General features: G+C 66.5%; 101 protein-coding genes and 1 tRNA gene (1 of these 102 only partly in view). 33 read left to right on the top strand and 69 right to left on the bottom strand.

Going from position 1 to position 115,343, the window contains the following annotated elements; all coding sequences use genetic code 11:
- From DIE23_RS08765 to DIE23_RS08860, 19 genes are all read right to left on the bottom strand, one after another.
- On the bottom strand, positions 1-508 hold the start of the coding sequence (locus DIE23_RS08765; protein ID WP_124611752.1) for an O-succinylhomoserine sulfhydrylase. 686 nt of this gene lie to the left of the window's left edge; 508 of the gene's 1,194 nt are visible here — the first part of the coding sequence; the start codon lies at positions 506-508; its stop codon lies beyond the left edge, outside the window.
- 258 nt (positions 509-766) lie between these two features.
- Entirely contained in the window at positions 767-2,299 is a 1,533-nt protein-coding gene (gene purF, locus DIE23_RS08775) for an amidophosphoribosyltransferase (RefSeq protein WP_124611754.1), read from the bottom strand.
- 52 nt (positions 2,300-2,351) lie between these two features.
- Positions 2,352-2,846, bottom strand: a complete 495-nt coding sequence (locus DIE23_RS08780) for a CvpA family protein (protein WP_124611755.1) — start codon at positions 2,844-2,846, stop codon at positions 2,352-2,354.
- A 6-nt stretch (positions 2,847-2,852) separates the two neighbouring features.
- The gene (locus tag DIE23_RS08785) at positions 2,853-3,707 is read right to left on the bottom strand and encodes an SPOR domain-containing protein (RefSeq protein WP_124611756.1); all 855 of its coding nucleotides are present in this window, start codon (positions 3,705-3,707) and stop codon (positions 2,853-2,855) included.
- 29 nt (positions 3,708-3,736) lie between these two features.
- Positions 3,737-5,047: a bifunctional tetrahydrofolate synthase/dihydrofolate synthase gene (folC, locus tag DIE23_RS08790; protein WP_124611757.1), complete on the bottom strand. Its 1,311-nt coding sequence runs from the start codon at positions 5,045-5,047 to the stop codon at positions 3,737-3,739.
- 100 nt (positions 5,048-5,147) lie between these two features.
- On the bottom strand, positions 5,148-6,020 hold the full coding sequence (gene accD / locus DIE23_RS08795) for an acetyl-CoA carboxylase, carboxyltransferase subunit beta (protein ID WP_006761962.1): 873 nt from the start codon (positions 6,018-6,020) through the stop codon (positions 5,148-5,150).
- Between the two features lie 62 nt (positions 6,021-6,082).
- Entirely contained in the window at positions 6,083-6,901 is an 819-nt protein-coding gene (trpA, locus tag DIE23_RS08800) for a tryptophan synthase subunit alpha (RefSeq protein WP_124611758.1), read from the bottom strand.
- Between the two features lie 41 nt (positions 6,902-6,942).
- Positions 6,943-7,794, bottom strand: coding sequence for a site-specific DNA-methyltransferase (locus tag DIE23_RS08805; protein WP_124611759.1), 852 nt, complete (start codon positions 7,792-7,794; stop codon positions 6,943-6,945).
- Between the two features lie 9 nt (positions 7,795-7,803).
- Positions 7,804-8,997 (bottom strand): tryptophan synthase subunit beta, encoded by a 1,194-nt coding sequence (gene trpB / locus DIE23_RS08810; RefSeq protein WP_124611760.1) that lies wholly within the window; start codon positions 8,995-8,997, stop codon positions 7,804-7,806.
- Between the two features lie 56 nt (positions 8,998-9,053).
- Positions 9,054-9,755, bottom strand: a complete 702-nt coding sequence (locus DIE23_RS08815) for a phosphoribosylanthranilate isomerase (protein ID WP_124611761.1) — start codon at positions 9,753-9,755, stop codon at positions 9,054-9,056.
- Complete coding sequence (gene truA / locus DIE23_RS08820; protein WP_185646410.1) at positions 9,752-10,564, bottom strand: tRNA pseudouridine(38-40) synthase TruA; 813 nt, start codon at positions 10,562-10,564, stop codon at positions 9,752-9,754. Before truA ends, DIE23_RS08815 begins: the two co-directional genes overlap by 4 nt.
- A complete protein-coding gene (locus DIE23_RS08825; protein ID WP_124611763.1) occupies positions 10,564-12,627 on the bottom strand; it encodes a FimV/HubP family polar landmark protein in 2,064 nt (687 codons plus the stop codon). The genes truA and DIE23_RS08825 overlap by 1 nt, the downstream gene beginning before the upstream one ends.
- A 511-nt stretch (positions 12,628-13,138) precedes the next feature.
- Positions 13,139-14,260 carry an aspartate-semialdehyde dehydrogenase gene (asd, locus tag DIE23_RS08830; RefSeq protein ID WP_059466419.1) on the bottom strand — a complete coding sequence of 374 codons (1,122 nt, stop codon included), beginning with the start codon at positions 14,258-14,260 and terminating at the stop codon, positions 13,139-13,141.
- An 82-nt stretch (positions 14,261-14,342) separates the two neighbouring features.
- Entirely contained in the window at positions 14,343-14,462 is a 120-nt protein-coding gene (locus DIE23_RS40060; protein WP_006754086.1) for a hypothetical protein, read from the bottom strand.
- Between the two features lie 119 nt (positions 14,463-14,581).
- Complete coding sequence (gene leuB, locus DIE23_RS08840) at positions 14,582-15,649, bottom strand: 3-isopropylmalate dehydrogenase (protein ID WP_124611764.1); 1,068 nt, start codon at positions 15,647-15,649, stop codon at positions 14,582-14,584.
- Positions 15,650-15,724: 75 nt separating this feature from the next.
- Positions 15,725-16,375 (bottom strand): 3-isopropylmalate dehydratase small subunit, encoded by a 651-nt coding sequence (leuD, locus tag DIE23_RS08845; RefSeq protein WP_124611765.1) that lies wholly within the window; start codon positions 16,373-16,375, stop codon positions 15,725-15,727.
- 65 nt (positions 16,376-16,440) lie between these two features.
- Positions 16,441-16,587 carry an entericidin A/B family lipoprotein gene (locus DIE23_RS08850; RefSeq protein ID WP_011658379.1) on the bottom strand — a complete coding sequence of 49 codons (147 nt, stop codon included), beginning with the start codon at positions 16,585-16,587 and terminating at the stop codon, positions 16,441-16,443.
- Between the two features lie 3 nt (positions 16,588-16,590).
- Positions 16,591-18,000 (bottom strand): 3-isopropylmalate dehydratase large subunit, encoded by a 1,410-nt coding sequence (leuC, locus tag DIE23_RS08855; protein ID WP_124611766.1) that lies wholly within the window; start codon positions 17,998-18,000, stop codon positions 16,591-16,593.
- A gap of 432 nt (positions 18,001-18,432) precedes the next feature.
- Entirely contained in the window at positions 18,433-19,125 is a 693-nt protein-coding gene (locus DIE23_RS08860) for a hypothetical protein (protein WP_124611767.1), read from the bottom strand.
- Between the two features lie 252 nt (positions 19,126-19,377).
- Here DIE23_RS08860 and DIE23_RS08865 point away from each other — a divergent pair, with 252 nt between their 5' ends.
- From DIE23_RS08865 to DIE23_RS08875, 3 genes are all read left to right on the top strand, one after another.
- Positions 19,378-19,875, top strand: a complete 498-nt coding sequence (locus tag DIE23_RS08865; RefSeq protein ID WP_124611768.1) for a hypothetical protein — start codon at positions 19,378-19,380, stop codon at positions 19,873-19,875.
- A 418-nt stretch (positions 19,876-20,293) separates the two neighbouring features.
- The gene (locus tag DIE23_RS08870) at positions 20,294-20,626 is read left to right on the top strand and encodes a cupin domain-containing protein (protein ID WP_124611769.1); all 333 of its coding nucleotides are present in this window, start codon (positions 20,294-20,296) and stop codon (positions 20,624-20,626) included.
- Between the two features lie 132 nt (positions 20,627-20,758).
- Positions 20,759-21,484, top strand: coding sequence for a glutathione S-transferase (locus DIE23_RS08875; protein WP_124611770.1), 726 nt, complete (start codon positions 20,759-20,761; stop codon positions 21,482-21,484).
- A 14-nt stretch (positions 21,485-21,498) separates the two neighbouring features.
- Here the strand turns inward: DIE23_RS08875 and DIE23_RS08880 are convergent, their stop codons facing one another.
- The 7 genes from DIE23_RS08880 to DIE23_RS08915 all read right to left on the bottom strand — a co-directional run bounded on the left by DIE23_RS08880 (position 21,499) and on the right by DIE23_RS08915 (position 27,478).
- The gene (locus DIE23_RS08880; protein WP_260436008.1) at positions 21,499-22,041 is read right to left on the bottom strand and encodes an FAD-dependent oxidoreductase; all 543 of its coding nucleotides are present in this window, start codon (positions 22,039-22,041) and stop codon (positions 21,499-21,501) included.
- Entirely contained in the window at positions 21,948-22,379 is a 432-nt protein-coding gene (locus DIE23_RS08885) for an amidase family protein (protein WP_260436006.1), read from the bottom strand. Before DIE23_RS08885 ends, DIE23_RS08880 begins: the two co-directional genes overlap by 94 nt.
- A gap of 123 nt (positions 22,380-22,502) precedes the next feature.
- A complete protein-coding gene (locus DIE23_RS08890; RefSeq protein WP_124611771.1) occupies positions 22,503-24,032 on the bottom strand; it encodes an amino acid permease in 1,530 nt (509 codons plus the stop codon).
- 140 nt (positions 24,033-24,172) lie between these two features.
- On the bottom strand, positions 24,173-24,637 hold the full coding sequence (locus DIE23_RS08895; RefSeq protein ID WP_124611772.1) for an Lrp/AsnC family transcriptional regulator: 465 nt from the start codon (positions 24,635-24,637) through the stop codon (positions 24,173-24,175).
- A 101-nt stretch (positions 24,638-24,738) separates the two neighbouring features.
- Positions 24,739-25,497, bottom strand: a complete 759-nt coding sequence (locus DIE23_RS08900; protein WP_124611773.1) for a dimethylarginine dimethylaminohydrolase family protein — start codon at positions 25,495-25,497, stop codon at positions 24,739-24,741.
- Positions 25,498-25,724: 227 nt separating this feature from the next.
- Positions 25,725-26,978, bottom strand: coding sequence for a DUF1479 domain-containing protein (locus DIE23_RS08910; protein ID WP_124611775.1), 1,254 nt, complete (start codon positions 26,976-26,978; stop codon positions 25,725-25,727).
- A gap of 110 nt (positions 26,979-27,088) precedes the next feature.
- On the bottom strand, positions 27,089-27,478 hold the full coding sequence (locus DIE23_RS08915) for a VOC family protein (RefSeq protein ID WP_124611776.1): 390 nt from the start codon (positions 27,476-27,478) through the stop codon (positions 27,089-27,091).
- Between the two features lie 71 nt (positions 27,479-27,549).
- Here DIE23_RS08915 and DIE23_RS08920 point away from each other — a divergent pair, with 71 nt between their 5' ends.
- Positions 27,550-28,533, top strand: coding sequence for an AraC family transcriptional regulator (locus tag DIE23_RS08920; protein ID WP_124611777.1), 984 nt, complete (start codon positions 27,550-27,552; stop codon positions 28,531-28,533).
- Between the two features lie 90 nt (positions 28,534-28,623).
- Here DIE23_RS08920 and gltA read toward each other — a convergent pair whose 3' ends face one another.
- The 7 genes from gltA to DIE23_RS08955 all read right to left on the bottom strand — a co-directional run bounded on the left by gltA (position 28,624) and on the right by DIE23_RS08955 (position 34,545).
- A complete protein-coding gene (gltA, locus tag DIE23_RS08925) occupies positions 28,624-29,925 on the bottom strand; it encodes a citrate synthase (protein WP_050011289.1) in 1,302 nt (433 codons plus the stop codon).
- 53 nt (positions 29,926-29,978) lie between these two features.
- On the bottom strand, positions 29,979-30,251 hold the full coding sequence (locus tag DIE23_RS08930; protein WP_057923949.1) for a succinate dehydrogenase assembly factor 2: 273 nt from the start codon (positions 30,249-30,251) through the stop codon (positions 29,979-29,981).
- Positions 30,252-30,258: 7 nt separating this feature from the next.
- The gene (locus DIE23_RS08935) at positions 30,259-30,960 is read right to left on the bottom strand and encodes a succinate dehydrogenase iron-sulfur subunit (protein ID WP_011658352.1); all 702 of its coding nucleotides are present in this window, start codon (positions 30,958-30,960) and stop codon (positions 30,259-30,261) included.
- Between the two features lie 21 nt (positions 30,961-30,981).
- A complete protein-coding gene (sdhA, locus tag DIE23_RS08940) occupies positions 30,982-32,757 on the bottom strand; it encodes a succinate dehydrogenase flavoprotein subunit (protein WP_124611778.1) in 1,776 nt (591 codons plus the stop codon).
- A gap of 3 nt (positions 32,758-32,760) precedes the next feature.
- Positions 32,761-33,129, bottom strand: a complete 369-nt coding sequence (sdhD, locus tag DIE23_RS08945) for a succinate dehydrogenase, hydrophobic membrane anchor protein (RefSeq protein ID WP_006399546.1) — start codon at positions 33,127-33,129, stop codon at positions 32,761-32,763.
- Positions 33,130-33,133: 4 nt separating this feature from the next.
- Positions 33,134-33,550 (bottom strand): succinate dehydrogenase, cytochrome b556 subunit, encoded by a 417-nt coding sequence (gene sdhC, locus DIE23_RS08950; protein WP_124611779.1) that lies wholly within the window; start codon positions 33,548-33,550, stop codon positions 33,134-33,136.
- A 170-nt stretch (positions 33,551-33,720) separates the two neighbouring features.
- Positions 33,721-34,545, bottom strand: a complete 825-nt coding sequence (locus DIE23_RS08955) for a GntR family transcriptional regulator (protein ID WP_124611780.1) — start codon at positions 34,543-34,545, stop codon at positions 33,721-33,723.
- A gap of 288 nt (positions 34,546-34,833) precedes the next feature.
- Here DIE23_RS08955 and DIE23_RS08960 point away from each other — a divergent pair, with 288 nt between their 5' ends.
- The 5 genes from DIE23_RS08960 (at position 34,834) to acnA (ending at position 42,270) form a co-directional block, all read left to right on the top strand.
- A complete protein-coding gene (locus DIE23_RS08960; RefSeq protein ID WP_014899969.1) occupies positions 34,834-35,820 on the top strand; it encodes a malate dehydrogenase in 987 nt (328 codons plus the stop codon).
- Between the two features lie 184 nt (positions 35,821-36,004).
- A complete protein-coding gene (locus DIE23_RS08965) occupies positions 36,005-37,012 on the top strand; it encodes a CoA ester lyase (RefSeq protein ID WP_124611781.1) in 1,008 nt (335 codons plus the stop codon).
- Positions 37,013-37,235: 223 nt separating this feature from the next.
- Positions 37,236-37,742 carry a hypothetical protein gene (locus tag DIE23_RS08970; protein ID WP_124611782.1) on the top strand — a complete coding sequence of 169 codons (507 nt, stop codon included), beginning with the start codon at positions 37,236-37,238 and terminating at the stop codon, positions 37,740-37,742.
- Between the two features lie 22 nt (positions 37,743-37,764).
- Positions 37,765-39,216 carry a bifunctional 2-methylcitrate dehydratase/aconitate hydratase gene (locus DIE23_RS08975; RefSeq protein WP_124611783.1) on the top strand — a complete coding sequence of 484 codons (1,452 nt, stop codon included), beginning with the start codon at positions 37,765-37,767 and terminating at the stop codon, positions 39,214-39,216.
- 336 nt (positions 39,217-39,552) lie between these two features.
- A complete protein-coding gene (acnA, locus tag DIE23_RS08980; RefSeq protein ID WP_124611784.1) occupies positions 39,553-42,270 on the top strand; it encodes an aconitate hydratase AcnA in 2,718 nt (905 codons plus the stop codon).
- Positions 42,271-42,386: 116 nt separating this feature from the next.
- Here acnA and DIE23_RS08985 read toward each other — a convergent pair whose 3' ends face one another.
- Genes DIE23_RS08985 through DIE23_RS08995 form a run of 3 tightly spaced genes read right to left on the bottom strand, consistent with a single transcriptional unit; the run spans position 42,387 to position 43,575 of the window.
- Positions 42,387-42,827: a DUF1801 domain-containing protein gene (locus DIE23_RS08985; RefSeq protein WP_124611785.1), complete on the bottom strand. Its 441-nt coding sequence runs from the start codon at positions 42,825-42,827 to the stop codon at positions 42,387-42,389.
- Positions 42,824-43,255, bottom strand: a complete 432-nt coding sequence (locus DIE23_RS08990; RefSeq protein ID WP_124611786.1) for an SRPBCC domain-containing protein — start codon at positions 43,253-43,255, stop codon at positions 42,824-42,826. The genes DIE23_RS08985 and DIE23_RS08990 overlap by 4 nt, the downstream gene beginning before the upstream one ends.
- Positions 43,252-43,575, bottom strand: a complete 324-nt coding sequence (locus tag DIE23_RS08995; protein ID WP_124611787.1) for a helix-turn-helix transcriptional regulator — start codon at positions 43,573-43,575, stop codon at positions 43,252-43,254. Before DIE23_RS08995 ends, DIE23_RS08990 begins: the two co-directional genes overlap by 4 nt.
- A 700-nt stretch (positions 43,576-44,275) precedes the next feature.
- On the opposite strand from DIE23_RS08995, the gene DIE23_RS09005 reads away from it, so the two are divergent.
- Positions 44,276-46,015 (top strand): protease pro-enzyme activation domain-containing protein, encoded by a 1,740-nt coding sequence (locus DIE23_RS09005; protein ID WP_124611788.1) that lies wholly within the window; start codon positions 44,276-44,278, stop codon positions 46,013-46,015.
- A gap of 72 nt (positions 46,016-46,087) precedes the next feature.
- On the opposite strand, the gene DIE23_RS09010 is transcribed toward DIE23_RS09005, so the two are convergent.
- The 5 genes from DIE23_RS09010 to DIE23_RS09030 form a co-directional block, all read right to left on the bottom strand.
- Complete coding sequence (locus DIE23_RS09010) at positions 46,088-47,506, bottom strand: MFS transporter (RefSeq protein ID WP_185646411.1); 1,419 nt, start codon at positions 47,504-47,506, stop codon at positions 46,088-46,090.
- Positions 47,507-47,749: 243 nt separating this feature from the next.
- Positions 47,750-48,586, bottom strand: coding sequence for an ABC transporter permease (locus DIE23_RS09015; protein ID WP_124611789.1), 837 nt, complete (start codon positions 48,584-48,586; stop codon positions 47,750-47,752).
- Positions 48,587-48,623: 37 nt separating this feature from the next.
- Positions 48,624-49,880 (bottom strand): ABC transporter permease, encoded by a 1,257-nt coding sequence (locus tag DIE23_RS09020; protein ID WP_185646413.1) that lies wholly within the window; start codon positions 49,878-49,880, stop codon positions 48,624-48,626.
- 100 nt (positions 49,881-49,980) lie between these two features.
- Positions 49,981-51,027 (bottom strand): ABC transporter substrate-binding protein, encoded by a 1,047-nt coding sequence (locus DIE23_RS09025; protein ID WP_124611791.1) that lies wholly within the window; start codon positions 51,025-51,027, stop codon positions 49,981-49,983.
- Between the two features lie 78 nt (positions 51,028-51,105).
- Positions 51,106-52,197, bottom strand: coding sequence for an ABC transporter ATP-binding protein (locus DIE23_RS09030; protein WP_124611792.1), 1,092 nt, complete (start codon positions 52,195-52,197; stop codon positions 51,106-51,108).
- 107 nt (positions 52,198-52,304) lie between these two features.
- Here DIE23_RS09030 and DIE23_RS09035 point away from each other — a divergent pair, with 107 nt between their 5' ends.
- On the top strand, positions 52,305-53,828 hold the full coding sequence (locus tag DIE23_RS09035) for a PLP-dependent aminotransferase family protein (protein WP_124611793.1): 1,524 nt from the start codon (positions 52,305-52,307) through the stop codon (positions 53,826-53,828).
- A gap of 9 nt (positions 53,829-53,837) precedes the next feature.
- Here DIE23_RS09035 and DIE23_RS09040 read toward each other — a convergent pair whose 3' ends face one another.
- The 5 genes from DIE23_RS09040 to DIE23_RS09060 form a co-directional block, all read right to left on the bottom strand.
- Positions 53,838-54,872: a lipase secretion chaperone gene (locus DIE23_RS09040; protein ID WP_124611794.1), complete on the bottom strand. Its 1,035-nt coding sequence runs from the start codon at positions 54,870-54,872 to the stop codon at positions 53,838-53,840.
- A 3-nt stretch (positions 54,873-54,875) separates the two neighbouring features.
- Positions 54,876-55,970, bottom strand: coding sequence for a triacylglycerol lipase (locus DIE23_RS09045; RefSeq protein ID WP_124611795.1), 1,095 nt, complete (start codon positions 55,968-55,970; stop codon positions 54,876-54,878).
- A gap of 231 nt (positions 55,971-56,201) precedes the next feature.
- Complete coding sequence (locus DIE23_RS09050) at positions 56,202-58,334, bottom strand: TonB-dependent copper receptor (RefSeq protein WP_124611796.1); 2,133 nt, start codon at positions 58,332-58,334, stop codon at positions 56,202-56,204.
- An 83-nt stretch (positions 58,335-58,417) separates the two neighbouring features.
- Entirely contained in the window at positions 58,418-58,786 is a 369-nt protein-coding gene (locus tag DIE23_RS09055; RefSeq protein WP_124611797.1) for a DUF2946 domain-containing protein, read from the bottom strand.
- Positions 58,787-58,942: 156 nt separating this feature from the next.
- Positions 58,943-59,479, bottom strand: coding sequence for a cytochrome b (locus DIE23_RS09060; RefSeq protein ID WP_124611798.1), 537 nt, complete (start codon positions 59,477-59,479; stop codon positions 58,943-58,945).
- Positions 59,480-59,709: 230 nt separating this feature from the next.
- Here DIE23_RS09060 and DIE23_RS09065 point away from each other — a divergent pair, with 230 nt between their 5' ends.
- Positions 59,710-60,348: a Pr6Pr family membrane protein gene (locus DIE23_RS09065; protein WP_124611799.1), complete on the top strand. Its 639-nt coding sequence runs from the start codon at positions 59,710-59,712 to the stop codon at positions 60,346-60,348.
- 48 nt (positions 60,349-60,396) lie between these two features.
- Here DIE23_RS09065 and DIE23_RS09070 read toward each other — a convergent pair whose 3' ends face one another.
- Positions 60,397-61,131, bottom strand: a complete 735-nt coding sequence (locus tag DIE23_RS09070; RefSeq protein ID WP_124611800.1) for a peptidoglycan DD-metalloendopeptidase family protein — start codon at positions 61,129-61,131, stop codon at positions 60,397-60,399.
- Between the two features lie 416 nt (positions 61,132-61,547).
- On the opposite strand from DIE23_RS09070, the gene DIE23_RS09075 reads away from it, so the two are divergent.
- Positions 61,548-61,865: a hypothetical protein gene (locus tag DIE23_RS09075; RefSeq protein WP_124611801.1), complete on the top strand. Its 318-nt coding sequence runs from the start codon at positions 61,548-61,550 to the stop codon at positions 61,863-61,865.
- A 114-nt stretch (positions 61,866-61,979) separates the two neighbouring features.
- On the opposite strand, the gene DIE23_RS09080 is transcribed toward DIE23_RS09075, so the two are convergent.
- From DIE23_RS09080 to DIE23_RS09095, 4 genes are all read right to left on the bottom strand, one after another.
- Positions 61,980-62,324 (bottom strand): DUF4148 domain-containing protein, encoded by a 345-nt coding sequence (locus tag DIE23_RS09080; RefSeq protein ID WP_124611802.1) that lies wholly within the window; start codon positions 62,322-62,324, stop codon positions 61,980-61,982.
- Positions 62,325-62,524: 200 nt separating this feature from the next.
- On the bottom strand, positions 62,525-63,937 hold the full coding sequence (gene gndA / locus DIE23_RS09085) for an NADP-dependent phosphogluconate dehydrogenase (protein WP_124611803.1): 1,413 nt from the start codon (positions 63,935-63,937) through the stop codon (positions 62,525-62,527).
- A gap of 97 nt (positions 63,938-64,034) precedes the next feature.
- Complete coding sequence (locus DIE23_RS09090; RefSeq protein WP_124611804.1) at positions 64,035-64,676, bottom strand: DUF938 domain-containing protein; 642 nt, start codon at positions 64,674-64,676, stop codon at positions 64,035-64,037.
- Entirely contained in the window at positions 64,673-65,569 is an 897-nt protein-coding gene (locus tag DIE23_RS09095) for an NAD-dependent protein deacetylase (protein WP_124611805.1), read from the bottom strand. The genes DIE23_RS09090 and DIE23_RS09095 overlap by 4 nt, the downstream gene beginning before the upstream one ends.
- A gap of 1,325 nt (positions 65,570-66,894) precedes the next feature.
- Between DIE23_RS09095 and DIE23_RS09105 the strand changes: the two genes are divergently transcribed.
- Entirely contained in the window at positions 66,895-69,372 is a 2,478-nt protein-coding gene (locus DIE23_RS09105) for a mechanosensitive ion channel family protein (RefSeq protein WP_124611806.1), read from the top strand.
- A 7-nt stretch (positions 69,373-69,379) separates the two neighbouring features.
- Here the strand turns inward: DIE23_RS09105 and DIE23_RS09110 are convergent, their stop codons facing one another.
- On the bottom strand, positions 69,380-70,213 hold the full coding sequence (locus DIE23_RS09110; protein ID WP_124611807.1) for a CerR family C-terminal domain-containing protein: 834 nt from the start codon (positions 70,211-70,213) through the stop codon (positions 69,380-69,382).
- A gap of 92 nt (positions 70,214-70,305) precedes the next feature.
- On the opposite strand from DIE23_RS09110, the gene DIE23_RS09115 reads away from it, so the two are divergent.
- The 8 genes from DIE23_RS09115 to DIE23_RS09150 all read left to right on the top strand — a co-directional run bounded on the left by DIE23_RS09115 (position 70,306) and on the right by DIE23_RS09150 (position 83,799).
- Complete coding sequence (locus DIE23_RS09115; protein WP_124611808.1) at positions 70,306-71,424, top strand: HlyD family secretion protein; 1,119 nt, start codon at positions 70,306-70,308, stop codon at positions 71,422-71,424.
- Complete coding sequence (locus DIE23_RS09120; RefSeq protein WP_124611809.1) at positions 71,417-73,003, top strand: DHA2 family efflux MFS transporter permease subunit; 1,587 nt, start codon at positions 71,417-71,419, stop codon at positions 73,001-73,003. Before DIE23_RS09115 ends, DIE23_RS09120 begins: the two co-directional genes overlap by 8 nt.
- A gap of 13 nt (positions 73,004-73,016) precedes the next feature.
- On the top strand, positions 73,017-74,504 hold the full coding sequence (locus tag DIE23_RS09125; RefSeq protein ID WP_124611810.1) for an efflux transporter outer membrane subunit: 1,488 nt from the start codon (positions 73,017-73,019) through the stop codon (positions 74,502-74,504).
- Positions 74,505-74,832: 328 nt separating this feature from the next.
- Positions 74,833-75,993, top strand: a complete 1,161-nt coding sequence (locus DIE23_RS09130; protein WP_124611811.1) for an efflux RND transporter periplasmic adaptor subunit — start codon at positions 74,833-74,835, stop codon at positions 75,991-75,993.
- Positions 75,994-76,012: 19 nt separating this feature from the next.
- Positions 76,013-79,156: a multidrug efflux RND transporter permease subunit gene (locus DIE23_RS09135; RefSeq protein ID WP_124611812.1), complete on the top strand. Its 3,144-nt coding sequence runs from the start codon at positions 76,013-76,015 to the stop codon at positions 79,154-79,156.
- A 4-nt stretch (positions 79,157-79,160) separates the two neighbouring features.
- The gene (locus DIE23_RS09140) at positions 79,161-80,606 is read left to right on the top strand and encodes an efflux transporter outer membrane subunit (RefSeq protein WP_124611813.1); all 1,446 of its coding nucleotides are present in this window, start codon (positions 79,161-79,163) and stop codon (positions 80,604-80,606) included.
- Positions 80,603-81,292 (top strand): response regulator, encoded by a 690-nt coding sequence (locus DIE23_RS09145; protein ID WP_124611814.1) that lies wholly within the window; start codon positions 80,603-80,605, stop codon positions 81,290-81,292. Before DIE23_RS09140 ends, DIE23_RS09145 begins: the two co-directional genes overlap by 4 nt.
- Before the next feature lie 671 nt (positions 81,293-81,963).
- A complete protein-coding gene (locus tag DIE23_RS09150) occupies positions 81,964-83,799 on the top strand; it encodes a protease pro-enzyme activation domain-containing protein (protein WP_124611815.1) in 1,836 nt (611 codons plus the stop codon).
- 136 nt (positions 83,800-83,935) lie between these two features.
- Here the strand turns inward: DIE23_RS09150 and DIE23_RS09155 are convergent, their stop codons facing one another.
- The 7 genes from DIE23_RS09155 to DIE23_RS09190 all read right to left on the bottom strand — a co-directional run bounded on the left by DIE23_RS09155 (position 83,936) and on the right by DIE23_RS09190 (position 92,638).
- Complete coding sequence (locus tag DIE23_RS09155) at positions 83,936-85,486, bottom strand: phospholipase D family protein (protein ID WP_124611816.1); 1,551 nt, start codon at positions 85,484-85,486, stop codon at positions 83,936-83,938.
- 313 nt (positions 85,487-85,799) lie between these two features.
- Positions 85,800-85,878 (bottom strand) — tRNA-Ile (locus tag DIE23_RS09165).
- Between the two features lie 138 nt (positions 85,879-86,016).
- Positions 86,017-88,434 carry an RNA polymerase sigma factor RpoD gene (gene rpoD, locus DIE23_RS09170; protein ID WP_124611817.1) on the bottom strand — a complete coding sequence of 806 codons (2,418 nt, stop codon included), beginning with the start codon at positions 88,432-88,434 and terminating at the stop codon, positions 86,017-86,019.
- 88 nt (positions 88,435-88,522) lie between these two features.
- Complete coding sequence (dnaG, locus tag DIE23_RS09175) at positions 88,523-90,394, bottom strand: DNA primase (protein ID WP_124611818.1); 1,872 nt, start codon at positions 90,392-90,394, stop codon at positions 88,523-88,525.
- Between the two features lie 72 nt (positions 90,395-90,466).
- Positions 90,467-90,913, bottom strand: a complete 447-nt coding sequence (locus DIE23_RS09180) for a GatB/YqeY domain-containing protein (RefSeq protein WP_124611819.1) — start codon at positions 90,911-90,913, stop codon at positions 90,467-90,469.
- Positions 90,914-91,098: 185 nt separating this feature from the next.
- Complete coding sequence (gene rpsU, locus DIE23_RS09185) at positions 91,099-91,311, bottom strand: 30S ribosomal protein S21 (RefSeq protein WP_006479415.1); 213 nt, start codon at positions 91,309-91,311, stop codon at positions 91,099-91,101.
- Between the two features lie 106 nt (positions 91,312-91,417).
- Positions 91,418-92,638: an NAD(P)/FAD-dependent oxidoreductase gene (locus tag DIE23_RS09190; protein WP_124611820.1), complete on the bottom strand. Its 1,221-nt coding sequence runs from the start codon at positions 92,636-92,638 to the stop codon at positions 91,418-91,420.
- A gap of 131 nt (positions 92,639-92,769) precedes the next feature.
- Between DIE23_RS09190 and tsaD the strand changes: the two genes are divergently transcribed.
- Positions 92,770-93,810, top strand: a complete 1,041-nt coding sequence (tsaD, locus tag DIE23_RS09195) for a tRNA (adenosine(37)-N6)-threonylcarbamoyltransferase complex transferase subunit TsaD (RefSeq protein ID WP_124611821.1) — start codon at positions 92,770-92,772, stop codon at positions 93,808-93,810.
- Positions 93,811-93,909: 99 nt separating this feature from the next.
- On the opposite strand, the gene folE2 is transcribed toward tsaD, so the two are convergent.
- The 4 genes from folE2 to DIE23_RS09215 all read right to left on the bottom strand — a co-directional run bounded on the left by folE2 (position 93,910) and on the right by DIE23_RS09215 (position 98,033).
- The gene (gene folE2 / locus DIE23_RS09200; RefSeq protein ID WP_124611822.1) at positions 93,910-94,719 is read right to left on the bottom strand and encodes a GTP cyclohydrolase FolE2; all 810 of its coding nucleotides are present in this window, start codon (positions 94,717-94,719) and stop codon (positions 93,910-93,912) included.
- A gap of 154 nt (positions 94,720-94,873) precedes the next feature.
- On the bottom strand, positions 94,874-96,778 hold the full coding sequence (dxs, locus tag DIE23_RS09205) for a 1-deoxy-D-xylulose-5-phosphate synthase (protein ID WP_124611823.1): 1,905 nt from the start codon (positions 96,776-96,778) through the stop codon (positions 94,874-94,876).
- Positions 96,779-96,858: 80 nt separating this feature from the next.
- Positions 96,859-97,743 (bottom strand): polyprenyl synthetase family protein, encoded by an 885-nt coding sequence (locus tag DIE23_RS09210; protein ID WP_124611824.1) that lies wholly within the window; start codon positions 97,741-97,743, stop codon positions 96,859-96,861.
- Complete coding sequence (locus tag DIE23_RS09215) at positions 97,740-98,033, bottom strand: exodeoxyribonuclease VII small subunit (protein WP_124611825.1); 294 nt, start codon at positions 98,031-98,033, stop codon at positions 97,740-97,742. Before DIE23_RS09215 ends, DIE23_RS09210 begins: the two co-directional genes overlap by 4 nt.
- A 271-nt stretch (positions 98,034-98,304) precedes the next feature.
- On the opposite strand from DIE23_RS09215, the gene DIE23_RS09220 reads away from it, so the two are divergent.
- Together DIE23_RS09220 and DIE23_RS09225 are read left to right on the top strand one after the other, a co-directional pair.
- The gene (locus DIE23_RS09220) at positions 98,305-99,411 is read left to right on the top strand and encodes an aromatic ring-hydroxylating dioxygenase subunit alpha (protein ID WP_124611826.1); all 1,107 of its coding nucleotides are present in this window, start codon (positions 98,305-98,307) and stop codon (positions 99,409-99,411) included.
- 117 nt (positions 99,412-99,528) lie between these two features.
- Positions 99,529-100,398: a sulfurtransferase gene (locus DIE23_RS09225; RefSeq protein ID WP_124611827.1), complete on the top strand. Its 870-nt coding sequence runs from the start codon at positions 99,529-99,531 to the stop codon at positions 100,396-100,398.
- A gap of 49 nt (positions 100,399-100,447) precedes the next feature.
- Here DIE23_RS09225 and DIE23_RS09230 read toward each other — a convergent pair whose 3' ends face one another.
- The 3 genes from DIE23_RS09230 to polA form a co-directional block, all read right to left on the bottom strand.
- Complete coding sequence (locus tag DIE23_RS09230) at positions 100,448-101,323, bottom strand: dienelactone hydrolase family protein (protein WP_124611828.1); 876 nt, start codon at positions 101,321-101,323, stop codon at positions 100,448-100,450.
- Between the two features lie 419 nt (positions 101,324-101,742).
- Positions 101,743-103,077, bottom strand: a complete 1,335-nt coding sequence (locus DIE23_RS09240) for an NAD(P)/FAD-dependent oxidoreductase (RefSeq protein ID WP_124611830.1) — start codon at positions 103,075-103,077, stop codon at positions 101,743-101,745.
- A 280-nt stretch (positions 103,078-103,357) separates the two neighbouring features.
- A complete protein-coding gene (gene polA, locus DIE23_RS09245) occupies positions 103,358-106,111 on the bottom strand; it encodes a DNA polymerase I (protein WP_124611831.1) in 2,754 nt (917 codons plus the stop codon).
- A 1-nt stretch (position 106,112) separates the two neighbouring features.
- On the opposite strand from polA, the gene DIE23_RS09250 reads away from it, so the two are divergent.
- Positions 106,113-106,871, top strand: a complete 759-nt coding sequence (locus DIE23_RS09250) for a TIGR00730 family Rossman fold protein (protein WP_124611832.1) — start codon at positions 106,113-106,115, stop codon at positions 106,869-106,871.
- A 392-nt stretch (positions 106,872-107,263) separates the two neighbouring features.
- Positions 107,264-107,563: a hypothetical protein gene (locus DIE23_RS09255; protein WP_124611833.1), complete on the top strand. Its 300-nt coding sequence runs from the start codon at positions 107,264-107,266 to the stop codon at positions 107,561-107,563.
- A 114-nt stretch (positions 107,564-107,677) separates the two neighbouring features.
- Here the strand turns inward: DIE23_RS09255 and DIE23_RS09260 are convergent, their stop codons facing one another.
- On the bottom strand, positions 107,678-109,204 hold the full coding sequence (locus DIE23_RS09260) for an AMP nucleosidase (RefSeq protein WP_124611834.1): 1,527 nt from the start codon (positions 109,202-109,204) through the stop codon (positions 107,678-107,680).
- Positions 109,205-109,344: 140 nt separating this feature from the next.
- Here DIE23_RS09260 and DIE23_RS09265 point away from each other — a divergent pair, with 140 nt between their 5' ends.
- The 5 genes from DIE23_RS09265 to DIE23_RS09285 all read left to right on the top strand — a co-directional run bounded on the left by DIE23_RS09265 (position 109,345) and on the right by DIE23_RS09285 (position 112,840).
- Positions 109,345-109,752: a hypothetical protein gene (locus tag DIE23_RS09265; protein ID WP_124611835.1), complete on the top strand. Its 408-nt coding sequence runs from the start codon at positions 109,345-109,347 to the stop codon at positions 109,750-109,752.
- A 106-nt stretch (positions 109,753-109,858) separates the two neighbouring features.
- Positions 109,859-110,857, top strand: coding sequence for a homoserine kinase (locus DIE23_RS09270; RefSeq protein WP_124611836.1), 999 nt, complete (start codon positions 109,859-109,861; stop codon positions 110,855-110,857).
- Positions 110,848-111,657, top strand: a complete 810-nt coding sequence (locus tag DIE23_RS09275; protein ID WP_124611837.1) for a BPSS1780 family membrane protein — start codon at positions 110,848-110,850, stop codon at positions 111,655-111,657. The genes DIE23_RS09270 and DIE23_RS09275 overlap by 10 nt, the downstream gene beginning before the upstream one ends.
- Positions 111,658-111,812: 155 nt before the next feature.
- Positions 111,813-112,265, top strand: a complete 453-nt coding sequence (locus DIE23_RS09280) for a MarR family winged helix-turn-helix transcriptional regulator (RefSeq protein ID WP_124611838.1) — start codon at positions 111,813-111,815, stop codon at positions 112,263-112,265.
- 155 nt (positions 112,266-112,420) lie between these two features.
- Positions 112,421-112,840: an organic hydroperoxide resistance protein gene (locus tag DIE23_RS09285; protein WP_124611839.1), complete on the top strand. Its 420-nt coding sequence runs from the start codon at positions 112,421-112,423 to the stop codon at positions 112,838-112,840.
- Between the two features lie 119 nt (positions 112,841-112,959).
- Here DIE23_RS09285 and DIE23_RS09290 read toward each other — a convergent pair whose 3' ends face one another.
- Together DIE23_RS09290 and DIE23_RS09295 are read right to left on the bottom strand one after the other, a co-directional pair.
- Entirely contained in the window at positions 112,960-113,136 is a 177-nt protein-coding gene (locus DIE23_RS09290; protein ID WP_006753395.1) for a DUF3563 family protein, read from the bottom strand.
- 81 nt (positions 113,137-113,217) lie between these two features.
- Positions 113,218-114,327 carry a PHB depolymerase family esterase gene (locus tag DIE23_RS09295; RefSeq protein WP_124611840.1) on the bottom strand — a complete coding sequence of 370 codons (1,110 nt, stop codon included), beginning with the start codon at positions 114,325-114,327 and terminating at the stop codon, positions 113,218-113,220.
- 248 nt (positions 114,328-114,575) lie between these two features.
- Here DIE23_RS09295 and DIE23_RS09300 point away from each other — a divergent pair, with 248 nt between their 5' ends.
- Positions 114,576-115,277, top strand: coding sequence for a phosphatase PAP2 family protein (locus DIE23_RS09300; RefSeq protein ID WP_124611841.1), 702 nt, complete (start codon positions 114,576-114,578; stop codon positions 115,275-115,277).
- Positions 115,278-115,343: the final 66 nt, after the last annotated feature.

Genomic DNA, 115,343 nt, shown 5'->3' on the forward strand with positions numbered 1-115,343 from the left:
CGATCGCCTCGATGTCGGCGAGTTCGGTCAGCGGGTTCGACGGCGTCTCGAGGAAGAACATCTTCGTCTCGGGCCGCACCGCTTCCTGCCATGCGTTCAGGTCGGTCGGGTCGACGAAGGTCGTCGTGATGCCGAACTTGCTGAAGATCTGCGAGAACATCCCGAGCGTCGAGCCGAACAGGCTGCGCGAGCTGACAAGGTGATCGCCCGCCTGCAGCGCGGACATCACGACCGACATGATCGCGGCCATGCCCGACGCCGTCGCGATGCAGGCTTCGCCGCCTTCGAGCGCGGCGAGACGATCCTGGAACATGGTGACGGTCGGGTTCGTGAAGCGCGAATAGGTGAAATAGTCTTCCGAATTCGCAAAGCGCTCGGCCGCCTCGGCCGCGCTCGTGAAGCAGAAGCTCGACGTGAGGAACAGCGCTTCCGAGTGCTCGTTGAAGTCGCTGCTGCGCAGCGTGCCCGCGCGCACGGCGAGCGTGTCGAAGTTGAGGGAGTCGTCCATGTTCCGTTTTCCGTATTCGAGGGTCGCGCCAACGGTCATGCATCAGGCGCGAGCCCAGCCACAAAATCAGGCCAAAACAAAAAGCCCGCTATGCGTCGGCATCAGCGGGCTTCGGTGCGGTACGACAGCGATCGACTCGGGCCGGCTGTCGCCGGCCTTCGCTTTAGCTGTTTTGGGAAGTCGCCCCGCGTCCGCAAGCTGAATCAAATCGACGCAAGACCACATCCTATCACGCTTCATCGGAAGCGTGCGCCGGCATCACTCCACCGACAACTGCAGGTTCATCTGCGAACGCGCGGTATCGCCGGCCGTGTCGCGATCGGCCTGCGACGCCGGTGCGAGACGGGCGCGCTCGATCGCATCGAGGTACTCGGGCGTCACGGCGCCGGTGATGTAGTTGCCATCGAAGCACGACGCCTCGAAGCGCTCGAGCTTCGGATTGATGTCGCGCACCGCGCGGCGCAGGTCGTCGACGTCCTGGTAGATCAGGTGGTCGGCGCCGATGATCTTCGCGACTTCCTCGTCGGTGCGGCCATGTGCGACCAGCTCGCCGCGCGTCGGCATGTCGATGCCGTACACGTTCGGGAACTTCACGGGCGGCGCCGCCGACGCGAAGATCACCGACTTCGCGCCCGCATCGCGCGCCATCTGCACGATCTCGTGCGAGGTCGTGCCGCGCACGATCGAGTCGTCGACGATCAGCACGTTCTTGTCCTTGAACTCGATGCTCATCGCATTGAGCTTCTGGCGCACCGACTTCTTGCGCACGGCCTGGCCCGGCATGATGAAGGTGCGGCCGACGTAGCGGTTCTTGAAGAAGCCTTCGCGATACTCGACGCCGAGCTTCGCGGCGACCTGCATCGCAGCCGGACGCGACGAATCGGGAATCGGCATCACGACGTCGATCGGCACGTTCGGCAGCTCGCGCTTGATCTTCTCGGCGAGGTAGTCGCCCATGCGCAGGCGCACGTTGTAGACGGGCACGCCGTCGAGGCACGAGTCCGGACGCGCGAGATACACGTATTCGAACATGCACGGATTCAGCGTCGGGTGCTCCGCGCACTGCTGGCTGTGGAAGTTGCCGGCCTTGTCGATGAAGATCGCTTCGCCCGGCTGCACGTCGCGCACGAATTCGAAACCGATGCCTTCGACCGCCACCGACTCCGACGCGACCATCCATTCGGTGCCGTGTTCGGTCTCGAGCTTGCCGATGCAGAGCGGGCGGATGCCGAACGGATCGCGGAACGCGAGCAGGCCGTAGCCGGCGATCAGCGACACGATCGCGTACGAGCCCTGCAGGCGGCGATGCACGCCCGCGACCGCCTTGAACACGGCGGCCGGATCGAGCTCGAGGCCCGTCGTCGCCAGTTGCAGCTCGTGCGCGAACACGTTGAGCAGTACTTCGCTGTCGGAATTGGTGTTGATGTGCCGGCGGTCGATCCGGAACATCTCGTCCTTCAGCTGTTCCCAGTTCGTCAGGTTGCCGTTGTGCGCGAGGATGATCCCGAACGGCGCGTTCACGTAGAACGGTTGCGCCTCGGCTTCGCTCGATGCCGAGCCGGCCGTCGGGTAGCGGACCTGGCCGATGCCGAAGGTGCCGGGCAGGCTGCGCATGTTGCGCGTGCGGAACACGTCGCGCACCATGCCGTTCGCCTTGTACATGTGGAAATTGCTGCCGTCCGCCGTCGCGATGCCCGCTGCGTCCTGACCGCGATGCTGCAGCAGCAGCAAGCTGTCATAGATCAGCTGATTGACCGGGGATTGGGAGATAACACCTACGATGCCGCACATGGCATGTCCTTCAAGATGACAAAATCGGTTCCGTCCTGCCCGGTGCGCGTCGTCAAACGCGCACGTACTGGGCCATGCCGTCGGGCAGGAGCTGCTTCAGCTCGTGCACGCCCTGTTCGGCGAAAGGACGCAAGAGCGCATTGCGCCAGAAATCCTGTTTGGGCAATTCGGTCAGCCCGGCCGCCGCGACCAGCAGCACCACCAGCACGCAGCCGCGAACGAGCCCGAACATCATGCCCAGCGAGCGATCGACCCCGCCGAGGCCCGTCGCCTGCGCGATTCGCGACAACAGCGCGTTCGCGACACCCGCGACGAACACCACGCCGATCACGATCAGCGCGAACGCGATCACCCACTGTGTCAGCGCGCCGCCCGGCCAGTTCGCCGGAATGTACGGCACCACCAGTCCGACATAGCGGGCCGCGATCACGACCGCCGCGATCCAGCCGATCAGCCCGAAAATCTCCGAGACGAAACCGCGCCACGCGCCACGCAGCGCAGACAACGCGATCACCGCCAATACAGCGTAGTCGAAAGCCGTCAGCATCGCACGTTACTGCGTCAGTCCGGCTTCGCGCACCTTCGCGATCGCGGCGGACGCCGCCGCGCGATCCGCGAATGGGCCGGCACGCAGCAGTGTAGCCGTGCTGCCGTCCGCCTGCTTGCTGTGCTCGACATATGCGGGCACGCCCGCCGATTTCAACTTGGTGGCCCACGAACGGGCCGTCGCGGCATCCTTGAACGAACCGAGCTGCACCGCGAAGCGCGCACCGGCCGGCGATGCCGGCGACGATGCGTCGCCGCTGTCGGCCGCGGCGTCGGCGTTCGCGACCGTCGCGGGCGCCGGCTTCGGCGCGACCGGCTTCGCCGCGGGAGCGGGAGCGGCCGTGGCCGGCTTGGCAGCGGGCTTCGGCGGCGTCACGCTCGCGGTGGTCGTCGAGGTCGAGGTATCGGGCTTCGCGGCCGGCTTGGCTGCATCCTTCGCCGCGGGCGCCGGAACGGCCGCCACCGCGACATCGGAGGCCGGCGGCTCGTCGTGCGCGACGCCCGCCTGCACGTCGGACGCGTCATCGTCACGCGGCGCGACCGACTGATGCGCGGGCCGGTTCGGGATGTCGATCGCGATGTCGTCCGTCACCGGCTTCGGGTGCGAATCGAGCACCATCGGCAGCACGATCACCGCGGCGACGACGAGCGCGATCGCGCCGACGAGACGCCGGCGGGCGCGTTGCTTTTCAGGAAGGGTCGGATCGAGGAGCAGTGCGTCCGATTCCGGACGCTCGGTGCGGCGCGTGCGTCGCTCGACGCGTTCAGTGCGCTCCGTGCGCACGTTCCGGGAGGCCCCGGTACGACCGCCGCGCCGCGGGGGCGCGTCGTCGTCTTTCTTGCCGAACGAGAAAATTCCCATGAATGGCTGAGTCCGAAACTGCCCGTCAGTCAGTGTTGCTGCGATTTCCGGTAGGCCATCACACCTGCCACCGTATGGAAACTGCCGAAAACCACGATTCTATCATTCTCGGATGCTCTTTTTAGTGCATCGCGAAACGCTTCAGCGGGCGACGCGAACCGCGTCACGCTCGAATCGGCCCCCTCCTCCACGCCGGCCTTGCGCAGCGCGGCTTCGAGCTGCTCCGCGCTCGCCGCGCGCGGCAGCGGCAGGTCGGTCACGCACCAGTGATCGACCTCGCCCTTCAGGTGCCGCAGCACGCCGTCGATGTCCTTGTCGTGCATCGCGCCGAACACCGCGTACGTGTACGGGAAGAAGCCCATGTTGCCGAGATTCTGCTCGAGCACGGCCGCCGCATGCGGGTTGTGCGCGACGTCCAGCACGATCGCCGGCTTGCCGGGCAGCACCTGGAAGCGCCCCGGCAACTCGACGTTCGCGAGCCCGAGCCGGATGTCCTGCGCGGACACCGGCAGCACCGGACGCAGCGCCTCAAGCGCGGCCAGCGCGGCCGACGCATTGATCAGCTGGTTCGCGCCGCGCAGCGACGGGTACGCGAGCGCCGGATAGCGCTTCTCGCGGCCGAGGTAGCTCCATTGCTGGCGCTCCGCGCCCGGCTGCGCCTCGTAGCGGAAATCGCGGCCGACCAGCCACAGGTCGGCGCCGATCGAAGCAGCATGGTCGACCAGCGTGCTCGGCACCAAGGGATCACCGCAGATCGCCGGCTTGCCCGCGCGGAAGATCCCCGCCTTCTCGAACGCGATCTTCTCGCGCGTGTCGCCGAGGTATTCGGTGTGATCGATGTCGATGCTCGTGACGATCGCGCAATCGGTATCGATGATGTTGACCGCATCGAGCCGGCCGCCGAGGCCGACTTCGAGGATCACCGCATCGAGCCCGCGCGACGCGAACAGGTGCAGGATCGCGAGCGTCGTGAATTCGAAGTACGTGAGCGACACCGGCTCGGGCAGCGACATGCGCGCCGCCTCGACGGCCTCGAAGTGCGGCAGCAGTTCGGCGTCGCTGACCTGCTGCCCGTTCACGCGCGCGCGCTCGCCGAATTCGAGCAGGTGCGGCGACGTGTGGCAGCCGACCTTGTAGCCCGCGTGAACGAGGATCGCCTCGAGGAACGCGCAGGTCGAACCCTTGCCGTTCGTGCCGCCGACCGTGATCACGGGGCACGCGAATTCGAGCTGCAGCGCCGCCTTGACCTGCCCGATGCGGGTGAGGCCCATGTCGATGCCGACCGGGTGCGCGCGTTCGAGATGCGAAAGCCACGCGTCGAGAGTGGGAAAAGTGCTCATCGGATCAAATCTGAATCGGTACCGCCACTACGCCAAAAAACGAAACGCGCCGCCCGGCGGTTCAGCCAGGCGACGCGCGCAGTTCACAACGCCGCGCCAATCAGGCCAGCGCGTCGGCCGGCTGTCGCTGCAGCAGCGCGAGCAGTTGCGCGATCTCGTCGCGCATCTTGCGGCGGTCGACGATCATGTCGATCGCGCCCGTCGTCAGCAGGAATTCCGCGCGCTGGAAGCCTTCCGGCAGCTTCTCGCGAACCGTCTGCTCGATCACGCGCGGACCGGCGAAGCCGATCAGCGCCTTCGGTTCGGCGATCACGACGTCGCCGAGGAACGCGAAGCTCGCCGACACGCCGCCCATCGTCGGGTCGGTCAGCACCGAGATGAACGGCAGCTTGGCTTCGGCCAGCTTGGTCAGCATCGCGGTGGTCTTGGCCATCTGCATCAGCGACAGCAGGCTTTCCTGCATCCGCGCGCCGCCCGACGCGGTGAAGCAGATGAACGGCACCTGCTGCTCGAGCGCGTTCTGCGCGCCGCGCGCGAAGCGCTCGCCGACGACCGAACCCATCGAGCCGCCCATGAACGAGAACTCGAAGCAGGCCGCGACCACCGGCAGCGTATGGATCGCGCCACCCATCACCACCATCGCGTCGGTCTCGCCCGTTTCGTCCATCGCTTCCTTCAGACGATCGGGATACTTGCGGCTGTCCTTGAACTTCAGCGAGTCGACCGGCACGATTTCCTGGCCGATTTCGTAGCGGCCTTCCGGATCGAGCAGCCCGTCGAGACGCTCGCGCGCGCCGATGCGCATGTGGTGATCGCACTTCGGGCACACGTGCAGGTTCGCGTCCACGTCGTTGCGGTACAGCACGGCCTCGCAGGACGGGCACTTGACCCACAGGCCTTCCGGAATGCCCTTGCGGCTTTTCGGGTCGGTCTGCTTGATCTTCGGCGGCAACAGTTTGTCGAGCCAGCTCATCGTATGGTTTCCTGTTCCGTGGCGGGACGGGCCAACCGGCCCGTTCCCGCTTCCTGTTGTGTTTATCGCGCCGTCTTGCCGGCGCCGTCCAGGGCGGCGCGCAGCTCGGCGATGAATGTCTTCAGCGCGGCGGCGGCCCCTTCCGGCGCGGCGCTCTCGAGCAGCTGCACCAGGCGGCTGCCGATCACGACGGCGTCCGACACTTCGGCCACCGCACGCGCCGTTGCGGCGTCGCGGATGCCGAAGCCGACGCCCACCGGAACCGGCACGCGCGACTTGATGGCCGGGATTTTACCCGCAATGCTCGAAACATCCAGATTTCCGGCGCCGGTCACGCCCTTGAGCGACACGTAGTACACGTAGCCGCTCGCGATCTTGCCCACGTCGGCGATGCGTTCGTCGGTCGACGTCGGCGCGAGCAGGAAGATCGGATCGATCTGCGCGGCACGCATTTTCTCGGCGAACACGCCCGCTTCCTCGGGCGGATAGTCGACGACGAGCACGCCGTCGACGCCGGCCGCCTGCGCTTCGGTCGCGAACGTGTCGACGCCCATCCGCTCGATCGGGTTCGCATAGCCCATCAGCACGACGGGGGTTTTCTGGTCGGTCTCGCGGAAGCGCTTCACGTCGGCGAGCACGCTTTTCAGCGTGACGCCACGCGCGAGCGCGCGTTCCGACGAGCGCTGGATCACCGGGCCGTCGGCCATCGGGTCCGAGAACGGCACGCCGAGCTCGATCACGTCGGCGCCGCCTTCGGCGAGCGCGTGCATGAATTCGACGGTCTTCGCGGGATCGGGGTCGCCGGCCGTGATGAACGGGATCAGGCCCTTGCGGCCTTGTTCGGCGAGTGCGGCGAAGGTCTGCTGGATACGGGAGGACATGGCAATTTTCCTTGATGCGATCGGCGACTCGGCGGCGCGACTCACGCGCACGCCGGCGCGGCGAGCACGCTCACGCGCTCGCGCGCGATCGCGCAATAACTTTCGTTGATCTCGTAGCCGACGAAGTCGCGCCCCTGCCGTGCGCAGGCCACTGCGGTCGTGCCGCTGCCCATGAACGGATCGAGCACGCGGCCGCCCGGCGGGCAGCTTGCGAGCACCATCCGCTCGATGATTTCCAGCGGCTTCTGGGTCGGATGATCGACGCGCTCCGCGTGCTGCCGATGCAGGCGCGAGACCGACCAGACGTCCTTCGGGTTGTAGCCCATCTCCAGCCACTTGCTGCCTTCGAACAGCTTGCGCGAGCGGGCCTTCTTCGTGTCGGCGTCGTACGGGATGCGGACCGGATCGAGATCGAAGTAATACGCCCTGGAAACCGCGAAAAAGCCGATGTTGTCGTGCACCGACGTGAAACGGCGCGTCGTGCCGCCCATGCTCGGCACGCGCCGGTCCCAGATGATCTCGTTGACCATCGTGAGCTTCGTCTTCAGGAAACTGAAGATTTCCGGCGCGTACTGCCACGTGCAGAAGATGTACATCGACCCGCTCGGCTTCAGCTTCGGAATCGCGAGCTCGAGCCACTCGCGCGTCCACGCGAGGAAATCGTCGCCCGAACGCTTGTCCGAGTCGTTGCCGTAGTCCTTGCCGAGCCCGTACGGCGGATCGGCGACGATCAGGTCGATCGACGCATCCGGCAGGCGCGCGGCTTCGGTCATGAAATCGCGGTTGTGCAGCTCGATCCCGGACGGCAGCGCGCGCGGCACGGCGACGGCAGGCTGCACCGCCTCCGCTTCGCTCGCGGCGCCGCCGCCCGGTTGTTCGATCAGGTCACGCATCGGTCGGGGTCAGAGCGCGATGCCCGATCGCTCGGCGACCGTGTGCATGTCCTTGTCGCCGCGGCCCGACAGGTTGACGAGCAGGATCTTGTCCTTCGGCAACGTCGGCGCGAGCTTCACGCCATACGCGATCGCGTGGCTCGACTCGAGCGCGGGGATGATCCCCTCGATCCGGCAGCAGTCGTGGAACGCCTTCAGCGCTTCCTCGTCGGTGATCGCCACGTACTGCGCGCGGCCGCTGTCCTTCAGCCATGCGTGCTCGGGGCCGACGCCCGGATAGTCGAGACCCGCCGACACCGAATGCGTCTCGATGATCTGACCGTTGTCGTCCTGCAGCAGGTACGTGCGGTTGCCGTGCAGCACGCCGGGGCTGCCAGCAATCAGCGAAGCCGCGTGACGACCGGTGTCGAGGCCGTCGCCGGCCGCTTCGACGCCGATCAACTGCACGGAGGTATCGTCGATGTACGGATAGAAGATGCCCATCGCGTTCGAGCCGCCGCCGACGCACGCAATCACCGCGTCCGGCTGCCGGCCGGCGAGCTCGGGCATCTGCACCTTGCACTCGTCGCCGATCACGCGCTGGAAGTCGCGCACCATCGCCGGATACGGGTGCGGGCCCGCGACCGTGCCGATGATGTAGAACGTGCTTTCGATGTTCGTGACCCAGTCGCGCATCGCTTCGTTCAGCGCGTCCTTCAGCGTGCGCGAACCCGATTCGACCGGCACGACCGTCGCGCCGAGCAGCTTCATCCGGTAGACGTTCGCGGCCTGGCGGCGCACGTCCTCGGCGCCCATGTAGACGATGCACTCCATCCCGAAGCGCGCGCAGATCGTCGCCGTCGCGACGCCGTGCTGGCCGGCGCCCGTCTCGGCGATCACGCGCTTCTTGCCCATCCGCTTCGCGAGCAGCGCCTGGCCGATCACGTTGTTGATCTTGTGCGCGCCGGTGTGGTTCAGGTCCTCGCGCTTCAGGTAGATCTGCGCGCCGCCGAGCGTCTCGCTCCAGCGCTGCGCGTGATAGATCGGTGACGGACGGCCGACGAAATACTTCAGTTCGCGCTCGTATTCGGCGACGAAATCGGGGTCGTTGCGGAATTTTTCATACGCCGCGCGCAGTTCGTCCAGCGCGTGAATCAGCGTTTCGGCGACGAACACGCCGCCATACGGGCCGAAGTGGCCGCGATCATCAGGAAGGTTGTACATGGTGTCACTCTCGATTGGTCGATGCGCGCCGCTTTTCGGGGCCGCACCGACTTGCATCACCCGGCGTCCGCTTCGCGCACCGCGCGTACGAACGCCGCCATCCGGGCGTGATCCTTCACGCCCTTCGCGCCCTCCACTTCGATGCCACTCGAGACATCGACAGCAAACGGGCGCAACTGGCGGATCGCATCACCGACGTTTTGCGCGTTCAAGCCACCACTCAAAACGGCCCGATGCGCGAGCTCTGCGGGAATAAGTGACCAATCGAAGACCTTGCCGCTACCGCCGTAGTCCGGCACCAGGGTGTCGAACAGGAGGCCGCGCGCTTTCGAATAATGAAGAGCCGATTCTACCAAATCGGCCGGCTGCGTCGAGGGGCCGACGCGCACTGCGCGCAACCACGGCAGGCGGGCCGCGCGGCCGAGGGCGTCGCACTGCTCGGGCGTCTCGTCGCCGTGGAATTGCAGCACCGTGAGCGGCACGTCGCGCACAACGGCCTCGATCTCGGCTTCGGTCGCGTTCACGAACAGCCCGACCACCGACACGAACGGCGGCGCGAGGCGTGCGAGCTCGGCCGCCTGGGCGATCGACACCGCGCGCGGGCTCTTCGGATAGAACACGAGGCCGATCGCATCGGCGCCGAGCGCGGCGGCATGCAGCACGTCCTCGGGGCGCGACAGGCCGCACAGCTTGATGCGCGTGCGCGGCGCGAGGCCGGCCGCGGCGGGAGTCGAAGGAGACACGGCGTGATCCGTCATGGTTGTGGGTCCAGGTCGGCCCAGACGCTGCTCCACGGCACGCTGCCGAGCTGCGCGGGCGGGACGGCGAATTCCGCCGGGTAGCCGACATGGGCGAGATACAGCCCGTCGGCCATGAACGTGGGCGCGGCGAGATTGCGGTCGCGCCCGGCCAGCACGTCGGCCAACCAGTCCACCGGGTAGCGGCCGCGCCCGACCGCGACGAGGCAGCCCATCAGGTTGCGCACCATGTGGTGCAGGAACGCGTTCGCACGGAAGCGGAAATGAAGGAAGTGGCCCGCGCGCCGCACGTCGATCTGGTACAGGTGTTTGACCGGCGTCTTCGACTGGCATTCCGACGACCGGAACGACGAGAAGTCGTGCTCGCCGATCAGGTGCGCGGCGGCGGCGCGCATCGCGTCGTCGTCGAGCGGCGTGTGGATCCAGCCCGCACGGCCGGCCAGCATCGGCGAGCGCACGGGATGCACGTACAGCGCGTAGTAGTAGGTGCGTTCGAACGCCGAGAAACGCGCGTGGAACGTGTCCGGCATCGGTTTCGCCCACTGTACCGAAACGGTCGGCGGCAGGAACGCGTTGGTGCCGCGCACCCACGAGAAATCCGCGCGGTCGAGCGCCGTGTCGAAGTGCACGACCTGCCCGAGTCCGTGCACGCCCGTGTCGGTCCGCCCCGCGACCGTCGTGTGCAGCGGCACGCACGCGAATTCGCCAAGTGCGCGCTCGAGTGCGTCCTGGACGGTCTTGCCGTGCGGCTGCGCCTGCCAGCCGCAGAACGCGGCGCCGTCGTACTGAATCCCCAGCGCGATCCGCATCACGCCTCTTCCGCCAGTTTCGCGAGCAGCGCGCGCGCATCGTCGCGCGTCGCGACGTCGTTCGCATCGACCACTTCCTGCAGCAGCGTACGCGCGCCGGACAGGTCGCCCAACTCGACGTACTCGGATGCGAGATCCAGCTTGTTGCGGGCAATGCGCGCGAGCTCTTCCGGCGTCAGCGCGGGCAGCACGGCACCCGGCGCGGACGGCAGGTCGAGATCGAAATCCAACTTCAACGCACCGAACTGCGCGCCGCCCAGCGGCGGCAGCGACGACGGCGCGGACACGCCACCCGCGTGAGGCGCGGGCGTGGCCGCATCCGGATCCCAGTCGAACTCGTCGTCCTGGTCGGCCGGATGTTCCGGGGACAGATCGCTCGCACCAATCGGCGGGTGCGATACGGATGGACCGTTAGTTGCGATTTGCTCGCTTTCAGCTTGCCCTTCCCGGGCGGGCATCTCCTCTGCCGTCCGCGGCGGCAACGGCATGTCGAGGCTGTTGAGCGCGCTGATCGCGTTCTGCATCAGCGCCGCGTGCTGGGCGTCGTTCGTCTCGGGCGCGGCGGGCGCTTCGATCGGCGCGTCGGCAGCCGTTTCCGCTTCCGGGACCGGCTTTACGTCGTGCGCAGCCGGTGCTGCGTCGTGCTCCAACGCGGCATGCGCGGACGGCACGTCCTGTTGGTCGTCATGGGGCTTCACCGCTTCCTGCGACGACGACACATCGGCATCGCGCGTATCGGCCACCTCCGCCGCTGCCGCGGCGGCCGAAACGAGATTCATGTCGGTGGCCGCGTCGCGGGCAACCGGCGTCCCGGGCAAGATCGGCGGCAACGGTTCGACGGATGACGACGTTACGCCGACATCGGCAGCCGCTGCGCCGGCTGACTCGGTCGCAACCGCGTCGGCAGGCCGCGCCTTCCGGCGCTTGCGCCACGCGAACCCGGCAGCGAGGGCGATCACGGCCGCGCCAGCCGCCGCGGCCGGGCGCCAGTCGATCTGCTCGGAACCACGCGCGGGCGGCGTCGCCGTCACCGGCACGGCCGGCTGCGCGGGCGCCGATGCCGACTGCACCGCGCTGGCGGCCACACCGGACGCCGCCTCGCTCGCGGCGGGCGACGACGCGGCAGCGGATGCGCCTGCGTCATTCGCGGCCGGGCGCGGCGCAGCGGGTGCCGGTGCCGGCACGGGCGCAACGTTGTTCGTCGCGGCCGGCTTGCCGATCCCATGTTTCTGCAGTTCCATCAGTACGCGGTTCTTCAGCGCGAGCAATTGCTGCAGGCTCGACGGCCGCGGCTGCGACGCGCCCGCGACGGGTGCCGCCGCGGACGGTTCGTGCATGCCTTGAGCCGGGCCGCCCTGCGCAGGCTGGACGGCGGCTTCGCTTGCGGACGACGGGGCGGACTGGATCGCGCCGCTCCACACGTGCGGTCCGCTTGCACCGGCCGCAGGCGCTGCCGGCTGACCGGGTTCGACCGTCGACGCGCCATGCGCGGCGGACGCGCCGATGGAAGCCGACGCCCCTGCCGCGGCTGCCGCCACCGCGACGCTCGCGCCGCTGACCGGCACCGCATGCGCAGCCGGTGCGGCCGGCGCCGTTTGCACGGCCGACCCCGGATGCGGCGCGGACGCGCCATGCTGCGCAACCGCGACCGTGCCCGACGCGGCAGCCGCCGCAGACGCTGCCGATGCACCGGACGCACCGGCCGGCACGAGCGCCGCGCCCGTCGCGTCGAGCGCCGGCACCGTCAGCGTCGCGCCGACTTTCAGGCGGCTCGGGTCGCGCTTCATGAACGCCTGCGGGTTGGCGTCGAACAGCGCGCGGCCGGCGCGCGCGAGCACGCCCGGGTCGTGCGACTGCGTGGCCGCCTTCGCGAGATCGTTCAACGACTGGCCCGGCTGGACCGTCACGGTGAGCGGCGCGGGGCCGCCTGCGGCGGAAGCCGGCAGTTCGCCGGTGCCGGCCGCCCAGGCCGACGCGGCCGCGCCGAGTGCCAGGATCGCCAGCGCGCCACGCACGGCGCGCGACAGACGGGACTGACGCGGAAACAAGGAAATTCGGGACATCGTAGGCTCTATCGCCGCGCGCGGGCGCGGCTCGGATTCGCGTAGGGAAGCGTCAATAAAGTCGCCGCAGAAATGCAAAAGCGTCGCGCAGAACGCGACGCTTTCGGCGGCTCTGCGCGTCGTAACCGCATAGTTTACTTCACGCGATCGGGTTCCGGCCGAATTCGTCGCCGGCGGATGCGGCCGTCCATCCCCGCGCAGCGGAACGACCGCTGCCCGCACCGGGCCGCCGGCGCGCGGAACGCGCGACTGCCAAGCCGACTGCCGCAATGAATCGCGCGCGGCAGTTTTATCAAAAAAAGAATATCAATCAATGGAAATCGGGGTGGCAGCATCGCCCCCCGGAACGAATTCGGTCCCCTATCGTTCGCGTTGCTTCATCCTCTTGCAAGCGCCCCGGGGTTCTCGCACGCGGGCCGGGCCAACCAATAAAAAAACGCCTGCCGCCCCGCAAAGGGCTGGCAGGCGTTTCGCGTCGCGCGCCGACGAGACGCGCAGCGCGGCCTGATCCTTACTTGTCGAGCAGGATGCGCAGCATGCGGCGCAGCGGCTCGGCCGCGCCCCACAGCAACTGGTCGCCGACCGTGAACGCGGACAGGTATTCGCCGCCCATCGCGAGCTTGCGCAGGCGACCGACCGGCACGGTCAGCGTGCCGGTGATCTTCGCCGGCGACAGGTCGCGCATCGACGCTTCGCGCTCGTTCGGCACGACCTTCACCCAGTCGTTCGCCGACGCGAGAATGCCGTTGATTTCGTCGAGCGGGACATCCTTCTTCAGCTTGATCGTCAGCGCCTGCGAGTGGCAGCGCATCGCGCCGATCCGCACGCACAGGCCGTCGACCGGGATCGAGCCCGGCTCGCCCATGGCCGGCTTGCCGAGGATCTTGTTGGTTTCCGCGCCGCCCTTCCACTCTTCCTTCGACATCCCGTTGCCGAGATCCTTGTCGATCCACGGAATCAGCGAACCGGCGAGCGGCACGCCGAATTGGCTGGTCGGCATCGCATCGCTGTTCATCGTCGCGAGCACGCGGCGGTCGATGTCGAGAATCGCGGAAGCCGGATCGGCGAGCTGTTCCTGCACCGAACCGTGCAGCGCGCCCATCTGCGACAGCAGTTCGCGCATGTTCTGCGCGCCCGCGCCCGATGCGGCCTGGTAGGTCATCGCCGTCATCCAGTCGACGAGGTTCTCGCGGAACAGGCCGCCGAGCGCCATCAGCATCAGGCTGACCGTGCAGTTGCCGCCGACGAAGTTCTTCGTGCCCTTGACGAGCGCGTCCTTGATCACGTCGAGGTTGACCGGATCGAGGATGATGACCGCGTCGTCCTGCATCCGCAGCGACGAGGCCGCATCGATCCAGTAGCCGTTCCAGCCGGCCGCGCGCAGCTTCGGGAACACGTCGTTCGTGTAGTCGCCGCCCTGGCACGTGATGATCACGTCGCACTTCTTCAGCTCGTCGACGTTGGTCGCGTCCTTGAGCGTAGTCTCGTTTTTCGCGAACGACGGCGCCTTGCCGCCCGTATTGCTGGTGCTGAAAAACACCGGTTCGATCAGGTCGAAATCACCTTCTTCCTGCATGCGCTGCATCAGCACGCTGCCGACCATGCCGCGCCAACCTACGAGACCTACGTTCATGACTAACCCTTTGAATGGAGCTTCCCCGCCATTTCCGCCCCCGGCGTGACCGCGCGGGGAAACAGGCGGGCACGACGGACGATCAGCGTTTAATGATCGTTTTCGTGGTAATGGTTTTCGTGATGACGATGGCGCGCGTACCCGCACGGGCAATGTTGCCGTGGAGTTTCAGGACCGGGGAGATCAGGGAAATCAGCGCCATCGTTCGAGTCTACACAAAGCCGGTTGCCCGCACAACGGCCAACCGCGCGCGAACCGGCCGATTTCGCGGCCCGTTCGCGCCCTTTCTACATTAACTGCCGTACTGCATTGCCGTGCGCGTTACAGCGCGGCGACCACCGCATCGCCCATCGCCGCCGTGCCGACCTGCTTGCAGCCCGGCGTCGCGATATCGCCGGTGCGATAGCCTTGTTCGAGCACCGTTTTCACGGCGCGCTCGATGCGATCGGCCTGCTCCGCGCGATTCAGCGAGTAGCGCAGCAGCATCGCGGCCGACAGGATCGTCGCCAGCGGGTTCGCGATGCCCTTGCCCGCGATGTCCGGCGCCGAACCGTGCGACGGCTCGTACAGGCCCTTGTTGTTCTTGTCGAGCGACGCCGACGGCAGCATGCCGATCGAGCCCGTCAGCATCGACGCTTCATCCGACAGGATGTCGCCGAACATGTTGCCGGTCACGATCACGTCGAACTGCTTCGGCGCCTTCGCGAGCTGCATTGCCGCGTTGTCGACGTACATGTGCGACAGCTCGACGTCCGCGTATTCCTTCGACACGTCGATCATGATGTCGCGCCAGAACTGCGACGTTTCCAGCACGTTCGACTTGTCGACCGACAGTAGCTTCTTCGCGCGCTTTCGCGCTGCCTGGAACGCGACGTGCGCGATGCGGCGCACTTCCGGTTCCGAGTACCGCATCGTGTCGAAGCCCTCGCGCGCGCCGGCGAACGGGCCGTCCGGCGCTGCGCGCACGCCGCGCGGCTGGCCGAAGTAGATGTCGCCGTTCAGTTCGCGCACGATCAGGATGTCGAGGCCCGCGACGAGTTCCGGCTTCAGCGGCGACGCATCGACGAGTTGCGGATAGCAGATCGCCGGGCGGAAGTTCGCGAACAGCTCGAGATGCTTGCGCAGCCCGAGGATCGCCTGCTCGGGGCGCAGCGCGCGCTCGAGCGAGTCGTACTTCCAGTCGCCGACCGCGCCGAACAGGATCGCGTCGGCTTCCTTCGCGAGCGCAAGCGTCGCGTCCGGCAGCGGATGACCGCTCGCCTCGTAGCCTGCGCCGCCAACCGGCGCATGCTCGAGTTCGAACTTCTCGTCGAGGGCGTTCAGCACCTTGACCGCTTCGTTGACGATTTCCGGACCGATGCCGTCGCCGGGCAGCACTGCAATCTTCATGCGTTATTCCTGACTGGGTAGGTGTGGGTGGCAGGTCGACGAGCGCGCGTCATGCGCGCCCGCCCGGAGGCGATCTCAGCCGACCAGCTTGTTGTTGAGCCACGGCTGCTTGGCGAGCCGCTCGGCTTCGAACTGGCGGATCTTGTCCGCGTGACGCAGCGTCAGGCCGATGTCGTCGAAACCGTTGACCAGGCAATACTTGCGGAACGCGGTGATGTCGAACGGATACTCGCGGCCGTCGCCCGTGCGCACGACCTGCGCATCGAGGTCGATCGTCAGCTGATAGCCGTTGAACGCGTACGTGTCGTTGAACAAGTGATCGACCTGCTGCTCGGTCAGCACGATCGGCAGCAGCCCGTTCTTGTAGCAGTTGTTGAAGAAGATGTCGGCGAAGCTCGGCGCGATGATCGCGCGGAAGCCGTACTGTTGCAGCGCCCACGGCGCGTGCTCGCGCGAGCTGCCGCAGCCGAAGTTCTTGCGTGCCAGCAGCACCGATGCACCCTGGTAGCGCGGCTGGTTCAGCACGAAGTCCGGGTTCAGCGGGCGCTTCGAGTTGTCCTGGCCCGGCTCGCCGTGGTCGAGGTAACGCCATTCGTCGAACGCGTTCGGACCGAAGCCCGTGCGCTTGATCGACTTCAGGAACTGCTTCGGGATGATCGCGTCGGTGTCGACGTTCTCGCGATCGAGCGGCGCCACGACGCCGGTATGCACATTGAATTTTTCCATGATCCGTCTATCCGGTTGAAGGGCCGGCATTCAGCCGGCGCACATCGACAAATTCTCGGCGGGCGTCAGTCCGCGGCGCGCTGGAGCGCGTTGCCGGCGGCATTGACGTCCTGGCCGAAGCCTCGGACGGTATTGCAGCCCGCAAGGCCGAAGCCCAGCCCCGCGAGCGCCAGCGCGGCAACCAGCCGCGCGATGAGCTTCGATGCCGTCACGCGTTACCCCAGCTTGCGAATGTCGACGAAATGGCCTTCGATCGCCGCCGCCGCCGCCATCGCGGGGCTCACCAGGTGCGTGCGGCCGCCCGCGCCCTGCCGGCCTTCGAAGTTGCGGTTCGACGTCGATGCGCAGCGCTCGCCCGGATCGAGCCGGTCGGCGTTCATCGCGAGGCACATCGAGCAACCCGGCTCGCGCCATTCGAAGCCCGCATCCGTGAACACCTTGTCGAGCCCTTCGCGCTCGGCCTGCGCCTTCACGAGGCCCGAGCCCGGCACGACCATCGCGAGCCGCACGTTCGACGCAATGCGGCGGTTCAGCTTCTTCACGACGTACGCGGCTGCACGGATGTCCTCGATGCGCGCGTTCGTGCACGAACCGATGAAGATCTTGTCGACCTTGATCGACTCCATCGGCGTGTTCGGCTCGAGCGCCATGTAGGCCAGCGCGCGTTCCATCGCATCGCGCTTGACCGGATCCTTCTCGCGCTCGGGATCCGGCACGCGGCCGTCGATCGACGTGACCATTTCCGGCGACGTGCCCCACGTGACCTGCGGGACGATCTCGGCCGCGTTCAGTTCGACGACGCGGTCGAACTGCGCGCCTTCGTCGGACTTGAATTCGCGCCAGTACTCGACGGCCTGGTCCCATTCCGCGCCGGTCGGCACGAACGGACGGCCTTTCAGGTAGTCGATCGTCGTGTCGTCGACGGCGACCATGCCTGCGCGCGCGCCGGCTTCGATCGCCATGTTGCAGACGGTCATCCGGCCTTCCATCGTCAGCGCGCGGATCGTCGAGCCGCCGAATTCGATCGCGTAGCCCGTGCCGCCGGCCGTGCCGATCTTGCCGATGATCGCGAGCACGATGTCCTTCGCGGTACAGCCGCGCGGCAGGGCGCCCTCGACCTTCACGAGCATGTTCTTGCTCTTTTTCTGCAGCAAGGTTTGCGTCGCGAGCACGTGCTCGACTTCCGACGTGCCGATGCCGTGCGCGAGCGCGCCGAACGCGCCGTGCGTCGACGTGTGCGAATCGCCACAGACGATCGTCATGCCCGGCAGCGTCGCGCCCTGCTCCGGCCCGATGATGTGCACGATGCCCTGGCGCACGTCGTTCATCTTGAACTGCGTGATGCCGAACGCGTCGCAGTTCGCGTCGAGCGTGTCGACCTGCAGCTTCGAGACCGGATCGGCGATGCCGTGGCTGCGATCGGTGGTCGGTACGTTGTGGTCGGACACGGCCAGGTTCGCGCTGATGCGCCACACCGGGCGGTGCGCGACGTTCAGCCCTTCGAACGCCTGCGGGCTCGTGACTTCGTGCAGCAGCTGACGGTCGATGTAGAGCAATGCCGTGCCGTCGTCCTCGGTATGGACGACGTGGGTATTCCACAGTTTGTCGTAGAGAGTCTGTGCCATGGGTATGCGGGGTCGTTGTGACTACAAGCCTTGCGGATGCGATCGATTATGCCACGCGGAATGCGCCACGGCGCAGGCTCGACGCGAAAAAACCCATTAAAAACAGTGGTTTGGCTGGTAGTGCCAATACCTGTATCGGCATTACCCGGCAAACGGGTGTCGAACTTGATTAGAAGCGGATACAGCTCTCGACTAGATGCGGATACGGGTAGCCGCCACCGGCCCGGCACGCCCGCAGCACAACGCGTATCCGCATCTAATGAGATACGGCTTTGGCGTCAGCGGAAAAACGCACCCTCGTTTCCAGCAGCACGTCGATACGCAATCAGCAACGCCAGCCCTGTCGATTCAAGCAAATCTGCCCTCCTCCTCCGTCGAAATTCTCCCACGTTGGTTGGATAGCTTGGATTCGGCCTTGACATGGGCAACCGATTAGAAATCGAATGGATCGCGCTCTCTTAGTCCAAGCCATATATCAACAGAGCGACGCAGCGTTCGCAGAGCCTCCCCGTGCTCTGGAAATTCTGCGGGATCGAGCGCGTCGCACCTGACCTTGGCCACGTCAATGCCGACGAAGTCGTCGATCGTCTGTTTGTCGAATGTGTTGTGCGGTGTAGAGACTCTGTCGCCCCACGCGTGGACTGTACCTCGGCTCATCATGCGTGTGGCCATCCTTGCGAAGCCCTCGTCGGTCCGGATCGCCTCAACCATCCACTCGCGTGGTTCGTCCAATGAACCCGCATAGTCCCTCCATCGGTACAGGAGCGACATGAGATCCGGTTCGACGATCAGCGCGTCGACGTCCGCGGCGCGGCTCCTCATCAACCGCAGCCATTCGACTTTCATTGCCTCGACGGTATCAGTGTCGAGCGCCGGATCGAAGGCGTCGTTCTCTCCTTCCTTCCGATCGGCGGGATCGTTCAGATGAATCAGGATCGCAGCAATTGACAGCGCCTTGGTCTGGCGGAGCGCCTCAAGCGCCAGACCACCCCGCATACCTTCCGGCACCCGTTTCAGAAACCAGCTCGTCGCTCGCCATGCTGAAAGCCAGGGCGAATTGAAGGGGTCGCCGGCGCGCAGGCCAGCAAGCTTCTGGGCGATCCCGAACATCGCGGGAAGCAGCACGGCGGCGTTGTCGACCGGAAGGCGGTCGACGGACTCGTCGAACCTCGCGACGAGCGAGGGCAGAAGGCCGTCGGTCGCCTCACATTATGGTTACGTACCGCGGCGGACGTTTACGACATCTTCCTGCCGTGGACGCCGGTGACCTGCACCGATGGCAGGATCAGGTACAAAGGTGCGTACTATTCGTCGGACGAGCTCAAAGAGATTGCGAACGAACACGCAAAGTTGCCAGGAAAGAATCCTCCGCTAACCGTGGAAATCAAGCAAACAGGCCTCTATTCAAATACACTGCTTTGCCGAGGCGAGGACAGAATCGTATTTGACATCGAAATGACGGCAGAAGATTTACGTCGTTTCGGCAAACTTACGTGGCCGGAACAAGTGCTCACACTACTTGACGAGTCGATACAGGAAGATCCACTCGTCGTAAAACGCTCCAAGGCCGCTGGCAAGCTGAAATCGACGCAGCAGGAAGGAATGGACGCTATCGAATATGGGCGTGGAAACGTCTATGCCGGAGCCGTGGGCCCAACGCTTACAAAGGCAAAACAGAACGGTACAGCCGTGCGGGACCATGAACATACAGAACGAGAACGGGCCGCGTACGGCTTACCGCCACCGGTCGTCCGGCTAGATCGGGATAGGAGTCCGCTCACGAACGTAGCAGCGAATTCCGACGTGCATGTGGACGACGACCCCTTGGCGGCAGCGGCGAGAGCTGCTGAGAATCGATTTCGCGGGAGAGCCTGACCGGCGAAGCGACCACACCGGAGCTTTGCTGCACGGGAAACACTGGCGGACAGTGCCTTCACGGACGACTGCGCCCGCCAGAACTAGCCGTAGCCGTGCTCGGCGTGACTTCAGCACCGTCTGTATCCACAAATAATCAAGTGCAATGCATCAACTGAACCGAACGGTAATTTTCACGTTCGCGCACTACTATTTGCAATAATGGTCAGCGTCAAAAGTCCTTTGTAAACAATGGAATCACCCGTTGTATTCGTTTCTAATCGGGGGCCTGTATCCGGATCTATTCAGGTTTTGCACGGGCCGCACCGGGCACCGGCGCGGCCCGCGATCGCGAGGTTCACGCCGGGCCGGATTCCGGCATACGATGGGACGACGCAAGCCTGAACGTCCCCACGATCCGGACCCGGAGCCCACGACGATGAAGCTCGGCATCAACGAATCGCTCGCCCGCCTCGACGATGAAGGCACGCTGTTCACGACGCTGTTTCGCCACGGCACGCTCGACATCGAGCTGTACCGGCCGCGCGGCGAGGACCTGCAGACGCCGCATACGCGCGACGAGGTCTACGTGATCGCCGCCGGCACGTCGCGGTTCGTCGTCGACGGGCGCGAATGCGGCGTCGCGGCCGGCGACGTGCTGTTCGTCCCCGCGTTCGCATCGCACCGCTTCGTCGGCTTCTCCGACGACTTCTCGACCTGGGTATTTTTCTACGGCCCCGAGGGCGGCGAGCGTGGAGAACGCGGCGCATGACGCGCGGCAAGCACTGCACTCCCCGCGCGATCTCCTAGACTGTCTATTCGCAACGGGCGGCGCACGGCCGCCGCCCTCCCCGCCATCGCGATGCGGGAATCGCCCGCCGCATCGACCGGACTGGAGCACAGCATGCGATATGAACTCTATTACTGGCCCGAGATCCAGGGCCGCGGCGAATACGTACGGCTCGCGCTCGAGGCGGCCGAGGCCGACTATGTCGACGTCGCGCGCGAATCGGGGCGCGGCATGGGCGTGTCGGCGATGATGCGGCTGATGGACAGCACGAAGGCCGAATGCGTGCCGTTCGCGCCGCCGTTTTTGAAGGCCGGCGACGTGGTCGTCGGGCAGACCGCGAACATCCTGCTGTTTCTCGGCGCGCGGCTCGGGCTCGCGCCCGACGACGAAGCCGGACGGCTGTGGGTGCATCAGCTTCAGTTGACCGTCGCGGATTTCGTCAACGAGATCCACGACACGCATCACCCGATCGCCAGCGGCCTTTACTACGAGGACCAGAAGGTCGAGGCCGCCGAGCGCGCGGCCGATTTCCTCGAACATCGGCTGCCGAAGTTTCTCGGCTACTTCGATCGCGTGCTCGAGCAGAATCCGCACAAAGGCGGCTATATCGCCGGCAGCGCGCTCAGCTATGCGGACCTGTCGATGTTTCAACTGATCGAAGGCCTGCGCTACGCGTTCCCGAAAGCGATGAAGCGCGCGGAGCGCACCGTCGCCGGACTCGTCGGCCTGCACGACCGCGTCGCGCAACATCCGCCCATCGCGCGCTATCTCGAGTCAGAGCGCCGCATCCCGTTCAACGACATGGGGATCTTCCGGCACTATCCGGAGCTGGACAAGTAGCGTCGGCCGCCGCGTCAGTCGCCATAGCGATAGCGGCTGCGCATCGCGTCGAGCGGATTGCCGTCGGCGAGCGTGCCGCCGAGACTGTGGATCACCGCGCTCGCCGCGTTGATCGCGGTCTGCACCGCACCCTCGATCCAGCCGCCGGTGAACGAGCAGCAGCAGCCGGCCAGGTAGATCCCCCGGTCCGACGACGGATCGGCGGCCGTCTGGAACTGGTGGAACAGCGCCTGCGAGTGGATGTCCTCGCCCGGATAGTTCAGCTTGAATGCGCCGAGCGCATAGCGATCCGACAACCAGTCGTGGCTCGTCACGTTGCGCGTGTAATCGTCGTCGAGCGGACGCAGGTGCGCGGCGAACGCCGGCGACACGAGACCAATCTCGGCCACGAGACGCTTGAACCGCTCGACCTTGTCGGTGAGCGACAGGATCTTGTGCGAATCGTCTTCCCACGTGTAGCTGATCAGCACGACGCTGTGCGCGTCGGGATCGTCGGGTGCGTAGTCGAGGCAGTAGATGCCGCGCGCCAGCGTGTCGGTCTGGATGTTGTGCGGCAGCCCGTGTTTGCCCGATAGCCGTTCACCGCCGGGCTCGCACCGAGCGTCGGCATTTCGGCGGTATCGAGGTTGTCCTTGATCACGAACGGCACGCCGGCAAGCGGCAGCGCGTCGCCCTGCGCGATGCGTGCATCGACGCGCTCGGCCGTGCGGCGCGCGAGATCGGCATCGATGTGCACCATCGCATTGAGCGGCCCGATCGTGCCGAGACGCGCAAGCGCGTCGTCGGCCAGGTCGACGGCACGCCGCCCGGCCATGCGCACGGCATCGGCCAGCGCGCGCACGCTGGCGGCGGAAACGAATGAAGGGGAGGAAACGCGATTCGGCTGTGTTGTCATGTTGTGTGCTGGACGCGGAATCGATCGGAAAATGCGCGGCGTGTCGGAGGCCCTGTTCCGCACGCCGCGCGAATCGCGATGGTATCCCGGCCCGCGGCCGCCCGCCATGCGGCCGCGAGCAGGCTACGCGCCGCGCGACCGCTCGCGCGTTTCTCCGATCCCGTCGACCGGGCGGGTCAGCCACGGCCCGATCTCCATCTCCTCGTACCGCACGAGCCGGCTCTTGCGCACGCGACGATACGCCCACCAGATCGCGACGAACAGCGGGATCCACACGTAGATCGACAGCACTTCCATCCAGTCGATGCGGGCCGCGAAGAACGCCTGGTAATCCTGCCCGAGCGAGATCACGATGCAGATCGCGATCGCGAACAGCGGCCCGAACGGGAACCATTTCGCGCGGTACGGCAGTTGATCGAGCCGGTAGCCCTGCTTCAGAAAGCCCTTGCGGAACCGGTAGTGGCAGACCGCGATGCCGAGCCACGCGATGAAGCCGGTGATGCCGACCGTATTGAGCAGCCACAGATAGATGCGCTGGTTGTTGGTCAGCGACGTGAGGAAGCACAGCCCGCCCACCGCCATCGTCGCGTATAGCGCGTTGCGCGGCACGCCGCCCGGCGACAGCGTCGCGAACATCGCGGGCGCACGGCCTTCCGCCGCGAGGTTGTACAGCATCCGGGTGGCCGCATACGTGCCGGAGTTGCCGGCCGACAGCACGGCCGTCAGGATCACGAGATTCATTGCGCCCGCGGCGAGCGGAAAGCCCGCATGGCTGAACACGAGCGTGAACGGGCTCACGCCGATGTCGGTCACGTCGCTCTTCAGCAGGTTCGGATCGGTGTACGGCACGAGCAGGCCGATCACGAAGATCGCGAGCACGTAGAACAGCATGATCCGCCAGAAGATCTGCTTCACCGCGCGCGGGATCGTCTTGCGCGGGTTTTCCGATTCGCCGGCCGTGATCCCGACCAGCTCGGTGCCGAGAAACGAGAAGCCCGCGATCAGCGCGACGCTCATCATCGCGTGCACGCCGCCGACGAACGGTGCGTCGCCGGTCCTGAAGTTGCGCCAGCCGACCGGATGCCCGTTGCCGAGCAGGCCGGCCGCGATCAGCAAGCCAGCCGCGATGAACGCGATCACGGTGACGACCTTGATCAGCGAGAACCAGTATTCGGATTCGCCGAAGCCGCGCACCGACAACGTGTTCAGCAGGAAGATCAGCACCAGGAACGCGGCGCCCCACCATACGCCCGGCACGGCGGGAAACCAGTAGCGCATCACGATCTGCCCGGCGACCAGCTCGATCGCGATCGTCACGGCCCAGCTGTACCAGTAGGTCCAGCCGAGCGCGACGCCGAAGCCTTCGTCGACGTACTTCTCGCCGTAGATCGCGAACGAGCCCGACACCGGCATCAGCGCGGCCATCTCGCCGAGCCCGGTGACGACGAAGTAGACCATCAGCCCGATCGCGATATACGCGGCGATCGCGCCGCCCGGCCCCGCCTGCGCGACCGACGCGCCCGACGCGACGAACAGCCCCGTGCCGATCGAACCGCCGATCGCGATCATCGCGATGTGGCGGCTCTGCAGCCGGCGCTTCAGCGCCGCCCCGGACGGTGCGGCCGTCTCCACTGCCGCTTGCAAAGCATCCATGGTGTTCACCCTGTTTGTGATCCGGGCCGCTCAAATTGATTCGGAATGCAAATCGATCGACCCGGTTATTCGCCCCGAAAACCGGTCCTGCCCGCCGGGCCGCGCGTCCGGTGCCGGCGGCCCGGACGCACACTGCCGTGTCAGACGACGCTGCGCTTGATCGACTGCAGCTCGGCGGTCGTCACGATCTTCTCGATCCGGAACCGCGGGCTTTCCAGCCACACATTCGCGATCCGGCGGTATTCGTCGAGATCCTCGCACGCGAGCCGCACGAGAAAATCGAACGTGCCGCTGACGAGCCAGCAGTCGAGCACGGCCGGATTGGTCCGCATCTCGTCCTCGAACGGTGCCTGCGAGCGTCCGTGGTCGGCCAGCACGATCTGCGCGATCACGACGATCGGCTTGGTCGCACGCGGCGCCTTGATCACCGCGCGGTAGCCTTCGATCACGCCGAGCGCCTCGAGCCGCTCCACGCGTGCCTGGCACGGCCGCGGCGTGAGGTTCACGAGCTCCGACAGCTTCCGGTATGAAATCCGTCCGTCGGTGCGCAGGATGTCGAGGATCCGGAGATCGATCTTGTCGAGCTGCATCTTCTTGTCGGTCATCCGCGTTCGCTCCGGTCGGGTCGTGGCTGATGCGCGGAGCGTCTCCTCCCGTTCCGCGCGGGGGCCACATTATCCGGCCGAAGCGGCCGCGCGCCAATCGGCTAGAACCGCAGCGACAGGCAGGTCAGGCCGCCGTCCATCTTGCGGAACTCGCTCGTGTCGATCACGTGCAGCGGCAGCCCGAGCGAGCCGATCGCGTCGTGCACGCGCGGATAGCCCGCCGGTGTGATCAACGTGCCGTTCACGCGCAGCGTGTTGCCCGCGTATTCGTCGGCGGCCGAGATCGCGATCCGGCGATAGTCGACGAACGCCGGATGCGCGGCCAGCGCCTCGGTCACGATCAGCGTGTCGTCGCTGAGCGCGTTGACGACCGACTTCAGGTGCAGACCCGCACCGACCGGCACCGCGACCACCGAATAGCCGTAGCGCGACACCAGCGACTCGAACACGGCGATGCCCTCCGCGTCGGTGCGGCCCGTCAGGCCGATATGGAAACGCTTGCCGACCAGCATCACGTCGCCGCCGTCGAGACGGCCCGCCTGCATCGGCAGCAGGGAGCGATACGCGCCGAGCGCCGCTTCGATGTGCACCGTCTCGCCGCGCCGCGCGGGCGCGCCGGGGCGCGTGATCACCGCGAATTCGGGCGTGACGACGGCGACGTCCTCGACGAAATGCGAATCGGGGAACGCGTCCAGCGGCGGCAGCTCGATCAGCTCGACGCCGAGCCCGCGCAACGCGTCGCAGTAGCCGTGGAACTGCGTGAGCGTCTTGTCGTAGTCGGGCGCGCCGAGCGCTGCGGTGGTGAGACCCGCGCCACAGGACGGCGCGGGACGGCGAACGATCGCTTGCGTGAATTGCATCGACTCCTCCATGGTCACGCTGCCGCCGTACGGCGCACGGGGCAGCTGCGTTGTGTCCGGACCATTATCGGAAGCCAAATTGCGCAATACGTGTCGATTTCCGGCATGCCCGCAGCCGATCGCGTCGAATTTCAGGTGGGGCGCAGCGGATTCGGCGGACGGTCGGCCGGAGCGGCGCAAACGGCCGTTCCTCGGTACGGAAGCGGCCGATGCGTCCCGCGCATCCGTTATGCGCCGACAGGCTCGAATCCCATTTGCACACGGCCCAGCGCCGTGAGATCGCCCTCGCCTCCCCGTCCGTCGAAGTCGACCTCGAAATGATCGCCCGGAAAATCCGGCGGGCTGTCGCCGCACAGGAACGCGAGCCGCTGGCGCTGCAGGTAGGCGTCGTTCTTCGCGCACCCCGGTGCAGCCGCGATATACATCACGTTGCTGTCGCCGCTGCCGCGATGCGCATCCTCGACCGCATGCACGACGTCGCCGTGCCAGAACACCGCATCGCCCGGCTCCATGTGCGGGATCGGCACCAGCGCGTCGAGCAGGAGCGCATGCCATTCGGGCAGGATCGACAGCGCGCGGCCCGGGCGCGCGCCGCACAAGTCGTCGCCGGCGACGTCGTCCTGCAGCGCGCGCAGCACGACGTACGCCATCGCGTTCGCGACCGGAATCAGCTGCAGCGTGCCGTCGCCGGGCCCTTGCGGCGTCAGCGCGGTCCAGCCCTGGAACGTGCGGAACATCGAGCACACGGCCGGCGACGGAATCTCCTCGACGTCGGGGCGGAACGCGGCGTCGAACGGGTCGTAATCGCGCCAGCGACCCGCCAGCACGTGACGATAGACTTGCCGGAAATTCGCGCCGAGCCAGCGTTCGACGGAGCCGCCATCGACATGCGGCGACAGCCCGAGCGACGTCGAGCCCGGCGGCCGGCGGCGGATCCGGTCCGCGTAGGCCGGCATCTGGTCAGGATCGACATGCCTGCGCGCGCCATCCGCATGGCGCCACAGGCGGTTCAGGAACACACGAGCCTGCGTGAGGGCCGGCGACTGGCGCGCGTCCACCTGCGGCTTCGACCAGTAGACGCCGTAGATCTGCGGCTTGCCCGACGCGAGGTTGCCGAAATAGCGGTCTTCGGCGCGCGCATGCAGCCGCTCCGCGAAACGGTTCGCATCCAGATAGGCACCGATCTCGTCGTTCCAGTCGCGCGCCTGCTGCGCGTCGAACACGCCGCGGATCACCGCCGCGCCGCGCGTGCGGATGCCGGCGATCGCCCGCGGATCGACGGTGCCGTTCGCGATATCCGCGAATCGCAGCACCGGAATCACGTCGTGGCCGTGCGCGTATGCGCGGCGGATCGCATCGACCTGCCGCGCGATATCGCCCTCCAGCTCGCGGAACGTGGCCGCGTAACCGGGCAGGTCGGCGCGCAGCGCCCTTTTCGCGGTGCGGATCGCCGCCGGCAGATCGTCAATCGTCAGGTGCATCGTCGTCTCCTCGCTGAATCATGTCGTGATGGGCATTCAGCGTACGGCCGACGCGTCGCCGCCATCGACACTATCCAGCCAACAATCGATACAATCCTGACAATCGCTCGCTACTCGCGACGATGGCATACCACGCACAGCTTGTTGCCGTCCGGGTCGCGAAAATACGCGCCGTAGTAGTCGGGGTGATAGTGCGGCCGCAGGCCGGGCGGCCCGTCGCAGGTGCCACCGTGCTGCAGTGCGAGCGCATGGCAGCGGTCGACCTGCGCGCGCGTCGGCGCGGTGAACGCAACCGTATGGCCATTGCCCGGTTCGGGCGCACGGCCGTCGAGCGGCCGGCCGAAGAAGAACAGCGGCCGGTCGGTATCCGCCGGCATCCAGCCCGACCAGCCGTCCGGCTCGCTGAACTTGAGACGCAACCCGAGTTCCGCGAACAGCGGCGCATAGAAGTCGTACGCGCGCGCGGTATCGCTGACGCCCACGCAAACATGTGAAAACATGGCATCGCTCCGTCGTGACGATCGATCACGATCATGCCACGGCGCGGTGCCGCGCTCGACCGGAGGCCGCGATGAAACCGCAGTACGAGCACGTGACGTTCGCCCCCGGCTGTTCGATCCGCGTGTACCACCGCCGGCTCGCGCGCATTCCGTTCGAATGGCATCGCCATCCCGAGTACGAACTGACGCTGACGCTGAACAGCCGCGGCCGGCGCTTCATCGGCGATCATGTCGCCCGCTACGCGGACGACGACCTGGTGCTCGTACCACCCAATCTGCCGCACACGTGGTCGTCGAATGCGCGCATCGATCGCGATGCGCCGGAAGTCGCGCTCGTCGTCTGGTTCGACGGCGACTGGGCACGGCGCGTGGCCGACTGCTGTCCCGAGTACGCGCCGCTGCGCTCGCTACTGCGTCGCGCGGCGCCCGGACTCGCTTTCGACGCCGATACCGCCCGCGCAATGCGCGCGCGACTCCCGCGGTTACTCGACCCTTCGCCGCGCGTACGCCTCGCGGCCGCACTCGACACGCTCGCCGATCTCGCGGAAGCCGGCGGCGAGCCGCTCGCCACCGCGCAGGCCTACGATCGGCCCGACGCAGCCGCGCCATCGGCCGACACGGCCGCGCCCGAAGCCGAGCGCCTCGATCGCGTGCTCGACGCGATCGACCGGCACTTCCACGAGCCGCTGCGCATTGACGCACTCGCCGCCGTCGCGCACATGTCCGAACGCACGCTGCAGCGGCTGTTCGTGCGGCACCTCGGCGAAAGCGTCGGCCGCTACGTGCAGCGACTGCGGCTCGCGCATGCGTGCCGCCACCTGGTCGGCACCGACTGGCCGATTGCCACGGTGGCCACGCGCTGCGGCATTCCGAATGCCGCGAACTTCAACCGCCAGTTCCTCGCCGCGCGCGGAATGACGCCCGGCGCATACCGGCAGTTCTTCGCGCAGCACGGCCACGCCCCCGACGCCGACACGCCGCCGCTCGACACGCGACCACCGTCGCTGGAACGCAGGACCGGACCGGGCCAAGGCCAACCCCGACCGCGCAAATGAAAACACCCCGGCGGGATGACCCACCGGGGTGTCGGGGCATTGCGATTGCCGGACGCGAGCGGCCTGACGGCCGTTCGCGCCGCGCACGACTTAACGTGCGTTGAGCGGCTTCGCTTCGCGCGGCGTGTCGCCGATGAACAGCTGACGCGGACGGCCGATCTTCTGCTCCGGATCCGCAATCATTTCGTTCCACTGTGCGATCCAGCCGACCGTACGTGCCATCGCGAAGATACACGTGAACATCGACGTCGGGATGCCCAGCGCGCGCTGAACGATACCCGAGTAGAAGTCGACGTTCGGGTACAGCTTGCGCGACACGAAATATTCGTCTTCCAGCGCGATCTTCTCGAGCTGCATCGCGAGCTTGAACAGCGGGTCGTCGTGAAGGCCGAGTTCGTTCAGCACTTCGTAGCACGTTTCGCGCATCAGCTTCGCACGCGGGTCGTAGTTCTTGTACACGCGGTGACCGAAGCCCATCAGCTTCACACCCGAATTCTTGTCCTTCACCTGCTTGATGAATTCGGGGATGTTGTCTGGCGAACCGATCTGCTCGAGCATGTTCAGCGCGGCTTCGTTCGCACCACCGTGCGCCGGGCCCCACAGACATGCGATACCGGCTGCGATACACGCGAACGGGTTCGCGCCCGACGAGCCGGCCAGGCGGACCGTCGACGTCGATGCGTTCTGCTCGTGATCGGCGTGCAGGATCAGGATACGGTCGAGCGCGCGGACGAGCACGTCGTTGACCTTGTACTCTTCGCACGGGTTCGAGAACATCATGTGCATGAAGTTCGCGCTGTACGACAGTTCGTTCTTCGGATAAACGAACGGCTGGCCGATGCTGAACTTGTACGCCATCGCTACGAGCGTCGGCAGCTTCGCGATCATGCGGATCGCCGACACTTCGCGGTGACGCGGGTCGTTGATGTCGAGCGAGTCGTGGTAGAACGCGGACAGCGCGCCGACTGCGGCGACCAGCACCGCCATCGGGTGCGCGTCGCGGCGGAAACCGCGGAAGAAGAAGTGCATCTGCTCGTGCACCATCGTATGCTTCGTGACGGTGTCGACGAATTCCTTCTTCTGCGCCGCGTTCGGCAGCTCGCCCTTCAGCAGCAGGTAGCAGGACTCGAGGAAGTCGGCGTTCTGCGCGAGGTTGTCGATCGGGTAGCCGCGGTACAGCAGTTCGCCCTTGTCGCCGTCGATGTACGTGATCGCCGAATTACAAGCTGCCGTCGACATGAAGCCCGGGTCGTAAGTGAACTTGCCGGTTTGGCCGTACAGCTTGCGGATGTCGATCACGTCCGGGCCCATCGTGCCCTTGTAGATCGGCATTTCGACGCTCGGCGAGTTGTCGCTGAACGATAGCGTGGCTTTAACATCAGACGGAGTCATGGCACATCCTCAATCGAAATAAAGAAACGGGATTCGATAACGGGCGTAACGCGTTACACGTTGCGCAGCATCTCCAACAGCCGGTGAATATCCGGGCTGTCTAGGTCGCCCTCTGGTTCCTTGCGCGCGAGGAGCAAGTCCATCAGGTCGTTGTCGCTCAGATCGAGCAGGCGCGACAACGCGCCTACGTCTGCATCGGTGAGGTCATGCTCGTATCTGCTGAAGAAACGCTCGAATACGATGTCGTTCTCCAGCAGACCCCGCCGCGCGCGCCAGCGGAGGCGCGCGCGACGGTGCGGGTCGGATTGATGCGAATCGTCGCTCATCACAACTTTAAACCGCGCGGCGAACCATCAGTTCCTTGATCTTGCCGATCGCCTTCGTCGGGTTCAGGCCCTTCGGGCAAACGTCGACGCAGTTCATGATCGTGTGGCAACGGAACAGACGGTACGGGTCTTCCAGGTTGTCGAGACGCTCGCCGGTGGCGGTGTCACGGCTATCCGCGATGAAGCGGTAAGCCTGCAGCAGGCCGGCCGGGCCGACGAACTTGTCCGGGTTCCACCAGAAGCTCGGGCACGACGTCGAGCAGCTCGCGCACAAAATGCACTCGTACACGCCGTCGAGCTCGTCGCGTTCTTCCGGCGACTGGAGGCGTTCCTTCTCCGGCGGCGGCGCGTCGTTGATCAGGTACGGCTTGATCGAGTGATACTGGTTGAAGAAGTGCGTCATGTCGACGATCAGGTCGCGCACGACGGGCAGGCCCGGCAGCGGACGCAGCACGATCTTCTGCGGGAGATCGTTCAGGTTCGTCAGGCACGCGAGACCGTTCTTGCCGTTGATGTTCATCGCGTCGGAACCGCACACGCCTTCGCGGCACGAACGACGGAACGACAGCGTCTCGTCCACGGCCTTCAGCTTGACCAGTGCGTCGAGCAGCATGCGCTCATGCTGGATCTCGAGCTCGTACGTCTGCATGCGCGGTGCCGCGTCCTTGTCCGGATCGTAGCGGTAGACTTCAAAAATGCGTTTTGCCATTTCGGATTCCTTTGACTCGGCTTAGAACGTGCGCGGCTTCGGCGGCACGGAGTCGACCGTCAGCGGCTTCATTTGAACCGGCTTGTAGTCGAGGCGATCGCCTTCGCTGTACCACAGCGTGTGGCGCAGCCAGTTGTCGTCGTCGCGGTGTTCGTAATCGCTGTGGGCGTGCGCGCCGCGGCTTTCCTTGCGCGCTTCCGCCGACACCATCGTCGCGCGGGCGACTTCGATCAGGTTCTCCAGCTCGAGCGCTTCGACGCGCGCGGTGTTGAACACCTTCGACTTGTCCTTCAGGTGGATGCTTTCCACGCGGGCCTTCAGGCCGGCCATCTGGTCGACGCCTTCCTTCAGCAGTGCCGACGTGCGGAACACGCCTGCGTGCTTCTGCATCGTCGCGCGGATGTCGTTCGCGACATCCTGCGTGTACTCGCCCGAGGTCGACTTGTCGAGCTTCGCCAGGCGTGCCAGCGAGAATTCGCCTGCGTCGGCCGGCAGCGGCTTGTGTTCCTTCTGGTTCTTCACGTGCTCGACGATGTGGTTGCCGGCCGCACGGCCGAACACCACGAGGTCCAGCAGCGAGTTCGTGCCGAGGCGGTTCGCGCCGTGCACGGACACGCACGAGCACTCGCCCACTGCGTAGAAGCCGTTGACCGGATCCTTGTGGCCGCGCGACGTGCCGACGACCTGACCGTGGATGTTGGTCGGGATGCCGCCCATCTGGTAGTGGATCGTCGGGACGACCGGGATCGGTTCCTTGATCGCATCGACGTTCGCGAACTTCAGCGCGATTTCGCGGATCGACGGCAGACGCTTCATGATCGTCTCGGCGCCGATGTGCGACAGGTCGAGCAGCACGTGGTCCTTGTTCGGACCGACACCGCGGCCTTCCTTGATTTCCTGGTCCATCGAACGCGACACGAAGTCACGCGGCGCCAGGTCCTTCAGCGTCGGTGCGTAGCGTTCCATGAAGCGCTCGCCGTTCGCGTTGCGCAGGATACCGCCTTCGCCGCGCACGCCTTCGGTGATCAGCACGCCCGCGCCGGCCACGCCGGTCGGGTGGAACTGCCAGAACTCCATGTCCTGCAGCGCGAAGCCCGAACGCGCGGCCATGCCGAGGCCGTCGCCGGTGTTGATGAACGCGTTGGTCGATGCCGCGAAGATCCGGCCTGCGCCGCCCGTCGCGAACAGCGTCGTCTTGCCTTCCATGATGTAGACGTCGCCCGTCTCCATCTCGAGGGCCGTCACGCCGAGCACGTCGCCGTCCGCGTCGCGGATCAGGTCGAGCGCCATCCATTCGACGAAGAACTGCGTCTTCGCTTCTACGTTCTGCTGGTACAGCGTGTGCAGCAGCGCGTGACCGGTACGGTCGGCGGCCGCGCAAGCGCGCTGGACCGGCTTCTCGCCGTAGTTCGCGGTGTGGCCGCCGAACGGACGCTGGTAGATCGTGCCGTCCGCGTTACGGTCGAACGGCATGCCGAAGTGTTCCAGTTCGTACACGACGTTCGGTGCTTCGCGGCACATGAACTCGATCGCGTCCTGGTCGCCGAGCCAGTCGGAGCCCTTGATCGTGTCGTAGAAGTGGAAGTGCCAGTTGTCTTCGCTCATGTTGCCGAGCGACGCGCCGATGCCGCCCTGTGCGGCCACCGTGTGCGAACGGGTCGGGAACACTTTCGACAGCACGCCGACCGACAGGCCCGCGCGCGACAGTTGCAGCGCTGCGCGCAAGCCCGAGCCGCCCGCGCCGACGATCACCACGTCGAACTTGCGGCGCGGCAGGGAAGTTTTGATTGCAGCCATTCTTTACACTCTCCAGAGAATCTGCGCGGCGTAGCCCGCACATGCGAGCAGCCAGACGATGGTCAGCGATTGCAGCAGCAGGCGCACACCGACGGGCTTCACGTAGTCCATCCAGATGTCGCGCACGCCGACCCATGCGTGGTAGAAGAGGGAAAGCAGCGTCACGAAGGTCGCGAGCTTCATCCATTGCGCGGAGAAGATCGATGCCCAGCCTTCGTACGAGAAGTCATGCGCGCCGAAGAACAGGACGAGCAGAATGACCGTGTAGACCGCCATGATCGTGGCGGTGACGCGCTGCGCGAGCCAGTCGCGCAGGCCGTAGTGAGCGCCGACGACGAGGCGCTTCGAGCCGATTCGGTTATTGGCTGCCATTTTCTTAGAATGCTCCGAACAGTTTGAGTGCCATGGCGATCGTCAGCGCGATCGAGACGACAAAGACGACGACGGCCGTCCGCTTGCCGCCTTCCTTCGAGACGGCGTCGTGGTTGACGTCCATCAGCAGGTGGCGAATGCCGGCGCAGAAATGGTGGAGGAACGCCCAGGACAGCGCGAGGACGATCAGCTTGACGACGATGTTGGAGAGGAATTGCTTGAAGACTTCGAAGCTGAGTTCGGACGTCAGGCTCTGGTCCAGGAGGAACAGCAGGAACGGCAGGAACAGGAACAGCAGCGCGCCGCTGACTCGGTGGAGAATCGACAATATCGCCGCCAGCGGCATGCGATATTTCAACGTGATGTCGCCGATTCCGATGTTCCGGTATTCCGGCCTCGGCTTTCTTACTGCGTCAGTCATGCTAGACCCCTACTATGTTGTCACACTAATCCGCGATTTTAGCGCCTTTTTATATCGCGCTGCAGCGAAAGTCTGCTCTGGATCGTTACGCGAACGAGAATAAAGGCGGCCCGAAACGTGCTACGCGAACATGGGGAGTGCGCGTGCACGCTGCTTGTGCCGATACGTCGTCAGCTCAAGTCATTCTGATAGTAATACCCGGTCGTGACGTACCAGCCGCGCCGCACTTCCACCGGCCGGTCTCCGTATGTATAGGACACGCGCTCGACCGACAGCAACGGGAAACCCGCCGGCACGTGCAGCAGGTCGGCCACCGCCGGCTCCGCCGCCACCGCGCGGATCTTCTCTGTCGCGCGGATCATCCGCGTGCCGAACTCCGTCTCGAACATCGCGTAGAGCGGGCCCTTGTACTCGCTCAGACGCTCGAACGTGAGCCCGCGGAACATCGCGCCCGGCAGCCAGATCTCGTCCAGCACCGTCGCTTCGTTCTCGAACTCCAGCAGGCGACGCACCTGCACGACCGGATCGGCCGGCTTCAGGTCGAGCTGCCGCGCGATCTCGGCCGGCGCGCGCAGGCGCCGGCATTCGAGCAGGCGGCTCACGTGCGGATGCTCGGCACCGTCGTCGGCCAGCAGACGCAGGAAACGGAACTGCGCGCGATCCTCGTTGTGCGTCGCAACAAACGTACCCTTGCCCTGCCGCCGGACCACGAGGTTTTCCGCGGCCAGTTCGTCGATCGCCTTGCGAACGGTGCCCTGGCTGACCTTGTAACGGGCCGCGAGCTCCACTTCGCTGGGAATGATCTCGCCCGGCTTCCATTCACCGGATTCGAGACTTTGCGTGATCAATGACTTGATCTGCTGGTATAACGGACTGAAGGTCGGCGACGGCGAAGCGGCAGGCGCCGGCACGGAATCGCCCGCGCCCGGCTGCCCTGGGCCGCCTGCGCCGGTCGGATTCGCGTTGTTCGCCTGGTTCGATGTCATGGCGCGCATTTCATCACAAACCGCGCTTTTCCGTCCACTCAAATTCCGCAAAACATCTGTCTTATATAAGACATATGATACCGTTTGACTTTGGGCCCGCCGGCTCCTACACTCCGGGGCGAGCAAGGGTTCGCGGGTGCAAAACGCGTCCCCGGCTACGTGCCACGGCCGTCTCCAGGTTCACCGCGTCTGCCTTTCGCGAGTCCTCCGCCCTGCTTCAATGCAACGCTACGCGTAACGCGCATAGAATGGCGTTTTGCCTAGCGTCCACCGCTTCACCCGTCCTGGAGATTTTCAATGGCTAAGCCCGCAAAGCGCGTTGCCGTCACCGGCGCCGCAGGTCAAATCGCTTACTCCCTGCTGTTCCGCATCGCGAACGGCGACCTGCTCGGCAAGGACCAGCCGGTCATCCTGCAACTGCTCGACCTCCCGCAAGCCCAAGCCGCCGTCAAAGGCGTCGTGATGGAACTCGACGATTGCGCGTTCCCGCTGCTCGCGGGCGTCGTGATCACCGACGATCCGAAGGTTGCATTCAAGGATGCAGACGTCGCGCTGCTGGTCGGTGCGCGTCCGCGCTCGAAGGGCATGGAGCGCAAGGACCTGCTGTCGGCGAACGCCGAGATCTTCACGGTCCAGGGCGCCGCGCTGAACGAAGTCGCGAGCCGCGACGTGAAGGTGCTGGTCGTCGGCAACCCGGCGAACACCAACGCGTACATCGCGATGAAGTCGGCACCGGATCTGCCGAAGAAGAACTTCACGGCGATGCTGCGCCTCGACCACAACCGCGCGCTGTCGCAACTCGCCGCCAAGTCGGGCAAGCCGGTCGCATCGATCGAGAAGCTCGCCGTGTGGGGCAACCACTCGCCGACGATGTACCCCGACTTCCGCTTCGCGACCGTCGAAGGCGAGTCGCTGCTGAAGCTGATCAACGACGACGTGTGGAACCGCGACACGTTCATCCCGACCGTCGGCAAGCGCGGCGCGGCGATCATCGAAGCGCGCGGCCTGTCGTCGGCAGCGTCGGCAGCCAACGCGGCGATCGACCACGTGCGTGACTGGGTTCTCGGCACGAACGGCAAGTGGGTCACGATGGGCATCCCGTCGGACGGCTCGTACGGCATCCCCGAAGACATCATCTACGGTGTGCCGGTCGTCTGCGAAAACGGTGAGTACAAGCGCATCGAAGGCCTGGAAATCGACGCATTCTCGCGCGAGAAGATGGACGGCACGCTGGCCGAACTGCTCGAAGAGCGCGACGGCGTCGCCCACCTGCTGAAGAACTAAGCAGGCCGCATGGCCGGGCCGCCTCCGGGCGGTCCGGTCACGGCACGGGCGGCGGGGCTGCAGCCGGCCCCGCCGCCCGATCCGATCCGCGCACGTTTTGCCGCTCCAGGCGCCCCGCGCACCGGCCCAGAACGCGCCCGAATCCGATTTTCTCCACGTTGCCCGCTTCCTTGACGTAGAAGAGATGTCCGCGCTCACTCCTGCACAAGTGCTGTACGACGGGGCGTCCCCGCCCGCGATCCTGCCCTGCTGCGATCACTACGCGGGCAGCGAGAAGCTGATGCGCAAGTCGCTCGCGCTCCAGGCCGAACTCGGCCCCGTGTTCGACATCACGCTCGACTGCGAGGACGGCGCGGCCGTCGGCCAGGAAGCCGCGCACGCACAGCGCGTCGCCGAATTCCTCGGCAGCGCCGAGAACCGCTTCGGGCGGGTCGGCGTCCGCATCCACGACTTTTCCCATCCCCACTGGCGCGACGACGTGCGCATCGTGCTGCGCGCCGCGCGCGCACCGGCCTACGTCACGCTGCCGAAGATCGCGAGCGCCGCCGATGCGGCCGAGATGGTCGCGTTCATCGAAGGCACGCGCCGCGAGCTTGGCGTCGCGCAGCCGATCCCGGTCGACGTGCTGGTCGAGACGCACGGCGCGCTCGCGCAGGCTGCCGCCCTCGCCGCGCTGCCGCTGGTCGGCACGCTGAGCTTCGGGCTGATGGACTTCGTGTCCGCGCATCACGGCGCGATTCCCGATGCGGCGATGCGCTCGCCCGGCCAGTTCGACCACCCGCTCGTGCGCCGCGCGAAGCTGGAAATCGCCGCGGCCTGCCACGCGCACGGCAAGACGCCGTCGCACAACGTGACGACGGAAGTGCGCGACATGGCCGTCGTCGCCGGCGACGCACGCCGCGCGCGCGACGAGTTCGCGTTCACGCGGATGTGGAGCATCCATCCCGCGCAGATCCGCCCGATCGTCGACGCATTCGCGCCGCGCACCGATGAAGTCGCGCTGGCCGCCGAGATCCTGCTGGCCGCGCAGGCCGCCGACTGGGGCCCGACGCGCCATGGCGATACGCTGCACGACCGCGCGAGCTACCGCTATTACTGGTCGGTGCTGCGCCGCGCGCGGGCGACCGGCCAGCCGGTGCCGGCCGAAGCCGCGCCGCTATTCGGCACGGACCCCGCCGGAGATGCGCGGTGAGCGCGCGCCGACACACGAATTTCATCGAATCACCGGAGCGCAAACCCGAGACAGGTTTGCAAAACGACAAAAAACGTAACCGAGCCCGAAAACCTGAAATATGCGCGGCCAAATAGGTGAAAATAGCGGCCGCTGCGCGCTTCCGGGGCGCGTGCAGTTTCAAACCGGCCGGCAGTGTCAGCTGCCGGCCCTTGTCAACTGATTATCGAAAGGTTCTGACTCCATGAAGAAACTCCTGATCGCTACCGCCATCGGCGCGTTGTCCGCCACGATGCTGGTGTCGGCTCCGAGCGCGTTCGCCCAGGATACGGCGACCGCGAAGAAGACGGCCAAGCGCCCGGCGCCGGCCAAGCGCATCGTTCCGCGCAGCAAGAAGGCCCAGGCGCGTGCCGCCGCCAAGGTCGATCCGGTGCCGGAAGGCGCAACCAAGTGGTCGTGCAAGGAAGGCCTGTCGTTCGACCTCGCCGGCGACATGAAACGTGACCAGGTCGTCACGGTTCACTGGGCGAAGAAGAACTACAAGCTTCCGCGTCAGGCTACGACGACGGGTGCCGACACGTTCTACGATCCGGCCGCGGGCTTCAAGCTGGTCGTGATCCCGAGCAAGGCGATGCTGTTCAGCGATGCGAACGGCGGCGAGCGTCTCGCCGACGAATGCGTGACGCAGGAAATGGCGCAAGGCACGCCGGCTCCGACGCAATCGAACGAACTGAAGCCGGCAACGAACTAAGCGCGTTCTCCCAGGCCCCTCGATGTCCGCCTCGGTCTCCAACGTCCGCCCCGCTCCGGATTCCGTACTCGTCGATATCGTCGACTACGTGCTGAACCCCGGCATCGACAGCGCGCTCGCGCTGGAGACGGCGCGTCATTGCCTGATCGACACGCTCGGATGCGGACTCGAGGCGCTGTCCTACCCTGCCTGCACCAAGCTGCTCGGCCCTGTCGTGCCCGGCACGATCGTGCCGAACGGCGCGAAGGTGCCCGGCACGTCCTTCCAGCTCGATCCCGTCCAGGCCGCTTTCGACATCGGCGCGATGATCCGCTGGCTGGACTTCAACGACACCTGGCTCGCCGCCGAATGGGGTCATCCGTCCGACAACCTCGGCGGGATCCTGGCGACGGCCGACTGGCTGTCCCGCACGGCCGTCGCGGCCGGCAGGAAGCCGCTTGCCATGCGCGACGTGCTCGTCGCGATGATCCAGGCCCACGAGATCCAGGGCTGCCTCGCACTCGAGAATTCGTTCAACGCGGTCGGGCTCGACCACGTGCTGCTCGTGAAGGTCGCATCGACGGCCGTCGTCGGCCGCCTGCTCGGGCTCACGCGCGACGAGCTGATCAACGCGGTATCCAACGCATTCGTCGACGGCCAGGCGCTGCGCACCTACCGCCACGCGCCGAACACCGGTTCGCGCAAGTCCTGGGCGGCCGGCGACGCGACGTCCCGCGCGGTGCGCCTCGCGCTGATCGCGAAAACGGGTGAAATGGGCTACCCGTCGGCGCTCACCGCGAAAACCTGGGGCTTCTACGACGTGCTGTTTGACGGACAGCCGTTCCGCTTCCAGCGCCCGTACGGCACGTACGTGATGGAGAACGTGCTGTTCAAGATCGCGTTCCCCGCCGAATTCCATGCGCAGACGGCCGCCGAGGCCGCGCTGCAGCTGCACGCGCAGCTCGCCGCGGCGGGCCGCACGACCGACGAGATCAGCCGGATCACGATCCGCACGCACGCGGCCGCGATCCGCATCATCGACAAGCAGGGGCCGCTCGCCAATCCGGCCGACCGCGATCACTGCATCCAGTACATGGTCGCCGTGCCTCTGCTGTTCGGCCGGCTGACCGCGGCCGACTACGAAGACGCGGTCGCCGCCGATCCGCGCATCGACGCGCTGCGCGCGAAAACCGCGTGCGTCGAGGATCCGCAGTTCACGAAGGATTACCATGACCCGGCCAAGCGATCGATCGCGAATGCGCTGACGATCGAATTCGCGGACGGATCGAAGCTTGCCGAAGTGGCGGTCGAATACCCGATCGGCCATCAGCGACGCCGTGCGGACGGCATCCCGCTCCTGGTCGACAAGTTCCGGACCAACCTCGCCCGCCGTTTCCCGGCAAAGCAGCAACAAGCGATTCTCGACGTGTCGCTGGACCAGGCAAAGCTCGAAGCGATGCCGGTCGATGAGTACGTCGATCTGTATGTGATATAGGGGGCTGTTTGCGGATGAAACGTGCATGCGAATGCCCCAAATCGGCCGCAGGACAAGGAGTGAGGAGCGCCGTTTGGCCGTGCCAAACAAGCGACGAACGACGCCGTCATGCGGCCGATTTGGGGCATTCCCGTGGAATGGAATATAAATTTGGGGTTGCCCCGAGAAAGGCCGCTCGCTGCGTCACGCTCCTTGCGAATACGTCCAGTATTCGCTGCGTCGCAGTCCTTGCGAGCGGCCTTTCTCGGGGCAACGCATGCACGTTTCATCCGCAAACAGCCCCCTTGTCAGATACAGGACTCTTTGTTTCCTAGCCTTAAACCCAGGAAAATCACCATGGCCCACAATCTCCACAAGACCCTCAAGGAATTCGACAGCGGTTCCGGCAAAGGCAAGTTCTACTCGCTGCCGCAGCTCGGCAAGGAACTGAAGACGAAGATCGAGCGCCTCCCGGTGTCGATCCGTATCGTGCTCGAGTCCGTGCTGCGCAACTACGACGGCAAGAAGATCACCGAAGAACACATCGAGCAGCTCGCGAACTGGAAGCCGACCGCGAAGCGCGTCGACGAGATTCCGTTCGTGGTGTCGCGCGTCGTGCTGCAGGACTTCACGGGCGTGCCGCTGCTCGCCGACATCGCGGCCATGCGCGGCGTCGCGGAGCGTTCGGGCAAGAATCCGAAGAAGATCGAGCCGCTGGTTCCGGTCGATCTCGTCGTCGACCACTCGGTCCAGATCGACTACTTCCGCCAGAAAGACGCACTCGACCTGAACATGAAGCTGGAATTCCAGCGCAACAACGAGCGCTACCAGTTCATGAAGTGGGGCATGCAGGCGTTCGACACGTTCAAGGTCGTGCCGCCGGGCGTCGGCATCGTCCACCAGGTGAACCTCGAGTATCTCGCGCGCGGCGTCCACAAGAAGGCGGACGGCGGCGACACCGTGTACTACCCGGATACCCTCGTCGGCACGGACAGCCACACGACGATGATCAACGGCATCGGCGTGGTCGGCTGGGGCGTGGGCGGCATCGAGGCTGAAGCCGGCATGCTCGGCCAGCCGGTGTACTTCCTGACGCCGGACGTCGTCGGCGTCGAGTTGAAGGGCAAGCTGCGCGAAGGCGTGACGGCCACCGACCTGGTGCTGACGATCACCGAAATGCTGCGCAAGGAGAAGGTCGTCGGCAAGTTCGTCGAATTCTTCGGCGAAGGCACGAAGTCGCTGTCGCTGCCGGACCGCGCGACGATCGGCAACATGGCGCCGGAATACGGCGCGACGATGGGCTTCTTCCCGGTCGACGAAAAGACGATCGACTACTTCGAGGGCACGGGCCGCACGAAGGCGGAAATCGCCGCGTTCGAGAACTACTTCAAGGCCCAGAAGCTGTTCGGCATTCCGAAGGCCGGCGACATCGACTACACGAAGACGGTGACGCTCGACCTGGCAACGGTCGCCCCGTCTCTGGCCGGCCCGAAGCGCCCGCAGGACCGCATCGAGATCGGCAACGTCAAGTCGACGTTCACCGACCTGTTCTCGAAGCCGGTCGCGGAAAACGGCTTCGCGAAGAAGGCGGACGACCTGAACGCGCAGTACACGACGACCAACGGCGTCGACGTGAAGAACGGCGACGTGCTGATCGCCGCGATCACGTCGTGCACGAACACGTCGAACCCGAGCGTGCTGCTGGCCGCCGGCCTGCTCGCGAAGAAGGCCGTCGAAGCCGGCCTGACCGTCGCGCCGCACATCAAGACGTCGCTCGCGCCGGGATCGCGCATCGTCACCGAATACCTGACGAAGACGGGCCTGCTGCCCTACCTCGCGAAGCTCGGCTTCGAAGTCGCCGCCTACGGCTGCACGACCTGTATCGGCAACGCGGGCGACCTGACGCCGGAACTGAACGAAGCGATCACGAAGAACGACATCGTCGCGGCAGCCGTGCTGTCGGGCAACCGTAACTTCGAGGCGCGTATCCACCCGAACATCCGCGCGAACTTCCTCGCGTCGCCGCCGCTGGTCGTCGCCTATGCGATCGCCGGCAACATCACGCGCGACCTGATGACCGAGCCGGTCGGCAAGGGCAAGGACGGTTACGACATCTACCTCGGCGACATCTGGCCGACGAGCGAGGAAATCCACGCGCTGCTCAAGTTCGCGCTCGACCCGAAGAAGTTCGAGGACAACTACGCGAAGCTGACCAAGAAGGGCGACCTCTGGAGCAAGATCGAGGGCGAGACGGGCCAGGTCTACGACTGGCCGAAGTCGACCTACATCGCCGAGCCGCCGTTCTTCGGCAACGACTTCTCGATGGAGCCGGCCGCCTCGATCCCGACCGTCAAGGGCGCGCGCGCACTGGGCATCTTCGGTGACTCGGTCACGACCGACCACATCAGCCCGGCAGGCTCGATCAAGGAAGACTCGCCGGCAGGCAAGTGGCTGAAGGAGAACGGCGTGCAGAAGGCCGACTTCAACAGCTACGGCTCGCGCCGCGGCAACCACGACGTGATGATGCGCGGCACGTTCGCGAACGTCCGGATCAAGAACCTGATGATCCCGGCAAAGGCAGACGGCACGCGCGTCGAAGGCGGCCTGACGATTCACCAGCCGAGCGGCGAACAGCAGTCGATCTACGACGCCGCGATGCAGTACGTCTCGGCCGACACGCCGACCGTCGTGTTCGCGGGCGAAGAGTACGGCACGGGCTCGTCGCGCGACTGGGCCGCGAAGGGCACGCAACTGCTCGGCGTGAAGGCCGTGATCGCACGCAGCTTCGAGCGGATCCACCGCTCGAACCTGGTCGGCATGGGCGTGCTGCCGCTGCAGTTCAAGGGCGCGGACAGCATCCAGTCGCTCGGCATCACCGGCGAAGAGACCTACGACATCGAAGGCCTCGGCGACGACTTCAAGCCGCAGCAGGATGTCACGCTCGTGATCCACCGCAAGGATGGCGAAACGACCCGCGTGCCGGTGCTGCTGCGCATCGATACGCCGATCGAAGTCGACTACTACAAGCACGGTGGTATCCTGCCGTTCGTGCTGCGCTCGCTGCTCGCAGCGTAAGCGCCCTGCTTTTGCAGGTGCCGCAGCCGCCTCGCGGCGGTTGCGGCCGATTTGGATGCCCGACCTCGTGTCGGGCTTTTTTTTGCACGCGGGTTGCGCACCGACGCGCCCGCTCGTTACGCGGCCTTGTCGCCTCGCGTCCTGGTGCCCGCGCCGGCCCGCGCGTTCTTCTTCAGGTGCGCACGGTTGTAGTCGATCGCCGCGCGAACGAGGCGCTTCAACGCCCGCTTGTCGAGCTTGTCGCCTTCGAGGAAATCGATCGCGCGGCGCGCATTGCCGTCGAGGCCCGCGTTGAACAGCCCGTCGGGGTCGGGCAGGTGCGCGCCGTGCATGAACGTGAGCTTCACCTTGCCCTTGTGCGCATTCGCGACCGCGATCATCCCGTCGCACTCCCACACCGGGCTGCCCATCCATTTCCATTCCTCGACGATGCCATCGTCGACGGCGAGGATCGTCTCGCGCAGCTCGGCGAACGTCTTGCCGCGCCAGTCGGCGATCCCCGCGATCAGCGCGTCGATGCGTGCCGACGGCGCCAGCTCCAGGCCGGATGCGCTCATGCCCGGCCCTCCTGGTCTTCATCGGGACGCGCCAGCACCTGTTCGAGCGACGCGAAGAACCGCGCCCACCCGTGCTGCGCACCGCGGTACGCCTGCTCCTGGTCCGTGCGGAAACCGGCCTGTTCCATGCGCAGCAGCGTGCCGCGCGGCGTCGGCGTGAGCGTCCACGTGACGACGCTTTCGAGGCCGTACGCGGCCCACGTATAGGACAGCACGCACTGCGGCTCGATCGTCAGCACCGTGCAGTCGACCGAACCCCAGTCCGCGCGGAAGCTGAATGCGCGGCCCGCGACGGGCTCGAAGTCGCTCTGCATCAGCCACGCCTCGATCAGATGCGGTTGCGTGAGCGCGCGCCAGATCTTCTCCGGCGGATGAGGCAATTCCCGTTCGACGACGACGGTACGCGTTTCGGTAGTGGCCTGGTTCATTGATCCATTCTCCTGAGCAGATCTTCGAGCGCATCGAACCGGTTCTGCCAGAAGCCGGCCATCTGGCTGGTCCAGTCGATCAACGGAGTCAGCGCCTGCGGCTGCGCGCTGTAGTGCGTCTGCCGGCCTTCGTGACGGTCGCTCACGAGCCCGGCCTGCTTCAGTACGCCCAGATGCTTCGATACCGCCGGTTGCGACACGCCTGCATGGGCCGTCAGCGCGGCGACCGTCAACTCGCCCTCCTCGCACAGCCGCTCGAAGAGCGCGCGGCGCGTTGGGTCGGCAAGTGTCCTGAAAAGCATGTCGTGAGCGTTCTGCATGTTTGAATCCATAACCCGATGGTTATGAATTGAAGGATAGCCGCCGACCGATACGCGTCAAGGAGGAATTTCGCGGGCGGCATCGTTCGATCCCGCCGTGCGCCCGTTCGCCGGAGCGGGCCGAACGGCAGCGAATCGGCTTGCGGCGGACATCGCGCGCGCGGCGAGACGGAGCCATCGACCGAATTCGAGCCCTTCCTCTAATCCGCTCGCCCGATCTGCGAACCGAAAGCTCACCGCAAGACTCGGCAACGCGGCGTTCCACAATTCGGGAAACGCTCGCGGTCGACCGGCCCCGTTTTTGTGCATCCTCGCGTCCGACCGTCGTCGCGTTGGCGTCGCGGCGGCGCTTGACCACATAGTGCAACGCGCGACACGTCGACACCCGATCGCGGGCAATGCGCTCGCGCGGCGATTCGCTCCGCGATCGCGCGCATTCCGAGACCGCAACGAACGCGTCGTGCGTGCAAACGTCGCCGACCGCCGCGTGACCGCGCGGCGAACCGGTTCCCTCCGCCGGCCTCGTCGCTCTGTGCATGCATGACGCGCCACAGCCGCGCGAGCACGCCGATGTCAGAACTGACAGCTATGGAAACTGGCAGCTACCTGAACGGCACCGACGCCCTACGCTCGTCACCGCTCGCGACCCCACAAGGGTCGGGGGCTCCAGCAACGTCGTCTCTCCTAAAAAGGACTCCCGATGAAAAGGAACGCCCGGCTTGCCCTTCCCCTTCCGTCGCCCCGCTGCCTTGCGTGTGCGGTACCGCTCGTGTTCGCCGCCGCTGCGGCGCATGCGACGACGGACTGGGTCGACACCCACACGAAGGCCTTTCTGACCGGCCCGCAATTGATGGCGCGCAGCACGGCGCCGTCGCTCGAACTCGCGGCCGGCGAGACGACCGACGTCGTCGTCAGCCTGAAGCTGCGCAACGCCGCGCAGCTCAAGCAACTCGCGCACGACGTGAACCGGCCCGGCAATGCGCATTACCGTCAGTACCTCACGCACGAACAGTTCCTCGCCGGCTACGCGCCGACCGACGCGCAGGTGAAGTCGGTCGTCGACTATCTGCGCAAGAGCGGCTTCGTGAACATCGAGGTCGCGCCAAACCGACTGCTGGTGTCCGCGCGCGGCACGGCCGGCACGGTGAAGACGGCGTTCAACACGTCGCTCGTGCATTTCCAGTACGCAGGCCGCTCGGGCTTCGCGAACGCGTCGACCGCGCAGGTGCCGCGTGCGCTCGGCGACGTCGTCGGCTCGGTGCTCGGGCTGCAGAACGTCGCACGCGCACGGCCGATGCTGCGCGTCGGCAACGTCGCGAAGCCGCAGGCGCTCGCGGCCGGCACGGCCACCGGCCACTATCCGAAGGAATTCCCGGGCCTCTACAACGCGACCGGCGTGCCGACCGCGGCCGGCGTGACCGTCGGCATCATCACGATCGGCGGCGTGTCGCAGACGCTGCAGGACCTGAAGCAGTTCACGTCGAGCAACGGTTACGGCACGGTCACGACCCAGACCGTGAAGACCAACGGCACCGGCACGACCGGCAGCTACAGCGACGACCAGGACGGCCAGGGTGAATGGGATCTCGACAGCCAGTCGATCGTCGGCTCGGCCGGCGGCCAGGTCGGAAAGCTCGTGTTCTACATGGCGGACCTGAACGCCGCCGGCAATACCGGGCTCACGCAGGCGTTCAACCGCGCGGTGTCGGACAACACCGCGAAGGTGATCAACGTGTCGCTCGGCTGGTGCGAGACCGACGCGAACGCGGACGGCACGATCGACGCCGAAGAGCAGATCTTCACGACGGCCGCCGCGCAAGGCCAGACGTTCTCGGTGTCGTCGGGCGACGAAGGCGTGTACGAGTGCAACAACCGCGGCTATCCGGACGGCGCGAACTACACGGTGTCGTGGCCGGCCGCGTCGCCGCACGTGCTCGCGATCGGCGGCACGACGCTGTACACCACGTCGGCGGGTGCGTTCTCGAACGAGACGGTGTGGAACGAAGGCCTCGACGGCAACGGCAAGCTGTGGGCGACGGGCGGCGGCGTCAGCACGATCCTGCCGGCGCCGTCGTGGCAGTCGGGCAGCAACCGTCAGTTGCCCGACGTGTCGTTCGACGCCGCGCAAAGCACGGGCGCGTACATCTACAACTACGGCCAGTTGCAGCAGATCGGCGGCACGAGCCTCGCTGCGCCGATCTTCACCGGCTTCTGGGCGCGCCTGCTCGCGGCGAACGGCACGGGCCTCGGGTTCCCGGCCGGCAAGTTCTATGCGGACATTCCGTCGAACCCGTCGCTCGTGCGCTATGACATCGTGTCGGGGAACAACGGCTATCAGGGGTATGGCTACAACGCAGGCACCAGCTGGGACCTGACGACCGGCTTCGGCAGCCTGAACATCGCGAACCTCAACAAGCTGATCCAGACGGGCGGCTTCTGAGCGTGATGCGAAGGCCGGCGCGCGGCGGAGGTTCGTCGCGCGCCGGCCGAAAAATTTCCGGGCTTCGGCGCGCTACTCCGTCGCCCGCTCCTTCACCGGCGTCGACGCGACCGGCGCGCCGGCCCGATGCGACGGCGCGAAGAGCCGCAGCCCGCTCGCGACGCTCGCGGCACCGGCAAAGCCCGCGCCCAGCATCAACGCAAGCGTGGGCCCATGCCGCCCCGCGATCCCGAACGACAATGCGACGAGCGCCGCGCCGGTTGCCTGCCCGATCAGCCGCGCGGTCGCGATGATCCCGCTCGCGCCGCCGCTGCGCTCGGGCGGTGCGCTCGACATCAGCGCCTTCAGGTTCGGCGACTGGAAGAAGCCGAAACCCGCGCCGCACAGCATCATCCGCCAGCCGATGTCGACAACGGTCGGCGCCGCCGGCAGCGCGGCGAGCGACACCATCCCCGCGCTCAGCAACGCAAGACCGATCGCACCGAGCAGCCCGGGTGGGTAACGATCCGAAAGCCGGCCCGCGATCGGCGCGGCGAGCGCGACGACTGCCGACCACGGCGTCATCAGGAAGCCGGTTTCCACCGCATTGCGGTGCAGGACGGTTTCGAAATAGAACGGCAGCGACACGAACGCGAGCCCCTGTGCGGCAAACGCGCACACGGCCGTCAGCGCGGACAGCGTGAACACAGGCCGACGGAACAGGTCGACCGGCAACATCGGCGCCGGGTGCCCGGCCTGGCGCCGGATCAGCAGCCAGCCAAACGCGAGCGCGACCGCGGCGGCCGCGAACACGACGGACAGCGGCCCGCGCTGCGCGAATTCACCGAGCGCGAAGATCAGCGACGCGAACGTGATCACGTTGAACAGCGCGGCAAGCGGATCGAACGCGTGCTTGCCGCGCGCCGTCTGCGGCAGCGACGGAATCGCCACGGCAAGCGCGAGCACGCCGAGCGGCACGTTCACCGCGAACAGCCACGGCCACGCAGCCACCGACAGGATCAGCGACGCGATCGTCGGCCCCACCGCGAACGACACGCCGACGACGAGCGCGTTGAAGCCGACGCCGCGCCCGAGCCGGTGCGCGGGAAATAGATTGCGGATCAGCGCGACGTTCACGCTCATGATCGCGCTCGCGCCGAAGCCCTGCACGATCCGGGCCGCCGTCAGCTGCGGCAGCGTCGCCGCGAGCGAGCAGCCGAGCGATGCGAGCGTGAATACCGCGAGGCCCACGATATACACGCGCTTGTGACCGACGATGTCGCCGAGCGACGCGAACGGCAGCAGCGTCGCGACCATCGCGAGCTGGTATGCATTGATGATCCACACCGACGCGGCCGGCGACGCGTGCAGGTCGGTGGCGATCGCGGGCAGCGCGGTGTTCGCGATTGCCGTGTCGAGCGTCGCGAGCGCGACGGCCAGCAGCACGGCGGACATCGCGCGCCAGTTGACGACCGGCTCCCGGGTGCCGGAGGGGGATGCGAATTCGGACAAGATGAGGCTCGGCTGACGAGCGACGCGCGGCGTCGCGGATTGAGCGGCGCGGCGGCGCATATCCCGCGGTGAAACCGGTTCACGTGCCGTCGCGACTCGTATTGTTGCAGAGCCGTATCGAACGTGCAGGCAACGGCGCCGGCAGTCAGCGAAACGAAAGCTTCGGCGCGCCGGGTGCGCGCCATCGTTGAGAACGCACCGATCGGCGGCCCGGCGGCGCGGCGATCGGTGCGCGTTCGGCCGTTACGACACCGCGCGCCGCGCGTTGCGTCCGCGCAGCCATTCGAGCGCGAGCAGCAGGCTCGTCGAGAAGATGATCAGGATCGTCGCGAGCGCGGCGATCGTCGGGCTGATGTTCTCGCGGATGCCGGTGAACATCTGGCGCGGCAGCGTCGTCTGGTCCGCGCCCGCGAGGAACAGCGTGACGACGACTTCGTCGAACGACGTCGCGAACGCAAACAGCGCGCCCGACATCACACCCGGCGCGATCACCGGCAGCGTCACGCGGAAGAACGTCGTGACGGGGTTCGCGCCGAGCGACAGGCTCGCACGCACCAGGTTCTGGTTGAAACCCTGCAGCGTCGCGGCCACCGTCGTCACGACGAACGGCACGCCGAGCGCCGCGTGCGCGGCGATCAGCCCCGTGTAGGTATTCGCGAGCCCGAGCGGCGCGAAGAACAGGTACATGCCGACGCCGACCACCACGACGGGCACGATCATCGGCGACAGCAGCACGGCCATCAGGAGCCCCTTGCCGCGGAAGTCCGCCTTCGTGAGGCCGATCGCGGCGAGCGTGCCGAGCACGGTCGCGACGACGGTCGCCGACGGCGCGACGATGAAGCTGTTCTTCGCGGCCATCCGCCATTCGTCCGACGCGATCAGGTTCTCGTACCAGCGTGTCGAGAAGCCCGGAATCGGATAGACGAGGAACGTGCTCGACGAAAACGACAGCGGCACGATCGCGAGCACCGGCAGGATCAGGTACAACAGCGTCAGCACGACGAGCACGCGCAACGCGATGTACCACGCGCGCTCGACGAACGACATGTGCGGCGCGAACAGCGGCCTGGCGAGTTTCATGGTCCGAATCCCCTTCCCGTTTCCCTGTGCCCGGCGCTCAGCCGAGGCTCACGTTCGTGCGCGTGAAGCGCCCGTACACCGCATACAGCACCAGCGTCGCCGCGAGCAGCAGCCCGCCGAGCGCACACGCCATGCCCCAGTTGATCGTCACGTTCGTGAAGTACGCGACGTAGTAGCTGACCATCTGGTCGTTCGGCCCGCCGAGCAGCGCGGGCGTGATGTAGTAGCCGATCGCGAGGATGAACACGAGCAGCGCACCCGCGCCGACGCCCGGATAGGTCTGCGGCACGTACACGCGCCAGAACGCGGCGAACGGATGGCTGCCGAGCGACACGGCCGCGCGCTGGTAGGTCGGCGGGATCGACTTCATCACGCTGTAGAGCGGCAGGATCATGAACGGCAGCAGGATGTGCGTCATCGAGATGTACACGCCGACGCGATTGAACAGCAGCGTCAGCGGATGCGAGATCAGCCCGCTGCCGATCAGCGCCTTGTTCACGAGCCCCTCGCTCTGCAGCAGCACGATCCATGCGGCGACGCGCACCAGCACCGAGGTCCAGAACGGAATCAGCACGAGGATCATCACGAGGTTCGCGCGGCGCTCCGACAGCGTCGAGATCCAGTACGCGAGCGGATAGCCGAGCAGCAGCGCGAACAGCGTGACCGCGACACCGATCACGAACGTGCGGCCGAAGATCGCGAGATAGATCGACTGGTCGGGATCGGCCTGCACGATCTGGCCGAAGCCGTCCTGCTTGTGGTCGAGCGCGGCGAGCAGGTAGAACGGCGACACCTGGCTGCCGTTCTTCGCGATCGACTGCCAGTACGCCACGTCGCCCCAGCGCGAATCGAGGTCGATCAGCTTCGTACGCGTTTGCGCGGGGGTCAGCGCCGCATCATTGTCGCCCTTCAGCGGCATCGCACGCGCCGTCTTCGCGACGAGCGAGCGGTAGCCGGGAATCTCGGTGTTCAGGCGCCGCGCGAGCGCGCCCATCGCCTCGCTGTCGGCGACCTTCGCCATGTCGGTCGCGAGCGCGACATACGCGGCGTCCGCCGGCGGTGCCTTGCGGTCCCAGCCCGACAGCGCGGCGATCGTGTTCGGCAGCGCGGTCGCGATCTCGGGGTTCTGCACCGCGCGCGTGAGCAGCGTGCCGATCGGCACGACGAAGATGAGCAGCAGGAAGATCGCGAGCGGCGCGATCAGCATCAGCGCCATCGTGCGCTTGCGGGCCTCGGCGGCCTTCAGCTCGCGCTTGAGCGCGGCGGTCGACTGCGAGGAAGGGGCGATCGTCATCGTGTTCAACGGTTCTCTCCGGCCGGGCTCGATCCGGCGGAATGCCGCGCGACGCGTTCAGCGCCGCGCGGCCGGTTGCATCAGGACACCTGAACGGCTGTTACTTCGTCGCCCACGCTGCGAAGCGCTGCTCGAGCTCGTCGCTGTGATCGGTCCAGAAGCCGATATCCTCCAGCACCGCGTTCTTGCCGTTGGCCGGCGAGTTCGGCAGGTTCGCGAGCGTCTTCGCGTCGAGCGACTTGATCGCCGCGACGTTCGCGGGGCCGTACGCGATGTGCTGCGCATACCCTTGCTGCGGCTTCGGCGTCAGCGTGTACGCGATGTACTGCTCGGCCAGCGCCTTGTTCGGCGAGCCCTTCGGAATCGCCCAGTAGTCGAGGTCGTAGATGCTGCCGTTCCACACGACCTTCAGGTTCTTGCCTTCCTTCTGCGCGGCGTCGATGCGGCCGTTGTACGCGGTCGACATCACGACGTCGCCGGCCACCAGGAACTGCGGCGGCTGCGCGCCCGCCTCCCACCACTGGATGTACGGCTTCAGCTCGTCGAGCTTCTTGAACGCGCGATCCTGGCCGGCCTTCGTGCCGAGCACCTTGTACACGTCCTTCGTCGCGACGCCGTCGGCCATCAGCGCGAACTCGAGGTTGTAGCGCGCGCCCTTGCGCATCCCGCGCTTGCCGGGGAATTTCTTCACGTTCCAGAAATCGGCCCAGCCGGTCGGCGCGGTCTTCAGCTTGTCCGCGTTGTAGGACAGCGCGGTCGACCAAACGAAGAAGCCGACGCCGCACACCTGCGGCGATTCCGGAATCAGGTCGGACTTCTTCGCGATCTTCGACCAGTCGAGCTTCTCGTACAGCCCTTCGTCGCAGCCGCGGTTCAGGTCGCCCGATTCGACTTCGACCACGTCCCAGTTGACGTGCTTCGCCTCGACCATCGCCTTCACTTTGGCCTGCTCGCCGTTGTATTCGACGGCCGTGACCTTGTTGCCGGTCGCCTTCTCGAACGGCTGGTTGAACGCGGCCTTCTGCGCGTCGCCGTTCGCGCCGCCGAAGTTGACGACCGTGAGTTCGGCCGCCGTGGCCGATGCGCCGACGACGGCGAGCGCCAGTGCGAGCGCGGTACGACGCGCGGTAGAGCTTGCTCCGTTCATGGTGGTTCCTCTCCTCTCGTGGTGGAAGTGGGCAGTTGTTGTTGACGACGTGCTGCGGAAAATCGCGGAAAACATATATCAGGCGAACACGCGCAGGTGCTCGGGCGCGAACGCGAGCGACACCGGCGCGCCGGGCGAGAACGCATCGAGCGCGCCGGTGCCGAGCGGCACCTTCACGAAGCATTCGTCCTGTCCCGGCAGCGCGCAGCGCATGCGCACGTGATCGCCGAAATAGATCAGGCTGCGCGCCTCGCCGGTCACGCGGTTGGCGGTGCCGTTCGCGTGACCGTTCGCGAGGCTCATGCGTTCGGGGCGGATGCACGCGACGGCCTGCGCGCCTTCGGCCGCGTCGCCGATGCGGCGCCCGACGAGCTGCGTGCCGTCGTCGAGCCGGAATTCGCAGAACTCGCCGTCGACGCGCGCGATGGTGCCGCGCAGCCGGTTGCTGTCGCCGATGAAGTTCGCGACGAATTCGTTGCACGGCGATTCGTACAGGCGGTCAACGGTATCGAGTTGCTGGACGATACCCTTGTCGAACACGGCGACGCGATCGGACATCGTCAGCGCCTCGCCCTGGTCGTGCGTCACGTACACGAAGGTCACGCCGAGCTTTTCGTGCAGCGCCTTCAGTTCGTACTGCATGTGTTCGCGCAACTGCTTGTCGAGCGCGCCGAGCGGCTCGTCCATCAGCACGAGCTTCGGCTCGAACACGAGCGCACGCGCGAGCGCGATGCGCTGCTGCTGGCCGCCCGACAACTGCGCCGGATAGCGCTTCGCGAAGCGCTCCATCTGCACCATCTTCAGCGCATGCGCGACACGCTCCGCGCGCTCGCCTGCCGACAGCTTGCGCACCGTCAGCGGATACGCGACGTTCTGCTCGACCGTCAGGTGCGGAAACAGCGCGTAGTTCTGGAACACCATGCCGATGTTGCGCTTGTGCGGCGGCACGGTATTCAACAGTTCGCCGTCGAGGCGGATTTCGCCCCCCGTCGGAAACTCGAAGCCCGCCAGCATCATCAGGCAGGTGGTCTTGCCCGAGCCGGACGGCCCGAGCAGCGTCAGGAATTCCCCTCGGTGGATGTCGAGGTCGAGCGATTTGACGACCAGCGTCTCGCCGTCATAGGTCTTCCGCACGCCGCGAAAGCTGACGATCACATCATCGGACTTCATCGTGGCTGTCCCCTTGCTGCGCGACAAACGTTTTTGAGATGGACCCACTATACGGCCCGCACGGTTCTATACTAGGGAACCATTTCAATATTCCAAGTAGAACCACTTTGGATACCGTGATCCTCGCCGACTGGCTCTCCGCCCGTCTCGACCGCAGCTCGTCCGAGCCGATGTACCGCCAACTGCTGCAACAGATGCAGCAAGCCATTCTCACCGGGGAATTGGGGCCAGGGACAAAGCTGCCGAGTTCGCGCACGCTGGCGGCCGACCTGTCGATCGCGCGCAATACCGTGCTGCACGTGTACGACCAACTGACGGCCGAAGGCTACGTGCTGACGACGACGGGCAGCGGCACCTACGTGGCCGACACGCGCCCGGACGCCGCCGCGATTCGCGTGCCGGGCGCCGCGCCGCCGCCGTCCGATGTCGGTACGGCGCCGCAGCAGGACGCGCAGGGCGGCCTGTCGATGCGCGGGCGGCAGCTGATCGAGCATGCGGGCGTGTCACGGCGCCAGTGGGGCGCCTTCATGCCGGGCGTGCCGGACGTGTCCGAATTCCCGAGCCGCACCTGGAGCCGCCTGCAGGCGCGGCTGTGGAAGGAGGCGAATCCCGAATTGCTGACCTATGCGCCGGGCGGCGGCTACCGGCCGCTGCGCCGTGCGCTCGCCGACTACCTGCGCGTTGCGCGCTCGGTCAAATGCTCGCCGGACCAGGTAATCATCACGACCGGCATCCATCAGTCGATCGATCTCGCGGTGCGGCTGCTGTCCGACATCGGCGATCGTGCGTGGGTCGAGGAGCCGTGCTACTGGGGCGTGCGCAGCGTACTGCAGGCGACCGGCCTCGCGCTCACACCGGTGCCGGTCGACCAGGAGGGCCTCGATCCGCGCGCGAGCGACATGCAGCATCCGCCGCGGCTCGTGCTCGTCACGCCGTCGCATCAATATCCGCTCGGAATGGTGATGAGTCTCGCGCGGCGCCGGATGCTGCTCGAATACGCGCGCCAGCACCGCTGCTGGATCATTGAGGACGACTACGACAGCGAATTCCGCTACGGCAGCAGGCCGCTCGCGTCGTTGCAGGGGCTCGACGACGGCGGCCGCGTGATCTACGTCGGCAGCCTCGGCAAGATGCTGTTCCCGGGCCTGCGGATGGGCTACATGGTCGTGCCGGAGCATCTGGTCGATACGTTCCGCACCGGGCTGTCAGAGCTGTATCGCGAGGGCCAGCTGATGCAGCAGGCCGTGCTCGCCGAATTCATCATGGACGGGCACCTGACTTCGCACGTCAGGCGAATGCGCACGCTGTACGGCGAGCGCCGGCAATTGCTGATCGACGCGATCCATGCGCGCTTCGGCGACGCGCTGCCCGTGATGGGCGACGAGGCCGGCCTGCATCTGGTGCTCGGCCTGCCCGACACGTGCGACGATCGCGCGGTCACGCAAAGCGCATTCGACGCAGGCGTGATCGTGCGTCCGCTGACCAGCTACTACAGCTGCCTGGACACCGCGCGGCGCGGGCTGCTGCTCGGCTATGCGTGCGTCGCGCACGAAGGCATCGGCCCCGCGTTCGACACGCTCGCGGCAACCATCGAACAGCACCTGCCGCGACACTTCACGCGCGCGGCATGACCGCGTGCGTCATTGCGCGGCAGCCGCGCCGCGGTCGAGCGACGCCGAGCGCACCGCTTCGCCGGGCTTCGTGAACATGCGCTGCCGCAGCGCGGCGATCTGCGCATCGCGATCCTGCGGCGACAACCCGGCCGCGTCGATCTGCGCACGCTGTGCCGCATAGTCGGCATAGCGGCTCTGCCAAGTCGCGTCGTCCTGCTGCATCTGCGCGACGCGTGCGGCGGCTTCGGGGCCAAGTGTCTGCGTCAGTTGCGCGCGCATCGCATCGGGCGTCGCCCCGCTCTTCTGCAACTGCGCGATCTGATCGATCGCGGCCCGCTGCCGGTCGGCTTTCTGCTGAGCCGCGCGCTCGTCGGCCGGCATCTGCTGCGCAAGCGCCGCGAGCCGCTCCGCCTTCTGCGCATCCGTCAGCGTGCGGTCCTGCGCAATCTTCAGCCGCGCGAGATCGTAGCGCTGCCGCCACTGCTCGGCGCCGAAGAACGGCTGGCTCCAGTCACCGAGCGTCCGATGTGCGATCGACGCGCGCTGGTCGAGCGCGAGCTGTAGCGCACCGAGATCGGCCTTGTCGACCGCGCCCGCCTCCGGCAGCTTCGCGAGCGCGTCGAGATACGCGCGGTATCGATGCCAGACGTCGAGCGCCTCGGGCTGCGCCACCGTGCCGTCGAGCTGCGCGGCGATCTCGCGCACGACGAGCGCATCGAGCGCGGTCGCGCTCAAGTCGCTCTGCGCGGTCAGGCAGTAGTCGAAGAAATCGCGCACCGCCCGCGACTTCGTGAGATGGCCGCCGGCATCGAGCGGCAGCCGCGGCGCGCTGGAACCGGCAAGCGACGACGGTAAACCCGCGCTCGCCGGCAACGCGGTCGGCGGCGGTGCGGCGCTCACGGCGCCGAGCGCTGCCGCGTCGGCCGACGTGCGCGTCGCGTCGGCACCGCGATGCGATGCCGCGCCGCTCCAGATCGCGACGCCGGCGATCGCCGCCAGCCCCGCCGCACCGTAGATCGCAACGCGCCGCGCGAGCGGCGCGCGTCCTTCACGTGCCGTCATCGATCACACGCCCGCGAGCTGCAGCCGGTTCGCATGCGTGCGGATCACCGCGACCGGATCTTCCGCATACGCGCCGCGCACGCCGAGCAACTGGTTGATCTCGTCGAGATGGTTCCACTTGTAGCTCGTGCTCAGCACCTGCCCGTACAGCGCACTGCACTTCGACACGAGCCCGTCGTTCTGGCCGGAGCCGCGATTGATCATCACCGTGCCGGTGCCGAACAACGCCAGCGTCGACAGGTCGAGCGCGTTCGCCGGGTCGATCAGCGGAAGCGTGCTGGTGTCCGCCGCGCCCGTGACGCCGAATGCGGAAACGGTCGGCTGGATCGCCGTGCCGGCCCACGAATACAGCAGGTGCGTATTGCCGCCGACGGTCTCCGTCGGCGCGCCCGTCTGGCAACTGCCCGGCGCGCCGAGGCCCGCACTCGGAAAATTCTGGTTGTACGTCGCGGCCTGGGAAGTCGTCAGCGTCTTCAGCGCGGCGAGTGCGTCCTGGTTCGTGTTGTTGCTGCTGCTCGTCAGGATGCCGAACACATTGACGAACGCGGCGATCACCGACGACGACAGTCCGGTCGGATCGTAGGCGAGCACGCTTTGCACGAAGTCGGCGAACTCGGAGCCGCGATGCGGCGTGCCGATCGTCGTCACCGATGCGACGAGATCGGGCGCGACGGCCGCGACATAGCGCGACGTGAGGCCGCCCTGGCTGTGACCGACCAGGTTCACCTTGGTCGCGCCGGTCGCGGCAAGCACGGTCTTCACGTAAGCGAGCAGCTGTTCGCCGCGCCCGTTCGGCCCGTCGTCGCTCTGGAACCCCGACAGGTTCGCGACGTAGACGGTCGCACCGTGCTGCTGCAGGTCCTCCTGGATGCCGTACCAGTACTCGAGCACGCCCGCGTACTTGTCGGTACCGGTGAGCCCGTGCACGAGAATGATCGGATAACGCGTCGCCGCGTAGTTGTCCGCCGGCGCGGTTGCCGCCATCGCCACGTGTGCCGTCGCGAGCGTCATCACCGCGGTCGTCCCCGCGAACGGCGCGACGCTCATCGCGCATGCCACTGCCCCTGCCACCACCCTGGAACGCATCGATCTGGCCATGCATGTTCTCCTGATTATTGTGCTGCCGGTGCGAATGAGATCGGATCGACGTGCACGGCCAGTCGCGAACGGTCGCGGGCACCGTGTGCGTCGAATGCGGGAGTGAATCACGAGTCGCGAACGTTTGCGCCCTGACTAGATACGGTTCTCTAATCGGTTGACGTACCCCGCCCGTTCGGGCGGGGCTGCATTCACGCGCGCGCATGCTGCATCGCACACGCGCGCCGTGCGTTACAGCTTCGCGCTCACGCGCACCCATGCCGTGCGCCCCGGCTCCATCACCGGCGCATTCGCCGGATAGCCGAAGCCCGCGTTGCCGGCGAGGTTCAGATGCTCGGTGTAGGCCTTGTCCAGCACGTTGTCGACGCCGACCGAGATCTGCACCTTCTTGCTGACGTTGTACTGCGCATGCAGCGACAGCACACCGAACCCCGCGCTCGGACCGAAATCCTTGCCGACCACGTTGCCCTCATTCAGTGCATAGCGATGCTGCGGCGCAACGATCCGCCACAACCCGCCGGCCGACCATGCGCCGCGCGAGTACTCGAGCCCGACGCGCGCCTCGAGCGGCGGCATCTGCGGCAGCGGATCGCCGCTCGTCGCGTTGCGCCCCCACGCATACGCAAGCGACGTCTCGACGCGCAGCGGTGCGACCGGCCGCCACGACACGCCGGCTTCGCCGCCCATGATCCGCGCGTTGACGTTGGTCGCCTGCGTGGTCGGGCCCATCATCCCGGCCGCATAGTTGAACAGGATGTAGTCCTGCACATAGCCTGCGTAGGCCGACACCCACGCGTCGAACCGGTCGCTCTTGTACTGCGCGCCGATGTCGAGCTGCGTGGTCTTTTCCGGCTGCACCGCCGAGAACGCGTTGATCGAGCCGGCCGGCCCGCGCTTCGCGGAGAACAGCTCCCAGTAGTCGGGATAGCGTTCCGCATGGCCGATCCCCGCGTACCACGTGACCGGCAGCGACGCGAGGTCGTGTTCGTAGCGCACGAAGCCGCTCGGCAGCACGCGTGCGCGATCGTCGTCGAAGGTCGGATTCGGCTTGCTCGCCATCATCCCGCGCGTCGTCGCACGCTTGTCGCGCGCGCTCGCGTAGTCGACCCGCACGCCGCCGATCACGCGCGACGCATCGCTCGCATACCACGTCAGCTCGCCGAACGCGCCCGCGTTCCACATCGTCGCCTGCGCATCCCACGGCTGGTCGCCGTAGTTCTGCCGCCCCATCGCCGAGCGCGTGTCGAGCCGGTTGGACTGCGCGTCGACGCCGGTGACGAGCTTGAAGTCGTCGCCGAAACGGAACGTCGCGGCCGCCCGCGCGCCGAGCGTGCGGCGCCGCACCTCGGACGCCATCCGCATCGGCATGCTGCTGGTCGGGTCGGGCTGCCGCAACGTATAGTTGTCCATCACGTGGTCGGCTTCGTTGTAGTACACGCGCGCCTCGATCCGGTCGAGCACGTCGCCGAGATGCCGCTTGTCGAACGACAGGCCGAACGTCTCGCGGCGGAAATGCGCGCCGTCCATTCCGCGCCCCGCGTAGCGCGCATAACCGTCACCGGTGCCCGCCGTCAGTTCGACGCGCGTGTGATCGTCGGGCGTCCAGCCGAGCGCCGCGTCCGCGTTCCACTTGTCCCATTGCGACGGCACGGTATTGCCGTTGCCGTCCTTGTAGTCCTGCGCATGCGCGTGGTTCGCGGTGACGCGACCATAGACGTCCGGCGTGCCGGCCGTCACGTCGACGTTCTGGTCGTTGCGGCCGAACGACCCGCCGACCACGCTGCCGTCGAAACGCATGCCGGGGCGCTCGAAACGCGGCGTCACGCGTTCGAACAGCACGGTGCCGGCCGACACGCCGGGGCCGTACAGCACGGTCTGCGGGCCCTTCACGACGGTGACCTTGTCATAGCTTTCCGGCGCGATATACGAGGTCGGTGCATCCATCCGGTTCGGGCACGCGCCGAGCGTCGGCATCCCGTTCGCGAGAATGTTCAGCCGCGACCCGAACATCCCGCGCAGCACGGGGTCGCCGTTCGTCCCGCCGCCGCGGATCGACGTGAAGCCGGGAATCGTCTTCAGGTAGTCCGCGCCGTCGCTCGCCGGCAGCGGCTGGCGTGGCGCCTTCGGATCCGTGACGACGACGAGCGGCGTCGTCAGCGGCGACGCGACGACCTCGACGGGCGACAGCAGCGCGGCCGCGTCGTCCGTCGGCGTACCGGCCGCACGCGCGGATTCGGTCGCGGCCGCCGCCGCGGTCATCGCGCCGACGGCCAGCGCGGGAACGGTAAGTTTCAGCACGCGCGGCACGTGCCGCACACGGAAATGGCGCGACGCCCTCGGCGCGCGCAAGGAAAGAATGGTCATGATCGAAAGCCCGAGTGACGCCCTCCACGCGGCCTCGACGGACCGCACGGATATCGGCGATGAAGGAAACGGAAGACAGCGCGTCAGGCGCGCTCGGGCGGTGCGCGTGGATACGCGCGCGGATAGCGGTCGGCGCGCGCCGCGACGGCATGCGGCGCGGCGGCGGAAACGGCATGGGCCGGGACGAAGGCGAACGATGCGGCGACCGCGCCGCCGATCGCGGGACTGTGCGCGAAGAAGCCGCAATAGCCGCACGCATCGAGATGCAATGCATGATCGTGTGCGTGGCTCGCAGCGGACGCACGGTGCGCGCCATGCTCTGCACTGCAGACGGTTGAGCCGGGGATGGCCGCCCGTGCGATGCGCCACTGCGACACCAGCGGCGCCGCGATCGCGAGCCAGATCGCGAACACGCCGAGCCAAGCGGTCAGGTGACGATGTCGGTGCAGCATGCGCGGCAATGCGTAAGCGGAATGTAAAAGCAGCCGAGATGTTACAGAATGTTCGCCGCGATGGCCAGTCGCGCATCGCGGTAAACGAACCGGGGGCGCATGGTTGTCAATACAACCATGCGCCCCCGGCTGCTGCGCGGCTTCAGCGCGCCGCGATCACGGCGCCATGCGTCGCAGCACGTCGTCGCGCCGGACGAAATGGTGGTAGAGCGCGGCCAGCGCATGCAGGCCGATCACGAAGTAGAACGCGTTGCCGATCAGTTCGTGCGCGTCCTTGATCGTCGGCCGCAGCGCCTTGTCGGGGCCGAACAGCGTGAACGACACGCCGATCCAGTCGAGCGACACGGGCTTGCCGCCCATGTTGACCAACATGATGCCGAGCAGCGGCTGCGCGATGATGAATACGTACAGCGCGAGATGTGCGAGCTTCGACATCCACTTCAGCAGCGTCGCCTGCGGAATGGGCTCCGGCACGCGGCTGACCACCCGCCACAACACGCGCAGCACCGAGAGCACGAGCACGAAAGTGCCTGCCAGATAGTGCACGTTCATCCAGAACACGCGGGTGTCGCTGCCTTTCGGTCCGCGAATCTCGATGGCCAGGTACGCCAGCGCCACCAGCAGGAAGACGGCCCAGTGAAAGAAGATCGCAGGCGAGCTGTAGCGCGTCTGTTTCGCGAGGATGTTTTTCATGCTGTGTCTCGTATTGCTCGTGGGTATGCGGGGCGGGCACATGCCGCGGCTGGCCGGTGCCCGGCGGCTGCCCCGATTGTAGCCTCACGGGCGGCCGGCGTTGCTCGACCGGATCAAATATCCGAAGAATCCGCGCGGCCCCGCCCCGCGGCCCCCATATGGAAAATCCGCATCGCGCGCGTGCGCGGCTGTGGCACGATGAAGCTTTGGTGCGACGTTGCGCGGGCATCATGAGCAAAGCGTTCTTCGTTGCGGCCTACCGGCTGATCGCCGCGTTGCTCGCGGTGTCCACCACGCTGCACAGCGTCGCCGACTACTGGGGCATGCCGGCCTTTCATCTCGGCAACTACCTCAGCTACTTCACGCAACTGAGCAGCCTGTATGCAGCGGCCATGCTGATCGCAGGGCTGTCGCGCGTCACGCGCCCGGGCTCGGCCCGCTACGAATCGATGCGCGGCGCCGCCGTGCTCTACGTGCTGATCACCGCGATCGTCTACGAACTGCTGCTCGCACGGCTCGATGCGCTGCGCCACATCACCCCGGCCCTCAACAATTGGGTCCTGCACCGGATCGTGCCGCTCGTGGTGCTGTGCGACTGGCTGTACGTGGAGCCGCGCTCGCCGATCCCGTGGCGCAGCGCGTTCGCGTGGCTCGGCTTTCCGGTCGTCTATCTCGGCTACACGCTCGTGCGCGGCGCGCTGGAGAACTGGTATCCCTACCCGTTCGTCGATCCGCGACCACACGGCTACCTGCCGGTCGCGGTCCAGTGCTCGCTGATCGCGCTCGGCGCGGCGGGACTCGCACTCGGCATCCGATGGCTCGGCAATCATGCGAGGCAGTCCGGCGCCGCGGCGCTCAAGGAAGGGTGACGGCGGAAACGTGTGCGCCGCGCGGCGCACACGTCGTGACGCTGCGCGTCAGCCGCCGTTGCGCGGCAGGAAGTTCATCGGATCGACGACCTTGCCGTTCTGCCGGACTTCGAACTCGAACGTCGCGCGGCCGCTCGCGTCGGTGCCCATCTCGGCGATCGGCTGGCCCGCGCGCACCGCGTCACCTTCGTTGACGAGCAGCCTGCCGTTGTGCCCGTAGGCCGTGATGAGCCCGTTGTCGTGCTTCAGGATCACGAGCGGGCCGTACGCCTTGACGCCGGATCCGGCGTAGACGACCCGCCCGTTGGCCGCGGCCCGCACCGAACGGTCGAGCCCCGACGCGGCGATCACGATGCCGCGCGTCTTGCCGGCCGAGAACGGCGTCGCGACGATGCCCGTGGCCGGCCATGCCAGCGAGCCGGGTTGCGCGGCCGCCGCGGACGGCTGCCCGAGCGACGTCGCGGCAGGCGGCGGCGCGACGCGCAGCACCTGGCCGGGCGACACGGCGTCATTCGGCGACATGTGGTTCCAGATTGCCAAGTCCTGCACGCGCTGCCCGTATGCGGCGGCGACGCCGGCGAGCGTGTCGCCCGGATTCACGCGGTAATAGCCGGCGATCACGCCCGGCGTGGCGACCGACGCCGGCGTCGACGGCCGCATCGGCTGCCAGCTGTCGGTCCACGGCGTCATCGTACAGCCCGTCAGCGCGGCGGCCGCGGCGACGAACGCCGCCTGCGGCAACCAGCGCGCCAGCGCATCGTGGATCGGAATCGTTTTTCTCAAGGGTCCTCCCGGATTTGCGTCGTTGCACCGCCCACCGCCCTCCGGCGTGCGACGCACGATGTCCGGCCGGACGGCCGGACCAACCAGTATCCGACCGCTCTCGCGGCCGTCAGTTTCCACAGCGGAACGCCGACGCGAACGGGCTCACCGGCCCCTTTTTCGCGCCTTTTTCGCGTCGTCCCGATCGTCAAAGATACCATTTGTCGTGGTCAGGACCGCGACAGGCGCCCGCGCCGGCAACAATCTTGCGGTGCCACGGGCGGATGCCGGCGGGCCGCAAGCCGCGCCGCGCGGGGCGTCCGGCCAGCCGTACTGCGGCGGCCGGCCGTGTCGCGCCCACGACCGCCGCCCCGCTGCCGGCCGCCTCCTATACTCGGAGGTGCACCGCACGATCCAGCGATAACGAGGAGAAAATCATGAACAATGCGACGTTTCTGTCCGTGCAGCTCAACGCCGAGGATTTCGCCGGTTCCAGCGGCCTCGTCGAATTGCTCAACCGGCACCTGCTGTTCGCGACGGACGTCGCCGAAGCCGCGGACGCCCTCGTCCAGCTGGCGAGCGTCGCGCACCTGAGCGACACCCGGCACAGCGTCGAGCTGCCGGTGCTCGCGATCGAGCGGCTGCGCGACGCGCTCGATACGCTGAGCGGCTACGACGAAGCGTGGCTGCAGGCGCTGGAGCCGGCCGACGCGCTGTTCCGGGACATCGGCCGCGGCCCGCGGCCGCTGCACTGACGAGACAGGCGCCGCCAATGAAAACAGCCCGTCGTTCCGTGATGCGGAACGACGGGCTGCGTGTACTGCGCAGGGTCAGATCAGGCCGTGTATGCGGCCGACCATCAATGACGATTAACGACCCTTGTAGACCGGTGCGCCGTCCGACACGCGCTTCACTTGCCAGCCGGTCTTGGCGACTGCCGGAGCACCCGACTCTTGCTGGGCGGCCGGTTGCGCGCCGTAGCCGCTCGTATCGGCAGCGGCGACGTTCTGTTGCGGGTTCACGCGGGCTTCGGCGGCCTGGATGCTTGCCGGGTAGTCGGTACGGTCGCTGCCCAGCTTGTAGCCGGCCTGTTGCAGCTCGGCCAGTTCGGCCTTCACCTGCGCACGGGTGACGGGCGCGCTCTGTTGGGCAAACGACACGGCGGGAACGGCGAGGACAGCAGCTGCAGCGAACGTTGCGATCAGCGATTTCATGATTACCTCCGGGATTTTTTTGCTTCGCCGCACACACCATGTCTGCAGCGATTGAACAAAGTTTAGTCCCGAGATCACTTAGGGAAAACCATGAAAGAACGAAAACACTGTTTCCTCGGAGCCAACAATTCCGGAATCCGGGAACGAAAAACCCTACTCAAAGAATAGATTTTCGCAACAATGCCGTCCTCGCCTGCCGGTTACGACCAGTTCGCGTGGAAGCTGCCCGGCTTGTCGGTACGCTCGAACGTATGCGCGCCGAAGAAGTCGCGCTGCGCCTGCACAAGATTCGCCGGCAGCCGCTCGGAGCGGTAGCTGTCGAAGTACGCGACCGCCGACGCGAACGCCGGCACCGGCACGCCTGCCTTCACCGCCGCCACCACGACGTCGCGCAGCGACGCCTGATAGTTTGCGGCGATGTCCTTGAAATACGGGTCGAGCAGCAGGTTCGCGAGCGCCGGATCCTTTGCGTACGCGTCCGTGATCTTCTGCAGGAAGCGCGCGCGGATGATGCAGCCCGCGCGGAAGATCTTCGCGATCGTCCCGAGATCGAGGCTCCAGCCGTACTCTTCGGACGCCGTGCGCAGCTGCGCGAAGCCCTGCGCGTACGAGATCACCTTGCTCAGGTACAGCGCGCGGCGCACCGCTTCGATGAACGCCGCACGGTCGCCGTCGAACGGCGCGGCGGCCGGGCCCGACAGGATCTTGCTGGCCGCGACGCGCTCGGTCTTCAGCGACGACAGCACGCGCGCGAACACCGACTCGGTGATCAGCGGCAGCGGCACGCCGAGATCCAGCGCGTTCTGGCTCGTCCACTTGCCGGTGCCCTTCTGCGCGGCGCGGTCGAGGATCACGTCGACGAGGTGCTTGCCGGTTTCGTCGTCCTTCTTGCCGAAGATCTTCGACGTGATCTCGATCAGGTAGCTGTCGAGCTCGCCCTGGTTCCACTCGGTGTATACCGCGCCGAGTTCGTCGTTGGTCAGGCCCGCGACGTCCTTCAGCACCGCATAGCTTTCGGCGATCAACTGCATGTCGCCGTATTCGATGCCGTTGTGGACCATCTTCACGTAGTGGCCCGCACCGTCCGAACCCATGTACGCGACGCACGGCTCGCCGTCCGACGGCGCCTTCGCGGCGATCTGCTTGAGGATCGGCTCGACCAGGTCGTACGCGTCGCGCTGGCCGCCGGGCATGATCGACGGGCCGCGCAGCGCACCCTCTTCGCCGCCCGACACGCCGGTACCGATGAAGTGCAGGCCCGACTGCGCGAGCTCCCGGTTGCGGCGGATCGTGTCCGTGAAGTGCGTATTGCCGCCGTCGATCAGCACGTCGCCCTTCTCGAGCAGCGGCTTGAGCGATGCGATCGTCGCATCGGTCGCTTCGCCGGCCTTCACCATCATCAGGATCCGGCGCGGCGTTTCGAGCGACGCGACGAACGCCTCGAGCGTATAGGTCGGCGCCAGATTGCGGCCGGGGAATTCGGCGATCAGTTCGTCGGTTTTCTCGCGGCTGCGGTTGTACACCGACACCGCGTAACCGCGGCTCTCGATATTGAGTGCGAGATTGCGGCCCATCACCGCGAGCCCGATCACACCGATTGCTTGTTTGCCCATTAGTCAATTCTCCGGAAAAAACGGGGCGCGACCCGAACCGGGCCGCGCGCACAGGCGAAAGGATAGTGGAAACCCGACCGCGATGCGCGCTAGCGTGTCATTGCTCCGCGTGGGGCAGGCGCCGGAACACGACGCTCAGGTTGTTCGCCGGCATCTCGACGACCTCGATGCAATCGAGCCCGCGGTCGAGGCCGAGCGCGACGACCGTCTCGAGATCGCGCACGCCCCACGACGGGTCGCGGCTGCGCAACTGCTGGTCGAACGCTTCGTTGGACGGCGCCGTGTGCCGGCCTTCGCGGCGATACGGGCCGTACAGGAACAGCACGCCGCCCGGGCGCAGCACGCGCGACGCGCCGGCGAACAGCGCGTCGGTGCAGGCCCACGGCGAGATGTGAATCATGTTGATGCAGACGATCGCGTCGAACGCCGCGGCCGGCCACGACGCGTCGCGCACGTCGAACGCCAGCGGCTCGGCCAGGTTCGCGAGGCCGGCATGCGCGACCCACGCGGCGATCGATCGGCGCGCGTGTGCGTCGGGATCGCTCGGCTGCCAGCGCAGCCCCGGCAGCGCCTGCGCGAAATGGACCGCATGTTGCCCGGTGCCGCTCGCGATCTCGAGCACGCTGCCGCTGGCCGGCAGCACGCGGCGCAACACGTCGAGGATCGGCCCGCGATTGCGCTCGGCCGCCGGCGCCGACAGCCGCGCGGACGGATCGGGCGAAGACGTCGGCCCGGTCACGATGCGTGCTCCGGTGCGCTGCCGGGAACGCCCAGCCGCGCGTTCAGCGCGTCGAGCGCGGGCGCGCAACGCGCCTCGACCTTCAGCGTCAGCATCGGATCGGCGCGCGTGTGGCCGAGGTTCAGTGCGGCGACGGGCTTGTTCTGCGCCTGGGCCCACACGCAGAACCGGTAGCCTGAATACACCATCAGCGACGAACCGACGACGAGCAGCGCATCCGCCGCATCGAGCGCCTGCGACGCCAGCGCGACGCGTTCGCGCGGCACGTTCTCGCCGAAGAACACCACCGCCGGCTTCAGCAGCCCGCCGCAGGCCGGACAGGCCGGAATGCGGAACGTGTCGAGCGCGGCCCATTCGAGGTGCGCGTCGCCGTCGGCAGCGGGCTCCGCCTGCGCGCCCAACAGTTCGGGGTTGTCCGTTTCGAGCACGTCCTGGATCGTCGCGCGCGCGTGCTGCGCGCCGCAATCGAGGCACGTGACGCCATTGATGCCGCCATGCAGTTCGATCACGTCGCCGCTGCCTGCACGCTGGTGCAGGCCGTCGACATTCTGCGTGACGAGGCGTTCGATCCGGCCGGTGCCGCCGAGCCGTGCGAGCGCGACGTGCGAGCGGTTCGGCTGCGCACGGCCGACCACGGGCCAGCCGATCATGCTGCGCGCCCAGTAGCGCCGGCGCGCCGCCTCGGAACCGAGGAATTCGTGGAGTTGGATCGGCGGCGACCGCATCCATTGACCGTTGCGGTCGCGATAGCCGGGAATGCCGGAATCCGTGCTGATGCCCGCACCGGTCAGCACGAGCAGCCGCGGATGGCGCTCGACGAACGTGTGCAGCGCATCGAGTGCGGCCGTATCGATGCTGGCGGATGAGGGGTCGGGCAAGGCGATGTCGTTCATGTTGGCGGCGCGTGATCGGGCGCGGTGGCAAGCCGTGCGGCCAGCGCGCCAGCACATGATACAGAACGCCGCACGATCCGGCCGGCGGTCCGCGCGGCACCGGCGCGGCAAAAAAAAGACGCCCATCGACCACATGGCGATGGGCGCTTCAACAATTGATCCATCGGGGTAGTGGATCAACTGACAGCACAATGTCGTCGGATCCACCGCGGTGCGGCCGGCGGACCGTTCCCCTGAACTACTCCTTCGATTTCCTGATGTTGCCCTGATGTTTGCGCGGATCGCCGCGCGGCACGGCGTGCGGCACGCACACGCATGCGTAGCGTGGGGCGCGCCTGCGTTTCGCGCGTCGGCATGGCGATCCGGAAGTCATGGTCGTCCATCTGCGTGCACCGGCGGTTGATCCCCGACGGCCGACTGGCACTGGTCGGCCTCGTGCATCACGCCCGCACGTCGTCGTTCAGAACGAACCCGATTTGTTCGGATGGAACGAAAAGCCGCTCGCTCATGTCGCCGCACTCAACGGCGAAGCGAATTCACGGGCAGGTCGGCGATTCATGTTTGCAACATGACACGTTGCGATTCGATCTGTTCTCATTCTCTTGTCCCCGTCTTGTATGTATCCGACCCACTGAAGCGATGGCCGGGCCCTACTTCGCCGGCCATCGCGCTCACGGCGCATACAGACATGCAAGGAGCGCACCATGCTTCGCGGCGTAAGGCCCCACGGCCCGTGAAATGACCCCGATGCAAATCGCACGGCAACGGAAATGCGTGAACGTTTCGAAAGTGAAACGACGGCAAACGACCCGCGACCGATGGCGGCCGGGCGCGACGCCGGTGTTGCAGGAATGTGACGCGTGCGCCGGCGGGGCATTTGCACCCGTTCGATGCCGACGATCCGCTTACAGTTGCCCGACCCTGGCCGAACATGCGCATGCCTGCACGAACTGCCGATCCGTCACGAAGATCAGGGTTGATTCATCAGGAATCCGGAGTTCCCTGTCCATAGCCGAAGCCGCGGGTTGCAACGGATCGACTCACCGCCGGGCACGTTTCGTTCCCGACCTGCCGCTGGCGCCCCGTGGCCACATGCCATCGCCCCGACGACCTGCCAGCATGACGGATCGTGAACGGCCCGCGCCGAACAGCCGCGCCACCCGGAAGGAACCACCCGGAGCGCCGCAAACGCCCGCAGCGCTTGCCGCATGCCCGATTCGAATAGTCGTCGACGGAACTATTCGGTTCCGATGGCGATCATGTTAACTTCCGTCCATCGCTCAGACCGGCGGGCCACGTTTCGATGCGCGCCCGCACGCCTACCCATGCGACATTTCCTGCTCGGCTGGCTGCTCGCCGCCATCGTATCGGCCGCCCACTCGGCCGCCCCTGCACCGGCCGCCGCATCGGCCGCCTCCGGCGCCGTGCCCGCGCTGACGCCGCAACAGGCGCAGCAGGCCCTCTCCGTCCTGCAAAACCCGCGCGAGCGCGACCAGGTCGAAACGACGTTGCGCGCGATCGCGGCCGTCGGCGTGCTGAGCACGCCCGCGCTCCCGGCGAGCGCCGCGGCGCCGGCCAGCGCGGCATCGGTTGCCGCCGCCCCCGCCGCGCTCACGACGAACGGGCTCGCGTCGATGCTCGTCCGTCAGGGATCGCGCTGGGCCGGTGAAATCGGCGGCGCGCTGAACGAATCGCTGCGCTCGCTGCTCGACGTCGGCTCGGTCGGCAACTGGTGGCACGAGCGGCTCGTGCGCGCCGACGAACGTGCCGATCTCACGCGCGCGATCCTGATCATCCTCGCCGTGCTCGTACCCGCGTTCGTCGTCGAATGGGTCGCGAAGCGGCTGCTGCGGCGCGCGCTGGCCGCCCTGAGCGCGCGGCGCGCCGAATCGTCGCGCCGGGCCGAAGCCGACGCACCCGACCACGAGCCGCCCGGGCCCGACGACACCGCGTCAACGCAGGAACCGGCCACCTCCGCTGCGAGGACCGACGGGACCGAGACGCCCGATACGTCATCGCAAGGCCGCGGCCACGCACGGCGCCATACCACGCTGCTGCGCCGGATGCCGCGCGCGCTGGTCAGCCTCGCACTGCGGGCAGTGCCGCTGCTGGTGTTCGTCGGCGTCGCGAGCCTGACGATGTCGGTGCTCGACGGCACCGGCACGCCGACCGAAACCGCACTCGAATCGCTGATCGACATCTACGTGATCTGCCGCCTCGTGACGATCGTCAGCCGGCTGTTCTTCCAGCCCGATGCGCGGCAACTGAGGCTGCTGCACATCAGCGACGCATGGGCCGCGTTCGCGCAGCGCTCGATCGCGCGGATCGTGATCGTCGTCGGCGCCTGCACGGCAGCGGTCGAGATCGCTGCGAGCTTCGGCCTCAGCGACGCCGGTCACGTCGCGCTGCTGAAGGCTGTCGCGCTCGTCGGCCACTTGATGATCTCGGCGCTGATCCTCCGGTGCCGCCAGCCGGTCGCCGCGCGCATCCGCGCGGCGGGCGAAGATCGGCCTGCGTTCGCGATGATCGGCAATGCGCTCGCCGACGCGTGGGCGCCCGTGTCGGTGTTCGTCGTGATGGCGTTGTGGTTCGTGTGGGCGCTCGACGTCCACAACGGCTATCGCGTGCTGATCACGCTCGGCGGCCGCTCGATCGCCGTGATGATCGGCATGCGGATCGTGTCGATCGTCGTGTTCGGCGCGCTCGCGCGGCTGTTCCAGCGCCGCGACGACGATCGCACGCTCGTCCACCTGCACGCGTACCGCTACTACCCGCTGGTGCGCCAGATCGTGTCGGCGGTGATCGCCGTCGTGACCGTCGTGCTGTTGCTGCAGACCTGGGGCGTGCCGATCTTGCACGCGTTCGAGACCGGCACGATCGGCCATCGGCTCGCGTCGGCGCTGATCACGATCGCGATTGCAGCCGTCGTCGCGCTGATCGTCTGGGAAGCCGCAAACATCGCGATCGAGCGACGCCTGCAGCAGTGGACACGCGAAGGCAACCTCGTGCGCGCGGCGCGGTTGCGCACGCTGCTGCCGATGCTGCGTTCGCTGCTGTTCATCATGATCGCGCTCGTCGTCGTGCTGACCGGCCTCAGCGAAATCGGCGTGAACATCGGTCCGCTGCTCGCCGGCGCCAGCATCTTCGGCGTCGCGCTCGGCTTCGGCTCGCAGAAGCTCGTGCAGGACTTCATCACCGGGATCTTCCTGCTGATGGAGAACGCGATGCAGGTGGGCGACTGGGTCACGCTCGCCGGCGTATCCGGCACGGTCGAATATCTGTCGATCCGCACCGTGCGGCTGCGTGCGGGCGACGGATCGCTGTACACGATCCCGTTCAGCTCGGTGACGACCGTCAACAACACGAATCGCGGGCTCGGCAACGCGGCCGTCAAGGTCAGCATCGCCTACGACCAGGACATCGAACGCGCGATCGCGGCGCTGAAGGAGATCGGCGCCGCGTTGCGCGACGACCCGAATTACCAGGACGGCATCCTGTCGGATTTCAGCTTCTGGGGCATCGACCAGGTCGACGGCGCGGCGATCGCGCTGGCAGGACAGATCCAGTGCAAGGACTCGGCACGTTGGGGCGTGCAGCGCGAATTCAACCGGCGAATCGCGGTGCTGTTCCGCGAACGCGGGATCCGGATCGCGAATCCGCAGCGCAGCCTCGTCGCGTATGACCAAGGTTTGCAACGCGGGCAAGGCGGTGACGGCATCGATAGCGCCAGCGAAGATGGCGCCGATACAGCCGCGCGGCCGCCAACGTCGGGCAATCCGGTACGCAGGCCGGCAACGAACTGATACGCGCTCAGCTCGACGCGGGCCGCTTTGCGCGCCGCGTGGCGTTCGCCGGGGCACTTTTGCCCGCGCGTTTCGCCGGCCCGCCGGTGCCTGTGCCCGCGCGCCGCTTCGCGACGGCTTGCGGATCATCGGCGATTGCGCCGCGCTGCGCGTGCCAGTGTTCGAGCAGCACGCGCGTCTGGTCGGCAATGGTCGCCATCAGCAACGCGCCGCCTTCTCCGTCGAAACTGTCCCAGTCGAGCAGTTGCAGCGTGGAGCGCGGCACGAGGTGGAATACCGTCAACTGCCCGAACAGGCTCATCGCACGCAGCCGCGTGACCGGATCGTCGGCCGGCCGCCCGGAGATCCGGCCGATCAGTTCGGCGCTCACGTCGTTGAGCGGCTTGCGCACGCGTTTCATCAGGATTTCCGTCGCGCTCGCCGGCTCCTGCCCAACCTGCTCGCGCGCGAAGAACATCCGCTGCCCCAGCGTCTTCGGCACCGTGAACATCCGGTCGGCCAACATGCGAAGGATGTCGATGAACGCGTCGATCAGCGCGTCGACGTCCGCATCCGCGTCGAGCACCTGCCGCGCATGTTCGACCGACGGCCCCAGCACGCTCCAGCCGAGTTCGGCCATCGCGTCGACGCAGGCGCGGTAGACGCCTTCCTTGTTCTCGAAGTAGTACTGGAGCGCCGGTGCATTCACGCCGGCCTTCGCGGCGATGTCGCGCGTCGATGCGCCGGCGAACCCGTATTCGCCGAACAGCTCGATCGCCGCTTCGATGATCCGCTGGCGCGTCTCGTCACCGCGCGCGTAGCCGCTTGTCGACGTGCGCCGCAGCTTCTTCGCTTCGTTCATGCATCCCTCGTCATTCGATCGAACGACATTCTACTTGACAGAATTCTTCCGACTGGAATAATTCGCTCGACTGGAATAAATTGGATGCCCGCATGTCCTCGCTGCAAGACCCGCCATTGAAAGTAGATCGTCAGGAAACCACATCACCGCCACGCAACGGCGGCTCGAAGCGGCGCATCCTGATCGCCGTCGCCGTGGTTGCGGCGCTGGGCGGCGCCGTATCGCTCGGCCACTGGTGGACGATCGGCCGCTTCATCGAAAGCACCAACGACGCGTACCTGCAGGCCGACAACATGACGGCCGCACCGAAGGTTGCCGGATACGTGACCGACGTCTACGTGCGCGACAACCAGGCCGTCAAGCCGGGCGACCCGCTCGTGCGGCTCGACGTCCGCCAGTACCAGGTCGCGCTCGCGCAGTCGACCGCGACCGTCGACGCGCGCCGCGCCGACATCGCGCGTGCCGAAGCCGACATCGGCCAGCAGCGCGCGAACCTCGAGCAGGCCGAGGCACAGGCGAAGGTGTCGCAGATCAATGCGCACCACGCGAGCGACGAATACGCACGCTATGCGCCGCTCGCGGCGACCGGCGCCGAGACGCATGAACGCGTGGCGGACCTGAAGAGCACGCGCGATCAGGCTGCCGCGACGCTCGCCGCGAACCACGCGTCGATCGCCGCCGCCCGCACGCAGATCGCGTCGTTCACCGCGCAGCTGCAGCAGGCGCACGCGCAACTCGAAGCCGCACAGGCGAGCGCCGCGCAGGCGCAGCTCGACCTCGACAACACGATCGTGCGCAGCACGCTCGACGGCCGCGTCGGCGACCGCACGGTGCGCGTCGGGCAGTACGTGCAGCCCGGCACGCGCCTGCTGACCGTCGTGCCGATGGACGCGCTCTACCTCGTCGCGAACTTCAAGGAAACGCAGGTCGGCCGGATGCGCATCGGCCAGCCCGTCGAACTGCACGTCGACGCGCTGCCGGACGACACGCTGACCGGCACCGTCGACAGCTTCTCACCGGGCACCGGCGCGCAATTCGCGCTGCTGCCGCCCGAGAACGCGACGGGCAACTTCACGAAGATCGTGCAGCGCGTGCCGGTGCGCATCCGCCTCGCCGCGAACGCGCGCGCGCAACGCATGCTGTTGCCTGGGCTGTCCGTGACCGTCGACGTCGACACGCGTTCGGACGGCAACGAGAAACGCCATGGCTGATACCGCCGCCACCCCGCCCGCGCCGCCGCACGAAGGCCGCGCGAGCGTCACGGACTGGATCGCGGTCGCCGCCGGCGCGCTCGGCGCGCTGATGGCGACGCTCGACATCTCGATCACGAACTCCGCGCTGCCGCAGATCCAGGGCGAGATCGGCGCGACCGGCACCGAGGGCACGTGGATCTCGACCGGCTACCTGATGTCGGAAATCGTGATGATCCCGCTCGCCGCGTGGCTCACGCGCGTGTTCGGGCTGCGCAATTTCCTGCTGACGAACGCCGCGCTGTTCATCGCGTTTTCGATGATGTGCGGCTGGTCGAACTCGCTCGCGATGATGATCGCCGGGCGCATCGGCCAGGGCTTCACGGGCGGCGCGCTGATCCCCACCGCGCAAACCATCATCCGCACGCGGCTGCCGCTGTCGCAGCTGCCGGTCGGGATGACGCTGTTCGGGCTGATCGTGCTGCTCGGTCCGCTGTTCGGCCCTGTGCTCGGCGGCTGGCTCGCGGAGAACGTCAGCTGGAGCTGGTGTTTCTTCCTGAACCTGCCGGTGTGCCTGCTGCTGATGGCGCTGCTGGTGTTCGGGCTGCCGTCCGAACGGCCGCAATGGCACACGTTCTTCAACGCGGACTGGCTCGGGATCGCGGGTCTCGCGATCGGGCTGAGCTCGTTGACCGTCGTGCTCGAGGAAGGCCAGCGCGAACGCTGGTTCGAGTCGCAGATGATCGTCACGCTGAGCTACGTGTCGCTCGCCGGGATGATCCTTATCGCGTTGTCGCAGCGCTTCGCGAAGCGGCCGATCATGCGCCTGTCGCTGATGCGCAATCCGCGCTATGCGAGCGTGATCGTGATCGTGTCCGCGGTGGGCGCCGGGCTGTACGGCGTGTCGTACCTGCTGCCGCAGTTCCTCGCGATCGTCGCGGGCTACAACGCCGAGCAGGCCGGCGCGATCATGCTGCTGTCGGGCCTGCCCGCGTTTCTCGTGATGCCGATCCTGCCGCGCCTGCTCGGCAAGGTCGACTTCCGCATTCTCGTCATCTCGGGGTTGCTGCTGTTCTGCCTGAGCTGCCTGCTCGACATCAGCCTGACCGCGCAGAGCGTCGGCCACGATTTCGTGTGGTCGCAGCTAATCCGCGGCGTCGCGCAGATGCTCGCGATGATGCCGCTGAACCAGGCGTCGATGGCGGCCGTCGCGCGCGAGGACTCGGGCGACGCGGCCGGGCTCTACAACATGGCGCGCAACCTCGGCGGCTCGATCGGGCTCGCGATCATCGGCACCGTGATCGACCGGCGCACGACCTTCCATGCGGCCGCGCTGCGCGAATCGGTGACCGCCAATTCGCTGATCGGGCAGGAGCGAATGTCGGCCTATGCGGCGAACTGGTTCGCGCACACGGGCGACCTCGCGTATTCGAACATGCGCGCGCTCGGCCAGCTCGCGCAGCAGATCCAGGTCCAGGCCATCGTGATGACCTATTCCGAAACTTTCTACCTGCTGGGTCTCGCGCTGCTCGCCTGCGTGCCGCTCGCGCTGCTGCTGAAGACGCCGCGCGGCCCGCAGCCGATGTCGTCCGGCCATTGAACCGCATTACACGATGAAACCCTTCTCCCTGCCCCGCCGTCCTGCGTTCACGCTGTGCGCAGCCGCGTGCCTGCTCGCCGGCTGTACCGTCGGTCCCGACTATCGCGGTGCACCCGCGGCACCCGACGCGCCGACCTTCGTGCGCGCGCCGGCATCCGGCGTCGACACCGCCGCCCCCGCACCGAGCGCGTGGTGGCAAGCGCTCGACGATCGCCAGCTCGACGACCTGATCGCCGCCGCGCTCGCGCACAACCCCGATCTGCATGCCGCGCAGGCACGGTTGCGCGCATCGCGCGCGCAGCTGTCGCAACAGCGCGCGGCGCAGCTGCCGAAATCGTCGGCCACCGTCGCCGCGATCCGCATGCGCGAACCGGACGTCAGCGCACTCGGCTCGCTGCTGCCGTCCGGCAGCGCGAACCAGTCGGGCGGTTCATCGCCGTCGCTGGGCGGCGCCGGTCCGCTGCAGCTCTACTCGGCCGGCTTCGACGCGACCTGGGAAATCGACCTGTTCGGCGGCACGCGCCGCGCGGTCGAAGCCGCATCCGCGCAGGCGGAAGCCGTCGACGCCGACCTCGCCGACACGCAGGTGTCGATCGCGGCCGAAGTCGCGACCGCGTATGTCGACCTGCGCGATCAGCAGCAGCGGCTCGCGTTGTCGCAACGCACGGCCGATCTGCAGCAGCAGATGCTCGAACTCACGCAGCAGCGTCGCGCGCGCGGCGTCGCGGCCGATACGGACATCGAACGCCTGACGACGCAGGTCGAGAACACGCGTGCGTCGTTGATCCCACTCGATGCGCAGGTGACGGAGTCGCTCGACCGGCTGGCGATCCTGACCGGGCGCGCGCCCGGTGCGCTCGACGCCGCGCTGTCGTCACCGGGCACGCCGCTGCCGACACTGCCCGCCAGCGTGCCGGTCGGCGATCCGGCCGCGCTGCTGAAACAGCGCCCCGACATCCGCGCGGCCGAGCGCCGGCTCGCATCGAGCAATGCGCAGATCGGCGAGCACATCGCCGACTATTTCCCGAAGGTGACGCTGCTCGGCGATCTAGGCTTCAGCGCGACGGACCCCGGCCACCTGTTCCGCAAGCAGAACTTCACGTGGGTCGCCGCGCCGTACCTGCAATGGAACATCCTCGACTTCGGCCGCACGCGCGGCGCGGTGCGGGCGGCCGAAGCGTCGCGCGACGAAGCCGACGCGAACTACCGGAAGGCCGTGCTCGGCGCGTTGCAGGACGCGAACACGGCGTTGCAGCGTTACGGACACCAGCGCGAACACGTCGTTGCACTGACCAAGGTGCAGACGTCCGCCACGCATTCGGCCACGCTGATGAACCAGCGCTATCGCGCGGGTGTCGCATCGACGATCGACCTGCTCGATACGCAGCGCGAAGCGCTCGCGGCGCAACAGAACGTGATCGCCGGGCAAGCCGAGCTGATCAAGGATTACGTGTCGCTGCAGAAGAGCCTCGGGCTCGGATGGCAGACGAACGCAGGTTGACGCACGGCCGGGCGTAGACAGCGCCCCGGTGCCGATCCTGCGTTCCGACCAGGCGGGCTGACCACCCGCCCCGACACCGCGGCGCGGCCGCCGCGTACGGTGTCGAACAACGACCCCGGCGCGATGGCTCGCGCCATCGAATCGGTTCGTCAGACAAAGCCCGCCCATCACATCCCCCTTCGCCTCCCTCCGCATTTCATCCGCCTTCCCGGTTCTTTCGCGGTCTCCATCGAATCTCCATCTTTCCGCATAAAAGACGCCAACCAAGCGCCGCAAACTCCAGCCCGTCAAAGCAGGCAGTGGGCTGCCTGCGCTTCCTGGAGTCGTAATGAAGAATCAACAACGATGCCGCTACGGCGCCGCCTGTGCGCTGACGGCGGCCCTGCTGGCGGGTTGCGGACCCGCAGAGCGGCAGGCCGCCGCGCCGGCCACCCCGGTCGCGGCGATGACGCTGACCGCCACACGCCTCGACGTGACCGAGGATCTGCCGGGCCGCGTCGCGGCCGTGCGGATCGCTGAAATCCGGCCGCAGGTCAGCGGCATCGTCCAACGCCGTCTGTTCGAGCAAGGCACCGAAGTGCGCGCCGGCCAGCCGCTGTTCCAGATCAATCCCGCGCCGTTCAAGGCCGACATGGATACGGCCGCCGCATCGCTGCAGCGCGCGCAGGCCGCGCTCGAACGCGCGAAGGTGCAGACGGCGCGCTTCAAGCCGCTCGTCGAGGCCGACGCGATCAGCCGCCAGGTGTACGACGACGCGGTGTCGCAACGCGACCAGGCCGCCGCCGACGTCGCACAGGCCCGCGCGTCGCTCGCGCGCCGCCGGCTCGACCTGAAATTCGCGACCGTGGAAGCGCCGATCGCCGGCCGCATCGACCAGGCGCTCGTGACCGAAGGCGCGCTGGTGTCGAGCACCGACAGCCAGCCGATGGCGCGCATCCAGCAGATCGACCAGGTCTATGTGGATGTACGCCAGCCGGCCGCGTCGCTCGAGGCGCTGCGCGGCGCGCTCGCCGGCCAGCCGCAAGCGTCGGACAGCAACGGCCTGCCGGTCGACGTGCTGCGCGACGACGACACGCGCTACGACGTGAAGGGACGCATGCTGTTCTCCGGCGTCAACGTCGATCCGGGCACCGGCGACGTGCTGCTGCGCGTGCTGGTCGACAACCCGAAGCGCCAGCTGCTGCCGGGCATGTACGTGCGCGCCCGCATTCCGCGCGCGCACTACGCGAACGCGGTGACGGTGCCGCAGCAGGCCGTCGTGCGCGCCGGCGGCAAGCCGCAGGTGTGGGTGCTCGACGCGAAGGGCACCGCGCATCTGAAGGCCTTCGAAGTCGGCGAGCTGACGAACCGCAGCTACCGCATCGAGTCGGGCCTGCAGGCCGGCCAGAAGATCGTCGTCGAAGGGATGGAGCGCCTCGCCGACGGCGCGGCCGTGACCGCGACCGACTGGAAATCGCCCGACGCGGCCACGACCGCGTCCGCGCGCTGAGTCACGGGAGCCTCCAGTCATGGCTGAATTCTTTATCCGCCGCCCGGTCTTTGCGTGGGTGATCGCCCTCTTCATCATCCTCACGGGCCTGATCGCGATCCCGCAACTGCCCGTCGCGCGCTACCCGTCGGTCGCGCCGCCATCCGTCACGATCACCGCGAACTACCCGGGCGCCACACCGCAGACGATGAACGACGGCGTACTGAGCCTCATCGAGCGCGAACTGTCCGGCGTCAAGAACCTGCTGTACTTCGAATCGTCGGCCGATACGTCCGGCTCCGCGCAGATCACCGTGACGTTCAAGCCCGGCACCAATCCGGAGATGGCGCAGGTCGACGTGCAGAACAAGATCAAGTCGGTCGAGCCACGCCTGCCCGCGGCCGTGCGCCAGAACGGGCTGATCGTCGAATCCGCGTCGTCCGGCTTCCTGATGCTGATCGGCCTGCGCTCCGACAACGGCCGCTTCGACGAAGGTGCACTCGCCGATTACATGGCGCGCAGCGTTTCCGAGGAGCTGCGGCGAATCGACGGCGTTGGGCGTGTGCTGCAGTTCGGCTCCGAACGCGCGATGCGCATCTGGGTCGATCCGCAGAAGCTGATCAATTTCGGTCTGTCGATGAGCGACCTGACGACCGCGATCGGCCAGCAGAACGTGCAGATCGCGCCGGGCAGCCTCGGTTCGCTGCCCGCGCTGCCGGGGCAGCGCGTGACCGTGCCGCTCACCGCGCAGGGCCAGCTCACGACGCTGGAAGAGTTCGCGAAGGTCGTACTGCGCGCGAACGCGGACGGCTCGAAGGTCGTGCTTGGAGACGTCGCGCGCGTCGAACTCGGCTCGCAGAACTACATGTTCGTGAGCCGCGAGAACAACAAGGCGGCCACCCTCGCCGGCGTGCAGCTCGCGCCGGGCGCCAACGCGGTGAAGACCGCGGACGCGATCCGTGCGCGCATGGCCGAACTGAGCAAGTCGATGCCGTCGGGCATGACCTACTCGATTCCGCTCGACACGTCGCCGTTCGTGAAGATCTCGATCGAGAAGGTGATCGCCACGCTGTTCGAGGCGATGGTGCTCGTGTTCCTCGTGATGTACCTGTTCCTGCAGAACGTGCGCTATACGCTGATCCCGGCCATCGTCGCGCCGGTCGCGATGCTCGGCACGTTCTCGGTGATGCTGCTGACCGGCTTCTCGATCAACGTGCTGACGATGTTCGGCATGGTGCTCGCGATCGGCATCATCGTCGACGATGCGATTGTCGTGGTCGAGAACGTCGAGCGCCTGATGGCCGAGGAAGGCCTGTCGCCGAAGGCGGCCACGTCGAAAGCGATGAAGGAAATCACCGGCGCGATCATCGGCATCACGCTGGTGCTCACTGCAGTATTCATCCCGATGGCGATGGCGAGCGGCTCGGTCGGCGTGATCTACCAGCAGTTCACGCTGTCGATGGCCGTGTCGATCCTGTTCTCCGCGCTGCTGGCGCTGACGCTCACGCCTGCCCTGTGCGCGACGATGCTCAAGCCGCTCGAACCGGGCCACCACGAGAAGCGCGGCTTCTTCGGCTGGTTCAACCGCCGCTTCGAGCGCCTGACGAACTGGTACGAGACGCGCGTCGGCCGCCTGGTCGGCCGCACGGGCCGCGTGATGCTGGTGTTCGTCGCGATCTCTGGCGCACTGGTGTTCGGCTTCCGCAGCCTGCCGTCGTCGTTTCTGCCGGACGAGGACCAGGGTTACTTCATCACCAGCTTTCTGCTGCCCGCAGACGCTACCGCCGAGCGTACGCATGACGTGGTCAAAACGCTGGAGAAGCATCTTGCTTCGCGTCCGGCAATCCAGTCGAGCATTTCCGTGATCGGTTACGGCTTCTCCGGGCAAGGTCCGAACGCGGCGATCAACTGGTCCGTGATGAAGGACTGGAAGGACCGCGGCGGCTCGTCGACCATCGAGGAAGGCATGCTCGCGCAACAAGCGATGACCGGCGTGACCGAAGGCATGGTGATGAGCCTGATGCCGCCGGCGATCGACGAACTCGGCAACAGCTCGGGCTTCTCGATGCGTCTGGAAGACCGCGCGAATCAGGGCAATGCGGCACTCAAGGCGGCTGAAGCGAAGCTGCTCGAACTCGCCGCGCAAAGCAAGATCGTGACCGGCGTGTACCCGGACAGCCTGCCGGCCGGCACGAGCATCCGACTCGAAATCGACCGTGCGAAGGCGCAGGCGCTCGGCGTGTCGTTCACGACGCTCAGCGACACGCTTTCCACCGCGATGGGTTCGACCTATGTGAACGACTTCCCGAACGCGGGCCGCATGCAGCAGGTGATCATCCAGGCCGACGCACCCGCGCGCATGCAGATCGACAACGTGATGAAGCTGTACGTGCGCAACGCGGCCGGCGGCATGGTGCCGCTGTCCGAAGTGGTGCGCCCCGTGTGGACGGACACGCCGCTGCAGATGGTGCGCTTCCAGGGCTACCCGTCCGCGCGCATCGCCGGCACCGCCGCGCCCGGCCACTCGAGTGGCGCCGCCATGGCCGAGATGGAGCGTCTCGCCGCGCAACTGCCGCCCGGCTTCGCGGTCGAGTGGACCGGCCAGTCGCTGCAGGAACGCCAGTCGGCATCGCAGGCGCCGATGCTGATGGTGCTGTCGATGATCGTCGTGTTCCTGGTGCTCGCCGCGCTGTACGAAAGCTGGGCGATCCCGCTGTCGGTGATGCTGGTGGTGCCGCTCGGCCTGCTCGGCGCGATCGGCGCGGTGCTGCTGCGCGGCTTGCCGAACGACGTGTTCTTCAAGGTCGGGATGATCACGGTGATCGGCCTGTCCGCAAAGAACGCGATCCTGATCGTCGAATTCGCGAAGCAGTTGCGCGAGGAAGGCAAGGGATTGATCGAAGCGGCCGTCGAAGCGTCGAAGCTGCGCCTGCGTCCGATCCTGATGACGTCGCTCGCATTCGGCCTTGGCGTGGTGCCGCTGATGATCGCGACCGGCGCGAGCGCCGAAACGCAGCACGCGATCGGCACCGGCGTATTCGGCGGCATGGTGACCGCCACCGTGCTGGCCATTTTCTTCGTTCCGGCGTTCTTCGTGTTCGTGATGAGCATCCAGGAACGCATCGGAGCATGGCGCGCCGCGCGCCGGAAGCCCCACGCCCTGCATAACGAACAACAAGGTTGATGCCATGCGATTGCTTATTCTTTCCGCTGCGGTTTCCGCCGCCTTCGCGCTGTCCGCCTGCTCGCTGACGCCCGCGCTGGTGAAACCCGCGATGCCGGTGCCGACCGCCTATACGGCCGCCGCGGCCGCCGACCTGCACGCGAACGCGGCCGATCTCGGCTGGCGCACGATGTTCGGCGATCGGCGCCTGCAGCGCTTGATCGAGGTCGCGCTGCGGAACAACCGCGACCTGCGGCTGGCCGCGCTGAACGTCGAGGCCGCCGAAGCGCAGTACGGCATCCAGCGCTCGGCGCGCCTGCCGTCGATCGACGCCGGCGCCCGCTTCACGCGCCAGCGCACCGCGGCCGACACGCAGTCGAATCCGCCGCTGCTCGAATCGACGCAGAACCATTACGGCGTCAACGTCGGGATCAGCGCGTTCGAGATCGACCTGTTCGGCCGCGTGAAGTCGCTGTCGGACGCGGCCTTCGCCCGCTACCTCGCGACCGATCACGGCCGCCGCGCGGTGCAGATCTCGCTCGTCGGCGCCGTGGCGGACGCGTACTTCGCGGAGCGCCTCGCACAGGAGCAGCGCGCGCTCGCCGAGCGCACGCTCGGCGACTGGCAGCGGTCGCTCGATCTCGCGCGCCGCCTGAAGGAAGCGCACCAGGCAAGCGGCGTCGACATCGCGCAGGCCGAGGGCCAGGTCGCGAGCGCGACGGCCGATCTCGAAGCGCGCACACGCACCGTCGAGCAGGCGCGCAACGCGCTGCGCCTGCTGCTCGGCAGCGAGCCGCCGAAGGACCTGCCGGAGCCACTGCCGCTCGAGCAGCAGCCGGTGATGACGCAACTGCCGGCCGGCCTGCCGTCGGAATTGCTGTACCGCCGGCCGGACATCCAGCAGGCCGAGCAGAACCTCGTCGCGGCCAATGCCGACATCGGCACGGCGCGCGCGGCCTTTTTTCCACGGCTGTCGCTGACGTCGTCGATCGGCTTCCTGAGCCCGGCGATGGGCAGCCTGTTCGCCGGCGGTCAGAACGTGTGGAGCTTCGCGCCGCAGGTCACCGTGCCGATTTTTCAAGGAGGCCGGCTGCGCTCGGAACTGCGTCTCGCGGAAGTGCGCAAGTCGAGTGCCGTCGCCGAATACGAGCGCTCGATCCAGACCGCGTTCCGTGAAGTCGCCGACGGTATCGCCGGACGCGAGACCTTCGGCCGGCAGATCGAAGCGCAGACGCGCGTGGTCGCATCGGCCGAGCGCCGCACCGACCTGTCGAACCTGCGGTACCGCGCGGGCGTCGAGGGGCGGCTGGAACTGCTCGACTCGCAGCGCCAGCTCTACGCGGCGCGGCAGGCCTTGCTCGACCTGCGCCGCAGTGAGCTGGCCAATGCCGTCGCGCTCTACAAGGCGCTCGGTGGCGGGCTGACGGATACCGACGTCGCGCCGTCGACCAACGCGGCGCTGCAACGATGAGCGCGCTGATCCTGATTGCGGAGGACGAACCCGACATCTCGGACATCCTCGACGCGTACCTGACGCACGACGGCTTCCGCACCTACCGCGTCGGCAACGGGCAGGCCGTGCTCGACGTGCAGCCGCACCTGGTGCCCGACCTGATCCTGCTCGACGTCAGGCTGCCGGGCCGGAACGGCTGGAACGTGCTGACCGAACTGCGACGGCGCTGTACGACGCCGGTCGTCGTCGTCACCGCATTCGACCGGGACATCGACAGGCTGCAGGCGCTGGGCGCCGGCGCGGACGACTACATCGTGAAGCCGTTCGACCCGGCCGAGGTGGTCGCACGCCTGCGCGCGATCCTGCGTCGCGCGCGCACGCCGTCGGCCGAGCGCACGCTGCGGGTCGGCGACCTGAAGATCGACACCGACAGCTATCTCGTCCGCGTGCGCACGGAATACGTCGACGTGCCGGTGCCGCTGACGCTCACGGAATTCCGACTGCTCGCGCACATGGCACGTGCGCCGAGCCGCGTGTTCACGCGCGGCGAACTGCTCGACGCCTGCATGGCCGACGTGAGCGCGATGGAACGGACGGTCGACAGCCATATCAGCCGGCTGCGCAAGAAGCTCGAACAGGCCGGCGCGCCCGGCATGCCCGAAGTGATGCGCGGAGTCGGCTACCGGTTGCGGGGCATGCCGTGAAGCGGCCGGTGCCCGCGACTCGAATGTTTCCTCCACGACCATTCGCCCATTACGAATGGAATCGTCAATTATCCAACACGCCGATCCGCCATTACACCCAGTAGCGTCTTTGAAAATTACAAAATACCTCGCGACTTTTCAAAATCATTTCAGCTTATTCAGTTTAATTTTGTTTCATATAATCAGAAAAAGTTTGACATCGAACTTTCGTTCTTGATACCGTCCCGTTCAAGCAATCTGACGAATTGCCGACCACGCAATCGATTCCGCTCGACGCATTTCGCTTCCGCCGCACCGAAGTTCTCGCCGCCGACCGCCTCTTCTTCCGTTGGCGCATGCAACATCCCGATGCATTTCATTGGGCAGCTGCCGTCCGGCAGCAGGCCGAAGGACCGAACCGAATGAGCAGGACACCGAAGCTATTGCTCTAGTCATCCCGCCTGCATCAAGCCTGTCGGCGCGGCCGATCCGCATCGCGGCGCAGCGCCTCCGTTACCAGCATTCCAGCATTTCGCCCCCGGAGGATCACCATCCTTCCGGATCGGGCGAAAGGCCCCGTCGCGTCCGCGCCATCCGCGCGAGCGCGGCGGATATCGGCGGCGCACGATCCGCGCCGCTGTCGACCGTTGTTGTTCGTGCCGTTCGATGTTCAACCGGAGGGGTAATTCAACATGAATCAGGTTGCAGACAAGAAACACAAGCACATCCGCATCGTCATGCTCGCCTTCGCCGCCGCGGCAGCCGCTTCGTTCGGCATGGCGACCGTCCATGCCGCACCGGCCGCCGGCTGGATGGAAACGCGCACCAAGGGATTCCTGCCGCTCGTCCAGCAGGGTGAAAGCAGCAGTATCGCCGGCGCGCCGGCGGCCAGCACCGCCGCCGCTGCCGCGGCTGCCACCGAGATGGCGCCCGGCGAATCCGTCGACATCGTGCTCGGGCTGAACCTGCGCAACGAAGCGCAACTCGACCAGTACCTGCACGACCTGCATACGCCCGGCTCGCCGCACTACAAGCAGTTCCTCACATCGGCGCAGTTTGCCGCGCAGTACTCACCGACCGACCAGCAGGTCGCCTCCGTGGTCGCGCACCTGCGCAAGGCTGGCTTCGTCAACGTCGTGGTCGCGCCGAACCGCCTGCTCGTGTCCGCCTCCGGCACCGCGGCAACGGTCAAGTCGGCGTTCCGCACGACGCTCAAGCGCTTCACGCGCAACGGCCGCAGCGTCTACGCGAACACCGATGCCGCGCAGGTGCCGAACGCGATCGGCGGCATCGTCGGCGCCGTGCTGGGCCTGCAGAACGTCGAACTCATGCACACCGGCGCGGGCAGCACGCCGCAAGGCAACACCAGCAACCTGACGATCCCCGCAGGCGCATCCGCGGTGCCGCACAACCCGACGGAATTCTCGTCGCTCTACGGCGGCGACGGCACGCCGACGGCCTCGCAGACCACGGTCGGCATCATTTCCGAAGGCGACCTGTCGCAGACTGTAAGTGACCTCAACACGTTCGCCGCGAACAACGGCCTCGGCACGATCAGCAGCAGCGTCGTGCAGACGGGGCCGTCAGGCAGTTCGTACACCGATACATCCGGCACTGTCGAATGGAACCTCGATAGCCAGTCGATCGTCGGCGCCGCCGGCGGCAGCGTGAAGCAGGTCGTGTTCTACACGGCACCGTCGATGACGCTCACCGCGATCACCGCCGCGTACAACAAGGCGGTGAGCGACAACGTCGCGAAGGTCATCAATGTGTCGCTCGGCGTGTGCGAGTCGTCCGCATACAGCACCGGCTCGCAAGCGACCGACGACACCATCTTCAAGCAGGCCGTCGCGCAGGGGCAGACCTTCTCCGTGTCGGCCGGCGACCACGGCGCATACGAATGCGCGAGCGGCACGCCGTCGCGCTCGACCTACACGGTGAGCGAGCCCGCGACGTCGCCGTACGTGATCGCGGTGGGCGGCACGACGCTGTTCACCAGTACGTCGACCAACGCGTACAACAGCGAAGTCGTGTGGAACGATCCGAGCTGGCAACCGGGCACCGTGTGGGCGACGGGCGGCGGCTACAGCAAGTACGAAGCCGCGCCGTCGTGGCAATCGTCGACCCTCACCGGGTCGACCAAGCGCGCGCTGCCTGACGTCGGCTTCGACGCCGACCTGCGCACCGGCGCGATCCTCGTGGTGAACGGGCAGACGTCCGACACGCTGTGGGGCTCGGGCTACCTGAACAACGAAGGCGGCACGAGCCTGGCCGCGCCGATCTTCACCGGCATCTGGGCGCGACTGCAATCGGCGAACAACAACGCGCTCGGCTTCCCCGCGTCGAGCATCTACAAGTACTTCCCGAGCAACGCGGCGCTGCTGCACGACGTGACGTCCGGCAACAACGGCAGCGGCACGTACGGCTACAAGGCGAAGGCCGGCTGGGACGCGACGACGGGCTTCGGCAGCGTGAACATCTCGAAGCTGAACACGTTCATCCAGAGCACGTCGGATTTCGCGCGCTGATCGCGCGATGAGCGGGACGGTTCCGGGTGCGGGTTATTTCGCGCCTGGAACCGTGTTCGCGGCAAGGCCTGCGTCGCTGCCCGATCGACGATGCACGTCGTCGCACGCCGCCCGCGTTGATCGCGGGCAAGCGAATTCACAGCTGCGACTCGATCGGAAACAGGCCGAGAAACCACACTTCCATGCGCCGCGCGGCCGACACTTCCGGTTCGTGATCGAGCTCGGTCACCTTTCCGTCCGCGTCGGTCTGAATCCACTTGAGCCGCCCCTTGCCGGCCGGATCGCTCCTCGATTCGACTCGCCACGCGATTCGATCGAGCCGCGGCTCCAGGTCCATCGCGACTTCGGACGCAATCGCCGGACTCTCGCAGTAAACGCCGATCTCGGTGTTGAGGTTCAGCGAGCGCGGATCGAGATTCATCGACCCGATGAAGATGCTCTTGCGATCGAACACATACGTCTTCGCATGCAGCGACGCACGCGACGAGCCGATGATGACCTGCTTCGAAATGCTCTTGTCGCCGGACGGGCGCCGCTCGTAAAGCCGGACGCCGGCCTCGATCAGCTCGCGCCGATAGCGCCGGTAGCCGGCATGCACGGCCGCGACATCGGTCGACGCGAGCGAGTTGGTCAGGATCGTCACGCGCACGCCGCGTGCCGTCAGCGCGTGCAGGCGTTCGACCATGTCTTTGCCCGGCACGAAATACGGCGACACGATCAGCAGTTCGTGCTCAGGCCGCAACGCGAGTGCGCGCAGTTGCGGCATCAGGTGCCCGTCGCTGTCCTTCGGCGAGCGTGCGATCTTCGCCGGATCGTCGTACAGGACCGTCGCCTGCCCCCATGACAGCTCTGTGCCCTGCCCGTGCACGATCTGGTCGAGCCTTTGCCGCGCCTCGAGCACGTAAGGATTGTCCTCCATCGCCCGCAGGTAGTCGCGCAGCCGTTCGCGTTCCCGATCGAGGCCGCCCGGCGCCGCGTCGTGCCCGACCAGCGCATCGACCGGATACGCATACGGCGAATTCCAGAATGTATCGAATTCGGTCGAGATGTCGTTCACGACGGGGCCATGCACGACCACATCGAGATCGCCGAACTCCAGCATCGACGACGCGCCGAAGTACTCGTCGCCGATATTGCGGCCGCCGACGATCGCTGCCTGGTTGTCCGCGATCATCGCCTTGTTGTGCATGCGCCGGTTGACGCGCGCGAACTCGAGCACCGTACCGATCTTCTTGAAGTGGCGCGTCGCGACCGGATTGAAGAGCCTGATCTCGATGTTCGGATGCGAACTGATCTCGAGCAGCTTGCGATCGTCCGCGTTCGTGCCGAGATCGTCGAGCAGCGCGCGCACGCGTACGCCGCGATCGGCCGCACGGATGACCGCATCCGCGAGCTCGTGTCCGGTCAGGTCGTCGTGCCAGATGTAGTATTGAAGGTCCAGCGAGCGGTCCGCGCGATCGGCAAGCAGCACGCGCGCATCGAGTGCATCGACGGGATCGCGCAGCAGATGAAACGCGTCCTGCCCCGGATGGGCGGTGGCCTGGTGGCGGAACGCGACGCCGAGGCGGGTGTTTTCGGTATCGGTGAATGCGTGCGTCGGCGCGCGGCCGGCCTGCGGCGGCAGGCTGGCGCACGCGGCAAGCATCAGCAACGAGAGAATCGCACCCCACGAACGCAGCATGATCATGATGGCCGCCCCCACTGTCGGGCCAAGTCGGTGTGTATTTGTTCTGGCTGCCGGACGGAGCGCGGCGCTGGCCTGCGGTTCGCGCGCTCGACGAATCTCGAGCGCGTGCGCCGGTCGCGCTACAGCATACTTCGATTGATATCGGGACGGCACGCTCTCCGTGTTTCCCCGGTGGCGGCGATACGACATGCGGGGACGGCGCGAACGCGTTCAACACGTTCGACACATTCGGGCAGCAGGCAAAAGAAAAACCCGCGAAGCCTTGCGGCATCGCGGGTTTCGCGGCTTCCCCGGATAACCCTGGAAGCGAATCTGGTGGGCCCCCCGGGAGTCGAACCCGGCACCAACGAATTATGAGTTCGCTGCTCTAACCAAGCATGAGCTAGGGGCCCAGATGAAAAGCAACGCGTGCTACACGCAGCCCCGGCAACGAAGCCGGGCCGGCATTGTAACAATAAAGCCGCTGAAGAGGACAAACGCCACCGGCATCACGCGGATACCGGCGGCGTTCGCAAGTGAGACGCTGGAAATCAGTTCCCTTCGAGGAACGACTTCAGCTTGTCGGAACGGCTCGGGTGACGCAGCTTGCGCAGCGCCTTGGCCTCGATCTGACGGATCCGCTCGCGGGTGACGTCGAACTGCTTGCCGACTTCCTCGAGCGTGTGATCGGTGCTCATCTCGATACCGAAACGCATCCGCAGCACCTTCGCCTCACGCGGCGTCAGCGAATCGAGCACGTCCTTCACGACGTCGCGCATGCTTGCATGCAGCGCGGCATCCGCCGGCGCGACCGTGTTGTTGTCCTCGATGAAGTCGCCGAGATGGGAATCGTCGTCGTCGCCGATCGGCGTTTCCATCGAGATCGGCTCCTTCGCGATCTTCATGATCTTGCGGATCTTGTCTTCCGGCATCTCCATCTTCTCGGCAAGCGTTGCCGGATCCGGCTCGAGACCGGTTTCCTGCAGGATCTGCCGCGAGATGCGGTTCATCTTGTTGATCGTTTCGATCATGTGAACCGGAATACGGATCGTGCGCGCCTGGTCCGCGATCGAACGCGTGATGGCCTGGCGGATCCACCACGTCGCATAGGTCGAGAACTTGTAGCCGCGACGGTATTCGAACTTGTCCACCGCCTTCATCAGGCCGATGTTGCCTTCCTGGATCAGGTCGAGGAACTGCAGGCCGCGGTTCGTGTACTTCTTCGCGATCGAGATCACGAGACGCAGGTTCGCCTCGGTCATTTCACGCTTCGCCTGACGCGCCTTCAGTTCGCCGGCCGCCATCTGGCGGTTGGTTTCCTTCAGGTCCTTCAGCGGCAGCACGACGCGCGCCTGCAGGTCGATCAGACGCTGCTGCTGTTCGCGGATCGCCGGAACGTTACGCGACAGGACCGCGCTGTACGCATGGCCTTCGGCCGTGATCTTCTCGGCCCAGTCGAGATCCGTCTCGCTGCCCGGGAAGCGCGCGATGAATTCCGAACGCGGCATGCCGCACTTGTCGACGACGATGTGCAGGATCTGACGCTCGACCTGACGCACTTCGTCCACTTGCGCACGCAGCGTGTCGCACAGACGCTCGACGGTACGCGCGGTGAAGCGGATCGTCATCAGTTCGGTCTGGATCGTTTCCTGCGCCTTCAGGTAGGACTTCGACTTGTAGCCTTCCTTCTCGAACGCGCGGCGCATCTTGTCGAACCACTCACTGATCTGCGAGAACTTGTCGAGCGATGCGCGCTTGAGGGCTTCGAGCTGGGCGGCGTTGGCCGATGCCTGCGCGGCACCGTCGTCTTCCTCCTCTTCCTCTTCTTCCTCTTCCTCTTCGGCTTCCTCGTCCTCGTTCTCGATCGCTTCCGCTTCCTTCGCGGAGAAACCGTCCGTATCGGCGGAGTCCGACGCATTCGGATCGAGCAGGCCGTCGACGAGCTCGTCGACGCGGATCTCTTCGTTCGCGACGCGCTCAGCCATCGCGAGGATGTCGGCGATCGTCGTCGGGCACGCGGAAATTGCCATCACCATGTGGCGCAGGCCGTCCTCGATCCGCTTCGCGATCTCGATTTCGCCTTCGCGCGTGAGCAGCTCGACCGTGCCCATCTCACGCATGTACATCCGGACCGGATCGGTCGTGCGACCGAATTCCGAATCGACGGTCGACAGCGCGACTTCCGCTTCTTCCTCAACTTCATCGTCCGACGACGCGGCCGGCGCGTTGTCGTTCAGGAGCAGCGTTTCCGCGTCCGGTGCCTGCTCGTAAACCGCCACGCCCATGTCGTTGAACGTGCCGATGATGCCCTCGAGGGCTTCGGTCTCGGTGAAGTTGTCCGGCAGGTGGTCGTTGATTTCGGCATACGTGAGGAAGCCGCGCTCCTTGCCGAGCTTGATCAGCGCGCGCAGCTTCACACGGCGCTCTTCGAGCTCCTCGGCCGTGCCGGGCGTGCTCGTCGCGAACGCTTCCTTCAGCAGCGCCTTTTCCTTGGCGCGACGATCGCGCACCTTGGATTTGCCCGGAGCAGCCACGGCTGCGGGCTGCTCGTCGCTCTGATTTGCGTCGTCGTCGACGGATACTTCGTTCAGCTTTTTGGTCATGGAGTTCGCCGTACCGGCTATATCGACTCGCGGCTGCTGGACGACAGCCGGTTGAACCGTGGGTGCATGAGTAGTACGTACTGCCGTTTCGTCCGCGGCGGCAGTCGTGTCCCTTGCGCTTTTCGCACTTGCCCGCTTCGCCGCCGGCTTGGCCGGCCCGGAGTCGGGTCTGGCGGCAGCCCGTGTTCTGGCTGCCGACGCCGGCGCAGCCTGAGCAGTGCCGGCCGCGGTTTTCTTTCCTGCAGGGGCTGACGTGACTGATGACGTTGTCCTGGTGGAAGAAGCAGACTTGGCCGCTGTGACCTTGGTGGTCGGCTCCGTCGAGCCCTTGCCTGCTGCTTTCTTTCCGCCTGTCGTCTTTGCCATCGCGATTCTCGCCTCTGCTTAGAAAACAAACCGCTGGAAACCTTATATTATAGCACGCTGGGGCGCCCTCTCTCAGCGCCCCGGCCGCCTACAGCCCGAGCCGACGCTTCATGTCGGTTCGCTGCTGGTTCAATTCCGTCAATTCGGCCAACTCCTCGGGTGTGAAGGTGGATTGCCGCGCCAGCCGATCGAGCCGGTCGCAGCAAGCGTCATAGCGCATCTTGAGCACCGCGGCCTGCAGTTCCTCCCCCGCGATCCGTTCCTGTTCACGCTGCCGCTCGGGCACCGTCTCGTCTTCCGGATTCTGTAACAGCAAATCGCGGACGTTTTCATCATAGTCCAGAATTTCGCGGAAGATTTCCTCGTAAGTCGCCCCGTTCGAGGACGTCCGCAGGACATCCGACAGTAGCCGGAACTCCGCACCGTCGCCCAGCGCACGCGCATGCTCGACGACTTCGGCGAACAGTTCGCCGATCCGCGGCAGCGCGCGCAGGGTCGCAAGCTGTTCGTCGTCGAGCTGCGACGCGATCCGCGGGTGCATCACGAGCGTACGCAACGCACGCTTTTCGCTGTCCGTCACGCGCCGCCGCTCGCTGCGCGCGGGCGCCTGGCGCGCCGGCGCCGCGATGCGCGCATCGACGTCCGACAGCCCCGCGACTTCCTCGAACGGGATATCGAGACGGTCGGCGAACATGTGCATGATCTGTGCGCGCAACGCGTTCGCCGGCAGCGCCTGCAACAGCGGCTTCGCGTCGAACAGCGCCTTCGCGCGACCTTCCGGCTGATCGAGCGCCTTGCCGGCAATTGCTTCGTTCAACAGAAATTGTGACAGCGGCATCGCGCGCTCGACCTGCTCGGAGAATGCGTCCGCACCGAATTCGCGTACATAGCTGTCCGGATCGTGTTCGGACGGCAGGAAAAGGAATCGGATCGTGCGGTTGTCCGCCGCATGCGGCAGGCACGCCTCGAGCGCGCGGCGCGCCGCACGCCGGCCGGCCGAGTCGCCGTCGAAGCTGAAAATGACCGTGTCGGTCTGGCGCAGCAACTTCTGTACGTGGATCGGCGTGCATGCCGTGCCGAGCGTCGCGACCGCGTTCGGGAAGCCGAGCTGCGCGAGCGCGACGACGTCCATGTAGCCTTCGACGACCAGCACGTACTTGCGCTCGCGGATCGCGAGGCGCGCCTCGAACAGCCCGTACAGTTCGCTGCCCTTGTTGAACAGCGGCGTTTCGGGCGAGTTCAGGTATTTCGGCTCGCCGCTTCCGAGCACGCGGCCACCGAACCCGATCACCTGCCCCTTCACGTTGCGGATCGGGAACATGATCCGCTCGCGGAACCGGTCGTAGCGGCGCGCGACGCCTTGCGCGTCGGTCTTCTCGCTGACGATCACGAGCCCCGATTCGACGAGCGAGTCGTCGCGGTAGTCCGGGAACGCGGTTTCGAGGTTCTGCCAACCGTCCGGCGCATAGCCGAGCCCGAAGCGCGCGGCGATCTCGCCGGTCAGGCCCCGGTTTTTCAGGTACTGGATCGCGACGGTCGCGCCACGCAATTGCTTGCGGTAGTAGTCGCACGCGGCGGACATCACGTCGGACAACGCGGTCGCCACCGATTTCGACACCGGCGCGGGATAATCGCCGCCGCCCCCAACGCCTCCGCCGCGCATCGACGGCTCGTGCGGCACGGTCAGCCCGACCGATTGCGCGAGCTCCTGCACGGCTTCCGGGAACGTGAGCCCCGCATGCTCCATCAGGAAGCCGATCGCCGTGCCGTGCGCGCCGCAGCCGAAGCAGTGATAGAACTGCTTGGTCGGACTGACGGTAAACGACGGGCTCTTCTCGTTATGGAACGGGCACAACCCCATGAAGTTGGCGCCGCCCTTCTTGAGCTGCACATACCGGCCCACCACGTCGACGATATCGACGCGGTTCAGCAAGTCCTGCAGGAACGAATGCGGAATCACCGTGGGATCGAGCGAAAAAAAGACAATACGACGCCCCGGCGCACGCGCAAGCGACGCGCCGGGAGGCGGGCTTTACTTCGACAGCGCGGCCTTGACCTGCGCGGAAACGGCCGTCATGTCGGCGCGGCCGGCCAGCTTGCCCTTCAGCACGCCCATCACCTTGCCCATGTCCTGCGGGCCGGCTGCGCCGGTTGCCGCGACCGCGGCCTGAACTTCGGCGGCCACTTCGGCGTCCGACAGTTGCGTGGGCATGTAGGCGCCCAGCACCGTCAGTTCGGCCTGCTCCTTCGCGACGAGATCGTCGCGGCCGGCGGCCTGGAACTGGCTGATCGAGTCCTTGCGCTGCTTGATCATCTTGTCGATCACCGCGGTGATGCCCGCGTCGTCGAGGGTCACCCGATCATCGACTTCGCGCTGCTTGATCGCGGCCATCAGCAGGCGAATCGTCGCCAGACGCTCGCTTTCCTTCGCGCGCATCGCGGCCTTCATGTCTTCGCTGATCTGCTCTTTCAAACTCATCTTGCACCCGGGATGGAAACGTGACTTCGACGCCCGCGAACGGACGTCAACACAAAAACCCGCTTGGGACTAAGTCTCAAGCGGGTTGCTCGAATCCGGCATCGGCGACTCGCGGCCCCATATCGAGGCCGATCGTGCGGAGGTCGCCGGTGCGCCGCTCGGTGAATCGCGCGGCGCTCAATCGTTCAGTACAGCTTCTTCGGCAGCGTCTGGCTGCGGATCCGCTTGTAATGACGCTTCACCGCAGCAGCCTTCTTGCGCTTGCGCTCGGCGGTCGGCTTCTCGTAAAACTCCCGCGCACGAAGCTCGGTCAGCAGACCGTTCTTCTCGATCGTGCGCTTGAAGCGACGCATGGCGACTTCGAACGGCTCGTTTTCTTTAACGCGAATGATCGTCATGATCCGACACGAATAAAGGTTTGCAGGGAAGGCTTACGAGTATAGCAGAGCGTCGTGCAAAGACATAAGGGCCGGGCCCCGTCAACCGCGGGCCCGCCCGGCCGTATCAGGCGCCGCGCGAAAACTCCGCCGCCGCCTGCCCGGCCGCCGTGCCGGACGCCCACGCCCACTGGAAGTTGTAGCCGCCGAGCCAGCCCGTCACGTCCACCGCCTCGCCGATGAAGAACAGCCCCGGCACCCGCGCACTCATCATCGTCGCCGATGACAATTCGCGCGTATCGACGCCGCCTTTCGTCACCTCGGCCTTCTTGTAGCCCTCGGTGCCGTTCGGCGTCAGCGTCCAGCCGGACAGCGCGTCGCCGATCTGGCGCAGCGTCTTGTCGGGCAGGTCCGCGAGCCGCGCGTCGGCCGCGACGCGGTGCGTGTCGATCCAGACGTGGGCGAGGCGCGACGGCACCCAGTCCGCGAGCAGCGAGCCGATCTGGCGCTTCGACGTGCGCTTCGCTTCGAGCAGGTCGGCCACCGCGTCGCGCTGCGGCAGCAGGTCGATACGGATCGGGTCGCCGGACTGCCAGTAGCTGGAGATCTGCAGGATGCCGGGACCCGACAGACCGCGATGGGTCAGCAGCAGGTCCTCGACGAATTCGCCGCCGCGCTTCTTGTCGCCGGTCGACACGCGCACTTCGAGCGACACGCCGGACAGCGCCGCGAACGGCTCCCAGTCCTGCTGTGCAAAGGTGAGCGGCACGAGCGCGGGCCGCGTATCGACGAGCTTGTGGCCGAACTGCTTCGCGAGCCGGTAGCCGAAATCGGTCGCGCCGATCTTCGGGATCGACAGGCCGCCGGTGGCGACGACCAGCGCGCGTGCGCGGATCGGCCCCGCCTGCTGCGTGTCGAGCGTAAAGCCGTCGGCCGGCGCATGGCGCACCGCGTCGACGACCACCGGCCGGCGCCAGGCGATGCCGCCCGCGTCGCACTCGTGCTTCAGCACGTCGATGACCGCATCGCTGCCGTGATCGCAAAAGAGTTGCCCCTTGTGCTTCTCGTGCCAGGTCACGTGATGGCGCTTGAGCAGCCCGAGGAAGTCGCGCGGCGTGTAGCGCGCGAGCGCCGAGCGCGCGAAATGCGGATTCGACGACAGGTAGTTGTCGGGGCCCGCGTAGAGATTCGTGAAGTTGCAGCGGCCGCCGCCCGAAATGCGGATTTTCTCGGCGAGCCGCGGCGCGTGGTCGATCAGCACCACGCGGCGGCCGAGTTGTCCGGCGACCGCGGCGCTCATCATCCCGGCGGCGCCCGCGCCGATCACGGCGATATCGTAAGTTTCCATGGCGCGGATTGTACCTGCCCGGCCGCGCGCCCGGGCCGCACCCCAGCGGCGGCCGGCCGCCGCCTGCTATAATTTGCGGTTACGTTTACCTTCTTGCGGCGCGCTCGGCGCAGCGCGCCCCGCCCCGACCCATGCTCGTTCTCGGCATCGAAAGCTCCTGCGACGAAACCGGCCTCGCGCTCTACGACACGCAGCGCGGCCTGCTCGCGCACGCGCTCCATTCGCAGATCGCGATGCACCGCGAATACGGCGGCGTCGTGCCCGAGCTCGCGTCGCGCGACCACATCCGCCGCGCGCTGCCGCTGCTCGAGGAAGTCATGGCGCAAAGCGGCACGCGCCGCGACGACATCGACGCGATCGCGTTCACGCAAGGCCCCGGCCTCGCCGGCGCGCTGCTGGTCGGCGCGAGCATCGCGAATGCGCTCGCGCTCGCGTGGAACAAGCCGACCGTCGGCATCCATCACCTCGAAGGCCACCTGCTGTCGCCGCTGCTCGTCGACGAGCCGCCGCCATTCCCGTTCATCGCGCTGCTGGTGTCGGGCGGCCATACGCAACTGATGCGCGTGACCGACGTCGGCGTGTACGAAACGCTCGGCGAAACGCTCGACGACGCGGCCGGCGAAGCGTTCGACAAGACGGCGAAGCTGATCGGCCTCGGCTATCCGGGCGGCCCGGAAGTGTCGAAGCTTGCTGAAACGGGCACGCCGGGCGCGGTCGTCCTGCCGCGCCCGATGCTGCATTCGGGCGATCTCGACTTCAGCTTCAGCGGCCTGAAGACGGCCGTGCTCACGCAGATGAAGAAGTTCGAGGCGGCGAAACTGGAGGGCGAGGCGCTCGAGCGCGCGAAGGCCGATCTCGCGCGTGGCTTCGTCGACGCGGCCGTCGACGTGCTCGTCGCGAAGTCGCTCGCCGCGCTCAAGACGACGAAGCTCAAGCGCCTCGTGGTCGCGGGTGGTGTCGGTGCGAACCGCCAGTTGCGCGCGGCGCTGTCGGCCGCCGCGGCCAAGCGCGGCTTCGACGTGCACTATCCGGATCTCGCGCTCTGCACCGACAACGGCGCGATGATCGCGCTCGCCGGCGCATTGCGGCTCGGCCGCTGGCCCGAGCAGGCGAACGCCGACTACGCGTTCACGGTGAAACCGCGCTGGGATCTCGCGTCGCTCCCACGCTGATTCGCTCAACGCGACATCCTGCGCACCGGCACACACCGGCAAACAAAAAGGCCGCTCGATCGAGCGGCCTTTGTTCGTTGCAGCGGCAAAAACGCAGCGTTACGCGGCGTATCGCTTGTCGCGCTCGATCAGCGCATACGCGCTGTGATTGTGGATCGACTCGAAGTTTTCGGCTTCGAGCACATAGGCGGCCACGCGCTCGTCCGCATCGAGACGCTGCGCGACGTCGCGCACCAGATCCTCGACGAACTTCGGATTCTCGTATGCGCGCTCCGTGACGAACTTCTCGTCCGGACGCTTCAGCAAGCCCCACAGCTCGCACGACGCCTCTTCTTCCGCGATGCGGATCAGCGCCTCGACCGGCAGGTCGGCCGCGAGCTCCGCGTCGATCGTCACGTGCGAACGCTGGTTGTGTGCGCCGTACTGCGAGATCTTCTTCGAGCATGGGCACAGGCTCGTCACCGGCACGAGCACCTTCAGGAACAGACGCGCTTCGCCGTTGCGGCTTTCGCCCGCGAGCGTCACTTCATAATCGAGCAGGCTCTGCACGCCCGACACCGGCGCCGTCTTGTTCACGAAGTACGGGAACGTGACTTCGATGCGGCCGGCCTCGGCTTCCAGCTTCTGGAGCATCGACGCGAGCATCGCGCGGAAGCGCTCGACCGTCAGCGGCGCACGATTCTCCTCGAGCAGCGCGACGAAGCGCGACATGTGCGTGCCCTTCTGATCGGCGGGCAAGCGCACGTCGAGATTCCAGACGCCGACGGTCGGCTGCACGTCGCCGCTTTCGGTACGCACCGTCAACGGATGCCGGACCGCCTTCACGCCCACGCGCTGAATCGGAATCTGGCGGGTATCCACCGTGCTCTGCACGTCGGGCATCACGAAGGCGGGATTCATCTGGTTCATCTTGTTCAATCCTTGTAAGCCGCGCGTTCGACGACGCGCACGCCGCGTCATGCGGCAGCCGGAAAAGCAACATGGGCCCGCAGGCCCATGTTTTCCGCATCAATGTAGACCGGTTGCGCCAGTCGCACCGACGCCGCCCGCAGGCGGCGCCAGCTTATGCGACGCGCTTCGCCTGACCGGCAACATCGGCCGCCGGGCTCAGGAAGCGTTCGCGAATCGATTTCGCGATGCCCGCGCCGTCGAGGCCGCATTGCGACAGCAGCTTCGCGGGATCGCCGTGATCGATGAACTGGTCAGGGAGGCCCAATTGTATTACGGGTCGGATAACCCCACTCTCCATCAGGGCTTCGACGCAGGCCGAGCCCGCGCCGCCCATCACGCAGCCTTCCTCGACCGTGACGAGGTAGTCGTGCGTCTCGGCGAGTTCACGCACGAGCGCCGCATCGACCGGCTTCACGAAGCGCATGTTCGCGACCGTTGCGTCGAGTTCCTCACCCGCCGCCAGCGACGGCGCGACCATCGTGCCGAACGCGAGGATCGCGACGCGCTTGCCTTCCGGCTGCGACGTACGGCGACGTACTTCGCCCTTGCCGAGCGGGATCCCGGTGAGCTCCTTCACCGTCGCCACACCCGTGCCCGCGCCGCGCGGATAGCGCACCGCGGTCGGGTTCGGCTGCTGAAGCGCAGTGTGCAGCATCTGGCGGCACTCGTTCTCGTCGGACGCGGCCATGACCGTCATGTTCGGGATGCAGCGCATGAACGCGAGATCGTAAGCACCGGCGTGCGTCGCACCGTCGGCGCCGACGAGGCCCGCGCGGTCGATCGCGAACACGACCGGTAGGTTCTGCAGCGCGACGTCGTGAATCAGCTGGTCGTATGCACGCTGCAGGAACGTCGAATAGATCGCGACGACGGGCTTCAGCCCTTCGGTCGCGAGACCGCCCGCGAACGTCACCGCGTGCTGCTCGGCGATGCCGACATCGTAGTAGCGATCCTTGAAGCGCTTCTCGAACTCGACCATGCCCGAGCCTTCGCGCATCGCGGGCGTGATGCCGACGACGCGCGTATCGCGCTCGGCTTCATCGCACAGCCATTCGCCGAACACCTGCGTGTACGTCTTCTTCGCGGGCGTGGCCGACGGCTTGATGCCTTCTGCCGGATTGAACTTGCCGGGGCCGTGATAGAGCACGGGATCGGCTTCGGCGAGCTTGTAGCCCTGGCCTTTCTTCGTCACCACGTGCAGGAATTGCGGACCGCGCAGTTCGCGGATGTTCTGCAGCGTCGGGATCAGCGAATCGAGATCGTGACCGTCGATCGGGCCGATGTAGTTGAAGCCGAACTCCTCGAACAGCGTGGCCGGCACGACCATGCCCTTCGCGTGCTCCTCGAGCTTGCGCGCGAGTTCGAGCACAGGCGGCGCCACGCTCAGCACGCGCTCGACGCCGGCCCGCGCGGCCGCGTAGAAGCGACCCGACATCAGGCGGGCGAGATGGCGGTTCAGCGCGCCGACCGGCGGCGAAATCGACATGTCGTTGTCGTTGAGGATCACGAGGAGCTTCGCATCCTCCGACACGCCCGCATTGTTCATCGCCTCGAACGCCATGCCGGCCGTCATCGCGCCGTCGCCGATCACCGCGATCGAGAAGCGGTCGTCGCCGTTCAGCTGGCTGCCGATCGCCATGCCGAGCGCCGCCGAAATCGACGTGCTCGAATGCGCGGTGCCGAACGTGTCGTATTCGGACTCGCTGCGGCGCGGGAAACCCGAGATGCCGTCGTACTGGCGCAGCGAATGCATCTGGTCGCGGCGGCCCGTCAGGATCTTGTGCGGGTAGGTCTGGTGACCCACGTCCCAGACGATCCGGTCGTTCGGCGTGTTGAACACGTAGTGCAACGCGATCGTCAGCTCGACCGTCCCGAGGTTGGACGACAAATGGCCGCCCGTCTTCGACACGCTGTCGAGCACGAACGCGCGCAGTTCATCCGCGAGCGGTTGGAGTTGGCGACGATCGAGGCGGCGCAGATCCGCCGGGTCGTCGATGGTTTTCAGCAAGTCGTACATCGTCGTTCCATTGTAGGAAATCAAACGCGCCCGCATTCTATTGCACGCACCGTAGCGTGTGCGCAGCGGCGGGCTTCGCGTCAGCTGACCCGGTTCACCACCAGGTCGGCAAGTTCGGCGAGACGCTGTGCGCGTGCGCCGAACGGTTTCAACGCATCGTGCGCTTCGGCGCGCAACTGCGCCGCGAGCTCGCGCGACGCGTCGAGGCCGAGGATCGATACGTAGGTCGGCTTGTCGTTCGCCGCATCCTTGCCGGCCGTCTTGCCGAGCGTCGCCGAATCGGTCGTGACGTCGAGAATGTCGTCGACGACCTGGAAGGCCAGACCCACGGCCCCCGCGTAAACGTCGAGCGCGGCCATCGCTTCCGCCGACGGCGTGTCGCCCGCCAGCGCGCCCATCCGCACGGCCGCGCGCAACAGCGCGCCCGTCTTCATCCGGTGCATCGTCTCGAGCTGCTCGCGCGTCAGCTTGAGGCCAACGCTCGCCAGGTCGATCGCCTGCCCGCCGGCCATGCCGATCGAGCCGCTCGCCAGCGCCAGTTCGCGCACGAGCGCGGCCTGCTGCACCGGCGACAGCGCCGCGGCATCGGTCAGCGCGACGAATGCCTGCGACTGCAGCGCATCGCCGACCAGCAGTGCCGTCGGCTCGTCGTACTGCACGTGCACGGTCGGCTTGCCGCGTCGCAGCGCGTCGTCGTCCATGCACGGCATGTCGTCGTGCACGAGCGAGTAGACGTGGATCATCTCCAGCGCCGCCGCCGCCGCGTTGCGCGCCGCTTCGGTCGCGCCGGTCAGTTCGCCTGCTGCATGGCACAGCAGCGGGCGAACGCGTTTGCCGCCGCCGAGGACCGCGTAGCGCATTGCTTCGTGGAGTTGCGTGGGCACCACGTTTTCAGCCGGCAAATAGTGGCCGAGTGCGTCCTCGACACGGTCGAGCACGGACCGCATCCATTGTTCGAATGTCATAGATCGTCGTCTTCGCCGTCCGTGGCGGCCGTTCCGGACGAAAGCGGCTTCAGCGTCGCGCCGTCGAGCACGCGAACCTGCTGCTCCACTTTCTCGAGCTGCTGTTGGCAAAACGCAACGAGGGTCGCACCGCGGCGATACGCAGCGAGCGAATCCTCGAGGCTCAACGTGCCGCCTTCCATCCGGGCAACCAGCGTCTCGAGTTCCGCGAGCGCCGTTTCATAGTTGTCCGGCAACGGTTCGGTGCCATTGCCGGGCGGGGTGGCGCCTGGGGATGCGGTTTTCGCCATGGACGAGGGTGTCAAATTTCAAAACAAGTCGGACATTCTACGGCAAAAGAGAATTTTCCGACCTGACGACTTGGGCACCCGGGCACGCATTCGGGCCCCTTCTTCGACACACATTGTGCGCCACTCGTTCGTCGCCCGACAAAAAATTGACACAAATCAGGCACTTAATCCTAGCCTTGCGAGGCGAACCCGGTATAATTCCCCGTTTCCCTAAATCGATTTTTCGATGGTTGGGTTGTTCACTGCTTTCACGCTATCACCGGGAGTGGGAATGTCCAATCTGAGCGATGCGCTTCAGTTGAAGTCGGCCCATAGCCAGCTTCCAGTCACTGCATACTTCGATGAGGCGCTGCTTGAGCGCGAGATCGAAACCCTCTTCAAGAAAGGACCTCGTTACGTCGGGCACGAGTTGATGGTGCCCGAGGCGGGGGATTATTTTGCGCTGCCGTCCGAGAAGGAAGGCCGCGTGCTGGTCCGCAACCCGGCGAACCAGATCGAACTGCTGTCGAACGTGTGCCGTCACCGTCAGGCGATCATGCTGAACGGGCGCGGCCACACGCAGAACATCGTGTGTCCGCTGCATCGCTGGACGTACGATCTGGAAGGCCAGCTGCTCGGCGCGCCGCACTTCCCCGACAAGCCGTGCCTGAATCTCGGCAAGAGCCCGCTGCAGAACTGGCAGGGGCTGCTGTTCGAGGCCGAAGGCCGCAACGTCGCGCGCGATCTCGCGAACCTCGGCACGAAGCATCACTTCGACTTCTCCGAGTATCACTTCGACCACGTCGAAGTGCACGAGTGCGATTACAACTGGAAGACGTTCATCGAGGTCTACCTCGAGGATTATCACGTCGTCCCGTTCCACCCGGGCCTCGGCAGCTTCGTGTCGTGCGACGATCTCAAATGGGAGTTCGGCGACTGGTACAGCGTGCAGACGGTCGGCGTGCACAACGCCCTCGCGAAACCGGGCAGCGCGACCTACAAGACGTGGCACGAGCAGGTGCTCAAGTTCCGCAACGGCGTGCCGCCGGAGTTCGGCGCGATCTGGATGGTCTACTACCCGGGCCTGATGATCGAGTGGTATCCGCACGTGCTCGTCGTGTCGTGGCTGATTCCGCGCGGCCCGCAGAAGACGACCAACATCGTCGAGTTCTATTACCCCGAGGAAATCGCGCTGTTCGAGCGCGAGTTCGTCGAGGCCGAGCGCGCCGCCTATATGGAGACGGCCGTCGAGGACGACGAAATCGCGATGCGGATGGACGCAGGCCGCCACGCACTGATGGCGCGCGGCGAATCACAGGTCGGCCCGTACCAGAGCCCGATGGAAGACGGCATGCAGCACTTCCACGAGTTTCTGCGTCGCCACCTCGGCGATCTCTGATCGTGCGCGTGGCGCGTCGGCGCCGCACGGCATTCGGCATATGAAAAGACGGGTTTCGGCCCGTCTTTTTTTGTTTAGACTTGGAGTATCAGGCCGTTTGCACTCCAGGGAGCCGTCATGCCACATACCCACTACACCACGCTCATCTCCGCAACCAACCTCGCCGAGCGCCTGGCCGCGGCGCCGGGCAGCGTCGCCGTGTTCGACTGCCGCTTCGATCTCGTCGATCCGGGCGCAGGCGAAGCCGCCTATGCGGCCGGCCATATCCCGGGCGCGCAGTATCTCCACCTCGACCGCGACCTGTCCGGCCGCAAGACCGGCACCAACGGCCGCCATCCGCTGCCGACCCGCGACGCACTCGCGACGCTGATCGCCAGCCGCGGCGTCAAGCAGGGCCAGCAGGTCGTCGCCTATGACGCACAAGGCGGCGCGTATGCGGCACGCCTGTGGTGGCTGCTACGCTGGCTCGGACACGATTCCGTCGCGGTGCTCGACGGCGGCCTGCAGGCATGGGAAGCGGCCGGCCAGGCGCTGGCCACCGACGTGCCGCACCCGGCCGCCGGCGACTTCCGCGCGGCAGCCCCGCTCGAATCGACGGTCGACGCGGCGGCCGTGCTCGCGAACGTGACGTCGGCCAAGCGTGTCGTAATCGATGCGCGCGCGCCGGATCGCTATCGCGGCGAAAACGAAACGATCGATCGTGTCGGCGGCCACATTCCCGGCGCACGCAATCGGTTCTTCAAGGACAACCTGGCCGGCGACGGCCGCTTCAAGACCGGTCACGAGCTGCGCGAGACGTTCACCACGCTGCTGGCCGGCACCGAACCGAACAGCGTGATCCTGCAATGCGGGTCCGGCGTGACCGCATGCCACAACGCGCTTGCGCTCGAGATCGCGGGGCTGCACGGTGCGTCGCTGTATCCGGGCTCGTGGAGCGAATGGAGCGCCGATCCGTCGCGACCGATCGCGACCGGCCCGAACCCGTAAGCACCGGTGCGACGCAACGACAAGGCGGCGGCAGATGCCGCCTTGTCGTTTACATCACGCCGTACTTGTGGAGCCACGCGATCGCGCGCTTCCAGCTCTCCTCCGCATCGGCCTTCACATAGCTTGGCCGGTAATCGGCAAAGAACGCGTGACCGGCATCCGGATACACGACGATTTCCGATTCCCGCGCGAGCTTCGAGTCGCTCGTCTGGATCGCCTTGCGCATGTCCGCGAGCGCCGCCTGCGTGATGTTCGTGTCCTTCTCGCCGTACAGCCCAAGCACGGGCACCTTCAACAACGACGCATGATCGACCGGGTTGAACGGCGTCATCTCGTCGGTCTTGCCCTCGACGAACCCATACCACGCCACGGCCGCGCGCACGTGTGGATTGTGCTCCGCATACAGCCACGCCTGACGGCCCCCCCAGCAGAACCCCGTCACGCCCAGGCGCGACAGATCGCCGCCGTTCTTGCCGGCCCATGCGACGGTCGCGTCGAGATCCTCGGTGACCTGGCGGTCGGGCACCTTGCTGATGATGTGCTCGTCGAGCTCCTTGATCGTCGGATACTTCGACGCGTTGCCCTGCCGCGCGAACAGGTCGGGCGCGATCGCGAGATAGCCGAGCTTCGCGAAGCGGCGGCAGACGTCGGCGATATGCGCATGCACGCCGAAGATCTCGTGGATCACGATGACGACCGGCAGGTTCGTCTTGCCTTTCGGCTGCGCGCGATACGCGGGCACGCTCGCATCGCCCGAGCGGATTTCGACGGTGTCGACATCCAGCCCGTCGCTGTCGGTCGTGACCGTCTGCGCCGACACGGGCAGCACGGCCGCCGCGAAGGCGCCGCCCAGCGCGGCCTGCATGAACTTGCGGCGCGAGAACGGAACGTGGGGAACCAGGCTGTCGACTTCGGGTTTCAACATGAATGCACTCCTCGTTTGGGCGCCGCCGTCACGACCACAGATTCGACCTGACGTGGCATCACACTGGCGGACGGCGCGGATGTCGCGGCGGTTGGCACCCCGCCGCAAGCGGAAACCCGCACAAGATGCCCAATAATCCGTTGTCGCGTCAACTGTCGGAAGTGTAAGACTCGATTACGACGATGTAATCCAGTGGCATCCGTAACGGTATCGATGACGCGGACCGGCCCGGCAAGTCCATCCGCGGCCTGCACGCGGCGAGCGCCACCGCGCGATCGAAGGCTTGCGGATTGACACGGAACGACGCGCAATAAACAGGCCCGGTGGGCCAATCCGCGGTCGAACGGCATCCGAAACGACAACGGGCAGGGAACCCGTCCGATGCGGGTTCCCTGCCCGTTCAATGCACGAACGTGCGGTCAGTGCAGCTTGACGCGCGGCAGCGTCGTGCGGCGCAGCCAATGCGCGACCGTATCGAGCATCATGCGCGGATAGCCGTGCAGCGCCGCGACGTGCAGCCGGTACAGCGACATGTACATGAAGCGCGCGAACAGCCCTTCGATCAGCATGTTGCCGCCGATCAGCCCGCCCATCAGGTTGCCGACCGCGCTGAAGTGGCCAAGCGACACGAGCGAACCGAAATCGCGATACGTGAACTCGGGCAGCGGGCGCCCGTCGAGCCGGCAGCCGATCGCCTTCAGCAGGAAGCTCGCCTGCTGGTGCGCCGCCTGCGCGCGCGGAGGTACGTTGCGCTCGTTGCCGGGCCATACGCAGGCCGCGCAATCGCCGAGCGCGAATACGTTGTCGTCGGTGAAGGTCTGCAGCGTGCGGCGCACGTCGAGCTGGCCGAGCTTGTTGACCTGCAGGCCGTCGAGATTCGACAGCACGGACGGCGCCTTGATGCCGGCCGCCCACACCGTGAGATCCGCACGCACCGTCTTGCCGCTCGCGGTATGCACGACACCCGGCGCGACCTCGGTCACGCGCTCGGCGAGCATCAGTCGTACGCCGAGCTTTTCGAGCAGCTCGGCCGTTGCGGTCGAGACGCGCTCCTGCAGCGCAGGCAGAATCCGCGGCCCCGATTCGATCAGCACGATGCCGACGTCGTGCTGCGGGTCGAGCTTGTGCAACCCATAGACGGACAGCACCTGCGCGGTGTTGCGCAGCTCGGCGGACAACTCGACGCCCGTCGCGCCACCGCCGACGATCACGACCTGGATGCGCGGCTCGGCCGTCGCCCCCGGCGCGGGCTGCGCCGGCGCCTGGTGCTCGGCACGCATGCACGCGGCGATCAAGCGCTTGCGGAAGCGCTCGGCCTCGCCGACCGTATCGAGCGCGATCGCGTTTTCGGCCGCGCCCTGCACGCCGAAGAAGTGCGTCGTGCTGCCGATCGCGATCACGAGCGTGTCGTATTCCAGGTCGCGCGCCGGCAGCAGTTCCGCGCCGTCGCTGTCGTTGACGGGCGACAGTGTGATGCGCTTCGCCGCGCGGTCGAGCGCGGTCAGTTCGCCCTGCTGAAACTCGAAGCCATGCCAGCGCGCCTGCGCGGCGTATTCGAGTTCCTGCGTGAACGGGTCCATGCTGCCGGCCGCGACCTCGTGCAGCAATGGCTTCCAGATGTGGGTCGGATTGCGGTCGACGAGCGTGACAAGCGCACGTGCGGGACGATTGCCGCGCGCGCCGTAACGGTCGCCGAGCCGCGTCGCCAGTTCCAGGCCGCCCGCGCCGCCGCCTACGATGATGATCCGATGCATCCGATTCCCCCTTTGCGATTCGAAACTTCTGCCGCCGGACGATTCAGACGCGATGCGTTCGCGCCGTCCGCTGGATTAACCGGTTCGGACATCATCGATGTGCAGTTCGAAACACTTCGATGCGTCCGATCCTGGAACGCGGGGCACGCTGCCCCCGCGACAATGACCTGACTGACTTGCATTGTCCGGGAGCTTGCGCGTTGACCACAAGCAAACCATCTCGATATTCAGCATCCCTGCAACAATATGCCGCAGGAAACGGGAATCGAGCGGGGGTGCGTCAGTGTGCCTCTTCCCAGTTCGCGCCGGCGCCCACTTCAGCGACCAGCGGCACCTTCAGCTTCGCCACACCGCACATCATTTCCGGCAGTTTCTCGCGCACGAGCGACAGTTCGTCGTCGGGCACCTCGAGCACCAGTTCATCGTGAACCTGCATGATCATCCGCGACGCGAGCCGGTCGCGCGTGAGCCAGTCGTCCACCGCGATCATCGACAGCTTGATCAGGTCGGCCGCCGTGCCCTGCATCGGTGCATTGATGGCCGCGCGTTCAGCGGCCTGACGGCGCGGGCCGTTGCCGCCGTTGATCTCCGGCAGCCACAGGCGGCGGCCGAAAACGGTTTCAACGTAGCCCTTCTCCTTCGCCACCGCGCGCGTGTCTTCCATGTACTGCGCAACGCCCGGGTAGCGCGCGAAATAACGGTCGATATACAGCTTCGCCGCATCGCGCGTGATGCCGAGGTTCGACGCGAGGCCGAACGCGCTCATCCCGTAGATGAGCCCGAAGTTGATCACCTTCGCAATCCGGCGCTGGTCGGAGTTGACCTCCAGCGGCGTCACGCCGAACACTTCGGCGGCGGTTGCACGGTGGATGTCCTCGCCCTGCGAGAACGCGCGCAGCAGCGACGCGTCGCCGGAAATGTGCGCCATGATCCGCAGTTCGATCTGCGAATAGTCGGCCGAGACGATGCGGTGACCCGGCGATGCGATGAACGCCTCGCGGATCCGCCGGCCTTCGGCCGTGCGCACCGGAATGTTCTGAAGATTGGGATCGTTCGACGCGAGACGGCCCGTGACCGCGACCGCCTGCGCATAGTTCGTGTGCACGCGGCCCGTTGCGGGATTCACCATGCGCGGCAGTTTGTCGGTATAGGTCGACTTCAGCTTCGACAGCCCGCGATGCTCGAGCAACAGCTTCGGCAGCGGGTAATCCTCGGCCAGCTTCTGCAACACTTCTTCGTCGGTCGACGGTGCGCCGCTCGGCGTCTTCTTCACGACGGGCAACTGCAGCTTCTCGAAGAAGATCTGCCCGATCTGCTTCGGCGAGCCGAGATTGAACTCGCCGCCCGCCAGTTCGTACGCTTGGCCCTCGAGCTCGATGAGCCGCGTCGCGATCTCGCTGCTTTGCGCCTGCAGGCGTGCGTCGTCGATCAGCACGCCGGTGCGCTCCATCTTGCGCAGCACGAGCGACACCGGCATCTCGATCTCGCGGTACACGCGCTCGAGGCCCGGCTCGCGCGCGACCTGCGGATACAGCACCTGATGAAGCTGCAGCGTGATGTCCGCATCTTCGGCCGCATACGCGGCAGCCTGCTCGAGCGCCACTTCGTCGAAGCCGATCTGCTTGGCGCCCTTGCCGGCCACGTCTTCGTACTTGATCGTCTTGACGCCCAGATGACGCAGCGCGAGGCTGTCCATGTCGTGCGTGCGGTGCGATTCGAGCACGTACGATTCGAGCAGCGTGTCGTGCTCGATGCCGTTCAGCGCGATGTCGTAGTTCGCGAGCACCTGCGCATCGTACTTCAGGTGCTGCCCCACCTTCTTGCGATCGGCCGATTCGAGCCACGGCTTCAGGCGCGCGAGCACGTCGTCGATCGGCAACTGCTCGGGCAGGTCGGGGCCGCGATGCGCGACCGGAAGATACGCGGCCTTGCCCGGCTCGACCGAGAACGACAGGCCGACGAGCCGCGCGATCATCGGATCGAGCGACGTGGTTTCAGTGTCGAACGCGGTCAGCGCGGCCGCATCGATCTTCGCGAACCATGCGTCGAACTGTTCCCAGGTCTGGATCGTGTCGTATTCGCGGACGATGTCCGCCGCGACCACTTGTGCCGGCTCGCCTTCCGGCGCATCGGCGCCGCCGTTTTCGGCGGGCGCGCTGTCGACTTCGCGCAGCCACGTCTTGAAGCCGTAGCGCGCGAAGATATCGCGCAGCAGGTCGCGTGCTTCGCCGTCGCTCTTCAGCGACGCTTCGATCGATTCGAGATGCGGTGCGAGATCGCAAGCGGTATCGACGGTCACGAGCTTGCGGCCGAGCGGCAGGAAGTCGAGCGCGCGGCGCAGGTTGTCGCCGACCACCCCCTTGATCTCGCCTGCGTGTTCGATCACGCCGTCGAGGCTGTCGTATTGCGACAGCCACTTCACGGCCGTCTTCGGTCCGCACTTCTCCACGCCCGGCACGTTGTCGACGGTGTCGCCGATCAGCGCGAGGTAGTCGATGATCCGTTCCGGCGGCACGCCGAATTTCGCGATCACGCCGTCGCGGTCGAGCGTCTCGTTCGTCATCGTGTTGACGAGCGTGACGTGAGCGGTGACGAGCTGCGCGAGGTCCTTGTCGCCGGTCGACACGATCACGTTCATGCCGTGCTGCTCGGCTTCGCGCGCGAGCGTACCGATCACGTCGTCGGCCTCGACGCCCTCGACCATCAGCAGCGGCCAGCCGAGCGCACGCACCGCGCCGTGAATCGGCTCGACCTGCAGTGCAAGATCGGGCGGCATGGACGGGCGGTTTGCCTTATAGTCGGCATAAAGGTCGTCGCGGAACGTCTTGCCCTTTGCATCGAACACGCAAGCGCTATACTCTGCACTGACTTCCTTGCGCATACGGCGCAGCATGTTGATGATTCCGTAGAGCGCTCCGGTCGGCTCCCCGCCAGGGCCACGCAAATCAGGCATCGCATGGTAAGCCCGATACAGATAGCTCGAACCGTCAACCAATAGCAGGGTCTTACCTTCCAGATTTCGTTCTTCAGGCATTATGAACAAGAGAAAAGTGATTCCGAGTCTGCGTTCGCTCGCAGATCAAGAACGCGCGACGGCCAAGAAGGCGCGCGCATCGTGGCAGATGTTCACGATTATGGCAGAGTTTATCGAGGCGACCGAGTACCTGTCGGAGATCCGCCCGGCCGTCAGCATCTACGGTTCTGCCCGTCTCAAGCCCGATACGCCGCACTACAAGCTCGCGGTGCAGATCGCACGCAAGCTGTCCGACGCCGGCTTCGCCGTGATCTCCGGCGGCGGCCCCGGCATCATGGAAGCCGCGAACAAGGGTGCGCACGCCGGCAAGGCGCCGTCGGTCGGCCTGAACATCGAGTTGCCGCATGAGCAGGCTGGCAACCACTATCAGGACATCTCGCTGCGCTTCCGCCACTTCTTCACGCGCAAGGTCACGTTCGTGAAGAACTCCGACGCGGTGATCGTGATGCCGGGCGGCTTCGGCACGCTCGACGAACTGTCCGAAGTGCTCACGCTGATCCAGACAAAGAAGTCGCGCCTCGTGCCGATCATTCTCGTCGGCAGCACGTTCTGGCAGGGGCTGCTGCAATGGTTCCGCGACCAGTTGATCCCGAACGGCCTCATCAATCCGGAAGACATGGACCTGATGCAGGTGATCGACGATCCCGACCAGGTGCTCGACGCCGTGCTCGCGTTCTACGAGGACAGCGGCGAGGAAGAAGGCCCGGACGGCGACGGCCAGCCGCCGCGGCCCGAAGAAGACCGCATGTTCTATCTGTAATTCGATCGGTGTCGATGGCCGGCCTCTCGGCCGGCATCCCGCTTCCCGCGCGGCAGGCATGGCGATTCCGCCACCTGCCGCGCGACATTTTGTAACGCCGCATTAATCGCGCTGCGCGGCCGCGCGCCGCGAATGTCAAATCCGGGTGGCCTGTGCCGCGCAATGCGGGCGCCACGTTCCGCGCGTGTGGCCAGCCATTGTCAAATTGCGCCGCCCGCCACGCGCCCGCTACATCTGCCGGGCGCCAATCCACCGTTACAAATGCGCCTCGCATTTTTCGCGGTTCGCCAGCACACTGCATCTCGTCGGCGCGGCGTCCCCCCGGTGGAACGATCCCCCTCGCGTCCATCGCGTCGCGCCGGCATTTTGACAACGACACCACGGAAAACAACATGAAACGCTCGCTGATCGCCCTCGCCTTCACCGGCCTCGGTCTTTCGCTGTCCGGTCTCGCCCACGCCGTCAACGTCGACGTCAACATCGGCACGCCCGCGCCGGTCGTCGTCGCGCCTGCGCCCGTCGTCGTTGCGCCGGCACCCGCAGTGATCGTCGGCTGGCACGGAGACCGCTACTGGGACGGGCGCCGTTACTGGGAACGCCGCGAGTGGGAAGACCACCAGCGCTATCGTGGGCACGAAGGCCGCGGCGGCTATCACTGCCCGCCGGGACACGCGAAGAAGGGTGAGTGCTGAGCATCTGAACGACCAGCCGATCGGCCCGCGCACTGACATGTAAAGAAAAAGGCCGCACGCGAACGAAGGTTCGCGTGCGGCCTTTGTCGTTGGGCGTGCGGCTGCGCTGTCGCGTTACTGGAACGCGACTTCCGCAAAGCTCCGCAGTTTCCGACTATGCAGCTTGTCGAGCCCGTTCGTGCGCAGGATCTCCATCGCCTTCACGCCGATCTGCAGATGCTGGTCGACCTGCCCGCGATAGAACGTGTCGGCCATGCCCGGCAGCTTCAGCTCGCCGTGCAGCGGCTTGTCCGATACGCACAGCAACGTGCCGTACGGCACGCGGAAACGGAACCCGTTCGCGGCGATCGTCGCGCTTTCCATGTCGAGCGCAATCGCGCGGCTTTGCGACAGCCGCTGCACGGGCTCGCGGTGATCGCGCAGTTCCCAGTTGCGGTTGTCGACGCTCGCGACCGTGCCCGTGCGCATCACACGCTTCAGTTCGGCGCCTTCGAGCCGGGTGACTTCGGCCACGCCGCGCTCGAGCGCGAGCTGCACTTCGGCGAGCGCCGGGATCGGCACCCACAGCGGCAGGTCCGCATCCAGCACGTGATCCTCGCGCACGTAACCGTGCGCGAGTACGTAGTCGCCGAGGCGCTGCGTGTTGCGCAAGCCCGCGCAGTGACCGAGCATCACCCACGCATGCGGACGCAGCACCGCGATGTGATCGGTGATCGTCTTCGCGTTCGACGGACCAACACCGATGTTGACCATCGTGATCCCGCTGCCGTCCGCGCGCTTCAGGTGATACGCGGGCATCTGCGGCAGCCGCGGCGGCGCGGCGCCTTCGGCCGGCTCGCTGCCGAGGTTCGCGTTGTACGTGATGACGTCGCCCGGCTCGACGAACGCGCTGTACTGGCTGCGGTACTCGCGCACGGCGGGATCGGTGCTTTCCGTCATCAGCGTGCGGCCGAGCTTCACGAATTCGTCGATATAGAACTGATAGTTCGTGTAGAGCACGTAGTTCTGGAAGTGCGTGGGCGACGTCGCCGTGTAGTGACGCAGCCGGTGCAGCGAGAAGTCGACCCGCGCGGCGGTAAACAGCGCGAGCGGATGCGGCTCGCCGGGCGCCGGCTCGAACGTGCCGTTGACGATGCGATCGTCGAGGTACGACAGGTCGGGGGTGTCGAAGATGTCGCGCATCGCGAGCAGGCGGTCGCGGTCGAGCTCGCCTTCAAGGTGGATGCCTTCGGGAAACGCGAAGTGGACCGGAATCGGCTGCGACGAGACGCCGATCTCGATCTTCACATGGTGGTTCTTCGACAGCAGGCGCAGTTGCTCGCGATAGTAGTTCGCGAACAGGTCGGGACGCGTGACCGTCGTCTCGAACACGCCGGGGCCCGCGACGAAACCGTACGAACGGCGCGAATCGACGTGCGTGTTGACGTCGGTACGAATCCGCACGAACGGGTAGCACGCACGCACGTGCTCGGTGATCGGTTCGTGGCGGCGATAACGCGCGAAGGCATCGCGCAGGAAGCCCGTATTGATGTCGTAGATGGCCGACAGCCGCGCGACCGCGGCAACGGAATCGTCGAATGCCTCGACGGGCGGGCTCTCGGGTGTCAGCACCCGATGCCGGCGGCTCAAGTCGTTCTTCATTTTCATCACCTCGTCTGATCGAACGACATTACCACGGAACCCGGTCACGCTCATGGCCACCCGCTTGCACGCCGCTTGCACGCGAGGGCCGGGCCGCGCGCAGTATTTGCTAAAATCGGAAGGTTCACTGGAGACTCATCATGAAGCCGCTCATTCTCGTCGCCGCTGCCGCCGTGTTTGCTGGCACGTTTGCCGCTGCCGGCGCCGCTCACGCCGCCGGCGGCACGCCCGACGCCGACGCGCAGGCCCGGGCCGAGGCCAACGAAGCCGCCGGCCTGCCCGATCTCCGCAAGATCAACCGGCCGGGCGCCGAAGTCACGTCGAAAGTCGACTTCGCCAACATCCGCCGCACGCCGAGCTTCCATGAAAAGAGCAAGAACGGCACCGAGGTCACCGAATATCGCGATCGCGGCAAGCCGGTCGAAATCGACGTGAAGTCGAACTTCGGCACGCGCTACCAGATGAGCTCGACGCTCGACACGTCGCCGAAACCGCACGACGCGGGCGTCCCGATCACGCGCCTGCCGTCGGTCAACCTGCGCTACTGATTTCCCGCCACGCCGCGTCGTTCCCGACGCGGCGCGCCGGCTCCCCCTTCACCCCTGTCGCGCTGCACGCCAAGCGCGTGCCGACAACTGACCAGACGCATCCCGCATGGCCGTTTTCACCGCTGTTTCCGACTCCGATCTCGCGCAATGGATGCGCCACTACGAACTGGGCGACGTGCTGGCGTTCCGCGGCATTCCGTCCGGCATCGAGAACAGCAACTTCTTCCTGACGACGACGCGCGGCGAGTACGTCCTGACGATCTTCGAAAAGCTGACGGCGGAACAGCTGCCGTTCTACCTGGACCTGATGCGCCATCTGGCGAGCCACGGCGTGCCGGTGCCGGATCCGATCCCGCGCGACGACGGCGCGCTGTTCGGCGAACTGCACGGCAAGCCGGCGGCGATCGTCACGAAGCTCGACGGCGCCGCCGAACTCGCGCCGGGGGTCGAACACTGCATCGAGGTCGGACAGATGCTAGCGCGCCTGCATCTCGCGGGGCGCGACTATGCACGCCACCAGCCGAACCTGCGCAGCCTGCCATGGTGGCAGGAGAACGTGCCGGCGATCGTCCCGTTCATTTCCGACGCGCAGCGCACGCTGCTCGAGGACGAACTCGCGCATCAAGCCGCGTTCTTCGCGTCCGACGACTACGCGGCGCTGCCGAGCGGCCCGTGCCACTGCGACCTGTTCCGCGACAACGTGCTGTTCGCGCACGCGGCGCCCGGCACCGGTCATGACGTACGGCTCGGCGGCTTCTTCGATTTCTATTTCGCGGGCTGCGACAAATGGCTGTTCGACGTCGCGGTGACCGTCAACGACTGGTGCGTCGACCTCGCGACGGGCGTGCTCGACGTCGCGCGCGCGGACGCGCTGGTGCGCGCGTACCAGACGGTCCGGCCGTTCACGGCCGAGGAGCGCCGCCACTGGAGCGACATGCTGCGCGCGGGCGCGTACCGCTTCTGGGTGTCGCGCCTGTACGACTTCTACCTGCCGCGCGCCGCCGAAATGCTCAAACCGCACGACCCCGGTCATTTCGAACGCATCCTGCGTGAACGTATCGCCCACACGCCCGCGCTTCCCGAGACCCATACCGCATGCAACTGATCGAAGTACCCGCGAAAGCGGGCTATGTCTGGTTCCGTCAAGGCATCTGGCTGTTCCGCCGGAACCCGCTCGCGTTCATCACGCTGTTTTTCACGTACCTGCTGGCGATCACGCTGGTGTCGATGGTGCCGGTGATCGGCGCGGCGCTGCCGCTGCTGTTCATCCCCGGCATCGCCGTCGGCTTCATGGCCGCGTGCCGCGACACGGTAGCCGGCAAGCCGGTGATGCCGACGATCCTCATCGACGGCTTCCGCTCGTACGGCTCCGCGACGACGCAGCGGCTGCTCGTGCTCGGCGTGGTCTATGTCGCACTGATGGTGCTGGTGTTCGCCGCGTCGTCGCTCGTGGACGGCGGCGGGCTGCTCCAGATGATGCTGGGCGCGACGAACGACGCGAGCCCGACGCCGGAAACGCTCGCCGCGCAGGGCACGCTCGGCGCGCTGCTGCTGGCGACGCTGCTCTATGCACCGGTCTCGATGCTGTTCTGGTTCGCGCCGGTGCTCACCGCGTGGCACGACATCCCGCCCGCCAAGGCGCTGTTCTTCAGCATCGTCAGCTGCTGGCGCAATCGCGGCGCATTCGTCGTGTACGGGCTGCTGTGGTTCGGCGTCGCGATCGGCACGTCGTTCGGCCTGTCGCTGCTGCTGCAGGCGCTTGGCGCCGGCGCCTATGTGCTGACGATCATGATGCCGGTGACGATCATCATCGTCACGATGATGTACTGCTCGTTCTACGCGACTTATCGCGGCTGCTTCGGCGTGCAGGAACCGGGCGCCGCGACGCCCACGTCCGGCCGCTGACGCCGACTCGGCCGGCGCACGCCGCCGGCCGGCCATCCCCTTCCCCGCCAGCCCGGCGCCCGATCCTCCGCGCCCCGCCCCTGTTCAATCGAATCTTTTGCGCGCAAAATAATTTGCGTGCAAATCGTTAGCGCGTCCGCCGCGCCGCCCGAATCATGGACCGCCTGCCCCCGCTTCCCCAGACGCTCGACGAGCAATTGTGCTTCGCGCTCTACTCGACTTCGCATGCGATGACGAAGGCGTACAAGCCGCTGCTCGACAAGCTGTCGCTGACCTATCCCCAATATCTGGCGATGCTCGTGCTGTGGGAGCGCGACGACATCGCGGTGAAGGACATCGCCGCCCGCCTCGACCTCGACCCGGCCACCGTCACGCCGTTGCTGAAGCGGCTCGAGGCGCTCGGCTACGTCGAACGCGCGCGCAGCGCGACCGACGAGCGCGTCGTGAACGTGCGCGTGACGGCGGAAGGCCGCGCGCTGAAGGACAAGGCGCGCTCGGTACCCGCCGATCTCTTTTGCGCGATGCAGCAAACGCCCGAGTTCCTGGTCAGGTTGCGCGCGGATCTCCAGCAGTTGCGCAACGCGCTGTCGGCCGCCAACGAAGGCTGACGAACCCGCGATCGCAAACAGGCCCGGCACTGCCGGGCTTTTTCTTCAAAATTTCATTTGCACACAAATCATTTGTGTTCTATATTTTCTTCGTGGCCGGCGACAACCCGTCCGACCGGACCGCTTCCTCCCATTCTTCCGACAGGAGCTGCACCATGAACATTCTGTACAAGACCAGCGCCACGAGCACGGGCGGCCGCGATGGCCGCGCGGTATCCGCCGACAACAGGCTGGAAGTGAAGCTGGCCGCGCCGCGTGAGCTCGGCGGCACGGGCGCGGAAGGTACGAACCCGGAGCAGCTGTTCGCCGCAGGTTACTCGGCCTGTTTCCTCAGCGCGATGAAATTCGTCGCCGGCCAGAACAAGCAGGCGCTGCCGGCCGACACGCAGGTGACCGCGGAAGTGGGCATCGGCCCGAACGACGCAGGCGGCTTCGGGCTCGATATCGAACTGCGCGTATCGCTGCCGGGACTCGACAAGGCCGACGGACAGGCGCTGGTCGACAAGGCACACCACGTGTGCCCGTACTCGAACGCGACCCGCAACAACGTGCCGGTGCGCCTGACGGTCGTTTGACGCGACGCGCCGCGCCCGCACGGCGCCGAATGCAAAAAGGGCGTGTGCGGCTGCTTGCCGCACACGCCCTTTTGCGTGATTCGCCGGACCGGCTGACGCGCCGGCCCGCGCTGCGCTGCTTAACGCGAGCCGAACGAGAACGGACGGTTCATCGCCGCTTCGCGATCGATCTTGCGCATGCGGAATTCGAGATCGTAGATGTCGGTTGCTTCGGACAGGTACGCGTCGGCGCGCTCTTTCGCGGCCTTTTCAGCGTTCTTGGTCAGCATCAGGAAGAGGTGGCTCAGCAGGTACATGTTCGATCTCGCAATCCAAAGGTTCTTTGACTAGGGTTTTCCCGAATTATAGGGAAAACCCTAGGCTTTGGCTAGCGTCGATCAGACGGTGCGTCGTTCGGTCGCCACAGTGCGACGATTCTCTTCGAAAAAGGACCAGATCATCGCACTTGCGTCGGGGCCGACCGCCGCATGAAACGGCACCGCTTCGTCGCCGCCGGCCCATTCATGGGCGAGCCCTTTCACGTGACAGAGCCGGACGATCGACTCGCCGTCGCGACGGACGTCGGTGATCTGCACGCCTGCCTCGCGCGTCTCCACACGCTCGCCGCCGCGCAGTGCGCCGCGGCTGTCCGCGAGCCCGTTCAGGCGCATGAACTGCACCGTGAGCTGGTCGGCATTCTTCGGCGCGACGACATGGTCGCCGTCGCCCTGCACGATCAGCGCGGGCATGCCCGGATGCGCGCCGGCGTCGACCAGCGTGTCGACCACCGCGGCCGGGTTCTGCCGCAGGCCGCGCCGCATCACGTCCATCGCGCTGATCCCGGAATTCGCCTCGCCGAGCGCGGGGCCCGAGTGCAGCGCCACCGCCGCGAAGCGGTCCGGATGGTGCAGCGCGAGCAGCGCCGCCAGGCCCGCGCCGGCCGACAGCCCGGCGACATAGACGCGCGATGCGTCGAAGCCGTGCTCGTCGACGAGCGCATCGACGAGCGACGCGACCGTATCCGCCTCGCCGCGGCCCGCGCGATCGGTGTCTTCGTACCAGTGCCAGCAGCCATGCGCATGGGCGCGCAGCGACTGCTCGGGGTACAGCACAGCGAAGCCGTACTTGTCGGCCAGCAGGTTCATCCGGGTGCCCTGCGCGAACTCGTCGACCGATTGCTGGCAGCCGTGCAGCATCACCACGAGCGGTATCGCGCCGCGCCTGCGGCCGGACGGGACGTACAACCCGTAGGCGAGCTGCTGGACCAGGCGGCCGAGCGCGGGCGCCATTGGATGCTCGCCGCGCGTCCACTCGCCGCCCGCCCATGCAGCCGCGCGCGGCCGCACGCGCGACTCGCGCGGCGGGGACAGATCGGTAGCGGCACTCGACGCCGCAGCCTCGAGCGTATCGCGCGCGATTCGCTGGGCGTCGCGCGTCGCACGTTTGGCGGCCGGAGACAGCACACGTTTCATGCCGCCCAGCCATACCTTTGTCAGACTTTTGGTCATCGATCAGGCTCGCAGTCAGGAAAAATAGGGATATAACATTGGGTGCATCGTTCGACTTTGTGCAATGCACCATAACATTGTTTATGGGATTTTTCCTGCACGCGGATAGTTCCCCGCGGGGCAAAAAACGGGCCTCGAGCACACGCGGCGCTATACTGGGGTTTGGCCGCTTGTATCCGTTGTAGTCGTTCTTTCCGGCTCGCGCGTTGATTTGAGCATTCGTCCCGCCTCTGCTCGTTCCCCTCCCGATGTTCGACCTGCCCTCTCACCTGTGGATCACGATCACCTCGTTCGGTGGCGCCGGCCTGACCTTGCCGCTCGCGATCACGATCGCCGTGTGGCTGGCCCTCGGTTACTCGTGGCAGCGCGCGGCCGCGTGGCTCGGGGTGCTCGCGGCCGCGATCGGGGTCGTCGCGCTTACGAAGATCGCGTTCCTCGGCTGGGGCATCGGCATCCGCGCGTGGGACTTCACGGGATTCAGCGGCCACGCGATGCTGTCGACGTCGGTCTATCCCGTCGCGATCTTCCTCGCGCTGGTCCGCACGCGCATGCCGGTGCGGATCGCCGGCATCGCGCTCGGGCTCGCGGCCGGCATCGCGGTCGGCGTGTCGCGCGTCGCGCTCGACGCACATTCGCCGTCGGAATCGATCACCGGCTGCATCGTCGGCGCGATCGCCGCACTGGCGTTCATCGCCGGCTCGTGGCGCGCGGTGCCGCACCGCTGGTCGGTGCCGGCGGTCGTCGTGAGCCTCGCGCTCGTCACCGTCGCGCTGCACGGCATCACGGTGCCGTCGCACCGCTGGGTGACCAAGGTCGCGCTGGAGCTGTCGGGTCACGAGCGGCCGTTCGTCCGCGCCCGCTGGAAAGCCAATCCGAACTACCGGCCGGCATCGCAGCCGTCGTCGCTGCACCGCACCGGCGGGTCGCCGCCGAGGTTGCTGCACGCGTGACGGGCCGCGCTCACGTCATTCCCGTCACCTTTCAAGTCTGAAGATTTCATGCGCGCCGTCGCATGA

It is taken from the genome of Burkholderia sp. Bp9143 (assembly GCF_003853645.1).
Taxonomy (GTDB): Bacteria; Pseudomonadota; Gammaproteobacteria; order Burkholderiales; family Burkholderiaceae; genus Burkholderia.

Coding starts and splice junctions, on each gene's coding strand:
- DIE23_RS09135 (WP_124611812.1), top strand. CDS start 76,013: ATGGCTGAATTCTTTATCCGCCGCCCGGTCTTTGCGTGGGTGATCGCC.
- DIE23_RS09270 (WP_124611836.1), top strand. CDS start 109,859: ATGGCCGTTTTCACCGCTGTTTCCGACTCCGATCTCGCGCAATGGATG.
- DIE23_RS09290 (WP_006753395.1), bottom strand. CDS start 113,136: ATGTACCTGCTGAGCCACCTCTTCCTGATGCTGACCAAGAACGCTGAA.
- DIE23_RS09295 (WP_124611840.1), bottom strand. CDS start 114,327: ATGACCAAAAGTCTGACAAAGGTATGGCTGGGCGGCATGAAACGTGTG.
- DIE23_RS09015 (WP_124611789.1), bottom strand. CDS start 48,586: ATGAAACTCGCCAGGCCGCTGTTCGCGCCGCACATGTCGTTCGTCGAG.
- leuD (WP_124611765.1), bottom strand. CDS start 16,375: ATGGAAAAATTCAATGTGCATACCGGCGTCGTGGCGCCGCTCGATCGC.
- DIE23_RS08900 (WP_124611773.1), bottom strand. CDS start 25,497: ATGCAATTCACGCAAGCGATCGTTCGCCGTCCCGCGCCGTCCTGTGGC.
- DIE23_RS09250 (WP_124611832.1), top strand. CDS start 106,113: ATGAACAAGAGAAAAGTGATTCCGAGTCTGCGTTCGCTCGCAGATCAA.
- trpB (WP_124611760.1), bottom strand. CDS start 8,997: ATGTACAACCTTCCTGATGATCGCGGCCACTTCGGCCCGTATGGCGGC.
- DIE23_RS08825 (WP_124611763.1), bottom strand. CDS start 12,627: ATGTCCCGAATTTCCTTGTTTCCGCGTCAGTCCCGTCTGTCGCGCGCC.
- DIE23_RS09285 (WP_124611839.1), top strand. CDS start 112,421: ATGAACATTCTGTACAAGACCAGCGCCACGAGCACGGGCGGCCGCGAT.
- sdhD (WP_006399546.1), bottom strand. CDS start 33,129: ATGGCAGCCAATAACCGAATCGGCTCGAAGCGCCTCGTCGTCGGCGCT.
- DIE23_RS09105 (WP_124611806.1), top strand. CDS start 66,895: ATGCGACATTTCCTGCTCGGCTGGCTGCTCGCCGCCATCGTATCGGCC.
- DIE23_RS09150 (WP_124611815.1), top strand. CDS start 81,964: ATGAATCAGGTTGCAGACAAGAAACACAAGCACATCCGCATCGTCATG.
- DIE23_RS09180 (WP_124611819.1), bottom strand. CDS start 90,913: ATGAGTTTGAAAGAGCAGATCAGCGAAGACATGAAGGCCGCGATGCGC.
- DIE23_RS08935 (WP_011658352.1), bottom strand. CDS start 30,960: ATGGCAAAACGCATTTTTGAAGTCTACCGCTACGATCCGGACAAGGAC.
- DIE23_RS40060 (WP_006754086.1), bottom strand. CDS start 14,462: ATGGCGCTGATTTCCCTGATCTCCCCGGTCCTGAAACTCCACGGCAAC.
- DIE23_RS09265 (WP_124611835.1), top strand. CDS start 109,345: ATGAAGCCGCTCATTCTCGTCGCCGCTGCCGCCGTGTTTGCTGGCACG.
- DIE23_RS09275 (WP_124611837.1), top strand. CDS start 110,848: ATGCAACTGATCGAAGTACCCGCGAAAGCGGGCTATGTCTGGTTCCGT.
- DIE23_RS09225 (WP_124611827.1), top strand. CDS start 99,529: ATGCCACATACCCACTACACCACGCTCATCTCCGCAACCAACCTCGCC.
- DIE23_RS08870 (WP_124611769.1), top strand. CDS start 20,294: ATGAAGCTCGGCATCAACGAATCGCTCGCCCGCCTCGACGATGAAGGC.
- DIE23_RS09110 (WP_124611807.1), bottom strand. CDS start 70,213: ATGAACGAAGCGAAGAAGCTGCGGCGCACGTCGACAAGCGGCTACGCG.
- sdhC (WP_124611779.1), bottom strand. CDS start 33,550: ATGACTGACGCAGTAAGAAAGCCGAGGCCGGAATACCGGAACATCGGA.
- accD (WP_006761962.1), bottom strand. CDS start 6,020: ATGAGCTGGCTCGACAAACTGTTGCCGCCGAAGATCAAGCAGACCGAC.
- DIE23_RS09075 (WP_124611801.1), top strand. CDS start 61,548: ATGAACAATGCGACGTTTCTGTCCGTGCAGCTCAACGCCGAGGATTTC.
- DIE23_RS08955 (WP_124611780.1), bottom strand. CDS start 34,545: ATGCGCGCCATGACATCGAACCAGGCGAACAACGCGAATCCGACCGGC.
- DIE23_RS09215 (WP_124611825.1), bottom strand. CDS start 98,033: ATGGCGAAAACCGCATCCCCAGGCGCCACCCCGCCCGGCAATGGCACC.
- DIE23_RS08985 (WP_124611785.1), bottom strand. CDS start 42,827: ATGAGCGCATCCGGCCTGGAGCTGGCGCCGTCGGCACGCATCGACGCG.
- DIE23_RS09020 (WP_185646413.1), bottom strand. CDS start 49,880: ATGACGATCGCCCCTTCCTCGCAGTCGACCGCCGCGCTCAAGCGCGAG.
- DIE23_RS09210 (WP_124611824.1), bottom strand. CDS start 97,743: ATGACATTCGAACAATGGATGCGGTCCGTGCTCGACCGTGTCGAGGAC.
- DIE23_RS09095 (WP_124611805.1), bottom strand. CDS start 65,569: ATGAACGACATCGCCTTGCCCGACCCCTCATCCGCCAGCATCGATACG.
- DIE23_RS08890 (WP_124611771.1), bottom strand. CDS start 24,032: ATGGATGCTTTGCAAGCGGCAGTGGAGACGGCCGCACCGTCCGGGGCG.
- purF (WP_124611754.1), bottom strand. CDS start 2,299: ATGTGCGGCATCGTAGGTGTTATCTCCCAATCCCCGGTCAATCAGCTG.
- DIE23_RS09115 (WP_124611808.1), top strand. CDS start 70,306: ATGTCCTCGCTGCAAGACCCGCCATTGAAAGTAGATCGTCAGGAAACC.
- DIE23_RS08910 (WP_124611775.1), bottom strand. CDS start 26,978: ATGCACCTGACGATTGACGATCTGCCGGCGGCGATCCGCACCGCGAAA.
- DIE23_RS08965 (WP_124611781.1), top strand. CDS start 36,005: ATGTCCGCGCTCACTCCTGCACAAGTGCTGTACGACGGGGCGTCCCCG.
- truA (WP_185646410.1), bottom strand. CDS start 10,564: ATGCGGATCGCGCTGGGGATTCAGTACGACGGCGCCGCGTTCTGCGGC.
- DIE23_RS09045 (WP_124611795.1), bottom strand. CDS start 55,970: ATGGCCAGATCGATGCGTTCCAGGGTGGTGGCAGGGGCAGTGGCATGC.
- DIE23_RS08805 (WP_124611759.1), bottom strand. CDS start 7,794: ATGCGTGACCTGATCGAACAACCGGGCGGCGGCGCCGCGAGCGAAGCG.
- leuC (WP_124611766.1), bottom strand. CDS start 18,000: ATGGCACAGACTCTCTACGACAAACTGTGGAATACCCACGTCGTCCAT.
- tsaD (WP_124611821.1), top strand. CDS start 92,770: ATGCTCGTTCTCGGCATCGAAAGCTCCTGCGACGAAACCGGCCTCGCG.
- DIE23_RS09065 (WP_124611799.1), top strand. CDS start 59,710: ATGAGCAAAGCGTTCTTCGTTGCGGCCTACCGGCTGATCGCCGCGTTG.
- rpoD (WP_124611817.1), bottom strand. CDS start 88,434: ATGGCAAAGACGACAGGCGGAAAGAAAGCAGCAGGCAAGGGCTCGACG.
- DIE23_RS08780 (WP_124611755.1), bottom strand. CDS start 2,846: ATGCTGACGGCTTTCGACTACGCTGTATTGGCGGTGATCGCGTTGTCT.
- DIE23_RS09025 (WP_124611791.1), bottom strand. CDS start 51,027: ATGAACGGAGCAAGCTCTACCGCGCGTCGTACCGCGCTCGCACTGGCG.
- DIE23_RS09220 (WP_124611826.1), top strand. CDS start 98,305: ATGTCCAATCTGAGCGATGCGCTTCAGTTGAAGTCGGCCCATAGCCAG.
- DIE23_RS09040 (WP_124611794.1), bottom strand. CDS start 54,872: ATGACGGCACGTGAAGGACGCGCGCCGCTCGCGCGGCGCGTTGCGATC.
- polA (WP_124611831.1), bottom strand. CDS start 106,111: ATGCCTGAAGAACGAAATCTGGAAGGTAAGACCCTGCTATTGGTTGAC.
- DIE23_RS09125 (WP_124611810.1), top strand. CDS start 73,017: ATGAAACCCTTCTCCCTGCCCCGCCGTCCTGCGTTCACGCTGTGCGCA.
- DIE23_RS09230 (WP_124611828.1), bottom strand. CDS start 101,323: ATGTTGAAACCCGAAGTCGACAGCCTGGTTCCCCACGTTCCGTTCTCG.
- dxs (WP_124611823.1), bottom strand. CDS start 96,778: ATGTACGACTTGCTGAAAACCATCGACGACCCGGCGGATCTGCGCCGC.
- DIE23_RS09145 (WP_124611814.1), top strand. CDS start 80,603: ATGAGCGCGCTGATCCTGATTGCGGAGGACGAACCCGACATCTCGGAC.
- DIE23_RS08885 (WP_260436006.1), bottom strand. CDS start 22,379: ATGACAACACAGCCGAATCGCGTTTCCTCCCCTTCATTCGTTTCCGCC.
- DIE23_RS09190 (WP_124611820.1), bottom strand. CDS start 92,638: ATGGAAACTTACGATATCGCCGTGATCGGCGCGGGCGCCGCCGGGATG.
- folE2 (WP_124611822.1), bottom strand. CDS start 94,719: ATGAACCAGATGAATCCCGCCTTCGTGATGCCCGACGTGCAGAGCACG.
- acnA (WP_124611784.1), top strand. CDS start 39,553: ATGGCCCACAATCTCCACAAGACCCTCAAGGAATTCGACAGCGGTTCC.
- DIE23_RS08815 (WP_124611761.1), bottom strand. CDS start 9,755: ATGACGGATCACGCCGTGTCTCCTTCGACTCCCGCCGCGGCCGGCCTC.
- DIE23_RS08895 (WP_124611772.1), bottom strand. CDS start 24,637: ATGACCGACAAGAAGATGCAGCTCGACAAGATCGATCTCCGGATCCTC.
- folC (WP_124611757.1), bottom strand. CDS start 5,047: ATGAGCACTTTTCCCACTCTCGACGCGTGGCTTTCGCATCTCGAACGC.
- DIE23_RS09140 (WP_124611813.1), top strand. CDS start 79,161: ATGCGATTGCTTATTCTTTCCGCTGCGGTTTCCGCCGCCTTCGCGCTG.
- DIE23_RS08975 (WP_124611783.1), top strand. CDS start 37,765: ATGTCCGCCTCGGTCTCCAACGTCCGCCCCGCTCCGGATTCCGTACTC.
- gndA (WP_124611803.1), bottom strand. CDS start 63,937: ATGGGCAAACAAGCAATCGGTGTGATCGGGCTCGCGGTGATGGGCCGC.
- asd (WP_059466419.1), bottom strand. CDS start 14,260: ATGAACGTAGGTCTCGTAGGTTGGCGCGGCATGGTCGGCAGCGTGCTG.
- DIE23_RS08915 (WP_124611776.1), bottom strand. CDS start 27,478: ATGTTTTCACATGTTTGCGTGGGCGTCAGCGATACCGCGCGCGCGTAC.
- DIE23_RS09050 (WP_124611796.1), bottom strand. CDS start 58,334: ATGACCATTCTTTCCTTGCGCGCGCCGAGGGCGTCGCGCCATTTCCGT.
- DIE23_RS08875 (WP_124611770.1), top strand. CDS start 20,759: ATGCGATATGAACTCTATTACTGGCCCGAGATCCAGGGCCGCGGCGAA.
- DIE23_RS08960 (WP_014899969.1), top strand. CDS start 34,834: ATGGCTAAGCCCGCAAAGCGCGTTGCCGTCACCGGCGCCGCAGGTCAA.
- DIE23_RS08970 (WP_124611782.1), top strand. CDS start 37,236: ATGAAGAAACTCCTGATCGCTACCGCCATCGGCGCGTTGTCCGCCACG.
- DIE23_RS08930 (WP_057923949.1), bottom strand. CDS start 30,251: ATGAGCGACGATTCGCATCAATCCGACCCGCACCGTCGCGCGCGCCTC.
- DIE23_RS09005 (WP_124611788.1), top strand. CDS start 44,276: ATGAAAAGGAACGCCCGGCTTGCCCTTCCCCTTCCGTCGCCCCGCTGC.
- DIE23_RS09260 (WP_124611834.1), bottom strand. CDS start 109,204: ATGAAGAACGACTTGAGCCGCCGGCATCGGGTGCTGACACCCGAGAGC.
- DIE23_RS09030 (WP_124611792.1), bottom strand. CDS start 52,197: ATGAAGTCCGATGATGTGATCGTCAGCTTTCGCGGCGTGCGGAAGACC.
- DIE23_RS09055 (WP_124611797.1), bottom strand. CDS start 58,786: ATGCTGCACCGACATCGTCACCTGACCGCTTGGCTCGGCGTGTTCGCG.
- DIE23_RS09240 (WP_124611830.1), bottom strand. CDS start 103,077: ATGCATCGGATCATCATCGTAGGCGGCGGCGCGGGCGGCCTGGAACTG.
- DIE23_RS09060 (WP_124611798.1), bottom strand. CDS start 59,479: ATGAAAAACATCCTCGCGAAACAGACGCGCTACAGCTCGCCTGCGATC.
- rpsU (WP_006479415.1), bottom strand. CDS start 91,311: ATGACGATCATTCGCGTTAAAGAAAACGAGCCGTTCGAAGTCGCCATG.
- DIE23_RS09080 (WP_124611802.1), bottom strand. CDS start 62,324: ATGAAATCGCTGATCGCAACGTTCGCTGCAGCTGCTGTCCTCGCCGTT.
- DIE23_RS08785 (WP_124611756.1), bottom strand. CDS start 3,707: ATGGGAATTTTCTCGTTCGGCAAGAAAGACGACGACGCGCCCCCGCGG.
- leuB (WP_124611764.1), bottom strand. CDS start 15,649: ATGAAGATTGCAGTGCTGCCCGGCGACGGCATCGGTCCGGAAATCGTC.
- gltA (WP_050011289.1), bottom strand. CDS start 29,925: ATGACTCCGTCTGATGTTAAAGCCACGCTATCGTTCAGCGACAACTCG.
- sdhA (WP_124611778.1), bottom strand. CDS start 32,757: ATGGCTGCAATCAAAACTTCCCTGCCGCGCCGCAAGTTCGACGTGGTG.
- DIE23_RS09130 (WP_124611811.1), top strand. CDS start 74,833: ATGAAGAATCAACAACGATGCCGCTACGGCGCCGCCTGTGCGCTGACG.
- trpA (WP_124611758.1), bottom strand. CDS start 6,901: ATGTCCTCCCGTATCCAGCAGACCTTCGCCGCACTCGCCGAACAAGGC.
- DIE23_RS09155 (WP_124611816.1), bottom strand. CDS start 85,486: ATGATCATGCTGCGTTCGTGGGGTGCGATTCTCTCGTTGCTGATGCTT.
- DIE23_RS09300 (WP_124611841.1), top strand. CDS start 114,576: ATGTTCGACCTGCCCTCTCACCTGTGGATCACGATCACCTCGTTCGGT.
- DIE23_RS09120 (WP_124611809.1), top strand. CDS start 71,417: ATGGCTGATACCGCCGCCACCCCGCCCGCGCCGCCGCACGAAGGCCGC.
- DIE23_RS09255 (WP_124611833.1), top strand. CDS start 107,264: ATGAAACGCTCGCTGATCGCCCTCGCCTTCACCGGCCTCGGTCTTTCG.
- DIE23_RS08995 (WP_124611787.1), bottom strand. CDS start 43,575: ATGCAGAACGCTCACGACATGCTTTTCAGGACACTTGCCGACCCAACG.
- DIE23_RS08920 (WP_124611777.1), top strand. CDS start 27,550: ATGAAACCGCAGTACGAGCACGTGACGTTCGCCCCCGGCTGTTCGATC.
- DIE23_RS08990 (WP_124611786.1), bottom strand. CDS start 43,255: ATGAACCAGGCCACTACCGAAACGCGTACCGTCGTCGTCGAACGGGAA.
- DIE23_RS09280 (WP_124611838.1), top strand. CDS start 111,813: ATGGACCGCCTGCCCCCGCTTCCCCAGACGCTCGACGAGCAATTGTGC.